We start from the raw sequence: 113,037 nt of genomic DNA on the forward strand, positions 1-113,037 counted from the left end.
CGGGGTAAAAGTGGACGGACCAAGGGGGGCAATTCATCCCCACGGCTCAAGCCGGGGGCTTGCTTGCTCAGCTTGAACCCCGGATCTGTAAGGGCGAACCCTTATCCGGGATCCTGCCGGAGTATCTCTCTATGGAAGGACCGGATACGCTTGACGACTACCGGGAGAAGCGGGACTTTGCCCGGACGCCTGAGCCGCCGGGAGAGCCCGGCGCGGCTCGCGGCTTTCCCATCTTTGTCATCCAGAAACACGCCGCGACTTCGCTCCACTACGACTTCCGCCTGGAGGCAGACGGCGTCCTGAAGTCCTGGGCAGTTCCGAAAGGGCCGTCTCTCGACCCGAAGGAGAAGCGCCTTGCCGTCCCCACGGAAGACCACCCCCTCGGCTACGCCGACTTTGAGGGCGTCATCCCGGAGGGGAGTTACGGGGCGGGGACGGTCCTCGTCTGGGACCGGGGGATCTACCGGAACCTCACGCAGAAGGACGGGCAGGAGGTCGGGGTCGTCGAGGGCCTCCGGCGGGGCCACATCTCCGTCTGGATCGAGGGAGAGAAGGTCCGGGGCGGGTATGTCCTCACCCGCTTCCGGACCGGAAAGGGCGAGGCCTGGCTCCTCGTGAAGAAGGACGATGCGGAGGCAGACCCCGGCCGGGACCCGGTCAGAACGGAGCCCCGGTCGGTCGTCTCCGGGCGGACGCTCGAGGAGATAGCCGCAGAGGAGAGTGGATGACGGGCGAGCCCCTGCCAAGGGGAAGGGTTCCCGATATCCCTGTGGAGATGGGTGAGTTCACCTGCCCGATCTGCGGCAGACAGTACCCCACGCTCGAAGATCTCCACGCCCACGTTCAGCGCGCTCACCGGCACCCTCCGGAGATCCGGTGAGGGCACCGGCCTGCGGCGGGTCCCGGCCCAAAGCCCCTTCCGGGGGGTGGGACGGAGGACCGGTGTGCGCGGGAGATGGTGGAGGTGCCGGCCTTTGAAGTTGCCGGGAGTTAGCCCCGTAGTCACCGCCCGGTTGCCTTTCGGTCGGGGTTCTGGCTGGTGCGGGAGTGGAAGTTTTCAAATCCCAACTTAAGGGTTTTTCATCTCTGAAGTGAAACCAGAAAATAGTACCGGAAAAAGAACTATTTTCTCTGGCCCTGATTGCCCCCGGACCCCCGGAGCGAGAGCTGCTGGAAAGAGGGGATGTCTCAAAAACTTCATACCAAGTATAATTTTTGTTTGGTATTTCGCATAACCCCGGCCAAGCAAACCCTGTAAAGTCACCAATTTCAAAATCTGTCAAAAATACGTCACAGAATTTCAGATACCTCAAGATTGCTCCGGCCTAACCGGGAAATAACGGTTATTTCTCATTAGTCCAATGGATAAGTTTAAAATCTGAACTATCAAAAATTACAGTGATCAATCGATCAGAGATCCTCTCGAAGGTGAGATCATGGCTAGTAAAGTAATGACAAACAACGTTGCAGCAAACAACGTTATGGTACAGACAGCGAGCGACGCCGAGATCGTTACGCAGTTCAAAGAACGCGGGTGTTGGGGATTGTACACCAGCGTGGATTTGAAGGGATGCGACCCGGCGGCGATCAGGGACGCGGAGAAGATTCACCAGTTCATCCTTGAACTCTGCGACCTCATCGACATGCACAGGTTCGGCGAACCGCAGATCATTCACTTCGGCCCGTGTGAGAGAGTCGCCGGATTCTCCATGACCCAGCTCATCGAGACGTCGCTGGTCTCCGGTCACTTCGCGAACGAGACCAATGCGGCCTACCTCGACATCTTCAGCTGCAAAGAATACGAACCTTCGAAGGCAGCAGAGTTTTGCAGGAACTTTTTTGGGGCAGAATCAGCAACCTACCAGGTACTGTTCAGGGACTGAATACGAACACGGCACCCGGCGAACGCTTTAACGATAATCTATGACGGCAGAGAGCCGCTGCCATCTCCCATCCGCTTAATCCGGGCCTGCGAAGGGAGGCGGCCCCCACCCTCGATTTTATGTTTTTCCGGTTTTCTGAAGTTTTTGCCCGTGACCCCCGGGGATCCATGCCCTCTCGATCGATCGGAGACGCTCGCCGTGTCACGACCTCTCCCAGCACCGGGGGGGACGGGCGGCCGGAGGGCTGTGAAACGTGAACGAGGGCGGAAGTACAGAGAGGATGTTCGCCGGAACCGACTGTACCGATGCCGAATAAAAAAAGTGTTCAGGGGGACTCGTAGGGGTTCCGGAGACCCTTGGGGGTTCCGTCCGCCTTGAGGCCGACTGTCTTGCGTGCATCCACGTTCTTCTGGTTCTTCGTGATCTTCTCGGTCGCGAGCTTCTTGACGAGGTCGAGGCCGGGCTTGACCTGGTCCATCGGCTTCGTCTCGAAGCAGCCGGCCGCGATGGCGCCGTCCCAGACTGCGTTACCCTTCATGCTCCGCACAAAGACTGTGCTCCAGCCGTCGGGGCTGCCCACGGACCCGCTGGAGATGTCGGCGAGGTTCCCGACGTAGTCCAGGCAGACGTTGCAGCCGGGCTGCACGTACTTGTGAATCAGCTTTAAGGGCATCTGGCTGACTGCACCGCGCTCGGTGTAGACCGTGAACTTGCCCTTGCCGATGTCCATCTTCTTGACGGACTCCATCTTCTGGTTGCAGTGGTCCTCGACGATTGCCTCGAGCGCCTGGTAGGAGAGGTTCTCCATGCAGTAGATACCGAGCGCGAGGGCAATCTTGTCGTCGACGTCGCGCATGCCGATCGGGTAGAGCTGAGCCTTCCGGACAGCCTGGATCTGGCAGGGCACACCGACGATACCGACGCGGTCAAGACCGTAGCTGCGGGTCGCTTCCTTGATCAGGTAGAGGTTCGGGCTGATGGTGTAGCGCGTTCCGGCAGCGGCCAGGAGCTCTGCCTTCGAGGTCGCAACCATGGGCTCGGGTCTCCAGGGCTCATCGCTCGGCCCTGCGACGATGGCACCGTCGATAATGCCCTCTTCAAGCGCGTACGCGAAGAGCGTCGTGATGATACCGCCGTCCTGGGACTTCTTCAGGATGTCCTTGTCGGTCGAGCGTGCCGAGATCGCGGACTTGTAGTTACCGAGTACGTCCATTCTTCTCACCTCACTGCATGGCTCCCTTGATGGCGCCCATGATGGCCTCGTAGTTGTTCATGACGTCGAAGTTGAACCAACTCCGCGGGCACTGCGAGTAGCAGGCGCCGCACTTGATGCACTGGTCGCGGTTCACGTTCGGCTTGCCGTACTCCATGGTGATGGCACGGACCGGGCAGGTGCCGGCGCAGGTTCCGCATCCCATGCAGAGCCCCTGGTTGATGACATCGTACATCAGGTCGCAGCCGCAAGCCTCGTTGCCGCGCTGTGCGAGCTGCATCAGCGGGGTCAGGTAGGCGGTCGCGAGCTGCTTCTGCTCGTCGTTGCCCCGAAGAAGCAGGTAGGCCATGACGGCGACGTTTCTGACTTCCTGGGGGCACGGGGGACAGGACGGGATGTAGAGGTCAACATCGACGACCTCGCTGATCGGCACGAACGCTTCGTGGCCGGGCTGGTTCCACTGGCCGCCCCGGCAGAACCGGGTGATGTTGCCGTAGGCCGCGCAGGCGCCGTAGGCGACGAGCACCTTCGACTTGGCCCTTGCCTCTTTCAGTTCCTCTACCGAGAGTTCGTCGTTGAGACAGCAGGAACCCTCGACCAGGCACACGTCCATCTCGGGGACGTGGCGTACATCGACCAGGGTCAGTGCATAGACCAGGTCGGCGTAATCATCGAGCAGCTTGAAGAGACCCTCGTAGTTGTCCGCAAGCGTCACGAGGCATCCCGTACATCCGCTCAGGTGTAATTCACCTATCGTAATCTTATCTGCCACAGGCTTTTCCTCCTTTACAACTTCCACCTTTTCATCTACAATGACATCAGAGGGCTTCACCGCGGGCTTCTTCTGCGGCTCTGTTGCAGCAGGCTTTGCCTCCGGTTTCACCTCCGGCTTTCCCTCAGGTTTTCTGTGCGGTTTACTTCTCGCAGTCTTTACCTCGGGCTTTGCCTCAGGCTTCGTCGGCGGCTGGCTTGCAGCAGGCTTTGCCTCGGGCTTCACCTCTGGCTTCGTCTGCGGCTCGCTCGCCGCTGGTTTCACCTCAGGTTTGCTCTCCGGTTTTGCCTCCGGACTCTCCGGTGGTTTCTCCGGGCGGCGCCCAAAGATGCGTTCCTTGATGGTTGATAGCAGCCCCATATTCTACCCCAATTTCCTCCAGTACGATACGCACTGTTTTGGGAATGGCCTCCTCAACCTCCTCAGTGAGCCCCAGTTCAAACTCATGGCTCGCGACACGTTTTGGCTGGCACCCGACGATCGTGATATCGATGACGTCCTTTAATCGCTGCAGTGGTTCGGAAAGGTCCCACGAATGGGCATCCCGGTAAGAGCCCGGGGGCAGGTCTTCGGGCCGGAGTTTCGTCACATCACCGGGGTTTGCGCCGAAATCGGCGATATCGATGATGATCAACTTCTTCACCGGCACCTCTGCATCTTCCATCAACGTAAAGAGGAAGTGAGGGGCGCCAAGGCCGGCATCGATCACCTTGACGTTGTCGGGCAGTTGCAACTTCTGGAGTTCTTCGACGACTGCAGGGCCGAACCCGTCGTCCCCAAAGAGGGGGTTGCCGCATCCTGCGATCACGATCTCACGGAATAGCATGCGTGTACGCTCACTGAATGAGTTTCTGGGCCACTAATCTCTTGTCTTCGTCGATCACCAGCATGTGCGTCGCACAGGAGACGCAGGGGTCGTATCCACGCATGACAACTTCCGCGAGCCGCCAGGGTGCACCGGTCAGTGCACGGCTGCAGGTGGGGAAGTTCCAGGTGGTCGGGACGAGCATCCCGAAGTACTGCACCCGACCGTCTTTGACCTTGGCCAGGTGGACGTCGGTTCCACGGGGCGCTTCGTTCGCGGCCCATCCCAGGGATCCGTCGCCCTGCGGGATCTCGTCGGCGAGCACCGATCCGGAAGTGTCGAGCGCGTCGAGCGCATCGATGATGCCGTAGGCGGTCTCGGGGAACTCCATCTGGCGTGCAACTTGCAGGCCGATGGTGCCCTTCTCGTCGTAGTTCTTGAAGATGGCCTGACGTGCACGCGGTCCGACCTCGACGGGCTGGCCGTCGTAGAGCGGGACGCCGGTGCAGGCCTCCATCTGGGGCCAGGCTTTGGTGCCTACGGGGGAGGTGCCGCCGATCGGGTAGTTCGGGTCGGCTTCGTCGATCTCGACTTCGCCCATGTACCAATCCCAGGGGCGGACTTCGGTGAACCGCTCGGGGAACCACATCGGGGTCTCGTCGAGGCTCGAGCTGCCGTAGACCGGCGCGGTGGCCATGTAGCCCTGGTTGTGGTAGCCGAGTTCCTTCGGGATCGGGACCTCAACGCCGCCGACCTCAGCCCAGTCGCGCTTCTGGTAGTTCCGGAAGACCGCGATCATGAACTCCATCTGTTCCTGAGCAAGCACCCTGGATTCCTTCGCGAGATCGTAGATCTTTGCTTTCGCACGCGGGCTGATGTTCTTGTACATGCCGCCGACGCGGGGGTTGCTCGGGTGGATTGCCTCCCCGCCGACGATCTCACCGATGGTCTGCCCGATCTCACGGAGCCGCTGGATCCGAAGAGCGACGCTCCTGACCGGTTCTTCCTTGGTGAACGGATTGATCTTCACGTCGGTCCCGGGGATGTACATGTCCGGGAGGGAGAGGATGTTGTGGATGGCGTGGCTGTGCATCCTGTTGGCACACTGCAGGATGTAACGCAGGAGTTTTGCATCCTCGGGAATCTCGCACCCGATGGAAGCCTCCATCGCTTCGATACCCGCCAGGGTATGCGCAATCGGACAGATACCGCAGACGCGAGATGCGATCTTCGGAACCTGCTCCATCGTCTTGCCGATGGCGAGCTTCTCGACACCCCTGACCGGGGTGATACTGAGCCAGTCTCCACGCTCGACGATGCCTTCATCGTTGACCTTCAGAACGAGCTTTGAGTGGCCTTCATGTCTCGTTGTTGGGGAAATTTCTACAACTTTCGACAACTATATCGCCTCATTCCGATATTATGATGTTCTGAACACTATACCGGTGTTACCACACAATTTTGTACTGGAAACGTACGTGAGTACGTCAAGAGGAACTATGAAGAAAACAGAGTTTATACCTTTCGCTTGGGCGAATCCCAGAATATTATGTTATCTATATATAGTAACACGGAATATCAAAATATATTAACTTTATATAAAAAAAGTGCTATAATTTCTGACCTACAGCGCGCCTTCGTCCATCTCCGCGACGAGCTCCGCTATCGTCGCCTTTCGCTCCGCATAGGCATTGTGCTGGTGGATGCTCTCTTCATTCGTCTGCTTTATAGTAATTACTGAGTCTCCGGGGAGATCCCGGAACTGCGCGATCACTTTGCGGGCCATTTCGCGGACACAGTCCTCGACGAACCGTGGGTTCTTGTGGGCTTCCATCACCACATAACTCTCGTCGCCCCGCTTGAGAAGTTCGTAAATGCGCGCACTCATGGAATCTTTCAGGATCTTGATGATCTTCTCGAGGCTGATGTGCTGGTCGTCGTCGATCTCGATGCAGAGGAACCCCCGCCCGCGCTGGTTATGCGTGGCCATCGGCACCTCTTTGAAGAACGTGTCGATCTTGTCGTCCGCCACGCCGAGGTTCTCGAGGACATGCAGGGCATGGTCCTTCATGATGTTCTGGGCACAGGGGCAGGCGGTCATCCCGGTCACTTCGGCACCGATGCTCTTTCGGATGATCGGGTTTCCGTCGTTTCTCTGGGCTACGGCTCTCGCGTGGACATTCACGACCTCATGGCAGCTCGTCTCGCTGACCGGGGTCTCCCGCCGGACCATGAATTTGCTCCGCATCCTGACCTCGGTCCGCTCGGCGTATTCGTGCCGGTCCAGGAGTTTGCGCGCCACGGCGCTGCAGAGTTCTTCAATCTCCGTTACGTTCCCATCGATGGCCTGTTGCAGCACGTCATCGATCACCTCGAAATTCCGGGAGAGGTTCGCACCTTTGAGGCTTCCCGGCAGGTCGACGAAGACGTCGAACATGGAGATGAAGATGACCGGCCGTTTGCCAGGTCGGGCGACTTCAACAAGTTTTTGAACGTTTTTTACACCCACCCTGGTCAGATTGATACGGACCTCCGGCAGGCTGGACTGGACATCTGGCAGTTCCATCACAAATCCTCAATAATCTATGGTGATCAGAGTTTCTCTTCATCAACCTTAAAATGACCCTCCCAACAACCGGATCACTTTTATAGTATATTTATCAGGTCTGCTGCCCTATCGGAAGTGAGAACCTATGGTGCAGAAATATTACGAGTCCGACGTGAACCCCCGCGCCTTGGAGAGCAAGACCATCGCCGTCATCGGCTATGGCTCCCAGGGTCGCGGCCAGGCAATGAACCTGCGTGATTCCGGCTGCCGGGTCGTCATCGGCCTGCGGCCCGGCAACAGCTGGCAGAGAGCATCAGAAGACGGCTTCGACGTCTACCCCGTGGCAGACGCGGTCAAGCGTGCCGAAATCGTCCAGATCCTCCTCCCCGATGAGAACCAGGCTGCGATCTATCGCACCGAGATCAGTCCCAACCTCAGAGAGAACACCTGCCTGATGTTCTCGCACGGGTTCAACATCCACTACGGCCAGATCGTCCCCCCACCCACCGTCGACGTGGTCATGGTCGCCCCCAAGGGCCCCGGCCACATGGTCCGGCGGACCTACGAGGAGGGGAAAGGCGTTCCGGCCCTCATCGCCATCCACCAGGACGCCACGGGGAAGGCGCACGCCATCGCGCTCGCCTACGCCCGGGGGATCGGTGCGACCCGCGCGGTGGTGCTCGAGACGACGTTTGCCGAGGAGACCGAGACCGACCTTTTCGGCGAACAGGCGGTCCTCTGCGGCGGGATCACCTCCCTCATCAAGGCCGGGTTCGAGACCCTGGTGGATGCGGGGTATGCGCCCGAGATGGCCTACCTCGAGGTCCTGCACGAGACGAAACTCATCGTCGACCTGATCTACGAGGGTGGGTTCACGAAGATGCGCGACTCGATCAGCAACACTGCCCAGTACGGCGACCTGACGCGGGGACCGCGCGTCATCGGCCCGGAGACCTACGTTGCGATGCAGGAGATCCTCGAGGAGATCCAGGACGGCAGGTTTGCGCGGGAGTGGATGCTTGAGAACATGGTGAACCGCCCGGTCTTCAACGCGCTGACGAGAGCGGACGAGGAGCACCTGATCGAAGAGGTCGGGAAGGAACTCCGCTCGTTCATGCCGCAGTTCAAGAAGTAACACCCTTTTTTTCCGGCCGACACCCGTTTATATCAATCTGCCGTACCCTCCGGTATGGCTGTCTGCATCATCTATCATTCGGAGACCGGCAACACCCGGGCCGTCGCCGAACGGCTTGCCGCGGTGGTCGGCGGGAATCTCGTCGCGGTACGGGATCTTGCGAGCTACTCGAAGGTGGGGATGTATCTCAGAGGCGCTCCCCGTGCGATGCGGGAGGAGCGCGCCGTTATCGAGCCCGCCACGATCGACGTCTCCGGCTACGATACCGTCGTCGTCGGGACCCCTGTCTGGGCGAGGAGCCCGACGCCTGCGGTGAATGCGGCGATCAGCGCCCTTGTGGGCATCGAGGGGAAGGCCGCGGTCGTCTTCTGCACGTCGGGCGGGATGCCGGGGAAGACGCTGGAGAGGATCTCAGAGATGCTTGCCGGCCGGGGGGCCGATGTCCGGGGCGCGGTCGCGTTCACGGTGCGGGACGTGCGGCAGGGGGCGGCGGTGGACGCCCTGGCCGATCTCGTCCGGGGGTCTGAAAAAAGGGCGATCGTTCAGTAACGCATCAGCCGGGTCGTTGCAGAGAGCGCCGTCTCCATTTCTGCCGGCGCGATACTGACGGTCCCATCCCTCAACCGGAGAATGAGTGCATCGCCGCCGGCCGTGCCGATGGTCCGGTGCTCCACGCCGGCGAGAACGGCCTCGTCTCTCGCCGCGACCAGGAACCGGCCGCAGGTCTCGGCGAAGAGCGCCTCGACGGGGTCGCCGGCGAGCGAAACGTCCCCCCGGGGTGCGAACTTCGCGAGCGCCGCAAGGAGGCCGCCGCGCGAGAGATCGGTCGCGGCCGTGACCCGGCCATCCCGAACCAGCTCCCGGACGAGACCGACCGCGGCCGGATCTGCCGCCCCGGGCGCCGGACCGCCGCATCCCGTCACGGCGTCGAGGACCGACCCCCCGAAGTCGGGCGAAGTCCGCCCGATCAGGGCGAGGAGGTCGCCTTCGGCGGGCGCCGTCCACTCCCTGACCTCCCCGCGCCCGATCATCCCCAGCGAGGGCGTGGGCTTGATCGCCGTCCCGAACTCGTCGCTCTCGTTGTAGAGCGAGACGTTGCCGCCGACGACCGGGATTCCCATCCTCCGCGCCGCATCCCCAAGGCCGAGGACGGCCTCTTCAAGCTGCCAGGCGACCTCCGGGTGTTCGGGGCTCGCGAAGTTGAGGCAGTCGAGGATGCAGAGCGGCTCGGCGCCGAGGCAGGCGAGGTTGCTCGCGTTCTCGACGACGGCGTTCGCCGTCCCTTCGCGGGGCCTGAGGTATATGTGCCGGGGGTTGCACCCACAGGAGAGGACGAGGGCTTTGCCCTCCAGGCGGAGGACCGCGGCGTCGTGCTGAAACGAGACCGTCCGGAGCTGGACCTCTTTGTCATACTGCTCGTAGACCCAGTCCTTGCGGGCCACGTCGGGGTGGGCGAGGACCGCGAGGGCGAGGTCCTTTACCGGCGCCGCCGGGCGGGAGAACGGTGTCTCCGCCGAATAGGGCCTCATCTCCAGGGCGCAAAGCGGCGCTCCGCCGACGAGCAGAGCGATCGGGAGATCGGCCACGGTCTCACCGCGGAACCGCACGGTGTAGCGGGGTTCATGGATCACCTCGCCGATATCGCTCCAGACGAGGTCGTACTTCTCCGCGATCGCCCCCATCAGGCCGACGTCCTCGGGCGCGACCTCGATGAGCATCCGCTCCTGCGACTCGGCGAGCATGATCTCCCGCGGCACCATCCCGGGTTCGCGGAGGTGGACCCGGTCGGCGTGGATGACGGCGCCGAACGTACTCGCCATCTCGCTTGAGGCCCCGGCAAGCCCCGCCGCCCCGAGGTCGCGGCAGGAGAGGACCTTGCCGGTCCCTGCCATCGCGAGGATCGCCTCGATGAGGAGTTTCTCCGTATAGGGGTCGCCGACCTGGACGCTCGGCCGGTCGGCGGCCTCCGCATCCTCCGCGAGATCCCGCGAGGCGAACGATGCCCCCCCAAGCCCGTCTCGCCCGGTCGAAGAGCCGACAAGGACCAGCCGACTCCCCGGCCTTTTGGCCCGGGCGGTGATGTAACTGTCGGGATGCACGACGCCCACGCAGACGACGTTCACGAGCGGGTTTCCCGAGTAGGAGGGGTCGAAGGTGAGCTCGCCCCGGACGACCGGCACCCCGATGCAGTTGCCGTAACCCCCGATCCCGGCGACGATCTGCTCCATGAGGTAGCGGTTCTTCTCGCTCTCCAGGGGGCCGAAGTAGAGCGGGTCCATCAGGGCGATGGGGCGGGCGCCCATCGAGAGGACGTCGCGGACGATCCCGCCGACGCCGGTGGCGCTGCCGTCGTAGGGGTCCACGTAACTGGGATGGTTGTGGCTCTCCATCCCGACGGCAAGGGCACAGGTCTCGCTGAACCGGACGATGGCGGCATCGTCCCCCGGCCCGAGCAGCACCTCGCTTCCCTCTGTCGGCAGCGTCTTAAGGAGGTGTTTCGTGGACCGGTAACTGCAGTGTTCGCTCCAGAGGTTCTCGAAACAGGCGGCCTCGACGTCGGTTACGTCGCGGTCGAGGGTTCTATGCAGCAATGCGAGGTCCTGAACCGATACCATACGGTGAACCTGATGAGTGACCCATCTACATAAACGTGGTGCAGGCCCAGAGAATGAGGTACTCACTTTTTGACGTGACGCGACCAATACTGGGGTATGACCCCGTCATATGAAGACCTTCTGAAGGAGGCCTATACCAATATCACGGAGCCGACGGAGTTTGAAGATCGGTTCACCGTCCCTGTCGCCCGCGTCTTCATCGAGGGGAAGACGACGGTCCTTGAGAACTTCGCCGAGATCGCAGACACCCTCCGGCGCGACCCGGACCACCTGATGAAGCACCTCCTCGGCGAGCTCGGTACTGCCGGCAAGGTTGAGGGGACGCGGGCCGTCTTCTCCGGGAAGTTCGAGCAGGAGCAGATTAACACGATCATCAGGGGCTACGTCGAGGATTACGTCATCTGCTCCGAGTGCGGAAAGCCCGATACCCGCCTCGTCAAGACCGAGCGGGTCCTGACGCTGCGGTGCGACGCCTGCGGCGGTCACCGGCCTGTCCGGAAGCGGAAGTCGACGTTCGACCCGAACGCAGCGGCGAAACCTACCGAGGGCGCCATCATGGACGTCACCCCGCAGTTCCTCTCGAAGCGCGGCGACGGCGTCGTGAAGATCGACCGCTACACAATGTACGTCGCGAACGCAAAACCGGGTCAGACGGTGAAGATCAAGATCACCCGGATCGCCGGGACGATCATCTTTACCGAGCGTGCCGAATAGAGGAGGTCGGGTCCTTCCGGATCTCCACCCACAACCCCTCTTCTTCTTCCCTGATACGGGCGTGGGCGACACCGCTCTCTGCTAGTTCCCGCTGAAGCGTCCCCGGGGTCGCCCCCCCGCTTCTTCGGGCGATATCCCGGTCCCATTCGGGGTTCCGCCGCCGCATCTCGGTAAAGACAGTCTCGCGGAGCGCGGGGGTCCCGAAGCTGCCGCCGACGAACGCGACGCCGCCGGGGCGGAGGACCCGCTCGATCTCGCGGAACGCCTGCGGCCGGTCGTGCCAGAAGTAGATCGAGCCGCGGCTGACGATGAGCACGACGGCGTTGTCGCGAATTGACATGCAGTGGACGTCGCCGATGATCGGGGTTACTCGATCCGGGCAACCGGCTGCGGTCTCCTGCGCGATCCGGGCCATCGCCGGGTCGGTATCGAGAGCGATCATAGAGAGATTGCTCTTCTCCGCCAGCGCGACGGAGAGGAGGCCGGGGCCGCTCCCGATATCAAGGGCGATCCCATCCCGTGTTCCCGACCACGCGAGCACCTGCTCCGCGATGACGGGGTAGATAGGGGCAAAGACTTCCCGGGCGATCCGGGCGAAGCCTTCGGCGCTCTTCTTCATCGGGGTTATGCGGTATCGAGGGCTTTCATCTGTCCGAGGAGTTCGCCGGCGTAGCCGGAGAGCCGCTTTGCCGCGTCCGTGATTGCAAGAAGAGGTGACCGGCCGCCGGTCGTGGTGACGAAGAGTTCGGGGTCGGTGAACCGGAACGCCTGCCTGCGCTGTGCCACATCCACCTTGGGGTCGTGGATGAGTTCGGCGGCGAGCGCGTCGATGTAGGTGTTGGCCTCGCCTTCAAAGAGGATCCGGGCCTTGTCGTCAGTCAACTCCAGAAGTTTGAGTTTCATGGCCATACGCACTTTATGGTTGGGCCCGGAAGGGATTATAAGTATGGGTGTGGTCGGGGACGTCGGCTCCATCACCAGCAGAACGTCTCCATATCGTATCCCGCGTGCGGCATGTCCGGAGGGACCATGTGGCTCATGTGGACGCATCGGTAGTCCCGCGCCCCGACGTCGCTGGCGAACCTGACCGCCTCGGCGTAGTTCATATGCTTGGTGATATTGTAGCTCTCGGGAGCGATGGCGTCCACGAAGAGGAGGTCGATATCGGCGCCGCAGAGGAGGTCCCGGCTCGCCCTCGGGATATCCTCCCGCGTGTCGGCGGTATAGGCGACCGTGACACCGTCGTGCTCTAAGAGGAGACCGCAGGTGTAGACCGGGGGGTGGTTCACCGGAAAGAACGTGAAGGTGATCCCGAAGAGGTCGAAGGGCTCGTAGACCGGGACCGGGTGCTTCTCGAACGAGAGGAAGTGGAGGTAGCCGGAGCAGTAGTCCATCACCGGGGGCGGTGCGTAGGCCGGCGGCACCTTCTGCACCCGATAGAATTCACCAAAGCCGATGAAGTGGTCGTAGTGGCCGTGGGACCAGAGGACCGCGTCGATGTGGGGCGAGCAGGCCCGGAGGAGTTGCTGCCGGAGGTCCGGCGAGGATTCTATAAGAATGTGCTTTCCCTCAATCTCGATGAGGAGGGACGTCCGGAGCCTTGATCTTCCTGCCGCCGTTATCCCCCGACAGTTCTCGCAGTTGCACCCCACCTTCGGCGTCCCGATGGCGTCGCCGGTCCCAAGTAATGTGATCTGCATATCAGTAACCGATGCCGCGGATGATGTTGCGCTCTTCGACCCTGAGGAGACCCTGCTCGATGTCCGCCGGGTCGACGCGGCGCCGGTCCTCCATCAGCGCCGACATCACTGCCTCCTTCATCATCATGCGGAGGTCGGAGCCTGAGAACCCCTCCGTCCGGGCGGCGAGGTCCGAGAAGTCGCAGTCGCACTCGATTGTAGCGGCGACCTTTGCGAGGATCGCCTGCCGCATCTCCCTGTCCGGGAGCGGGAACTCGACGACCTCGTCGAACCGCCGCCAGGCCGCCTCGTCGAGAATGCGGGGATGGTTCGTCGCCCCGATGAGGAGGACGCCGTTCTTGACGAAACTGATCTGGTCGATGTTCTTTAAGAGCATATTCACGGCACGCTTCATCGCGCCGTGGTCGTCGCTGACCCGGGTCTTCGCGACGAAGTCGAACTCATCGATGAAGAGGATGCAGGGGGCGAGCTTCTTCGCGAGGTCGAAGATCCTGTCGATGTTCTTGGAGGTCTCGCCCAGGTACTGCGAGGTAACCATCGCAAGACGGACCTCGAGCACCGGCATGTGGAGCGCACGGGACATCGCGAGCGCGAGCGACGTCTTCCCGGTCCCGGGCGGGCCGACGAAGAGGAGCCGGCCGAACTCGTAGATGCCGTGCTCCTTTAAGAAATCCCGGTGTTCGAGTGCGACGCCGATCTTTCTGACGATCTCCTCCTGCCGCGGTGTGCAGACCAGTTTCGCGAGCGAGAACTCGACCTCGTCCGGCGCGCTGATGATGATCAGGTCGCGGGCCTCCCGCATCTCCTCGCTCCCGGCGATGAGTCGGGAGACCTTTGCCTCCATGTACTCCTTCGTGTCCTCGAACCGGGGGTTCTTTGTCCGGACATCCTGGTACCTAACGGCAGTCCCGTCCTTCCCCTCGAAGAAGTATGCGAGGACCGGGTTCTCACCGATCCTCTCCTCCCCGCCCTTCTTGAGGAACCATCCCGCCGCCGCGTCGAGCGAGGGCAGGCTCAGGCGCTGCCCGAAGTCGTCGTAACCGACGAACGGGTTTTTGCGGACACTCTGGCAGACGGCATCCGGGGTGCCGAAGACCTTCTTGAGCGCCCCCTCGCTCACGATCAGGGGGCGCTTCACCTCGGTGCTCCCGCCGCTTCCTGCGCCGAAGAACTCCCGACAGCGCGGGTGAAGGTCGTTGATGCCGAGGTCCTCGTTTCGGTTGAATATCTCCGCGGTGAGCAGGAGTTCCATGATGCCGAGGACGTCACGCGTACCCGTTTCGCTGGTCATATCTATGAACAGACATATTGGCGCGCGATATCAATAAGCGTAGCTCAACGGGTGGTGACCTCGCATCCCTCTTCCGTGACGATCAGGGTGTGCTCCGCCTGAGAGACGAACGATCCCGGCACGTCGTGCAGCATCGGGAAGGGGTGGAGGATTCCGGCCCGCACGAGGGTGGATAGGCCGATCTCGACCTTGTCGCCGGGGATCCAGCGGCGGGAGAACGGTAGGCCGCGCCGGGGCCGCGCCGTCTCGAGGATCCGCTTTGCCGACGGCAGGCGGGCGGGACGGGCTGCGATCTGCTGGTAGATCTCCACGCGCGTCGCCTCGCCGACCCTGCCCGACCCCGTCGTTGCGAAGGGCTCGATGGCAAAGACCATCCCCTCCTCAAGAACAGCCCCGCCGCTCATCGCGACGTTCGGGATGGTGGGCCTCGTGTGGAGGTTGTAGCAGTCGAGGCCGTGCCCGGTGAGGTTTGCGACCGGCTTGTAGCCGTGCTCCTCGATCGTTGCCTGGACGGCCGCCCCGAGCTCCCCGGTGGCGACCCCCGGGCGGACGAGGGCGATCGCCGCCTCGAGCGCTGAGCGTGATGCCTCGACGAGCGGACCGTGGTCGCCGAGGTCGACGGTCATGGCGGTGTCGGCGATGTAGCCGTCGATATGCACGCCGAGGTCGACCTTGACCAGGTCTCCGCGGGCAAACACCCGCTCGTCGCCGGGCATGGCGGTGTCGTGGGCCGCTGCCTCATTGAAGGAGACGTTCAAGGGGAAGGCGAGGAACGCTCCCTCCTCCGTCACCATCGTTTCCGTCGCTTCGACCATCTCAAGGAGGCCTGCCCCCTCCTTCACGAGCCCCGCGCCCCGGTGGAGTATTTTCTGTGCCAGCGCTCCTGCTTCGCGGTAGGCGTCGTAGACAACATCATCCATGATCATAGCGTGAGCTCTTCCGGGTATTGGGTGAACCGGTCAAAGCCGTCCGGGGTCACGGCACCCATGTCCTCCAGGCGGACGCCGCCGATGCCGGGGTAGTAGAGCCCCGGCTCGATGGTGATGACGTTCCCGGCGACGAGCGCTCCGCCCTGAGGTCCGAGCGACGGGTCCTCGTGCACCTCGAGCCCGACCCCATGGCCGAGGCTGTGGGTGAACCCGCGCATGTCACTCTCGTAGCCGCGGTCGCGGAAGAACTCGACCGTAGCACGGTAGAGGTCGGTGCCGACGGCCCCGGCCCTGACCATTGAAGCCGCGAGAGCTTTTGCGTCCCGGACCGCCTCGTATATCTCGCGGATCTCCGGTGACGGCTCGCCCTTCACGACCGTCCGGGTCATGTCGGCATGGTAGCCGCTCCGCTCGTCCTGGGGGTAGATGTCGATGACGATCGGCTCGTCCTCCTGGAGCGGCCCGAACCCTTCGTTGTGCGGCAGGGCAGTGTCGGGGCCGCAGGAGACGATGGTGTCGACTCCCCGGCAGCCGTGGGCGAGAAGGAGGGCGTGCATCGTGGCACGGACGGCCTCAGAGGTGAGGGGCTCACCGTTGCGGTACAGGATGCCTCCCTTCGGGACGGAGGCGCGGATGAGGGCGATTCCCCGTTCCAGTGCCGCCTCGGTGACCCGCTGGACCGAGCGGATGCGGTCGATTTCGTCGGGGGTCTTGACCGCCCGGATTCCCTCGACTGCTCCCTTCTCGTCGAGGAGAACCGGGTGAAACGACTCGAGCTCGCGGGCGAGGGCGAGCGGGAAGGTCGCGGGGACGAGGACGGGACCGGCGGCGAGGTCTGCAATCATGTGGGCGGTCGCCCGCCAGCGCGTCTCCCCGGCTTTGACGTGCTCGAGGTAGCCGGCGTCAGCGCGGGTGACGACCGCTGCAATCGATTCCCGGACCGCCCGCTCGTGCTCCATCTGCGGGACGACGATCATCCCGCGCTCGCCGGGCTTTGCCACGTAGACCACGGGGTCGGTGGTGCGGAACCGGGTGAGGTAGCGCACGTTGGCATCTGCAGACGATCCGTAGGCTGCGTATGCTGCTGCCCCGGCATCCCGGATAGCAGAATCCAGTCCGTTCATTCTACCAGCTCTTCTGTTGAAACCACAAGTACTTTTACCACCACGTTGAAGTATGAATAATGGATGAGGCAACCAAACAGGTCTTCAAGGCTAAGTTTGCCATGCTGACGATCATGTTAAACGTCATCGTCCTCTGCTTCGCCATGGGTGTCTTTGTCCTCCTCCGGTTCGCGCCCGAGGGAACCATCGGCCTTGCTATCGGCATTCTTCTCCTTGCTGTCGGGGCGGTCTTTGCCGTATCGTTCCGGAAGCGGTACACCCAGGCAAAGGTCTGGCTGCACGAACAACCGTAACGCGCAAAGAGTATTTGATAGGTATGCTGGCTAAACTCAGATCCGAGATCGAACTCCTCTCAAGGCACCTTGAGGTGATCCGGGCGGTCGTGGAGCACCAGCCCATCGGCATCATGAAGCTCTCCGAGGTCTTGGACCTCCCCTATCACCGGGTCCGCTATTCGCTGCGGATTCTTGAGCAGGAAGGCTACATCCGGGCTTCGCCGGCGGGCGCGGTGGCGACGCCGCTCGCGGCGGACCTTCTTTCGGGTCTCGAGGGCGAGGTCGACGGACTGATCGATCTCCTCGTCAGCATCAAGCAGGAGAACTCCCGTAATGTTTAATACGGTTCAGACAAGACATTATAGAGCACTTGTTCCAGTGCCGCCATAACTCAGTTGGTAGAGTGGCTGGCTGTTAACCAGCATGTCACAGGTTCGAGTCCTGTTGGCGGCGTCATTCTTTTTCCTGTTACTGTCATAATAACGGTAACGGGCTTAATCCCTGTTTTCTCCTTGAGTTTGTCCCAAAACACCTTTGCCGGGAGGGGGTGTCCTCCTCCCGGACCCTTCCCCGCGTGGCGATACCCTATGGAAAGCCGTTTCACCCTTCTAGTCCCGAATACGGTTTAGATGGCAGATCCCGAAGATATAAATGTTTCAACCAGGGTATACCGGTGGTTCACAGATCCTTTTGGGACAACCTCCCTATAAGGTTGCAACGATGGGTCCCTGATACGCCCTTACAGATCCGATTATCCAGCCATCCTGTAGGGGCCTTGCGTACATACGGACGGCCCGACGCCTGCTGCCGGCACCGGCTCATCCGAATAACAGGCGTTCTATTCGGAAGCGATCCCGGACGTTCCTGGCACCTTCGCTTCCCTGCCATTCATGATATATGCGTTATATATTATTTTGTCAGAAATATATATATACACTCATGTGTATTCTCTGGATGTATGAGGGTGATCTGCACAACCCCCGGGGGTATATCCCCACCTGTTGCTCATGTAAAACCCGAAACGGACCAATATTCTGCTTCTCGATCACACAATCCCTTCTCTGACGAGTCTCTTCGTGGATATGCGTAGATCTGTTTTGCCTTCCCTCATGCGGATGTATCCTCTGGTCCAGAAGGAAAAACTCGAAGGTGAACCGACATGAAATATATAAGCGCAGGACATGTAACTCTAGTTGTTTTTCTTATTATTGCTCTTCTTGCAGTCGCGTCCGCCGCCGATATTGGCGGATCGAACATAACCGGTAACGTGACTGTCCCTGGCGGAATGAACGGGACCGGGAGTCTCCCCCCGCCGGGGTTTGAGAACCTCAGTGTTCAGGTCATAGCGTCGACCATAGGCCCGGCACAGGCAACTATCGGCGGCGACATCGTCGTCTGGGTGGACAATGTCAGCGGGCAGACTGATCTCTTCCTGTATAACCTCACCAACGGCGAGGTCCAGCAGATCTCGGACGATCCATTGGAGAAGATGGATCCGTTCACCGATGGCAAGCGGCTTATCTGGAGCCAGAATTTCAACGACCAGTGGGATCTCAACCTCTATGACTTCACGACCGGTGCGCAGGTATTGCTGACCAACGATGCGGCCGTCGAGAGACACCCCTCGATCTTCGGGAATACCGTTGTCTGGAGCGCTGAAAACGAAACCGGGTGGAATGTCTATAAATTGGAGTTGTCCGGAGGTCCGACGGGGAACGTGACCCCGCCCGGAGGCGTCACCCCGACACAGTCCCAGTTCCCGGCGCAACCCCGGTACGGAGGCGCCACTCCGGCACAACCTGTGGGGCCGCCTGTTTGATGAACCCAGATGGCACCCGCCTGCTGCCGGCACCGGGGATCTCTTAGCGGCAGCAGGACCCGCCCCGATACGTTATCAGAAGGAAAGTGATGCAATTGAAAGAGAACTGTTCAGGAGACTGCCGGGAGATCCTGGCCGGAGCCATGCAACGTCTGCACGAGATCAAGAAACTGCAGGCTGCAGGCCTCATATGCCATGACGGGGATTTCGTCCCCTCGGTCCATTACCCGCCCATCACACAGTATGCTCCCATCACCGAAGATGAGCTCTTTGCCGGCTATACCCTGCCTGAGGACGAACTCCTCGACATCTATGTGCATTTCCCGTTCTGCAAGCAGCACTGCACTTTCTGCCATTATCCGGTCAAACTGGGAGAGCAGACAGAGGAGAAGGACCGTTACCTGACTGCCCTGGAACGGGAGATGGACACTTACATGGCCCGGTTGGGCATCGGGCGTATCAAGGCCAGATCAATCCTGATCGGTGGTGGTACGCCCACCTCCCTTGCCCCGGAACAGCTGGAACGGTTTCTCCGGTTCTTCTGCGAACGGGTCGATCTGAGGCAGTGCAGCCAGTTTAACTACGACGTCGACCCCGGCACGCTTGTCGGAAGCGTCGGCCTTGAGCGTTTACGCATCATGATGGAGTACGGTGCGAATCGCCTGACTATCGGCGTGCAGTCGCTCGACGACAGTGTGCTGAAGGCCATGAACCGGCCCCACGATGCCCGGACCGCAATCGAGGCAATCGAGAACAGCCGCCGGTTCGGCTATCAACTCAACATAGAGTTTATCTTCGGTCATACTGGAGAAACCCTGGAAAACTGGATTGCCGTCATGGAGAAGGCCGTCACGTTGCCGGTAGACGAGATACAGCTTTACCGCCTGAAAGTTCTTCCATATGGGGACCGCCACGGTAGCGTCGTCAGACTCCGGAGAAAGGATCCGCTCAGCATCCCGCCGTTTGAGGACACCATGATGATGAAGCAGGTTGCCATCGAGATCCTCAGGAGGCATGGCTTCCAGGAGAATCTCCGTCGTGTTTACTCGAAAAAGAAGGAGCACTACTCGCACTATGCCTATAACCAGTGCTGCATGCTCTACGACCAGGTTGGATTCGGGATTACAGCGTTCAGCAGTCTCAGGGATAGATTCGGACTGAATACGCAGCATTTCGACGAGTATTACGCCTGGATCGAGAAAGGAAGTCTCCCGCTGAACCGCGGCATTGTCCGCGACAGGGAGGCTCAGGTGCGGTGGGCAACGGTTCTGCCGCTCAAGAACAGCGAGCTCAGGAAAGCCCGCTTTGAGGAAGTGACGGGGATCCCCTTCGATACCGTCTTCAGAGCCAAGGTCGCCCGACTGAAGGAATTTGGGTTGATCGTGGAGAATCAGAACATCGTCCGCCTCACGGAGTTAGGCGCGTTTGTTGCCGATGAAGTGGTCGAGCAGTTCAACGCGAATGAGTTCATGCCGTTCTCAAGCGATGCATATGCGCCCGGACCGTTGCACCCTTACGCCGACAACACTCCCCGGGATGCCCTGGGAAGCACCGGCCCTCCTGCAACGTCCGGCGCCATCCCGGCAGACGACGTTGCGGACGACCCCCGGAGGTGCGGTCGTCCATGAACGATCAGCAGTTGCCGGGCTCGTCCATCCTCTCGATGGGCGACCGACAACTCTTACGCTTATTGACCTCAACGGGGGACCTGCAGCAGGAGCTGTTCCGGCAGGCAAGGTCAGTGCGGCACCGTTATTCGGGCGATGAGGTGAAACTCCGCGGCGTCATCGAAATCTCCAACATCTGTCAGAAGGACTGCGACTACTGTGCAATGCGCCGAAGCAACAGGTCTCTGGACCGGTTCAGGCTCGATGCGGAGACGATCTTGGCCGTTGCCGGGGAGATCCGGGATGTCGGCATCACGACGATCTTTCTCCAGGCAGGGCAGGACCGGCACTGCGACGCAATCCTGAACGAGGTCATCCCTGCAATCGCACACGATCTGGGGGCAGAAGTTCTCTTAAATGTCGGTGAGCGCAGCAGCGAGACCTACGAACGGTTTGCACAACTGGGAGCCCGCTCGTTCATCATGAAGTACGAGACCTCCGACGCCGGCCTGTACCATGCGATCACGCATGGACCGCTCGACCGGAGGCTCCAGTGCATGAAGTGGATACGGGATGTGGGCATGAAGATCGGGACGGGTAATATCGTCGGGCTGCCGCAGCAGTCGATCGAAAGTCTGCTTTCAGATATCCGCCTGGCCTTTGAATTCAGGCCGGATTTCGTCAGCGCGGCCCCCTTCATACCCAACCCGGGAACGCCGCTCCAGGACCGGGCTCTCGGCGATCTCAACCTCACGCTCAACACGATGGCCATTCTGCGCATCGGACTGAAGGATGCGTTGATCCCATCGGTCAGCGCCCTGGAGTACGTCCGACCCGGGGGTCAGCTCATGGGGTTGAATGCAGGAGCGAACGTCATGACCATCAACTTCACCCCGCATTCCTATCGGGAGAACTACAGGATCTACGCTCAAGACCGCTTCATCGTAACGCTCAACCACGCTATCGAGACGGCTAAATCAGCCGGATTAGACGTGGATCTCGGGATTCAGCTCAGGATTGCTGCGTCGAACTCCGCATCGTCGAAGGGCGATTCGTGAGGAGAGGAGCAGTATGGTCGAGAGCCATCCGGAAACCTCCCCGGTATCGGGGGACGCAGACCTGGATTCTGCTGCTACGCTGAATGTCCGGTCGAAAGCCTCGGTTATCCACATCGGGAGCCTTGACTCCTTCGATATCACCGAGGGGGGGAAGGCTGCAGCACGGGAGATCCTCGACTACCTGGACACAGGTCGCGAGGAGTCGCTCAGGCGGGCTATTGACATCTACGACGATATTATTCCTAACGAGAATTTTGGGGGCGAGTACACGGCACTGCAGTGGATCTCCAGGCTGTTTCTCGCCCCGGAGACCCAGAAAACGAACTTTCTCTCGTATCCGCTCGTCGCTAGCTGGGTCGATCTCCTGGTACGTGACGACTACGCGAATTTACGGGATTATCTTAAACTGAAATATCACTTCGTCGACGACGAGAGCGCAGGCCATGAAGCCAAAGAGAAACTCCGTTTTCTTGAAGACTTCATCCTCTTCAACAATCCCGATCGCGAGCGCTGGGATAAGATCGGTGAGAACATCTATCAACTCGGCATCAAGGAAGGTGACAGCGTTATAGATTTTGGATGCGGTCCGGGGTATTTCACATTCAAGTTTGCCAATATCGTCGGCAGAACGGGACATGTCTATGGGATTGAGACGAACGAGCAGCATATTAACTTCGCTAATGACTACATACGACAATATCAGATCGGCAACGTGGGCGTGTATCAATATCGGGCGGACGGGTGGGGCCTCGATAAACCCGTCAAAGCCGAAGTGATCTTTCTCTGTTCGCTATACCACATCCTCTATGCGGCCTTCACGGACAGGGAACGGGACCTCTTTATCGAGCATATCAAGCGTTACCTGAAAGAAGACGGGCGTCTCATCATCGTGGACAACGATCTCGTCGAAGGCACGGACCTGCCATACCACGGGCCGTACATCTCCCGTGATATGATCATCAGCCAACTGTGGCACTACGGCTTTGAGCTCCTGCTGCAGTACCAGTTCACCGCCCAGCGCTACATCCTTGAGTTTAAACAGGCCAGCAAACCCCGGGCTCCTGCGGATCCACCGCCTGCAGTCCCGGCGGTGTTTGCCGATGAGGCATCCGTGCAGACCATTAAGATCACCTCGCCGCTCTCCCTCATCCGCTACCGCATGATCGGCACCGCGTCGCAAGGGTATACCGTTCTGGGCAAGAAAGCCGCCAGGCTCTTTTTTGGGGCGCTTGAAAGCAGGGATGAGACCGGTCTCGCCGCTGCACTTACTGCATACAGGGAGTTGATCCCGCAGGAGCGGATCGGCGACGAGTATACTGTTTTTGAGTGGTTTTGCAGGTATCTCCTGGCGCCGGAAGAGAAGCAGGCAGAGATGCTTGCCGATTCGCTTGACGCCGAGTATTTCCACACCCTGGCGGACGACGACTTTGCGCTGTTGAAGAAATATCTCCGGATAAAGTACGATCTGGCGCAACCAGATCCAGAGATGCCGGGAATGGACGACACATTTGCACGCCGACAGATCCACGATGTCATCTACGAGTATTCAGGGAATGAAGTGAGTTTCGACCAGCTCAACGAGTGGAACGAGTTTATCTCTTTTAACAACCCTAACCGGGACTCGTGGGAGAAGACCGGCAAGATGCTCGATTATCTGAACATCCGTGAGGGCGAATCGGTTGCCGATATCGGCTGTGGGTTCGGATTTTTTTCATTCAAATTCGCCCGGATGGTGGGCAAGACCGGCAGGGTTTACTCGACCGAGATCAACAGAAACGCGCTTGCCTACGTGGAGACGGCTCGCGACAAATTCGGGCTGAATATAGAGGCCATTCAGGCGCGCCTGAATGACGCCGGCCTGCCGCCTGACAGCGTCGATACCATCTTCATGTGCTCGATGTACCACGCTGTCTATATCGCGTCTCTTGAGTTCGTAAAAGACGAATTCATTCTCAGTTTAAAGAGGGCTTTACGGAAAGGCGGGCGACTTGTGGTCGTGGATAACGCGATAACGCCTCCTTCCATCGTGGCGTACTTTGGCTCCGCCATCGCCAAAGAACTCGTCATCTCCCAGTTGAAGTACTACGGGTTTCGGCTGGTGGATTCCAGACAGTTCGTTCCCCAGCGGTATGTGCTGGTCTTCCAGCAGGACTGACGGGGCGGGTTTGCATGTTCTATGCCATAGAGACGGAGGGGATCACGAAACGGTTCGGCGGGGTTGCCGCCGTGAGCGATGTCAGCATCTCGATCGAGCAAGGCGAACTGCTCGGGCTTCTTGGCCCGAACGGGGCAGGGAAAACCACGCTCATTAACATGCTCTCGACCATGACCGAGCCCTCGGGCGGGAGTGCCAGGGTATGGGGGTTTGACGTGGTCGCGGACGCTCATCGTGTACGGCAGAGCATCGGGGTGGTCTTCCAGGACATCACCCTCGACGAGCGTCTCACCGGGCGGGAGAATCTGGATATTCACGGCAGGCTGTACGGTCTTGAGGGCAGGGTGCGGAGGGAGAGGGTCGAGGAGGTCCTTGCCCTCGTCGATCTCACCGATCGGGCGGATACCCTGGTCAAGACCTACTCCGGCGGTATGCTGAGACGTCTTCAGATTGCACGCGGGTTTGTACACAAACCCCATATCCTGTTCCTGGACGAGCCCACGCTCGGTCTCGATCCGCAGACGCGGATCCACATCTGGGAGTATATCAAGACCCTGACGGAAGAGGAGGGTGTGACGATCGTGCTCACCACGCACTATCTGGAAGAGGCGGACCACCTCTGCAACAGGGTTGCCATCATCGATCGTGGCAAGATCGTCGTCATCGATACCCCTGAGGCCCTGAAGAGCCAGCTCGGGGGGGACGTGATCACGCTTGAGGTGGAGGGCGCTGCCGACATTGCCCGGCTGCGCGCCCTGTACGAGAGCAACGGGTTTGCACGGGTGGTGACCCGGGGAAGCACCGGGGTCTCGATGGCTGTCAGGGACGGTGAACGCAACATCCCGCACGTCCTGAATCTGGCCTCCCGTGCGGGTATCCTGGTCCTCTCCGTCAGCCTGCATAAGCCTGCGCTGGACGATGTCTTCCTCCATCACACCGGCCGGGCGCTGAGGGATAGAGAGACCGGGGATGCAGAAGAGTACGGGAGGTCCCGGACCCGTCCGATGAGGAGGTGACGATGATCAAAAGAGCAATGAATGTGATCTACGCCATGTGGCTTGGTGAGATGCTGCGATTCTGGCGCTCGAAATCGCGTATCATTGGTGCTCTTTCAACGCCCCTGACGTTCATGATCTTCCTCGGCCCCGGTCTCAGTTCCGGTTTTCAGTTTCAAGGCGGAGGCACCGTGGATCTCAGTTTCTTCGCGCCGGGTTTCATAGGGATGTCCGTCCTCTTTGCGTCCCTGTTTGGCGGTGGGTCCGTCGTATGGGAGAGGGAGTCCGGCATCTTAAAAGAGGTCCTCATCGCCCCCATCAGTCGTTTCTTCATAGCGCTTGGAAAGGCTGCCGGCGGCGTCACCATTGCCCTGATCCAGGGCATCATGTTGCTGATTATTGCCGGGCTGATCGGCGTGCGGTACATCTCGGGCATCGGCGTGCTGGCAGGCCTTATCATCATGGGTCTCTCGGGTATTGGGTTCATCGGGCTGGGTGTTGCACTTGCGTCCAGGATCGAGAGTCCCGAAGGGTTTCAGATGATTATGAGTTTCCTGACGATGCCTCTTGTTCTTCTGAGCGGAGCGTTCTTCCCGATCTCAGACCTGCCCATCTGGCTGGGGGGTCTTGTATATCTCAATCCCCTCACCTATTGCGTCGAAGCGCTTCGCTGGTGTCTACTGGGGTACTCCACAATTCCCATTTCATTGAGTGTTGCAGTAATTACCCTATTTGCCGTTGCCATGCTTGGAATCGGAGGAAATCTTTTTGGGAAAATAAGGATTTAGGTAAGTATATACGATTGACTTCTCCATCAGGATCAAGGCAGGGCTAATCCCGGCCATTTGAAACTAGATGTCGGTCGTATCGGCTTGTTCTTCATATGCCATGTATTCTCCGTGCGCCTGCAGAGGCCAGTAAATTATTTATAATATAATTAAACCCTTTACACCGGATCCCCCTGATGCGTGGAGAAGAAATGTTCGTTAAATTGAGAGTTCCACAAAGAGTGAACGGGTCTTCAATGGAATCATTCTCCAGCCCTTGATAGACTTATCTCATCGTTCCGGGGGTTCCAATAAAAATAACGGCGCAGGCTTCTACGATACGATAGGCTGCGGGAGAGGTGCCGATGGCATATAGAACCCTCATGTAGAAGAGCATCAGAGCGGCGAACCGGGGGAATATTTCCCCGAACGATAACCGGCCTGCTTCGCGATCACGGGTGAGATGATATGGGGCAGATAATGTACGTTCTGGTTGTCCTGTTTGCCGTCGTCATAAGTGTCACAGCAGGGGCCGTTACGTCCCCGGCAATACCGGTTCCTTCCGAGCAGTGGACCACAGATACCGTTATTACGTCCCCGGCAACACCAACTCCTCTTGGACCACGGGCAACGGACACTGCAACGGTATCGCCCGCAACACCAGAATCACAGATCGCTGTCACGGGGGTTATTGTTAGTCCGGAAGTATTCATGTACGGGGATACCGGTACGATCCGGGTAGAGATCAAGAACACGGGATCCACCGGGGTTGCCATCGGTGGTGCAAGGCTGTTTTCGGGTGGAGTAGCCGTGCTCAACGACAAGACCTACGATGCGGTCGGCACCATCGCTCCTGGAAGCACCATGCAGTTCACCTTCACCATGAAGGCAAATGTCGCCGACGGTATTTATTACCAGGAGTTTTACCTGGATATGCGCGACGGCGGAAGTTTCCGTTACTACGTTCCGGTGAGGGTTTCAGACTCGCAGATCTGGGTTTCCATCCTGGATGCACCGGAGACGTTCCCGGCCGAGAGCGCAGATACTGTTGTGCTTTCCATCGGTAATCCCCGGGACAATACGGTGAACGGCGTGACGATCACCCCGACGGGGAGCGGGTTTACATCCATTCCGAAAGCTGTTTTCCTTGGTAATCTCCCGGCCGATATGGTGAGGAGCGCATCCTTCAATATCACCGCATCGCAGGCGACCGATCTCACATTCGTCATCTCCTACCGGAACGGGATCAATCAGCACAATGAGACCCTGACCCTCCCGGTTGTGATCGGCCGGAGGACGGTGGAACCGGAGATGGTGATCAACAACATCGAGATAGCCCGGAACGGCCCTTCAGTCAATCTGACAGGAGACGTGACCAACGCAGGTCTTAAGGATGCATACTCCGTTCAGGTCACCGTCGGCAGCCCGGCGCAGGCAATCGCTCCCTATCCGGTGTATGTTGTCGGCAGGCTCGAACCCGACGACTTTTCGAGTTTCGAGATTACATGCAGAGCCGAGGGGGCATCCTCGGTGCCGCTGCTCGTCCAGTACAAGGACGCTACCGGCAAAACTTATGAGGAGACCGTGACCGTCTCTCTGACCGAGACGCAATTGCCGTCGCAGGGGAACACCGGCATTCAGTCAGGCTCGACCTCATCACGAAATGGCCCCGGTGGAGAGGGAGTCTCCGGACCCTTTGATGGGGGGTCTGCGCGGTTTCCGATCCTTGAGATCGCCCTCGTGATCGTCGGGGGCATTGCCGTCGCCATCGCATGGCGGAAGGGGTATTTCGCGAAGATCCGCAAACGCCCGCCCGGATAGGCGGATACCGTGATCAGGGACGTGGATGCCGTATGATCGTCAGGGATATCATCTTTCAACTATCTGTCCGGAACGTCAGGCTAAATCTCCTCCGGTCTCTCCTCGCTGCATTGGGCATCGTTATCGGTGTCATAGCCATCGCATCGATCGGGATGATGGGGGCGAACATGACCCTCTCGGTCACGGAACAACTCACCGATATGGCGAACAAACTCACTGTCACCGGATATGCGGGCGAGGGAGACAGCATGGAAGGACCGGTGGGAGGGGGGCCGGGCCCTCCCCCTCCTGGCGCCGGTGGTTCCTCCACCGATGAGGTGCTGGTGACGGAGAACCAGTTCAAAGATATCAAACGGATCGCTGGGAAATATGGGGTCGTGTATTTTGTCTACCGGGACTCCGATCAGATCGAGGTCGGGTCCGATACGGGGAGAGCAACGATATATGGCCTCGATCTCGAAGTAATCCGGCAGATACTCACTGTTAAAGAGGGAGAGTACCCGGAGAGCCCGAGCTCCGTTCTGGTCGGACCGCTCCTCGCCGAGCGGATGGGTCTCAGGATCGGGAGCCGGATAGACATTGGCGATCCCACCGAAGGGCCGACGACGACGGTCCGCGTTACCGGAATCCTTGAGGAACGGGGATTGTCGATGGACATCAACACGGACGTTGCGATCGTCGGGAGCGAGAACCTTTTTGTCGACCTCTTCGGCGGTGAAGGCGAGTATGGGCAGGTCAACATTGCCGTGAACAACGTCGACGATGTCGCTACTGTTAAATCAAAGATTGAAGGGGCGTTGAACAAGAAGAAAGATGAGGTTACGGTCCAGGATAGCAGCAGGATGGTGGAGAGCATCACGTCGACGGTCTCCTCGATGACGACGTTCGTGACGGCAATTGCGGGAATATCACTCCTCGTCGCGGCAGTCTCGATCTTCAATGTGATGATGATGTCGGTGACCGAGCGCGTTCGTGAGATCGGCATCCTCCGGAGCATCGGGACGCAGAGGAGCGAGGTCCTGAGAATGTTCATCTACGAGGCGGTCATTATCGGGATCGTCGGGGCCGCCATCGGCGCGGTGCTGAGTCTGATCGTCGGCTATGCCGTCGTCGTGGGGATGGTCGGCACGTCGGACTATTTTTTCACCTATGGGAGCCTGATCCATGTCCCGGAGGCCATGCTCATCGGTGTCGCGGTTTGCATTATGTCGGGGGTCTACCCGGCATGGAGGGCATCGAACCTCAATCCCATCGAGGCACTCAGAGCGGAATGAATCTCCAGGGAGCGGTATGATTACGCCACGTGGGGCATGATGGCGCGGGACACCTCCACCGGCGAGGTGCTGCTCTCGATGAACGGCGACCGTCTCTTCACGTCGGGTTCGACGACGGAGGTCTTCACCGTCTCGGCCGCTCTCGATCTTCTCGGCCCGGATTACCGGTTCAGGACGCCCGGTGTACCGGGCCGGAAGATCCGGGCTACAGTGTGATCCGTGCCAGGACCGGAACCTCGGCGGCCGGCGCCCAGCAGGGGGTTCTTCCTCTACGCCCTCGGCCTGCTCGGTTACATGACGACGGCGAAGGGAACGCCAGTCACGTTTGTGATCTACGTCGACAACATCGCCGGCCTCGCGCCGATGAATGACCTGCAAGGCGTGACAGACGACGTAAATGACGTCGCCGTTCTGATATACAAGTGTCTCTGAACCAGAGCCACCCTGGCGACGGTATCTTCTTCCCCCCAGAAGGCCGGATCTCCCGTGTACGATCCGTTCGATATCAGTGATCTGCCACGGACCGGGCGTCGTGGGAGCCGTGGACGAGGTGAAGTGGGCCGCCGTGTATATAACGACGGGTCATGGACCGGTTGATGGGCACAAGAGTTATCACCCCTCCCTCCAGCACTCCCCGCATGGCGGTCGACTCGTTTCGCATCGATATCCCTGAACCGGTCCTCGACGACCTCCGCTCCCGCCTTGCCCGCACCCGCTTCCCGGACGCGGTCGAGGGTGCGGGCTGGGACTACGGCACGGACCTGGGCTATATGGAGGAACTCGTCGATTACTGGCTGAACCGGTTCGACTGGCGCGCCCGTGAAGCGGAGTTGAACCGGTTCGCCCACTATACCGCCGATATCAACGGGATGGAGATCCGGTTCATCCACGAGCGGGGGAGAGGCCCTGACCCGATGCCCCTCATCCTCTTCCACGGCTGGCCGGACTCGATCTGCCGTTACCTCAAACTGATCCCGATGCTCACCGATCCCGCCCGGTTCGGCGGCGATCCGGCCGACTCGTTCGACGTCGTCGTGCCCTCGCTGATCGGCGATCCCGGCATGTCGGGATCGGATACGGAACGGCCGCTCGCAAAGATAGCGGAGCTGGCGCATCGGTTGATGACCGAAGAACTCGGCTACCGCCGGTACGGTGCCGGCGGCGGGGACGGCGGGAGCCCGATCTCGCAGATCCTCGGCGTGCGCCACCCGGACTCGATCATCGGCCTCCACCTCACCGACATCGGCTTTCCCATACTGATGGCGAACTTCCCGGACCTCTCCGATGCGGAGCGGGAGTATCTTGCAGCGTCGCAGACGCGGGGTTTTGAAGAGGGAGCGTATGCGGTGCTCCAGGGTACAAAACCGCAGACGCTTGCCTATGGGTTGAACGACGCTCCTGCCGGCTACGCCGCCTGGATCATCGAGAAGTTCCGCACCTGGAGCGACTGCGACGGAGACCTGGAGACGGTCTACTCGAAAGACGAACTGCTGACGAACGTCATGCTCTACTGGACGGGCGGCCCTTCGGCCAGGGCACTCAGCTACCGCGAGGAGTGGGTCTTCCCCTCGCTTGCGCCGGATCAACGGGTCGATGTCCCGGTAGGGCTTGCGCTCCCCCCGAAGGATATCGACCCCCTTCCGCCCCGGGAGTACGCGGAGCGCAACCTGAAGGATATCCGGCGGTGGACGGTGCTCGAGCGTGGCGGCCACTTCGCGCCGATGGAAGTCCCGGACTTGATGGCCCGGGAGATCCGGGCGTTCTTCCGCCCGCTCCGGAATCTCCCGGCGTCTGCCTGACCGGAATAGGGATCAGCACCGGGGTCCGGACGATTCAGAATCCTGATAAAGTTGCGGCCCCATGATCCCCCTGCAGGAGCAGTATGGGTTATACGCCAGCGTGGCCGGGAGGCGTACCGGAGTCTTTACTCCTCGACGGTGAATCTCTGCACCGTCACGCACACCCTCATCGAGAGGCTTTTTTCGTCCGGCAGGGTTATCTGGCCCAGGGGGACCGACCCGAGACCAGGAGCCTCTCCAGCTGGCGCTCTTGTTGGCCGGCGTCCTCCTTCTCTGCCGCCATCCGACACTCCGCGCTGCAAAAAGGCACGCCTTCACGCGTGTTTCGCTCTTCCGCCAGGAATGCTCGCCCGCAGTGCCCGCAATACACAGATTCCGGCATATGAACTCACCTCAAGATAGAGAGGGTATGCCTAACGTTAAACTTTTCTAGAGGTCTCTGAAGACCGCTTCCATGGATCCGGTCTCGGGGTTTCTCTTGATGAACCCGGAGGCGGCGTCGTGAGGGCTGGCTGAACTACAACAGTCGGGTCCGGCAGATCCCCGGCGGAGCCATCATCACCGGCACAAAACCAAACCTTCCTAACCCCCGGGGCCAAACTCCATCTATCGACGGGGATGGTTGAGGTGCCGAGGCTGGTACTGATCGACATGGAGACCGGGACCCGGGTCCGGCACCGGATCCGGAGCATAAAACAGGCCTTAAAGCAGCAGGAGTGGTACGAGACGGTGCTTGGGCGGCGCGTCCGGATCAAGAAGGTGTTTGACCGGTAACGGTTCTCGACGTTTGGGCTTGCAGGCATCGGTCTTTCGCCGCGGGTCCGTTAGTCTTCCTGAACTCTCTGTTGCGGTCGCCCCGGACCGAGCAACCCGGCTCCGCCGGCGGATATTCCGATGCTCACCGCAGCCATCCCAGCCTGTAGAAGACCCACCCGACCACAAGCATCGAGATGACGGTCCAGGCAGTCACCTCCCAGAGATAGAGTTCAAACGGGGTCTCAAGAATGTTCATCCCCAGCACCTGCCCGATCAGGGTCGGGATCAGCACGAGGGCCGAGAGGACGGCGATCACCCGCATCGCCCGGTTCATCTCGTAGGAGACGGTGTTGATGTGGACGTCGATCAGGGAGAGGAGACCTTCACGGATGTTCCCGGCGGTCTCGTGCAGGTAGATCGTCTCGTCGGCAAGCGCATCGAAGATGCTCTTCTGCCCCGCCCACGGACCCGTCGCGGGGATGCTCCGTGCAACGATCGCCGTCACCGTCTTCTGGTGAAAGAGGCTCGTTACGAGGACGCTGCTCACCCGCTTGAGCTGGAAGACGGAGTCGAGGAAGTTCTCCGGCATCTCGTTGTTGGGCGTGCCTTCAAGGTGCATCATCCCGGTCTCCATCTCCGAGAGGATCCGGGCGTAAGCCTCGTTGATCCGGTCGAGAAGCCCGTAGAGCACCCTGGCGGCCAGGGGTTCTCCGGCAGTAACGCTCCCGGCGAGACCCGCCAGGATCGGCTCAAAGATCCGGTCTTCAGCCTTCGAGACCGTGACGATCGTCTTCTCCCGGCTCACGATGACGAGCCCGGTGGTTGTCACGACCGGGACCCGGACCCCTTTTCTGATCCGGAGCGTCTGCTCCGGCTCCTGCACGAAGATGAGCCGGGTCGTGCCGGTGACCGTTACCCCCGGATGCGAGGCCTTCATCAGCCGGCTCTCGAAGTAGGCGACGGGGAGACCGAGGATATCGGCAAGCACCGGGAAGTCCGGCCTTGAAGCGCCGGAGATATCAAACCAGGCCTCGGTCGCGGGATCTGCGAGAAATTCCTTCAATTCAGCAGGGGAGAACTCCCTCCCGCCGGCTCCGTCCTCCTCCACCCATCCCCGGACCCGCATCGTCGAGACCGCCGGCGTTGCAGGCCCCGGGATGGTTCCTTCCGGCTCGATCCGCCGCTCCACGGACCTCCCGCCGGCCGCCGCCACCCGCACCACCCGCAGAAGCCGGAGCGTGGGGGACGACCGGGCGATGGTCCATCCTGCAACCGGCACCGCCTCGAGAAACGGGAGCGTGATGATGGCGAGGTCGAGGAGGTGCCAGCGGTCCAGAAAATGGCTCGCCGGGTCCTCCGCGAGGACCAGTTTGAGGACGTATTCAAGGACGAAGATCGCGATGATCGTGGTGTCGGCCATATTGAAGAACCCCGCGACCGGCTGCGGCAGCGATTGGGTCAGGAGGGGTATGATGACGATCGGGGCCATCAGCAGACCGAGGAAGATCATCAGGCCGTCCGGGAGGAGGAGGTAGACGACGTCGCGCACTTTCGCTTTTCGCCCCTCTCCGGCCCTTTCTGCCGCCGTATCCATACCATCACCCCCGGCCGGCCCAGCGATTCCGGGACCCTGTGGGTATACAGTTCTTCTGCGTATATAGCAGGTGCGCCGCTCTCCGGTTGTGCGCAGAATCCTGCCCAAAGTCGGGATAGGCTGATGGCCTTATCCGACGTACCGGGAATCATGCGTGGTGAAACGGCGGAACCGGTCTCGATCCGGGAAGCTCTCGCGGCCGCAGAGGTCTCTCGCCGGGAGCGGAAGAAGTACCCGGCGGTGGCCGCAGGACTCTCGCTCCTCTTTAACGGCCTCGGGCAGGCTTACAACGGGCAGTTCGTGCGGGGCGTCGCGGTGCTGCTCGGGAGCCTCCTCGGCCTCTTCCTCCTGATCGTTCCGGGTGTGGCGGTCTGGCTCTGGGGCGGCTACGATGCCTACCGGACGGCGAAAGGAATGAACGAGGGCCTCCTCCCCTACCGGGAGACGAGCCCGCTCATGGTCGTCGCGTTCCTGGTCGTCTGGGCGGTGACGATCTTTCTGCTCTCGGCGGCGTCGGCGATGCTGCTCGTCGCGATGGGGCAGCAGGGGATGCTGTAAGCGGGAGTCTTGCAGGCGGCCGGGTTCGGCGGCAACAACCATCAAAATGGTCTCGCTGAAGGTTGTACATCGATTTATCTCTGCGGGGTTGAAAGGACGGAGCGGGAAGACCCCCTGCGCAAGGTGGGGGTAGTTCACCAACCCTTTTGTGTTGTTATACTTAAACTCAGGCACATTCCTGAGTGATTTCTTGAGTTTTCTCTGTCGGATCTTTTTAAAGCAGCGCCGAATCGTCTGTTCATCCCGGACTATAAGGGCTGCAAAAACAAAATATCGGGACGTCTTCTGTCCAAATCCAAGATCACCGGATTCGTCGACGTATATCCACGCAATAAATAATAGGACGTACTCGTCATAACGACTGCGAGGACTCCGGCACCCTCCCGCCTTTCACCGGTGCGTCCCGCGATGAATCTCTCCACCGGGGGACCATCCTGATATACTCCAGATCCCCCGATCTTCAGACTTGTTAGCACAATAAGAAACATTCATATTACCTAATTGACAAAGGAAAACCCATGATTGGTTCCCCGGCAAACCGTCTCTTCTGCATCGCCTTCCTGCTCATGGTCGTCCCGGTCGCCGTGTCCGGGGCCCCGGTGACCCGGACGCTCTCGACCGCGGAGCCCGGGGCTGGCGAGGTGTTCACCGTCTCGCTCTCGATCGAGGATATGGCCCTCGGCGGGGTGGTCGAGACGCTGCCGGGCGGCTACGCCTTTGCAGGGACCGGGCACCCCGCCGACCGGTTCCTCGTCCGGGGGCAGCAGGTCGCGTTTGCGGTGATGAACGATACCGCGGTAACCTACTCTGCCCGGGCCCCCGCCTCCGGAAGCGGGGATATCACCGGCACGTGGGAAGACTACCTCGCCGGATCAGAGGGCCGGATTGCCGCATCGCACGTCGCGGTGGACGGCATCGAGACGATCGCGGCGAGCGCCGGGGCAGAGCCGATTGCTTCTGCCGCACAGCAGGCCGCTTCGCCATGTGCGGTCCTTGCGGCGGTTGCCGGCCTTATCCTCGCCGGGCGGTGGGGTGGTCGACGATGAACCGGCGGCACCTCCTCGCCCTTCTGCTCCTCCTCTTCGTTGTCGGGACGGTCTCGGCCTCGTCGGGTGACGGCATCCCCGGCGACGCCGACGGCGACAAGGTCCTCACCGGCGCCGAGTACGCATCGGCGGCCCTCACCTACCTTGATTCGGCTTACATGGGCGGCTCCGGCGGCCTCACCCGGACCGATATCCGGGATGCTGCCTGGGTCTATACGCACTGGGACGGGAAACCCCTCGAAGTCACCGACTCGTCCGGGCAGACGGTGACGCTCTATCGCCCCCTGCGCCGGGTGGTGACCTTCAGCGGCGAGTCCCTGGAGACGTTGCGGTCGCTCGGGTTCGATATGGAGAACGTCGTCGCCGTCGACAAGTACAGCCACGAGAAGAGCACCTTCTTCCCGGAGTGCCGAGATAAGGCAAACGTCGGGTCGATCTGGTCACCCGATATGGAGCAGGTCCTCTCTGTTCGGCCGGACGCGGTCTTCCTCTACGCGACGATCAGCATCGCGGCCTGCGACGATATCCAGCGGAAATTGGAGGCGAGTTCCCCGGGTATCCGGGTCTTCCGGTTTGACTGCTTCAAGCCCGCCACGTATCCCGGGGAGATCCGCACGATCGCCTCGATGATCAACGAGAGCGGGCGCGGCGAAGAGTTTGCTTCCTTCTACGAGTCGACGATGGGCCGGATCCGGGACGGCACGGCCGGCATCCCGGACAGTGAGAAGGTCCGGGTCTACTTCGAGTACTGGTTTGACTACACGACCGTCTCGGCAAAAGCGGGATACAACGAGAAGACCGAGCTCGCCGGGGGAATGAACCCCTTCGCCACCGGGACCGGGGAGTACCCCGTCGTCGACCCCGAGGCGATCATCGTCACCGACCCGGAGATCGTTGTCAAACTGGCCGGGCAGGGTCTGGCCGTCGGCGGCTATTCAGGTCACGACATCGCGGCGCTCGAGGCGATCCGGTCGGCGCTGACCGAGCGGCCCGGGTGGTCGAGGGTCTCCGCGGTAGAGGACGGCCGGGTCTATGTCATCCACTCCGACATCCTCGGCGGCGCCCAGCACTTTATCGGGACGGCCTACCTCGCGAAGTGGTTCTACCCCGACCGGTTCGCCGACCTCGATCCGCACGCCGTTCACCAGCGTTACCTCAACGAGTTCCAGGGGATCGACTTCGACCTCGCGTCCGAGGGAACGTTCGTCTACCCGTGACCGGTGCAGCCATGGAACAGAGCGTCATCATCCAGGAGGGGTATACCCGGCTGAAGAAGACCCGGGCCCTCTTCGTCGGCGGCCTCCTTTCGGCCCTCGCCGTCCTCATCGGCGTCGCGGTCACGCTCGGGTCCGCCGACTTCACGGTGGGCGAGTCCTACCTCGCGATCCTCGCCGGCCTCTTCCCCGGGACCTTCAGCGCCCCCGACCTCGCCACGACCATTGTCTGGGACTTCCGGCTCCACCGGGTGCTCTTTGCGGTCTGTGCCGGGTTCGGGCTCGCGGTGGCGGGTTCCGTCATGCAGGGGATCCTCAGAAACCCGCTCGCGAGCCCGTTCACCCTCGGGATCGCCTCGGCCGCCACCACCGGAGCCTCGATCGCGATCGTCCTCGGTGCCGGGGTCGCGGGCGGAGAATATCTTGTCATCGGCAACGCCTTCCTCTTCGCCCTGCTTGCCGCACTTGCCATCTACGGGATGGCCCGCTACCGGGGGATCGGGAGCGAAACGATGGTCCTTGCCGGTATCGCCGTCATGTACCTCTTCTCGGCGGTGACGTCGCTCCTCCAGTACGTCGGCAGCGCCGAACAGCTCCAGGCGGTGGTCTTCTGGACGTTCGGCTCGGTCGACAAGTCCACCTGGCCGAAACTCGGGATCGTCGCCCTCGTCCTCGCCTGCACCATCCCCTACCTCATCTACCGCGCCTGGGACCTCAACGCCCTCGCCGAAGGCGACGAGGTGGCGGCCAGTCTCGGGGTGCCCGTGGAACGCTCGATGATTCTCTTCATGATGATCGCCTCCCTGCTCACCGCGGTGATCATCTGCTTCACCGGGACGATCGGGTTTATCGGGCTCGTCGCCCCGCACATCACCCGGATGGTCGTCGGCGGAGATTTTCGGACACTCCTCCCCGCCTCCGGCCTCGTGGGCGCTCTCCTCCTTTTGTCTGCCGACAGCATCGCGCGAAGCGTCCTTGCACCGCAGGTCCTTCCCGTCGGGATCGTGACCGCGTTCCTCGGGGTGCCGTTCTTCATCTACCTCTTCCTGCACCGGAGGAATGCCTGATGGCCCGGCTCTCGATCGAAGACCTCTCGTTCGCCTACCGGGACCGGGAGGTGCTCAGGGGGATCACGTTCCCGGTCGCCGCCGGCGAAGTCCTCGGCCTCGTCGGGCCGAACGGGTGTGGGAAGACGACGCTGATCCGGTGCGTCGACGGCATGCTCACCCCGCACAGCGGCAGGGTGCGGCTTGAGGGGCAGGAACTCCGCACGATGCACCGCCGCGAGGTCGCCCGGGCGATGGCCTATGTGCCGCAGTCGGCCGGGAACCAGACCGCCTCGACGGTCTTTGAGACGGTCCTGATGGGAAGGCGGCCCTACCTGAACTGGACGGTGAGCCTGGCTGACGAAGAGAAGGTGGTTGCCGCGCTCGACCTTCTGGACCTCGGCGGGCTTGCGCTCCGGAAGGTCGGCGAACTCTCCGGCGGGGAGCGCCAGCGGGTGATGATCGCCCGGGCGCTCGTGCAGGAGACGGGGGTGATCCTCCTCGACGAACCGACAAGCAATCTGGACGTCTGCCACCAGATGGGGGTCATGGAAGTCCTCCACGGTCTTGCCGAAGAGAGGGGGATTGCCGTCGTGCTCGCGCTCCACGATCTGAATCTCGCCGCGACCTACTGCCACCGCCTGCTCGTTCTCTCGGGCGGGTCGGTCTACAGCCACGGGGTGCCGGAAGAGGTGCTCAACGAAGAGATGCTCAAAGACGTCTACGGCATCGACGCGGTCGTCAAACGGGATCTCGCGGCACCTTACGTGGTCCCGGTCCGGCCGGGAAGCCTGGAGGGAGGGGCGTAAGCCCGCCCTCTCCCCGCCTCATTTCCTGAGAATAGCCAGCGCTTCTTTTGATTCCATGACCAGATGCATCTCTTTGTAGCCGAGGTCGCTCCACGGAAAACTGAGTTTCATGAGGGCGACGGGATCGTCCGTCTCAATCAGCCGGAAGACCGTGTTCCCCACAAGGTCGACCCACTCGTTGATCACGGTCACACCTTCCGGTGTCTCCTCCCTGGCCCGCGCTTCCATGATCTCGGCCGTCTTCCCGGGCTCCCAGGTGAGTATGTTTATGAATTGCATGCTCTTCCCCCCTCGTTGCCGCATCCCGGCACGCCGGGATGGACAGTCGGCGTCATGGGTCCAGGAGTATAAAAGCATGGCGCATTACCGCTGCCCTCCCACCCTCTCCTTCACCCGGGTGGCAATCAGCATCGCGGTGACCGCCGAGAGTGCGAGGAGTACGACCGTATACTGGTCGGCGGTCCCCACGACCGCGACCAGGAGGATGGCGGTCAGGGGCGCACCCAGGGCAAAGGTGAGGGCCGCGACCTCGACGCAGAGGACGAAGATCCCGACCGGAGCACCCGGAAAGACGAGACCCAGCGCGAGCCCGACGAGCGTCGACGAGAAGATGATGGGGAAGAGCGGGCCGCCGATATACCCGCTCTTGAACGAGAGGGCAAGCAGGAGGAGTTTTACGACCGCCATCAAAAGAAGCATCCCGGCCCCGAACCGGGCAGGGTCGGCGATGATGGCGTGGATCTGGGCTTCGCCGGAGAAGAGCAGTTCAGGGACGAAGTAACCGACGACCGCGATCGCCGCCCCCGCGGCGAGGATGCGGGCGAGGATCGCGTCCTTAAAGATTCGGTCCATGATTGTCTCGGCTGCCTGCATGGAGACCCCCGCAAAGACCGCGAGCAGCGACCCTGCGATCCCGAGAAGAACCGCGTAGAGGATGTAGATGGGCAGGATCTCGCCTATCGGCTCAAACGGGATGCTGCGGGCGAAGGACGGGAGGCCGAGGAGCAGGTAGAAGAGAAACCCGATGGTGCCGGCGAGCAGGTTCCAGGTGAGGAGCCGGAAGGCGTTCCTGCTCCCGCCGACCTGGAACTCGGTTGCGAAGACTCCGGTGAAGAGGACGCTCCCGACGATGCCGTTGAACGCCGAGGCGAGGGCGGCGACGTCGAACCCGAGAGCGGCCATGGGAGCGTTGATCCTGAGTCTCTCCCCGACGAAGGAGGATACGTATGCAATGAGGACGGTGATGGTTCCTTCCGGGCCGATGCTTGCCCCGGAGAGGAGCGAGAAGAGCGATGAGAGGAGGGCACCGGGGAATGTCCGGTAATCGGGCTCTGTCTCCCCGCCTTTGAGCGAATCCGTGAACCCCCCGTGGATCACGGTCGGGGCGCGGAGGTACCTGCGGGAGAGGCCGACAAGCAGCGAAAAGAGGAGCACCCCGGCCGGGACCACCCAGGGGTTGGCCGCCACGAAGTCGTTCTCACCCCAGATGGCCCTGTTGAGCAGTCCGTACAGGCTCAGGTAGGCGACCGTGAACGTGATGGCGATGACCGCGATGAAGACAACCTGCCATACTCGCAGAACACCGTCACCGCCCGGTGCTCCCGGCGGCGCCGGACCTTCAGCGGATGCTGGCATGGAAGACACGACACGGCCGATTCATTCTCCCCGGTAATCTTCCTTGCGGTCGGCCTCCTGACACCGGGGAGGTGGGCCGTGCAGCCAAAAAAAGAGTTCTGGTTCCGGATTACCTGCGCCGGGGCCGCGTCTCGACCGTCTCGGTCCTCACAACTTCCGTTGGCGGGGGCGCCTCCCTCCTCATGGCCTCCGCCTCCTCCCGCGTCGGGGGCGTCGTGGTCCCTGCCGACTGGATCAGGCCGTAGTCCGCCTCCCGCGGCCAGTTGTCCTCGTCGAAGCCACGCTCGTCGTCCAGCCGCTGCTTGTCGATGTTCACGACAAAGTTGTCGTCCCCCGGCCGGTAGATTACGGCCTCGGGCGGGATGGCAAACCGCTTTGCCGCCATGCCAAGCACGCCGCCGTACCTGAGTACCAGGTATTGCACCTTGCCGTCGGGGAAGGAGACCCGCATATCCGAGATCTCGCCAAGATCGTCTCCTTGCTGATTGATCACGTTCTTATCAAGGATGTCGTCGGCCGACATGAACCATTCCTCGCCGGCCGCTCGTGTCCTGCGTTCCAGGATAACTTCCGATCGCTCCTGCATCTTCTTCATCTCCATCGCTCCCATATCAGGGAGGCACACCCCCTGAAGTGGGGCGTGCACTGAGTGCCGGGCCTCCATAAAATGATTACGCCTGCAGGCACAGGATCAGCCGAACCGGTCTGGCCCTCCTGCCGGGCATGACGGTGAAAAAGAATGGTGATTTCGCCAATTTATACCATCACTTTACCGCTTTATTGAAATGAGTCTGTGTATGGGCCCAGGAACAAATGGATGAGGTTATGTATTCCGTGCGTCAACCCCCTCTTCATGGGGCCTACCATCAGACTGAATCTCACCACGATTCTCGAGGCAACCGGCGAGTTGCAGCGCTTCCTTGATCTGGGCGCTGCCCGCCTGCGGGTGGAAGGGACGTTATCGCAAGAAGCCTCCGAAGCCCTGATCTTTGAACTGGCCGACGAACTCGAGGACCACCTGCGGACGATGCGTGACAGGCAGGGGTCTGCCGGCATCAACGATCTCCGGGCATGGACCCGGGCCTGGATCGACGAGCGGCAGGGGGCACTCGCAGAGGGTTCTCCACCGTAGGGGGCCGGGGGTAGGCGCTCCCTGCCTGGCCGAGCGGCATTCCCGGCGTCGCACCCGGGGCGGGCCATACCCGGAAGGTGGACGATACCCCGGGGTTGGGAGGAGGGTCGGCCCGGGTTCCCGGGTGACCTTAGCATTTATTACCACCTGTACCCATGCGGCTCCGATGCCTCACTTCGACCTTTTCTTCAAGACCGAGGAGTTGCGGCGGAGGCTTGAGCCACACCTCCGGCTCATCCCGCCGTACTTTCGGTTCACCGTCCGGACCGGGACGCCGGAAGTGCGTTACTTCGACCAGAAGGACCCGATGTGGAAGGGCTTCCCCTTTCCGGTCCCTGACGGAACCGTCTACGTCTTTGATGACGCAATCCCCGCCCGGGCGCTCGGGGGCGGGATGCAAAATCGGGCGAGTGTCCGGGTCACGCGCGAGGACAAGGATGACGAGGCGATCATCCTCCGCATCTGGCACGAGATCCTGCACGCGGTCGGGCAGCCGGCAGACGACATGGCCCGGCGGGTGGGCGAGTGGCAGAGCATGTCTGATCGGTTGGTCTGGGCGGCCTGGCAGTCGCTCTCCCGGCCGGTCGACGTGCCGTTCTGGCACCGGAAGTTCTATTCCTGGCTGACGGAGCGGGCGGCGAGCGGGGCGGGAGGAAGGTAGATCCGGGGGCACGTCCCCGGCGCTCCCGGAGGGGCGGGCGGGCGGAACGCGGCCCTTGCGGCTATCCGGACCCGACCTGCCGGCAAATCCTATATGTAGGCGAAACCAACCTGGAAGAATGAGATCTCTCGCGATTTCATTCACAATCATGCTTCTTCTCGGCCTGTCGTTGATCTCGGCCGGTTGCATGCAGAGCGGGTCCGGTGTGACTGTCTTGACACCGGAGACTACCACCGTATCACAGGCGCAGTACACCTCGAACGAGACACTCGTCGCTTTTGTCGAGAGCGCGATTGCCTATGTGAAAGAGAACGGCAAGGAAGCTGCCCTTGCCGAGTTTAACGACCCGAACGGATCGTTTGTCCGGGGGGAACTCTACATCTACGCGTATGACTTCAACGGCACTACCCTCGCCCACCCGGTCAACCCGGAGAAGGTCGGCGTCAACCGCCTGAACGAGACCGAGGGGGGCGTGGGGATCTTCCTCCGGCAGATGAACGATGCGGTCAGGAACGGGGACGGTTTCGGCCGGATTGCCTACATCAACCCCACGCGTGACCGGATGCTTGAGTCGAAACTGGCGTATGGGGTGCAGGTTGACGATGACTGGTGGCTTGGCTCCGGAATATACACGGGACCCCTCGACCTGCCTGCGGCGGCCCTCGCCGATTATCCGGAGATGATCGGGATCTGGAGAGCGGACAGCGGAGCCGTGTACTTCCTGAACGATACAATCGAGAAGATGTCCGCCGGCGAAAACACGTGGGTGGTCACTGCGCAGGACGACCGGGTCATCAGCGGGTTCAAGACGTTCTCCCTGCCGGACGGAACGGTGGAGAACCAGACGTTTGTAGGCATATTCAACCCGGACAGAGAGACCATATCGTTCATCGACCGGCCGGGAGGATGGGCGACGGGATCCCTGGCCGATCAGGACACCCTCTTCATCGCCTGGACGAACCCGGGCGATGATACGGCAACGATGGCCGGGGCCCTGACCCTGCACCGGGACAATACCGTCTAATATCCCCTTTTTTCCCGATACGTCCCCGGCACCGGGGTCTTCGAAGCCGCCACGAGGCCACACCGTCCGGGTCTTCCCGCGTGATCCCTATCGGGACGGCGGGATGGATGTCATCATGGAGAACACCCCGGCGGACTTCTGGTCGATCCTCCCAAGCGACGCCTCCCCGATCGGGATCGGGTGGAGAGTGAGGGTTTTCCCCTCGCTCTATAGCCGCGGCGATATCACAACCCTTATTTTCACAAATGCGGCACGCTCTCTGTGAAACATCTTTTCGTGACCCTTCTCCTGATCGCCTCTCTCGTAGCGGCCGGGTGCTCCGCCCCCGCCGGGACGGCGGTTCCCGGTGCCGTATCGCAGGCGCCTGAGAGCGAATTCATCCTCAACGAGTCCATCCATTCGGGCGACGACTTCTATGCCTACGTCAACGACGCATGGATTGCAGAGCATCCCATCCCGCCCGATAAGCAGTATTACGCGGTATTCACCGGGATGCGCGATGGAGTGGATGACGACCTCCATGCTCTCCTCCTGAACGCTTCGGCAGCCCCGACGCAGGATGGGGACAGGAACACTACCCTCATCGGGCAGTTCTACCGGTCCGGGATGGATGCCGGCACAATCGATCAGGAAGGGCTCGGCGGCCTCTCGGACCTTCTTTCGGCGATCGATGCCATCGATTCCCGTGTTGGCCTTGCTAACGCCACGATCGTTCTCCTGGAAGAGGGGTTCGGCCCGGTGTACCACTACTGGGCGGAGGTCAACCCCGAGAACAGCAGCGAGATGGTTCCGGCTCTCTACCAGGGCGGGCTCGGGTTGCCCGACCGGGACTATTACTTCCGGAACGACACGGAGAGCCTTGAGGTCCAGGAGGCCTACCGGGAGCACATAGCCCGGGTGCTGGTGCTCGCTGGAGAGCCTGTCGAAGAGGCTGCGGCCGACACCTCGACCGTCTATGCCATGGAAAGGGCCCTTGCCGCGGCTCACCTCAGTGCGGAGGAGAACCGCGACCCACAGAAGACCACGAACATCTACACCCTGGCCGAACTCGAGGAGGAGTTCCCTGCGATCGGGTGGGGGACCCTTGCCACGATCTCCGGCTCCGGGCCGGTGAGCCGGATGCACATCTACCAGCCGGGCTACGTCGAGGGACTCAACGGCCTGCTCGAGACGGCCCCGCTCGAAGACTGGAAGATCTACCTGCGCTACCGGCTCATCGACCAGGCATCCCCATACCTCAACGCATCCTTCGAGGAGGAGCACTTCGCCTTCTACGAGACGACGCTCTACGGCGTCCCCGAGATGAAATCCCGGTGGCAGCGTGTCGTCAACACGGAGAGCGAACTCCTGGGGGACCTTGTGGGCAGAGAATACGTCGCCGAATACGTGGACCCCCGGACCCGCGAGATGGTATCGGGGATCTTCCTTGCCATCCGCGAGACCTTCGATGAGCGGATAACAGGCCTCGCCTGGATGAGCGAACCGACGAAAGCCGCGGCCCACGAGAAGCTCGCCGCCATGGGGGAGAAGATCGCGTATCCCGACCGGTGGACGGACTACTCCGGGCTGAACCTCTCCGATTCGTACGTGGGGAACGTCCGCGCCGCGAAAGCCCACTCCCTCATCCACGGGCCGGAGGGGCTTGAACAGATCGGCGGACCGGTCGACCGGAGCGTCTGGTTTATTCCCCCGCAGATGGTGAACGCCTTCTACGACCCGACCCGGAATGAGATGGTCTTCCCGGCGGGCATCCTCCAGCCGCCGATCTTCGACCCCGATAGAGACCCCGCTCTCAACTACGCCACTCTCGGCTGGGTGATCGGGCACGAGATGACGCACGGCTTCGACGACCAGGGAAGGCAGTATGACAGGGACGGGAACCTGAAGGACTGGTGGACAGAGGAGGATGCAGCAAACTTCAACAACCGGACGGCCCTGCTCGTGGCGGAGTACAACGCGTTCGAGGCCCTCCCCGGCCTCTACGTCAACGGGAACCTCACCCTTGGGGAGAACATCGCCGATCTCGGGGGCCTGACGCTTGCCTACCATGCCTGGAAGAAGACGGAGAACCCGTCGGATGACCCCGATGCGGATCGGCGGTTCTTCATCGGGGCCGCGACCCTCTGGAGGGCGAACGACCGCGAGGACTCGCTCCGGAACCTGGTCCTGACCGATCCCCATTCCCCGGAGAAGTTCCGGGTGAACGGTGTCCTCTTCAACATCCCGGAGTTCTACGAGGCGTTCCCGGAGATCGGGTCCGGTGATGCCCTCTACAGGGCCGCCGGGGAGAGACCGAGCATCTGGTGAAGAAACCCTCTTTTTATAGATAATCCCGGAGAAATGATGATCAATGAAACTGCCGTACGGGGACCTGTTCGGGAGGAATAGTGTGGCAGAGAATCCGATGATCTCGCCGGACGAGTTCTCGCAGAAGGTTGCATACTCCCGGGCCGAGGCGGAGAAGATCCTCAATGCGGCAGAGAGCGACCTCGCGACCCTTACCGGGATGAAGTGGACCCTTGCGTATACGTCACCCATCCTTGGAGCGGCGATGCTGATCAACCTGGGGCTTTTACTCGCATGCACCGGGGAGTACTATCTCTACTGGATCATGGCGTCCTTCATATTCCTGATGATCAACCCCTTCCTCCTCCTGCTCCCGACCGATGCAGGCGATCTGAAGTCCTACGTCAGGTATTTCAACGATCTCAGGAATCGCGAGAGAATGAGCCTCGAGGAGATCATATCGTGGGAGAGCCTCGAGAAGAGCGCCGCCGTCCCTGCCGATGCGATTGAGGCACTCAAACGGCTCACGCAGCAGAGGAACTCTCTCTACGAACTCGGCTGGAACCTGTTCTTCATCAACTGCCAGCCGCTCGCCCCGGGTTTTCTCGTGCTTTTCGCTCTCTCCTCGGTGTTTGCACTTGCGGGCTGGATCGTGAACGGTGAATTCGCGTCGTACTCCGCCGTGATCGTCGTCATCCAGTCCGCCGCAATCATCGTCTTTTATGCTGCGATCGTGTATGTGCAGCCGTATTCACGTGGCTTCTTTGCGGGGATCCTCGGCATGCAGTCCCGGCTCAAAGAACGGTATAACGAGGCCTGGACCCAGGGGCTGAAGTATGCGCTCACCGCTGCCGTCGTGACAACCGTTGCCGGCGTCATCTCCATCGCGGCGATCGTCCTCCCCGGGGTGACGTACAACAGTTTCATCTCCGCTGAGGCCGATATCGAACTCGGGGCCGGCATGTTTGCCCTCATCTTTCTGACGCAGATGATCGTCGTGCGGCACTTCCAGGGAGGTTACAGCCGCACACTCGTCCACTCCCTCTTATCGTCCAGGATCGAGACGATCCGCGAGGAGGTGCTTTTGGCCGTCGCAGACCTCGCCCCGGCATCGCTCCGCGACGGGGTGACCCCCCGGATGGCAGAGGATCTCGAGAGGATAACCCTCGACCTGGCCCGGTACCGGGCGCTCAAGATCGACTACGCGTCGCTGTTCGGCTATTTCCCTGTCTGTATGGTGACGCCGGATGTCGGTGCCATAATGCGTGTTGCCGAGGCGGTGGACGGCGGCCGCGGAAGGGCCCGTTCCGGCGAGGCGGCGGCGTAATCCCCGGACCGCCGGAGCAGGCAGCCGGCGAGTGCCTGTCAGGACGCCCGGCCTCCGGGAGCCGGGATCTCCAGTGGGCGTTCCGCAAACGCCTTTGCCTCGTCCGGGGTGAACGTGTAATCGAGCTGGTGCGGGTCCCCTCCCGGGCGGGTGCGCATCCCGATTCCCCGGAAGAGGAGGCGTCCCTCGTCTGTCGGGAGTGCAACGATCCCCTGGCTCCCGGCGGCAGCGATTCTCGAGACCTCCTGCATCAACCGTTTTCCATACCCGCGTCTCTTCAGGATCACCCCTATGCGGGAGACGTAGATATTCTTTTCATCCCCATTCCTCGTGCAGAACGAGAGGGCTCCGAGCAACTTCCCGTCCGGGGATTCGAGAACCAGCAGGTCTTCATCGAAATCTGCGATGCCGTCCCACGCGTACCGGGCTCCGCTGTGCGAATGGAACATATCAGCCCATTCCTGTCCTGCTCGCTCCAGTAGTGCCTCCCTCTCCTGGATACTATCGCGAGTCAGCGCCACCGTCCGCGTATCCATGAACCCACAGATAATCGTTATCTCCTGCTTCCTTTTTTAAGGCCATGGATGTTTCGTAACTATTATCCCTCCGGTTATGTGATCTTCCTACGATCCACCGTGAAACCCGGCAGAGCCTTACTGATCATGATTACTCTTTCTCTCGCAATTCTTGTCGTTTCTGCAGGATGCACTGCGATCGGTCAGCAACCGTCAGCATCGTCTTCCGCCGCGGCAGTTGCCGCGCCTGCCTCCGACTGCCCAACGTTCGTGTTTACGGACCCTGAATTTGCGTTCGAACTCCAGCGGACGCTTGGGGCCTCGTATGCGGGGGAGGCCGATATCGGCGAGTGCCTGGCCACTGCGTCCAGGATTACAGAAAGAGACTTTGAGAGCTGGTACAGCGAATGGAACAGGACCGCGGAGACCTTCAGGAGAGCGGGGAACGAGAGTCTCGCAGCGGGGCACCGGGTCACCGCAATGGAAGCCTACTACCGGGCCGCAACGTATTACCGCACGGCCGAGTTCTTCCTGCATGGCAATCCCGCCGATCCCCGGATCGTGGAGACCTGGGAAAAGAGCCGGGAAACGTTTCGCGATGCACTTGCGCTCGATATCGTTCCTTACGAGATCGTCGCCATCCCGTATGAGAACACCACGCTGCCGGGCTACTTCTACAAGGTCGACAGTTCCGGCAGTCCCCGGCCGCTGCTTATCGTCCAGACCGGTTTTGACGGCTGCCAGGAGGAGCTCCATCCCTATGCGAAGGAGGGGGTCAGACGCGGATACAACGTCCTGACATTCGAGGGGCCGGGCCAGGGCGAGGTGATACGGGTCCAGCACATCCCGTTCCGTCACGATTGGGAGAACGTGATCAGGCCTGTCGTGGACTATGCGGTAAGCCGGCCCGACGTCGATGAAGACCGGATTGCTCTCTGGGGGGTCTCGCTCGGAGGCTACCTCGCTCCCCGCGGTGCCGCATTCGAGCCCCGGATCGCGGCGCTGGTCGCGGACGGAGGTACCTACGATGTCGGACAGACTCTCCTCGCGAACCTGCAGAACAGCGGGGAAGCGAACCTGACAGAAGTTGAACTGCAGGAGTGGCTGCAGGTGGATCCGGTTGAGTTCAACTCTGCCATGCGCACCGCCATGGCACACGATACCGGCATCCGCTGGCTGAACGAGAACGGGATGTTTGTCTTCGATGCCGGCTCGCCGGCACAGTTCTGGGCGAAATGGATGGAGTTTTCACTCGTCGGCATTGCCGAAGAGATACGGTGCCCCACGCTGGTCTGTGCCGGCGCGACCGATCACCTCGACCCGGACGGGGCGCAGGCGAAGGCGCTCTACGATCACCTCACCTGCGAGCGGGAACTTCTGGTATTCTCCGACGATTACGGTGCCGGGTCGCACTGCCAGTTCGGGGCGTTCGCGCAGTCGTTTGCCGCCAAGTTCGACTGGCTCGACGATAAGATGGGAATGAGCGGATAACGGGCTCCCGTTCCGGGGAAGAATGGGGCTATCGTCCCTCTTTTTCGGATTCTCCAGGCAACTACCGGCGAACATGGTATCCGGCTACCGTGAGCGTATGGGTGAAGGCGTCGTCCCATTCCGGGCCGCGGAGCCTATCCAGCGCCGGTTGCACCCGCTCCCAGAGCCGGCCGAGTTCGTCGGTCTCCGGGATGAGCGCTGTCTGATACGTCACCCGTCCCGCCAGCTTCCCCTGCGCATCAAGGACAAGCAGGCGGCAGCAGTACTCGCGGCAGAGGCCGGGGCGTGTCAGGTGGACCGTGCACCACGCCTTTCCCGTCTCCCCATCAAATCTCAGGAAGGGGCATGCGTTCGGCAGTTCCTCGCTGCTGCTCCTGTCCTCGAAGAGGGCTATCTTGTCCGGATCGACCCGCACCTCCTCCGCATCCCCGGTATAGTGGTTGTGCACGACAAACATGTAGTCGCCGCGCTCTTCGATAACCCTGTGGACGTCCCGCATGTGGGTGCAGCACCTGCCGCACTGGCAGCACTTACCGGCGATGGTGCCTGCCTCCTCGAGCGCCGGGCGGTCGGCACACTGGTGTGCTCATCATCCGGTAGTCTTCACTGCAAGGGTATAATACCTGCCGGAGCCGCCCGGGCGCCGGCAGGCCGGCGGGTTCCGGCCATGGCGCAGGGGGCCGTGATAGCCCGCAAGGGGGGCACGGCCCTCAACGCAGGTGGCGGTTGCTCCCCGGAGAGGGGGGATGTCCCGGATCCAGCCCCGGCGCCGGCAGCAGCGGGAGCGTGTTGACAGCAGCATGGCAGCGGTTGCTGCCGGTGAGAAGGCGTCAGGGTATTTTCGAAATGCAGCCCGTTCAGGGATATTTATATGTGGGAAAACGATGAATAGAACCATTCAAAGACGTAGCAGGGTATCTGTATGCCAACAAGCAAGAAACAAATGGAAAAACTGAACAGGGCAAAGAAGGCCAAGGCAGAAGAACTTGCGCAACAGGCGGCTGCGGGCAGCGAGGCCGCCAAGAAGAAACTCAAGAAACTCGAGAAGAAGATCAAGTGAGCCGCCCGAGACCTCCGGCTGTTTTCATTTTCTTTTTCGACCGCCGCCCTGAACTCATTTAAGCGGCCTTCAACCGATCCGTCGGCGTCTCGAAGGGTCACGATCCTGTCGCAGCCGCCACAGACGATCAGTTCGCATACTTGCTCACCCGTCTTCGAGTGTAACAACGACGAATCATCGATCACAACAATCTGCTACTGTATTCAGGAGCACTTGCTTCATGTCGCATTACGGGCAACAGAATAAGGCATGGTTACACCGTTCAAACCAACGAGATGAACGCTACTTTTCCTCCTGCTTGCGGCCATGATGGTTCTCATGGGAGGAGCTGCAGTCGCGCCGGCTCTCCCACTCATCAGCGAAGCATTTCCCGATGCATCAGAAGCCACGATCTCCCTGATCATTACGCTTCCCGCGCTTGCGATAGCCCTCACCGGCTTTTTCGTCGGAGAACTCTCGGACAGGATTGGCAAAATACCGGTACTTGCCGTCTCCGTTGCTATCTTCTCCATCGCGGGGTGTTCCGGATATTTCCTCACCTCCTTATCCGCAATACTGGTCGGGAGATTCATTCTCGGGATCGGCATTGCCGGGATCATCTGCACGACGTCCGCCCTGATCGTCTGCTATTACGATGGAATTTCCCGCGTCAGGGTGCTCGGGTACCAGGCGGCCGCAATGGGCATGGGAGTACTGGTCCTCGAGACCAGCGGCGGGTATCTCGGAGGGGTCTCCTGGCGTGCGGCGTTCCTTATCTACCTGATCGGCGTCGTCATTCTCGCGGGTGTTCTCCTGACGATGAGGGAACCCGCTCGCGTGAACGTCGAGAAGACGTCGGGAGCACCCGAAGAGACCTTCCCGGCCTCCCTCCTCCTCCCGGGATATGCAACCGTGTTCCTCGGGAACATGCTGTTCTTCCTGGTGCCCACGAAGTTCCCTTACCTGATTGCGAATCTGGATGCAGCACGGATCCTGGGCGAAAACTTCGCGCTTACCGCCGGGATATTCCTGGGAGCCATGGGTTGCGCCTCTTCGCTTGTGGGACTCGTTTACGGGAGAGTCGCCTGGAGGCTCCACCGGTATACCCTGCTCACCCTTACATTTGTCTTCTTCGGGACCGGTCTGTGCGGCCTTGGGTTTGCCACGTCGCTTCTCACCGTCGGGGTCTCGGTGGTCCTCGTCGGTCTGGCCCAGGGCATCCTGATGCCGACAATCCTGAGCTGGATCGCCGCGATCACGCCGAAACAGTTCCTCGGCAGGGCAAGCGGCGGATTCTCGGTGGCCATGAACCTCGGCCTGTTCGTCTCCACGCTTGCCATCGTGCCGGTCATCGCCGTTGTCGCGACCTACGGCAACCTCTTCCTGGCGTTCGGGTGTGCGGCGTTTGCGCTTGCCCTGCCGTATGCTCTTGCGATGGTGAAAAGGCAGTTTGCCCCGCCGGAGGTTGCCGTTGACGTGAGGCCCGGGGCGGAGTGAAATCCTTTTTTGCGGGGTTCTGTATTTTCAGGTCTTGCTAAAAATCGGGTCTGGTCGAATAGAACAAGATAACCGGAGACAATTGGGAGTCCATTTCCCCGGTATGCCAGGTGGCCGGGAACCCCGCTGTGTCGTTCCCGGGCATCGTTGCCGTGAACTACTAATGAACTACTAATATCTACTAAATGAGTAGTTGAGGGATCTGGTCCCTGGGCAGACTCCGGGAAGGCAGGCCCTGGACGCGAGGAGAATGCCTCGCGGTCGGCCTCTACGAGACCACTGCGGATGGGGTCGGCGGATGTGAGGTCACGGGCCCGGCCGGCTGGCGATCCTGACGTTGGCAGCAGTGGCAGCAGATTGCAGCACTGCTGCCATCGGTCGCCCAATAGTAAGGAGATGTGACGACCTCGTTTACAGTATCTATCAGAATGTATCAAATTGATAGATACTATGATAGATCTATCGGGTCTGGAACAGTGATGCCGCCATCTGGCCGGATATCAATCCCAACGATGACAGCAATGACAGCAGTTTTCAGCAGAATGACAGCAACTGCTGTCAATGAGACGGTGCCAGGAGCGGTGAGGGTTCTGAAAGTGCTGCTCTATATGAGGTATGTACCCTGAGTTCCCGGTGAGTTAAGCACATGCGCTATTTTACCCTGAGCACTACCCTCCAATTTGGTCAAATTTATCCAAAATATCAACAAAATGGCCATATTCTAACAATCTAAACAGGGGGCCGATTCGCTTAATTATTAAGCACATCAACCAACTCATATATCGTCAAATATCCGATAATATTGGAATTTAGCCGCGTTTTAGATAGATATGCGCCTAACGCTCGGGAACTCAGGATGTACCTGTACAGGTACATATATGTACAGCAGAATGAGAGTACGGAGAGCATGGGCGATGGGCATGCCGGTGACGGCCGGGGTGCCTGTGTTTTCCGTGCTGCTGTCATTCTCCACGCATGGTCAACCCCGGCGATTGCATAGTCCTCCCGGCGGCCCCCGGTCATGCAACGCTTCAATCCCCCTGGTTCATGATCAACAGGTAGTCTTCCTCCGGGATCTCCCGCATCGCCTGTCCCCTGATATGCCTAGACTACATCTTCTTGTTCGTGATGAACTTCAACTCCGGGATAAGCGGTTTGAACGCCACCGGGGGCTCGAAGACCCTGATGGGCTTGAGGTTGATCCGGAGCGGGAAGACTTCATCGCCGAGATTCGCCGGCGAGGTGAAGATCCGGGATGCGTCTTCGTACATCGTCGAGGTGACCTCAAAGGCCCCGGTGATTGCAGGTGGAAGGTCAACCCCCGCCAGATTAATGGAAGATCATCGGTATATCCATACTGGAAGGAGTTCGATCCAATCACGGCAGAGGAAGAGGCAGATGCAATCCATCATGTGGCCCGACGAATGGCGGCCTCAGTGACAAAAGGGGATCTCGGATTGCTCCTCGCTGAAGAAGTCGGTTGTTACTCGCTCAGGGATCTCCAGATCCTCGGAGGACGGCTGCACGCGGAGATGATCCGGCTGCCCGATCCCTACCGGAAACAGGTCCACCCCTACATCACCGAGCAGTTATTCGGCGCCCACCATCAGCTTCTCGCCATGCACCGGTCGAACCAGTTCCTATCCATGACCGAACCGATCACCGATCGTGCAACGTTCGTTGAGTTCTGCAATATGATCCCCGATGGATGCTTCCGGTGGGGTGAATCCACAGAACGGATTCCGTTTCGTTATACACCCCGACATCGGGTCTTTTACTACCTTATATCGGCCTTCACGATCTTCGTCCTCGACCGCCCGGGCCACCCGGTGGGGACGCCGTTCCCGGGAGGATTCCGGGTCGAAGAGCGCAACGGGTCATTCTATTGTCTCATCCGCGACCGCGAAAAGGAGGTCCCGTTCTCGATCTGCAACTTCTGCCCTGCCCTGCAGACCGAGGACGGGTAGTTCCCAATTGCGGCAGTCCTCCGGATGTTCAGCGCAATACTCTCTCCCCGACAGGCGGGCAACCTGGATGAGGTGATGGTGACGCTGCAAAACGAATGGGTACGAAACGGAGTGAGATGGGCTATGTGGCGACAAAACCCGGCCCTGCGAGAGGTTTTGACACACCTGAATGCGAGTGGCAGGATTCGAACCTGCGAACTCCTTCGAGAATCGATCTTGAGTCGATCACCTTTGGCCGCTCGGTAACACTCGCGCCTGTACTTATAGAACCTCCGGCCTAATGAGCTTGATGCCCGGGCAGCCCCCTCACCCCTCGTCCGGCACGTGCCGCCGGACGAACGCCCCGACCCGCTCGATCGCCGCCGCACCCTCGGGCAGGACCGCGGCGAACGCCTGCCAGCAGTGGAACATCCCCTCCACGCAGTCGAAGGCGACCGGCACCCCCTGGAGCCGGGCGGTGCTGACGAACGCACAGATCCCGTCGATCAGCACCTCTCCCGTCCCGGCCTGGACCATGAGCGACGGCAGCCCGCCGAGGTCCGCGTAGAGCGGCGAGGCCAGCGGGTCCGCCGGATCACCGCCGGGAAGGTAGTCCTCCCGCATCTCCGCGAGGTCGTCCGGCGCCAGCCAGTCCGTCCGCCGGTTCAGGGCGATCGAGTCGCCGAGGAAGAGCATCTCGACGACCGGGGAGAGGCAGATTGCCGCCGCCGGCACCGGGAGGCCGAGGCTCTCTCCCGCAAGGAGCGCCGAGAGGACGAGCGTCCCCCCGGCCGATATCCCGGCCGGCACCACCCGCTCCGGTGGATACCCCTCGCGGAGCAGGTGCCGGTAGGCGGCGACGCAGTCCTCCACCGCCGCCGGGAAGGGGTGCTCCGGGGCGAGCCGGTAGTCGACCGAGACGACCTCCGCAGAAGCAGCATCCGCAATCCGGGCGCAGAGGTCGAGGGAGTCGGCCGTCGAACCTGAGGTGAACCCCCCGCCGTGGAAGAAGAGGACGGTCCGGTCGGTCTGCGACGCAGCCGTCGTCACCCGGTACGCCGGGATTCCGGGCAGCGGTTCGACGTCAGGCCGCCGGCAGTCACCCGCGACGGATCTCCCCGCTTTCAGGGCGGCAAGAACCTCCGTGGCCTTCATCGTGGCTCACATGAAGTCTGCGAGCCCCAGTTGCTTCTCCGGGGGCTGGCCGAAGGTCGACTCGATCTGCATGAAGAGCACCTCCACCCGTTGCTTCGTGTACTCAGAGACCGCGTAGGTCGCGCAGATGTTGCGCGACATCTCCAGATACTTCTTCACCGACCCCTCGTGGACCGTCGGGATGACGTTCCCCCCACAGCGGGTGCATTTCCCGGCGAGAGGCATCCGCCGGTATTTTGCGTTGCATTTCATGCACCGCACCTTCTGCTTCGAGAAGGCGTTCAGGTTGCCCTGGAGGTCCCGGATGAAGTGGGTGTTTAAGACCCGTTCCGCGACGTCGTCGGCATCCACCGCTCGTATCCTCTCCGCGAGGTCGAGCTCCGCCTCGAGTTTGTCGAGCATCGACCCGAGCTTCGTGTAGGTGGACTCGAGCGGCCCCGCCGAGATGTTCGAGGTCGGGTGGGTGTAGAGGAACCCCTCGACCTGGGCCGGGGTGCCGAGCCGCCGCTCCACCCGGTCGACGAACTTGTCGAGATCTTTGGGGTGGGTGTAGGTGAGGCAGCCGTTGTAGACTTCTAACGGGTAGTGGTCGCAGACATCGACGTTCAGGCTCTCCTTGTCGACCTCCGCAGGGTCGATCCGCGTCGTCAGGACGAGCGGCGCGTCCATCGTCCCGCCCCGGGTCTCCGGCAGGTAGGAGCGGGAGAAGTTGATCAGCCCGTCGAGGAGGAGCATCACGCAGTCCTCGTCGCCGTCACACTGGCCGCAGAAGATGCCGTTTGCGACGAGGGTGTGGTTCTCCGCAACCGTCAGGCAGTAGACCCGGTCGTCGAGCGCCTGGACGGTCTCGCGAGTCACGACCTCGTCCGCCACGACGAGCCCCCCTTCCTCCGTCGGGACCTTATCACCGATCTTCACTTCGAGCGCCCGGAGTTTGCGCAGGTAATCGGTGTCCCAGACCAGCATCGCGTGGTCGGGGGTGACCGTAAGAACCTTCCCCCGCTGCGTTATAAACCGGATCAGGTGCGCCGGGGCCCGGTGGACCGAGACGGAGGTGACCTTTTTGATGCTGACCAACCCCCGCGGGTCGATGCTTTTAACGAAATACGGCTGCCGGGGGTCGGAGTAGAACGTCCCCACGTGGTCTAACCCTGGTTTCGAGAGATCGAAACTCTCCACCACAAACTGCCGGATCGAGATCGTCGCCCACTGCCGGCCGTCAAAGACGGAGATCTCAGTCTCGCCCGCAAAACAGTTCCGCCGTTTTGCCGCGTGGAAGAACGGGTGGCCGTAGCCGACCGGGGCCTTCGAGAACCCGATCAGCCGAACGAGGACCCCGGCGCTGGTGTGCGGCGCAAGCCCCATCAGGAGTTGGCCCACCAGGTCGAGGGGCTTTTCTGCCCTGTAGAAGGGTTCGAGCCCGTAGAACCGCACCAGGAGGTCGTCGACGAACTTCGCCACCCGGACCAGCCACTCGCCGCAGTCCTCTGAGACCAGAATGTCCTGGTGGCGGAGCTCCACCACCTGGTCGGCGCTGACGAGTTCTTGACCGTAGGTGTCGTGGGCGTAGCCGAGTTCCCGGAGCCGCTCGATGGGGACGCCGACTTCGTCCGGCCGGAAATGGGTCAGGGGAAGGTCGATCATATCGTAGCGGACAGTCCCGTCCTTGAAGACATAAAGGTTCTGCAGCGCCCGGAGGATTCCCTTCTCGATCGGTTCCACCGGCCGTTCCCGGGATATCAGCCCTTTCACGCCCTTCAAGAGCGGGATCGCCGAGTCCCGGACCCCGAGGTGCTCGAGAGCCGCCGCATACTCGGTCTTGAGATTGATCGAGACCTTCTGGAGGCAGACCGTCGGCACGTTGCACCGGGGGCAGAGGTCCTGCGCGACGTCCTTGCCGCACTTGGGGCACCGGAGGACCGGGACCGTATGGGCACCGCACTCGCAGAGGTTCTTGTAGGTGAAGGTGCCGCAGGCGGGACAGCGTCGCTCGCCGACCTCCACCTCGACCACACCGCCGTCCGTGTTGGACCGGGGCTTCGAGGAGCAGGCCGCCTGGAACGACCGGCGCGAACCTCCGTCGTCCCCGATGGGAAAGAGCGAGTGGGGCGGCGGCTTCATCTCCCGCGGCTTGGACTTCCCCGGCCGACCCATCCGCCCGCCGACCCGGGTGCCCGCCCGTGATTGGACCCGAAAACCCGAGAGGTGCATCACGAGGTCGAGCGAGTTCTCCATCGGGGCATCCTGCCACGCCGGCCGCTTCTCCAGGTGCAGCGTCAGGCCGAGGCAGGCAAGGAAGACCAGATGTTCGGGGATCGCGATCCGCTCGCCGGCAAGACGGTGGGGCACCAGGAGTTCCTCGAGAATCGCCTTTGTCTCCGGGGTGTTTGGCAGCGTCAGCACCCCGGCCTCGACCCTGCCCCCGGCGCTGACGCGGTCCGCGAGGAGGGCGATCTCGGCCGGGGCGATGTCGTCCCACATGTAGGTGTAATCGGGATGGAGGGGCGCTCCGTCGAGGGCGAACTCGATCGCCTCGAGTTCGTTCTCCGGGTGGCGCGGGCCGCCCTCGAGCCGCCACCACTCCTCGCAGTAACTCGGCGGCATCAGCGGGTGGTTGTTCTCCATGAACTCCCCGAAACTGATCAGGATCTCGCCGACGTCCAGGATCTCATCGACCTGGCCGGCGATCCGCCGGGCCTCCGCCGCGTCGTCGACCCTCAGCACCTCCCCGCTCCGGAGTTTGACCGTCGGCCCCTGGATCGAGTCCACCGGCACGATCCCCGCCGCCTTCCCCGGACGTTCGACCTTCATCTGGGTCCCGACCGCGAGAAAGTCCCCGAGGATGTGCATCGTCGCGGGATTCAAGCCCGCGGCCGCGAACCCGGTGTTCCGCGCCCGGCCGAGGCGCAGCCGGAACCCGCCCTTCCGCATCGGGTATGAAAAGACCGGTCGCCCGCCGATCAGGTCGCGGATGTACTTGTCTTTGGGCTTGATCGCGGCGCCCGCATCGTCGTCGCTCTTCGGGCCGCCGCCGATCATCACCTCGAGCCAGTCCCAGCCCTGCATCTTCATCTTGCGAACGTTTTTGAGGACCTTCGGGGCTTTCAGTGCCAGTCCTTCGGCGACGACGAGCGCCATACCGCCTCGGACGGTGTTCGTCTCCACCCGCTCCAGGTTCCGGTAGCCACTCACCTCCTGCTGCTCCGTCGGCTCGCCGTCGATGCAGACCGGGCAGTTCTCGATGATCATCCGGAGTTCCTTCTCGCTTGGCAGGTACTGCAGGCTCATGATGTTGTTGTACTGCCGGATCTCCTCGATGTAGCGCTCCACTTCCTCGGGGCGGGGGATGTAGCGGTTGATCCCGAGCGCCTGCCGGACGTAGTCGCCCACCAGCACCGAGAGCGCCTGTGCCGTCCCGCCGGCGCTCCGGATGGGGCCCGCGTAGTAGATCTTTAAGTACTCGGTCCCGTCGTCGTTCTTGCCGAGGCTGACCTTGCCAATCCCCTCCGTCGGGGCGGCCACCACTCCTTCGGTCAGGAGCGCCATCGCTCCCCGGATGGCGTGGTCGAGGATCTCCTCCGGCGTCGTCTCCCCGAACTTCCGGGCCACAAAATCGTCGCCGATGCGAAGCGCCGCCTCTTCTCGGGACATCTCCTGCTCGAGTTCCCGGATCCGGGCCGCTATCCCTTTGTAGCCGAGAAGTGCTTCCACCCGGTCGGCGAGGTCGCTTGCTATCGGGATCTCCGTCTCCGTCCTCGGATCGAGTCCGCGGGTCCGTGCGGCGACGGCAATCCGCATCGCGGACTCAAGCCCGGCTATCAGTTCGTCGAAGTACCCGGCGGTAGCAGGTGAGACCTCCATGTATGATGTATGGACCTTTCACGCATTTAGAGGGCTCGCTCCCGGGTGGGAAGCCCCCATCCCGGCGGATCCTTTAAAGGCCAAATCGTCAGAGAATTCTTGCGATCCTGATAATCTGCTCCCGGATCCCTTCCGGCGGGAGCATCAGGTCCACCTTCCCGGTCTCGAATGCGGCGCGGGGCATGGCGTGGATGGCGCAGGTCCGGAGGGTCTGCGCGAGGGTGATACCTCCGATAGCCTTGATGTGGCGGATCCCCTCGGCACCGTCGCTCCCCATCCCCGAGAGGATCACCCCGACGATCCGGTCGTCGCCGTTCCGCTCAAGCGATCGCATGGCGACGTCAATCGAGGGCCTGGCGAAGCGGACCTTCTCGTCATCGAAGAGGTGAATGGTCCGGTTCTCCAGGAGTTCCAGGTGGATCTCGCTTGGGGCCACGTAGATCGTGCCGTGCTCCACCGTCTCGCCGTCCTCGCCGACTTTGACGTTCATTCGGGAGATCTCTTCGATATGCCTGCAGAGCGCGCTGTTAATGTGCTGCGGCATATGCTGGACGACGATGATGGCGACATTGACGAGTGGAAACCGTGAGAAGACCGCTTCCAGCGTTCGCGGACCCCCGGTCGACGAGCCTATGACCACGATCGTCCGCCTGTCCGGGCCGTCAGGTTCGGGATTCTCCATGCGCTCCCCACCTATCAAGCGAGGTAGTCGAGGTACCCTTTCACAATGGCCACGATCTCGTCCGCTTCGAAGGGTTTTGTGATGTAGTCGATGATGTGCTCCGTGAGCGGCTCCAGTTCCCCGTCGGGGATATCCTTTGCAGTGAGCATCGCGACGACGTTCCCGGCGATCAGGTCCCGGGCGATCATCTCCTCGATCGTCTCCCATCCGTCCTTTCCGGGCATCATGACGTCCATCAGGACGACGCCCCGGAACCCCTTCTCCAGCTCTGCGATGCATGCGTCCCCGCTCTCCGCGGTGACGACGTCGATCCCCTCCGGTCTGAAGAGCTCCTCCATCACCTCGAGGATGAATCGATCGTCATCGACGACCATAACCTGCCGGCACGACACTTCCGACACCTGCTGGCACATACGGGCCTCTGGTAGTTCTTTCTCACCTGAACCAGTATATACCTTTATCGATCATGCTCGAGGGACGTCAACTGCGTCGAGGGTGAATAGGATGGTCGACCCCATCCCTTCTCCGGCACTCTCGGCCCATATGCGGCCTTTATGCCGCTCGATAATCCGCCTGCAGATGGCAAGGCCCAGGCCCGGGGATTCGAGATCGTGTCGAGAGGGATCAGCCTTGTAGAACTCGACAAACGCGCGCTCGATCTGCTCGCGGGTCATGCCGATCCCGGTATCCCTGACCGCGACGATCACGACCCCCTCCGTTCGTGCGGCGCCGATGCTGATGGTCCCGGTCCCGTTCTGCATGTATTTGACGGCGTTGGCGATCAGGTTGTCGAAGATCTCGCCAAGGAGAACCCTGTCAGCCCTGACGACGATCTCCGCCGGGACGTTATTCTCGAGGATTATGGCTCTCGCCCTGAACGGGATCTCGTAGTTCCTCAGGACGTTCTTCAACTCGGTGCGCAGGTTCAGCGGCTCGAGGTCGAGTTCGATATACAGGGAGTTCATACGAGCCAGTTTCAGGGTCTTATCGACCAGATCCTTCATGTAGGTGATGTTGTGGGCGGTGATCTCGAGGAGGCGCCGGAGACCCGGATCCTGCTCCCGTTGCAGGATCCGGGGCATGAGCGCGACCAGTGGGGTTAAGGGGGTCTTGAGGTCGTGCCCGAGCTGCGATATGAACTCGTCCTTCTGGGCGAGGAGTTTCTCCACGTCGGCGGTCCGCTCCCTGACCATCGCATCGAGATCCTTGTTGACGACATAGAGCTGGCTCCGGAGCACCTCCAGTTCCCGGTTCTTCGCCTGGAGGTTTCCGGCGAACCCCTTGAGCGCCTCCTCCGCCTGCACCCGCTGGGTGATCGCAAACCCGAGCTGCAGCATCAGGCACGACCCGTCCGTATCGGTGAACGGATAGGCGTGGACCTCGTAGGTCTCGCCGTTCGTGTGGTCCCACTCCCACCGCTCGGGGCTCTTGAGGGTGAAGACCCGCGTCCCCCGGCAGGGGTTGCAGGGTCTCCGTGAGCCGCGCTGGACCTCGTAGCAGGTCCGGCCCTCCGGGTTGCCGAAGGTCTCGCGGAAGGCCCTGTTGGCGAACCGGAAGGTGTGGTCCTCTTCCTGCAGGGTGACGTAGGCGGGGAGGGTGTCCAGGACCGAGAAGAGGCGGCGGCGTTCGGCGCTCAGGGTCTCTGCCGCCTCTTTGTAGCGGGTGACCTCCGAGACCCGGCAGGATATGGTGCCGCCGTCGAGGCAGAGCCCCGAGAGGGTGAACCAGCGGGCGGCGCCGTCCCGGCCGACGAAACGCGTCTCGACGACAAAAGCCCGTCCTCCCTGTATTGCCGCCGCAAAGAACTCTTCGCGGTCGTTGGCGTAAGGCCAGATCTCTGATACCGGCAGGCCTTGCAGATCTTCCTTCGCGTAGCCCAGGATCTCGGCGAAGGCCCGGTTTGCGTCCGTCACCGCCCCGTCCTCGCGCCTGAGGAGAAACGCGCCGCCGGGTGTCCCTTCCATGCTCTCCAGGCGGTGGGCCCGTTCCCGGGTCGAATAACTGATCGTTGAGGCGAGCGCCGCGAGAGCGATCATGGCAACGAAGGGAGGGAGCGCCGCAAGGAGGGGCTCGGCCGGGCCGGGGTATGCGCGGAGTGACGCAATGCCGAGTGTGGCAAGCCCAAGCACGGTGGCGGCGGTGATCCCCCTTTCGCGGTAGTGGTAGCCGGCAAATCCGGCGGAGATGAAGACGAGGGACCAGAGGATGAGATTGGTGCCGGGAGACTCCACGAGGAGGGCGGCAAGGACCGCAGTAAGCGAGGTTCCGGCGATCAGAGCCGCCCCGGGTTCCCCGAAACCCCCTTCCCGCAGGAGCCGGGCGAGGGTCTTTGCCATGTAGTGTGCCATCCGACCTTAGTGATCAGATGGCTGCGGGATCATTTATTGTTCGTGGATCGTTCGGCGCGCTTGCCGGTCTCAAGCGCCTCGGTGAGCGGCCCGGCACCCACCTCCCCCATCTTCCAGAGGAGGAGCGCCGCACGTTCCTGCGTCTTTGGGTCCGGGCTCTTCATCAGGCGGAGGAGCGGTCCGACCGCCGCCTCCCCGATCCCACAGAGAGCCATTGCGGCGAACGGCTGGATGTCCGGGTCGGCGCTCTCGATGACACCGATGAGGGGTTCAACAGCTGCATCCCCGATCCCGGTCAGGGCTGCCGCGGCGTATCGCCGGAAGTCCCGGTCCTCTTCGGTACGCATCGCTGCGAGGAGGGGACCGACTGTTCCTTCGCCGATCTGCACCAGCGCGCGAGCGGCATACCACCGGAGGTCGTTGTCGCCGGTGAGCATTGCGGCGATCAACGGCTCGATCGCTGCCTCCCCTTGCGTCCCAAGTTCGGCGGCTGCCGCGCGGCGCACTTCGAGAGGGCCCCGCCGGAGGTCGGCGATCAGGTCATCGATCCGGGTCTCGTCAGTCATGGACTTCAGGTTAACCTTCGCTGATGTTATGCCTTCCTGATGCTGCCGAGCGCCGCCCGGGCAGCCTCGCGCACCTCTTCCTGCCCATCGTCAAGCGCCGCGATCAGGGCATCGACCGAATGGGGATCGTTGATCTCCCCAAGGGCTGCTACCGCTCCTGCACGAACACGCCAGTCGGCGTCACCGAGCGCCGCAACGAGTGGGTCGACGGCAGGTCGTCCGATCCGGTCGAGGGCGGCGATCACTTCCGGCCGGAATTCCTCGTCGCCCGTGCGGAGCGCCGCAAGAAGGGAGGGGACGGCAGGTTCGCCGATGTCTCCGAGCGCCCTCGCGGCCCGCTGTCGCACCCTCTCATCAGGGTCGAGGAGGGCGCCGACGAGAGCCGTAACCGTGCTTTCTCCCCCGATGCTGCCGAGGGCGAGGGCCGCACCCCAGCGGAGGCGCTCGTTCCCGTCGCGGAGACCGGCGATGAGCCCCTCTCGCGCCGGCTCACCGATGGCCCCGAGCGCGAGGGCCGCCCTGCTCCGGATGTAGGTATCCTCATCGTCGAGCGCTGCCATCAGCGCCGGGATAGCCTCCGGGTCGGCGATATCGCCGAGAGCGACCGCAGCCATCCACCGGACGTCGACGTTCTCGCTCTCGAGACTCTCAATAAGCGGCCCGACGGCAGGAGATCCCAGTTTGCCGAGCGCCTCCGTCGCCTTCCAGCGGACGCCGCTCTCCGGATCGGAGAGGAGGGCGGCGAGCGGCCCGACGGCTGCAGGATCGCCGGCGTCGCCCAGGCATCCGGCCGCCTGGTAGCGGGTCTCCGGGTCCCGGCTCGAAAGCCGGGAGATGAGCCGTCGTATGTTCCGATCGCACGCGGGCGCACCGCGACCGGGCTCCCCGGTACGGAAGTGCAGGCGGTCGCGCCCCCTGGCGGCGAGCTCGAAGAGGTAGCCGAGCAGGTATGCGGCGGCGATGAAGGTTGCTGCACGGACGAGGACTACCGCGTCCGGAGACCCATGGAGAAGTGTCTCGACGACGATATGGACCGCCGCGAGGAGAAATCCGAAGACGATCGCTTGGCGTCCATACCAGAACGCGGAAATGACTATGACCGGGTAGAACAGGTGCGGGTAGACGGCGCCGGCACCGAAAACGAGGTCGAGGAGAAGAATGAGCGCCGTGGCGAGGCCGATAACTGCGGGCCTGCTCCATGCCCGTGCGTCTTCCGACAGACCTCTCATCCCAGAGATTGGGTGCGGCCCGCACCCATAAAGAGTTTATGCGGCGGGGCCTCTCCCCTCACCGCTGCTCTGCGGCCGCCCTCATCGCTTTCCCGCCGCTGCTCTCCTCGAGTTTTGCAAGCGACGCCTCGATGAACGCGGGGATGTCGTCTGGCTTCCTGCTCGAGACCAGGTTGCCGTCGACCACCACCTCCCGGTCGATATACTCCGCACCGGCATTCCTGATATCCTGGGCGACGGACTTCCAGCCGGTGATCTTGCGGCCCCGGAGCACCTGCGCGTTGATCAGGAGCTGGGGCGCGTGGCAGATGGCGAGGACGGGTTTGCCGCTCTCGACGAAGGCACGCACGAACTCCACGGGCGCATCGTGGGCCCGGAGCTTGTCGGGCGAGTAGCCGCCCGGTATGAAGAGCGCGTCGAAGTCGTCGACCGAGACGTCGGAGGCGGCCCGGTCGATCGCAACAGGCGTCCGGTCCGCCTTCCCGTGCACCGTCTCTCCCGCGGAGAGGCCGACGTGGACGAGGTCGTGGCCGGCACCCCGGAACGCCTCCGCGGGCCGCGTATACTCGACATCCTCAAACATATCCGTGATCAGGACTGCTATTCTGCTCATTGCCATTCCTCTCCCGGGCCGGGTGACCGGCCCGGCTTCCCCCAGGATGGTCGGGAATATAATGTTACCGGGTCGGGGGGCGGCCGGCCTCGAGTGCTTCGCGCTCCGTTCCCGCCGGCTTCCGGGCGATCTCTCTATGTTTATATATTACTGCGTCAGAACCGGGGATATGCACGTGTCGCCTCCTGCACTGCCGGGACGCATTGCCGGGAGGGGAGCCTCTGCCTGACTGGTGCAGCCTCGCTCCCGACGAGGTTCGGCGGGAGCTCGATGCCGGTCCGACCGGTCTCACCGCACAGGAGGCGGAGGCGCGACTGCAGCGCTACGGGGCAAACGTCCTCCGGGAGGAGGCGAGAGAGACCCGTCTCCAGGTATTTCTCCGCCAGTTCAAGAGCGTCCTCATCATCATCCTGATCGTCGCCGCCGCGATCTCGTTCCTCGTTGGTGAGGCTCTGGACGCCGCGGCCATTCTCACCATCGTCGTCTTAAACGCCCTCCTCGGCTTCTCCCAGGAATGGCAGGCCGGAGAGGCCATCGAGGCCCTGAAGAAACTGCTCGTCCAGCACGCCGTGGTTGTCCGCGACGGGGAGCGCCAGGAGATCGATGCGGCGGGAGTCGTGCCGGGGGACCTCGTCCTGCTCGAGATGGGAGAACGGGTGCCCGCCGACCTCGTTATTGTCGAGGGGACGTCGCTTGAGGTCGACGAGGCGCCGCTGACCGGCGAGTCCTCGCCTGTCGACAAGGCGCCGGGCCGGCTTCCGGCGGAGACCTGCCTTGCCGAGCGGAGCAACATGACCTTTGCCGGGACGACCGTGGTCAACGGGCACGGGCGGGGTATCGTCGTCGCCACCGGGATGCAGACGGAGTTCGGACAGATCGCCGGCCTCTCCCAGCGGGTCGGGGACGAGGCGACGCCTCTCGCCCGGCAGATGGACCGCCTCGGCCGCGACCTCGGCCTGATTGCCGTCGGGATCGCCGTGCTCGCGGTCGCGGTCGGCCTCCTTCAGCAGCGGGGGCTTCTTGAGATGTTCCTCGTCGGCGTCTCGCTCGCGGTGGCGGTCATTCCGGAAGGCCTCCCGGCGGTCGTGACGCTGACGCTTGCGATCGGCATCAAGAACATGATGCGGCGGAACTGCCTGATCCGCCACCTCCCGGCCTCAGAGACCCTCGGCGCGGTCTCGGTGATCTGCACCGACAAGACCGGGACCCTCACCCGGAACGAGATGACGGTCGTCCGGGTGAGGACACCGGACGCGGAGTTCGAGGTCACCGGAGCCGGGTATGCCCCGGAGGGGGAGTTCCTTGTTGAAGAAAAACCCGTCGACCCCCTCGCGGACCGGGGGCTCCGTCTCTTCCTGCGCACCGTCCTCCTCTGCAACCATGCCTCCTTCGCTCTTGAGGAAGGGGGATGGCGGATCTTCGGCACGCCGACCGAGGGGGCGCTCGTCGTCGCGGCGGCGAAAGCCGGCCTCTCCCGCGAGGGCGTTCCGGAGGCGGCAACGGAGTTCTCGTTCAACTCCACCCGGAAGCGGATGACGATCGTCTACCCCGGAGAGGGGGGGCACGTCGCCTACGTGAAGGGGGCCCCGGAGGTCCTCCTCGCCCGCTCGTCCCGGCTAATGGTCGGGGGTTCGGCCGTGCCGCTCACGCAGGACCGCCGCGACGCGCTCCTCGGTGAGCTCGAGGGATACGCGTCGCAGGGGCTCCGGGTGCTCGGCGCAGCCTGCCGCACGCTTCCCGCCGGGATCGAGTGGACTGCCGATGCCGTAGAGGAGGACCTGACCTTCCTCGGCTTTGCCGGGATCGTCGACCCCCCGCGGCCCGAGGCGGCGGAGGCGATCCGGCTCTGCCGGAGCGCCGGGATCGACGTCATCATGATCACCGGGGACAACCCGCTGACCGCCTACACCATCGCCCGCGACCTCGGCCTCTCGAGTGAGGGGGCGCTCACCGGGGCCGACCTTGAGGCGATGACCGACGACGAACTCGAAGCCCGTCTCCGGACGACGAAGGTGCTCTCCCGGGTCACGGCGGAGCACAAACTCCGGGTGATCGACCTCCTCTCCCGCGAGCGGGCGGTCATCGCCATGACCGGCGACGGCGTCAACGACGCTCCGGCGTTAAGGAAGGCGAGCATCGGGATCGCCATGGGGATCAAGGGGACGGACGCTGCCAAAGAGTCGAGCGATATGGTGCTCGTCGACGATAACTTTGCGAGCATCGTCGCCGGCGTCGAGGAGGGGCGGCGGGAGTACGATAACATCGCCCGGTTCACCCGCTACCTCCTCTCCTCGAACGTCGGGGAACTCGTCGCGATCGTCGGGGGGCTCCTCCTCGGCCTGCCGCTCGTCCTCATCCCCGTCCAGATCCTCTGGATCAACCTGGTCACCGACGGCCTCACCGCCCTCGCCCTCGGCCTCGAACCCGCCGAGCGGGACGTCATGCAGCGGCGGCCGCGTGACCCGGCGGAGTCCATCCTCACCCGGAACGCCTACCTCGTCATCCTCATCCTCGGCGTCTGGCTCGGCCTCCTGACGATCTATGCGTTTTCCGGGTATTATGAGGTCGATATCGACCGGGCACGGACGATGGCGTTCACCGGGCTCATCATATTCGAGCTCTTCAACGTCCTGAACTTCCGGTCGTTCCGGTTCCCTCTCTACCGGATCGGGTTCTTCTCAAACCCCACGCTGATCCTTGCGATCCTCGGGAGCCTCGCCCTCCAGGCGGTGGTGGTCTACGTCCCGGTCTTCAACACCTTCCTCGGGACGGCCCCGCTGACGCTCGCCGACTGGGGGCTGCTTGCCCTGCTCGGCCTCCCGGTGCTCCTCGTCGGGGAGGCCTATAAGATCCTCAGGCTGCGGATCGGGAAGCCTTCGACGACGGGCTGAGCCGGGGGGCCGTCCCTGCCCCTCGAACACCGGAGGTGCCGGGTTTCGTCCTCCCGGCGGCATAAATCGGTATGATTATCCGGGGGCCATGCATACCTGAGTTCTACGATTCAACCTCTTCGGGGAGTTCTATGTCGATATCTCAACCTTTTGTGACGCGCTCTGCCGTATCGGGCCTCAACCATCACGGGGATGGTGAAGCATGATCGTCGGTCCGGGACTGACCATCGGCCCGGAACTGATCGCCGTCGCGGTCTTCCTCCTGACGTATGCGCTCATCATCGACGAGCGGATCCACCGTGCGGTGGTGGCGATGCTCGGCGCCTCGGTCGTCGTCCTCCTCCACATCGTCCCCTGGGATATGATCCCGGAGTACATCGATCTCGGGACCATCTTCCTCCTGATCGGGATGATGATCATCGTCAATACCGCCCGCGGCAGCGGCCTCTTCGAGTATATCGCCATCAAGACGGCGAAGCTTGCAAAAGGGAGCCCGATGCGGGTGCTGCTCCTCTTCTCGATCGTGACCGGCCTCACGAGCGCGTTCCTCGACAACGTCACGACGGTCCTCCTCATCACCCCGATGCTCCTCTACGTCGCAAGCGTCATGAAGACCAGCCCCATGCCTTTCCTGATTGCGGAGATCTTCGCCTCGAACATCGGCGGTGCGGCGACGCTCATCGGTGACCCGCCGAACATCATGATTGGCTCGGCCGCCGGCCTGACGTTCAACGAGTTCATCATCAACATGGCGCCGATGATGGCCGTCAACATGGTCGTCGTCCTTGGGATGCTCGCCCTCATCTACAGAAAGGAGCTCCATGTCTCGCCCGACGAGCGGGAGAGCATCGAGAGGACGTTTGCGGAGTTGAAGGACCGGGAGGCGATCCGGGACTGGCCGCTCTTCAAGAAGTCGGTCATCGTCATTGCCCTCGTCATCGGGATGTTCTTCATCCACGACCAGCTCGGCCTGGAACCCGCCCTCGTCGCCCTGATCGGCGCGTCCATTCTCCTCTTCTGGAGCCGGCAGTCTCCGGAGGAGATCTTTGAGAAGATCGAGTGGCCCGCCCTCTTCTTCTTCGGCGGGCTCTTCGTCGTCGTCGGCGCCCTCGTCCAGACCGGGGTCATCGCGAGCGTCGCCCAGTTCGTCGTCGAGAACGTCCACTCGGAGGGGGAGGCCATCCTGATCATCGCCTGGTTCTCGGCGATCGCCTCCGCGATCGTCGACAACATCCCCCTCACCGCCACCCTGATCCCCCTGATCCAGGACATGAGCGGGTCGATGGATGTCTACCCGCTCTGGTGGGCGCTCTCGCTCGGTGCATGCCTCGGCGGGAACGGCACGGTCATCGGGGCGTCGGCAAACGTCGTCGTCCTCGGGATCGCCGCACGGAACGGCTTCACCATATCGTTCGTGGAGTTCCTGAAGGTCGGGATGCTCGTGCTCTTCGTCACGGTCGCGATCGGCACCGCATTCCTCTGGTTCAACTTCGTCGTCCTGTGAGCCGGTCTCACCAGGTCTTCGGGAGCTTGGACTCCAGGCTCCCGCGGGCCGCCTCGATCTCCTGGATCCGGCCGACGACCCATTTATACGCGGTCGCGGCGGCCTCCCGGGCCGAGGGGCTCGGGTCCTCTTCCCGCATCCGTTGAAGCGGCTCCTTTGCTTTCGGGTCGGCGGTCGTCCCGAGAGAGAGGGCCGCCTCGACCCGGACAAGCTCGTCGGGGTCCTGGAGGGCCTCTATCAGCCCGTCAATGTCCCGGGCATCCCGCATCGTAGCGATATCATCCTGTGTCGTCATACCAGTCTCCTGATCGCTGTTCGCGTTGATGTCGCGGCGATATATATGCCTTTTCCGACCAGTCACAGGTGCCATCCCACTGCGGGTTTCCTGTCGAAGGGCTCTCTCGTGGAGACGACGTTCGCGACTCTGCCCGCCTATGCCCTGCCGGCCTCCCCCTCCGCCGCCTTCCTGGCCGCGATCCTCCCCACCACCTGGGCGTGGGCGACCGATGCGGCCCGCCGGACGCCCGTATCCGGGTCCGAGAACTTCAGCTGCTCCAGCGGTCCGAGCGCCCGCTCGTCGCCGACGGTGCCGAGGGCTTCGGCCGCCGTCAGCCGCACGATCGTGTCCGGGTCGGAGAGTGCGCCTACCAGCCCGTCGATGTCGCGCTTTCGCCGCATGATGTCGATATCCTTCCTCTGCATCATGACCTTCCCCTGCTGGCTTGTAGGGCGCATCTATGGGCTGCTCTGTTAAGAAGGTTGCGGGGGGTGCCGGCAGTTCCCGAAAAAGTGTGAGGTCAGTATGTCGCGAGGTACCGCTCAATCTCCCAGGGGTGGACCGCCGTCCGGTAGGCGTCCCACTCGGCCTGTGCGACGCTCGTGAGCGCCTCGACGACGTGGGAACCGAGCGCCCGGCAGATGAGGTCGTCGGCGAGCAGGGCCCGGTGGGCCTCGGCAAGGTCGGCGGGCAGGGTCGCGATCCCGTCGTGGTCACGTTCGGCGGCCGTCATGTGGTAGATGTTGCCGTTGGCACCTGCCGGAGGCTCGATCTTCTCCCGGACGCCTTCCATCCCGGCGGCGAGCATCGCGGTGAAGGCGAGGTAGGGGTTGCAGGTCGGGTCGGGGCTGCGGAACTCGACGCGGGTGCTGTTGCCGCGGGGCGCCGGGACCCGGACGAGGGCCGACCGGTTGCTCGCGCTCCAGCTGATGTAGCAGGGGGCCTCGTAACCGGGGACGAGCCGCTTGTAGGAGTTGATCGTCGGGTTTGCGACCCGGGTGATGGCCTTTGCGTGGCGGAGCAGCCCGCCGATGAAGTGCATGCAGGTCTCCGAGAGCTGGAGGGGTGCGTCCGGGTCAAAGAACGCATTTTGCCCGTCTTTTCCGAGCGAGCAGTTGATGTGCATCCCGCTCCCATTGATGCCGTAGATCGGCTTTGCCATGAACGAGGCGTGCAGGCCGCGCATCAGCGCCATCGTCTTGACCGCGAACTTGAAGGTGATGACGCTGTCGGCGGTGTGGAGGGCGTCGCTGTACTTGAAGTCGATCTCGTGCTGGCTCTCGGCGACCTCGTGGTGGGACGCCTCGATCTCGAACCCCATATCGATGAGGCCGAGGATGATCTCGCGCCGGACGTCCTCGGCAAGGTCGGTGGGGGCGAGGTCGAAGTAGCCGCCGACGTCCTGGAACTGCGTCGTCGGCCGGCCGTCGAGCATCCGGAAGAGGAAGAACTCCAGTTCCGGCCCGGTGTTGAAGACGTAGCCGTCCTTTGCGGCGTCCTCCATTGCCCGCCGGAGGATGTAGCGCGGGTCGCCCTCGAACGGCTTCCCGTCCGGTTTGCAGACGTCGCAGATGAACCGGGCAACCCTGTTCTCCCGGGGCCTCCAGGGCAGGAGGGTGTAGGTGGAGAGGTCGGGTTTGAGGATCATGTCGGACTCCTCGATCCGGACAAACCCCTCGATCGACGATCCATCAAACCCGATGCCATCAGTGAGTGCTTTCCCGACCTGCTTGGCCGGGATAGCGACGTTCTTCGGCATGCCGAGGAGGTCGGTGAACTGCAGCCGAAGGAATCGGACGTTGTCCTGTTCGATCCGCTCGAGCATCGCCGAGATGTTGTCTGGTGTCATTTGGAAGGAAGTTTCCTTCCAATGGTATTTATAGTTGGCGGATCCATAGTGATCAGAGCGTTCCCCTACCACCCCGGACCATCGAGGGTACGGGAGGGGGGCGGGTCGAGCGTGATGGAAATGTGCGGCATAATTGGCGTAATGGATAGAACGCGCCGGACGATGGACGGTTCCGGGGTCCGAGAGGCCCTCACCATGATGAACGAGCGCGGCAGCGGCGAGGGGGCGGGGTATGCCGCCTACGGCATCTACCCCGACTACAGCGACTGCTATGCCCTCCATGTCTTCTTCGACAACCCCCGCGAGAGTAAGCCGGTCCTCGACGCGGCGCTTGCACAGTGGGGGACGGTCGAGCACGACGAGGCGATCCCCACCCGCGACCAGCCGCATCTCCGGGCGGTCCACACCCCCTGGCGCTACTTCTTCAGGCCGGACCCCTCCCTCGCGGTCCCCGGTAGCGCGACGCCGGAGGACGAGATCGTCAGCGCTCTCGTGATGCGGGTCAACGCCGCCCGCCAGGGCGCCCTTATCTTCTCCTCCGGCAAGAACGTCGGCGTCTTCAAGGCAGGGGGCTGGCCGGAGGACGTGGCGGACTTCTACCGGATAGAGGACTACGAGGGCTACCTCTGGCTCGCGCACAACCGCTACCCGACGAACACTCCCGGCTGGTGGGGCGGGGCGCATCCGTTCAACCTTCTCGACTGGAGCGTCGTCCACAACGGCGAGATCACGTCCTACGGGACCAACCGGCGCTACATCGAGAGCTTCGGCTACACCTGCACGATGTATACCGACACGGAGGTCGTTGCCTACCTGATCGACCTCCTGGTGCGGCGGCACGAACTTGACGTCGACCTCGCCGTCCGGGCGCTCGCCCCTCCCTTCTGGGCGGAGATCGACCGGATGAGCGGGGCGGAGCGGGAGTGGAACTCCGCTCTGCGGCTCGCCTACGCGCCGGCGATGATGAACGGTCCGTTCGCCATCGTGGCTGCAAACCACGAGATGATGGTCGGGTTCACCGACCGGACCAAACTCCGGCCGATGGTCGTCGGCGAGTGCGGGGACCGGCTCTACATCTCAAGCGAGGAGGCGGCAATCCGGGCGATGGAACCCTGTGTCGAGTCGATCACGATGCCGGCCGCTGGCGAGCCGGTGATCGGGAGGGTTGTCGCATGATGATCGGAAGTCTCCCTCCCCGCTACCGGATCAGCATCGACCCCGTCCGGTGCATGGAGTGCGGGCGGTGCATCGAGAACTGCTCCTACGGCGTCTACCGGCGGGACGGCGACCGGATCCTGGTCAACTCCCGGAACTGCACCGCCTGCCACCGCTGCATCGCCTGCTGCCCCCGCGACGCGATCCTGCTCGAGGAGCAGCCCTGCGACTACCGGAGCCACCCACTCTGGACCCGCGACACCCGGGAGATGATCTACAACCAGGCCCGGAGCGGAAAGATCGTCCTCGCCGGGATGGGCAACGCGCTCGACTACCCGGTCATCTTCGACCGCCTGGTCCTGGACGCCTGCCAGGTCACGAACCCCAGCCTCGACCCGCTCCGCGAGCCGATAGAACTGGTGACCCATCTCGGCAAGAAGCCGGCGAGGCTCGACCTCCGGCGGCGGGAGAACGGCGACGTCGAACTCCGGACCCGGCTCACCCCGAACCTTCGCCTCGAGACCCCGATCATGATCGGGCACATGAGTTACGGGGCGATCAGCCTCAACGCCCAGGTGGCCATGGCCCGGGCGGCAAAAGAGGCAGGGACGTTCATGGGGACCGGGGAAGGCGGCCTGCATTCGGCGATCTACCCCTACCAGGACCGGATGATCGTCCAGGTTGCTTCCGGGCGGTTCGGCGTGAACATCGATTACCTGGAGCGCGGGGCCGCGATCGAGATCAAGATCGGCCAGGGCGCAAAGCCCGGCATCGGCGGGCACCTCCCCGGCGAGAAGGTCTGCGAGGGGATCTCCCGGACGAGGATGATCCCGGAGGGGAGCGATGCGATCAGCCCCGCGCCGCACCACGACATCTACAGCATTGAGGATCTCGCCCAGCTCGTCCGGGGCCTCAAGGAGGCGACGGAGTGGAAGAAACCGGTCTTCGTGAAGATCGCCGCCGTCCACAACGCGGCCGCGATCGCCGCCGGGATTGCGCGGTCTCCTGCGGATGCGGTCGTCATCGACGGGTTCCGGGGCGGGACGGGCGCGGCGCCGAAGGTCTTCCGCGACCACGTGGGGATCCCGGTCGAGGCGGCGGTCGCGAGCGTGGACCAGAAGCTCCGCGACCAGGGGATCCGGAACGACATCTCGGTCATCGCGAGCGGCGGGATACGGGGGAGCGCCGATGTTGCGAAGGCGATCGCCCTCGGCGCGGACGCGGTCTACATCGGCACCGCGGCGCTCGTCGCGATGGGCTGCCGGGTCTGCGGGAACTGCTACCGGGGCCTCTGCCCCTGGGGGATCGCCACCCAGCGCCCGGACCTCGTCGCGCGTCTGAATCCCGACGAGGCCTCGGGGCACGTCGCGAACCTGATCCACGCCTGGACGCTCGAACTCTCCGAACTGCTGGGTGCGGCCGGGATCAACAGCATCGAGAGCATGCGGGGCAACCGCGACCGGCTCAGGGGCTACATGCTCGACGAGGGCCTGCTGCAGGTCCTCGACGTCAAAACAGTGGGGGCGTAAAGCCGCCCCCTCTCACGACGTCGCGACGTCGACGCACTCTCTCCTCGTCCCGATCTGGGCGAGCGCGCCGCACATCCCCGGAACGTAGGCGAGGGCCTTGCCGGAGTCGACCATAATCGAACTGAACTCGTCCATCCGGGGCGAGACGACCATGCAGGTGTCCGGGATGACCCGGGCGCCGCTCCTCTCGATCGCGGCGACGAGGTCGGGGTTTGTCGTCGCAACCCCGCGGGCCACGAAGATGTAGAAGGGTCTGGTCGTCGTCTTTCCTTTGAGGAGTTCCGCGAGCTCCCGGAGTTCGTCCGCCGAGCAGTGCGGGCAGCCGACTGCGACCGCCTCGACCTCTTTCACCGCAAAGAGGACCTCGACCTCGTCCCCGCTCACCGTCACCCGGTCGAGGCCATCGGTCGGGAACGAGAACACCCGCGCTTCGGGGGTGATCTTCTCGACGTGGAAGAGCGCGACCGCCCCCGTCGCCGCCATTGCGGCGCCGAGCGCTTTCAGGCTGTCGCGGCCGGGCCGGATACCCTCAAAGATCGGGATCCGGTTCCCCACCTTTTTGCCCGCGACATACCCGATCGCGCCCCAGTGATCGGCGTGAAGGCCCTCCCCGCCCTCGACCTCGACGACGACCTGGGGCTGCCGGTTCTCGACGATATGGAGGCCGTAATAGGGTGTCTTTCCGATGATCGCCGCTGCGAGCGCACTCGGCCCGCCTTCCCGGTTCGTCCGGGCGCCGAGGACCGAGTTTGCGTAGGCGACTGCCGAGGACTCCGACCAGGCCAGGTGCTCCCCGTACTCCGTGATCCTGAGGTAGTAGGGGGTGCAGGTGCACTCGAGTTTGATCCCGAGCCGCCGGTAGGCCTCGATGACCTCCGTCTGATGACCGGCGAATTCCTCGGCGATCCCGAACTCCTGCCACCCCTCCCGCGGCATGCCGATGGGGTTCAAGACCGTCGGGACCGCCACACGGGCATCGAGGCTCCGGAGCCAGGATAGTCCCCATCTGCCGATGGTCTTGTAGGACGCACCGCTCACCTGGGCGCTCGCGATCGGGACGAGTTTCTCGGCCCCGTAGACATTTCCGAGCGCGACCAGGATCTCCATCATCTTCTGGCGTGTCTCGCCGAACTCGCCGGCGAGCACCTTTTCATCATCGTTATCGAGATACATGGTCTACGGCCACTCCGCTCTCCTGAATTCGTCCTCTTTCCCCATAACCATCGTGGCGTCGACCCCGACCTTGACGTTCGTCCCGTCCCCGAGGCGGGTCGGGTCGAGCGACGAGCCCCGGACACCGGTGATGACCATGATGTCGGTATCGCCCCGGACCCGGGTCGCGATCGCGTACTCGACGTCGTGGGGGTCGCGGATATCGATGTCCTCATCGACCACCACGATATGCTTTAAGGATGTGTGGGCGGCGAACGCCGCCATGATGGCGTTCTTCGCGTCGCCCTGGGTGTTCTTCCGGACCTGGACGACCGCGTGGAGGTAGCCCGCGCCGCCCTTCGTGAGGAGGACGTCTCTCACCGTCGTCACCTCGCCGACGGCCCGGTAGATCTTCGGCTCGTAGGGGGCGCCCATCAGGAGTTTGTGCTCGTCGCCGGCGGGGAGGATGCCGTGGTAGATCGGGTCCTCCTTGCAGTACATCTTCGTGAACTCGATGACGTGCTGCTGCCGGATGGGATCGTAGGTCCCCGTTATGTCGACGAACGGGCCTTCGGCCGCTTTCTCCGCGGTGATGTAGCCTTCGAGCACGATCTCGGCGTCGGGGACCCTGACGCCGTTCTCGCATTCGCGGACGGCGAGCTCCCCGCCCATCAGCTCCGCTGCGTAGGCGAGCTCCTTCCCCTCCGGGACGCGGGTGCAGGCCGCGAACGTCACGAGGGGATGGGTTCCGATCGTGACCGCGACGGGGAGCTTCTCGCCCCGGGCCAGGGCTGCTTTCAGCAGCGTATGGGTGTGCCTCCCCTCCACCAGGCGGGCGACGACTCGCCGGTCGTCGAGGACCATCATCCGGTGGATGGAAGCGTTCTCGACGCCGCCGTAGCGGGAGAAGACGATCCCGGCCGTGAGGTAGCGGCCGGCGTCCTCCGGGAAGTGCTTCAGGATCGGGAGGCGGGAGAGGTCGGCGGCAACGCCGCCCTCCAGTCGCCCCGCGTCCGTGACGCGGCCGTTGTAGGTCATGGCGGCCAGATGTGGCACCAGCTCCCGCTCGCCGACGCCGAGCGCCGCTGCAAGCGATCTCCGGTCGCCGAGGAGGTTCATCACCGCCCGGTGCCCGTCGAGGTCGTGGAAGAAGAGGATCTTATCGGTCCGGCTCGCCATGCGGGGAGCCTCATACACGGTCGAGCAGGGGGTCTCGATCTCTTCGACCCTGCCCTGGTTTCGCATCAGTTTAATGAATTCGCGCAATTCTCATCCGCTCCATCGGGTGCCGAGGCTGTGCTCCACCTTCATGTGGTCGAGCACGCGGGCCACTACCATATCGACCAGGTCGTCGATGGTCTTCGGGTGCTGGTAGAAGGGGGGGCTTGCGACCATCACGGTCGCGCCGGCCTCGTCGGCAGCAAGCATATTCTTTAAGTGGATCCGGGAGAGCGGCATCTCTCTGAGGAGGAGGAGGAGGGGCCGCCGCTCCTTGAGGCAGACGTCCGCCGCCCGGCCGATCAGGTTGTCGGCGAGGCCGTTACTGACGGCGGCAAGCGTCTTCATGCTGCAGGGGACGATCGCCATCCCGTCGTAACGGAACGAGCCGCTCGCGATGTCGGCAGCGAGGTTGCTGTTCTCGGCGTATATGGCGTCGAATCCTCCGAGGTTTACATCCTCGATCCCGGCGATCTGCCGGGCGGTGTCGGAGATGACGATATGCACCGTTGCCTCTTCACAGAGCACCTCGAGCAGGCGGCGGGCGTAGATGACCCCGCTTGCCCCGGTGACCCCGACGACGAACTCCTTTGTCATGTGCTCCTCAACTGTTATGCAACTACGAGTTTATCCTGCTTTGTCGGTCGCTTCACCCGGAGGACCTCCATCGCCGCCTGCTCCACGGTGTTGCGGTGCTCCTGTGTCGTGTAGACGCCGAGCCGCCACTGCTGCCGCCGGGTGTCGTTCATGGTGTTGATGAGGGGCGAGACCTCCTCGAGGTCCAGCATCGTGTGGCTGTGCCGGACCCGGACCTCCATCGAGAGCGCCCGCGGGAGCGGGGGGATGTCGACGAGGACTTCATCTTCCGCGATTCCCGCGGTCTCGGCGATGGCCCGGGCGATCTCCCGCTCCCGTGCGGGGCCGGGGTCCTGCTGGAGGGCGGCGGCGTTCACCCGGTCTTCGCCGACGTAGAGCGCCCGTTTGTAGAGGTCCCTGGCGTAGACCCGGCGGGCAAGGTCGCGGGTGATGGGGTGCGGGGAGTGCTTCAGCCGCTCCATGCAGGCAGCGTCGTCCATCCGGGCGAACGCCTCCGCATCGGCGCCGGGGACGTTCAGGACCTCCTCGCGGAGGGCGTGGACGAACATGCTCGTCGCGATCCGGCTCACGTGATGGAAGTAGACCGCCGGGCGCATCAGGGTCCGGGCGATGAGGAGCGACTCGGCGGCGTTGATCCCGCCCTCGTACAGCGCGACACCGGATGCGGTCAGGATCGTCGACCGGATCAGCCGGTGGGCGTCGACCGTCCCGTAGGGCACGCCGGTGTAGTGGGCGTCCCGCATCAGGTAGTCCATCCGGTCGACGTCGAGGCTCCCGTGGATGATGCTCGCGAGCCGGTGTTCTCCGGAGACGACGGCGCAGACCTCGGCGGGGCTGATCCCCTCATCCTCGAGGACGGCGGCGATCGTTCCTTCCCCGACGAGGCAGTCGATCTGGTGGTGGCTCCGCCCGGTGAACTCCTCCATCACCGGCTCGGTGACGTGGGAGAAGGGGCCGTGGCCGATGTCGTGGAGGAGGGCGGCGGTGGTGACGAGTTTCGTCTCCCCGTCGTCAAGGCCGAGCTCCCGGCACATCAGGCCCGCGAGGTGCATCGTCCCGAGCGAGTGCTCGAACCGGGTATGGTTTGCGCCGGGGTAGACGAGGTTCGCGAAGCCGAGCTGGGAGACGTGGCGGAGCCGCTGCAGTTCCTCCGAGTCCAGCAGCCGGAGCGCCGTCGCATCAGCCTCGACGTAGCCGTGCACCGGATCCTTGATGATCTTCATCCGTTCAATTAAGAATCTTCGGAGAGAAGTGATAAAGGTATTTGAGAGCGCGCGGGGTGGGAAATTGTGGCGTTCGTGCGGGTTCCCGGTTCTTCTATGGGGTCTGTGGTCCTCGTGCGGCGGGCTGGGACGTTCCGGCAGCGAAGGGCCGGGCATATCGATTTTTGGGTGAATCTACGCGGACAGCTCGGGAAATGATCAAAAACGCCTGTGAGTTCGCTGACGATGCCGGGTATATATCAGAATCCATAGATCTCAGCGAGGCTGCGCTCGCAGAAGCGCCTTGCCGGTTTGTATATCTGCTCGATACTTTTGAAGAAATCTATGTCCCACCCATGCTCGTTTTGTGCAATCCGCCCCTTGAAGACGCCTCCTGCGATTTCTTCCAATCCCTCTTCAATATAAACGGCAGCGGGCTGATCTTCCTTTATGCCGTGTTGCATTAACGTGCTTAGACGCTGGAACTCCATCGAGACCGACTGGATCAGGTAATGCTCATCCTAGTATCCTTTATAGGTCCGTCTTCGGTCCCGGGATCCAGTCTGCCATAGTAATCTTCAGAGATCCTGGCGTTCAGGTAGCCGTATGCCCGCAGGTAATCTCTCAGTGCAAGAAGGTCCCTCTTCCGTGACTGCTGGAATGAGCCATATATTGCGATATTGGTATTTTCCTTGAAATACCTGTATAGTTGAACCCGGCCTGCAATTTCGCTGGGTATCGGGTCTCTATGGCTCATTTGACAGGTTTTCGTCTGTGGGATACATAACGATTGAAGTTGCAGAAGTGCAACTGATGATCCGGGAAAGATTGATATAAGTTACAATAATAGAACTATTCACTATGGAGGTGTCGGCATGGACCGGACAGTTGTAGAGGCTCACTTAAACCGGGTGCCCGTTGAGGTTCGTGAGTCCGTGATGGAACTCTCGTCGGATGCCAGATGGGCTGTATACATAGCGCTTGCACTCGGGGAGGAGATGTACTTCAACGAACTCAAGGATACCTTCGGGGCGAATCCTAGCGAGATGGACCGTATCCTGAAGTCTCTGGTTGACGGGGGCCTCATCGCGAAGAAGGTGAGGAGGCTGGAGGACGTCGGCGATCGGAGGAAGGTGTATTACACATCGACAGACTATGGAAAAAGGATGCTAAACGCCCTGTGCGGCGTGGTGCTTCCTCCCGAGAGCCTGGTCGGGCAGTATAAGCCCACTTCGAGCGATAGCGGAAAGTCCTGCACCCTGCATACGGGAGCGGTAAAAGGAAGCGGTGAGACCAATCCCGAGAACTGGCGATTCGACCGGACACCTGCCGGAAGGGACGCCTTCAATACGAAACCGACACTCACCGGCGCAAAGCAGGCAGAGACCAGGGTGTGAGTTCAACATGGCTGCAGAAGACCCGGAGCAAGCGTTGAAACTTGAGATCGTGATGGACCCTGAGTTCAGGACGGTTCACATCGACGGCGCTATCGTAACGCTAAACCCGAACTTCGGCCAGCTGGCACTGACCTACGATCAGCCTGAATTCAAAATCAGTCCGAACGGGGATATTTACACGGATAAAATTCAAAAGAGGGTGATACTTGATGCACGGTTGTCGCCCGAGGCATTCAGGGCACTCGCCTGCACCATGATGGAGCATCTGCAGCAATACGACGAGTGGCTCAAGCAGCGGAAGTGAACTACCCCGCCCTTCAGGGCGGGGCTTCCTGTTTCACCCTCCCTCTATTGAGGCAGGTCCTCAGGCTCTACGGCGCTGATCCGTCACCTGCCAATACGCCGACAGGGTTCTCTCTCGTACAGCAAACAGGTTAGATCACTCTGGCAATCATTTGAATGAGATTATAGTAGTTTCCGTTTTCAGCCTTCCTCATCTTTATGTCTTCCTCGATCCCCTCCCAGTACGCGGTATGCCATTCATCCCACGCCTGGTTACAGCAGAGCATCTCGCGGATGTCAAGTATCTCAATGCCCTTTTCCCTGCTCCATAGCTCCTTCCACCAGTCAAGGGAGTGTATGGTCCTTGCCACCTCATCGTTCCAGAACGGCTTCATCTCGTCAGGGACATTCTCCCCGAACTCATACTTTATGCCGGGAATCGCCACGGCAATATAGCCGCCTTTCTTCACGAAAGGAATGAGCGACGGAAGCATCTCCTCCGTATCGCCGAAATGATGGTAAGCGTCCACGCTGAACAGCAGATCAAAGTATCTGTCTGCGAAAGGCAGCCCCTTAGTCGCGTCTACGGAGATCGGAACGGCCTTATCGTCAATCCCGAGAGATCGGAAACGCTCGTAGTTTTCAGTCGGCGAAATCCAGAGGTCGGCGGCGAAGACGGACGCGCCGTATTTTTTCACCAGAAACAGCGTGGATAGACCCTGCCCGCAGCCGAGGTCGAGGACTCGCATATTCTCATCGATCTTCAGGTGCGACGACAGTTCCTCTGACACCCGCATGGCGTTCGGCCCCATCATCGTGGCTTTCAGGAACTCGACATTTTCAGCGTTAGACATGAACCGGTCTGTAAATGGATACATGATATTCTTCCTTTCTCATTTTCGCCTTATATCTCTTATCAGATTTTTAATCGCTCATTTATTCCGGCTCCCGGTGCACCCGGACCCCGTAGATGGGCGCCCCCGCGGCCGGCACTGCGACGCGGACCGCCGGGAACCATGTCGGGTCGGGGAGGCAGCACTGCCCGACGGCTTTTGCGGTCATCGGGAGGCTGAGTGCCGGGACAGCGACGAAGAGACGGATTCCCGTAGATAATTGGGACCCCTAAGTCGCAAGCATCAACAACCCCCGTCCGCCCCGGTCTCACATCCCCCACGCCGCGTAGGATGAAACTGTTAACCCCCCGGACGCCCCACATAAAAGGCATTCAGCCATGATCACCTTCCTCTCGGCCGGGCCCGGGGCGCTCCCTCTCATCCGGGGCGCCCGGCAGATCCTCTACGATTCCGAGATCGCCGTGGTCGCCTCCACCGCCGGGAACTGCACGGTCTCGGGGAGCCACGTCGCTCCCGAAACTGATACGGCCGTCTACCTCTTTGCCGGCATCCTCGATACCGGCCGGTGGTGGGGGATCAAGGGGGACACCTACGCCACCCACAACTACCTCCCGAAGGTCGGGGGCGGCGAGCCCTTCCCGGTCGGCGACCGGGCCCGGGCCGTCCAGATCGCCCGGGCGGGACTTCTCTCGCAGGGGATGAGCCTCACGGAGGCGGTCGGGGTCCAGTGCCGGGCGCTCAACATCGGGGCGACCGTCCTCCCGGCGACCGACGCGGAGGCCTCCGTCCTGGTCGATACCGGGACCGAGCGCCTCCCGCTCTTCACCTACCGGACGGCCGCCGGCAGCGATACCGAGGTGCGGGAACTCATCCGCACCGGACCCGCTCGCCCTCCGGTCACGGACGAGGTGCGGGCGGCGATCGAGGAAAGCGACGCCGTGGTCATCGGCCCGGCGAACCCGGCAGCAAGCGTCCTCCCCATCCTCGACTGCGAGGGGATGCGCTCTCTCCTTTGCGATGCCTTCGTCGTCGCGGTCTCGCCGTTCCGGGGCGACGTCGCGGCTGACCAAAAGGACGCCGCCCTGATGTACGCCGCCGGCGAGAAACCGACATCGCCGGGGGTCTTCCGGCTCTATGGGGACTTCGTCGACGTCTTCGTCCAGAGCCTCCACGACCCGGACCAGGTCGCGGGCTCGCTCCGCCTCGAGACCCGCCTCCTCCACGAGCGGCAGGCCGAGTCGCTCGCCTGGGACATCATGGCGGTCATCCGGCAGACGGTTTCGTAAACCGGGTGCGGTGTACTTCCCGGCATAATTGGTAAATTACATATACGGTTGTACCAGATACGCTAATTATCAAATGATAACCTTCCTCTCGGGCGGAACCGGGACCCCGAAGCTCCTCCGCGGCATGCAGGAGTTGCTGGACGAGCGGGAGATCGCCGTCGTCGTCAACACAGCCGAGGACACGTGGCTCTCCGGCAACCACCTCTCACCCGATATCGATACGGTCATGTACCTCTTCGCGGGCATCCTCGATACCGGCCGGTGGTGGGGGATCCGTGACGATTCCTACATCACTCACGACCTCCTCGCGAGACTCGGCATCGAGGAGTTCATCGCCGTCGGGGACCAGGACCGGGCGGTCCACGTTGCGCGCGGGGAGATGCTCCGGAGCGGCGTGCGGCTCACCGAGGCGACCACGACGCTCTGCAGGAGGTTGGGGGTCAAGGCTACCATCCTCCCGATGACCGACTCTGTCGTGACGACCTACGTTCGCACCCACCGCGGAGAGATGCACTTCCAGGAGTACTGGGTGAAGCACCGGGGAGACGTGGCGATCGAGGGTGTCTTTCGGCGGTTCCGGGAGCCGCCCGTCGCGACCGCCGAGGTTATCCGGGCGATCGAGGCGAGCGATGCCGTGGTGGTCGGACCGAGCAACCCGGTCACGAGCATATCGCCGATCCTCGAGTGCGCCGGGGTGCGGGAGGCGCTCCGCAACAAGCGCGTCATCGCCGTCAGCCCCTTCATCGGCGACGCGCCGGTCAGCGGCCCGGCGGCGGCCCTGATGCGGGCCTTCGGAAAAGAGGCCTCATCCGCCGGAACCTGCAGCCTCTACGAGGACTTTGCGGATCTCTTCATCCAGGATATCCGGGACCCGGTCGGGCTTCAAGGGGCTCTCCGCCTGGATACCCTCATGGTCAACCGGGGCAAGAGTCTCGACCTCGCAAAGACCATCCTGACCTTGATCTACGGGTGCTGACCCGATCACTCTTTCTTCTGTTTCTCCCGGTAATCCTCGATCGCCGCGTGGAGGGCATCCGCCGCGAGGTTCGAGCAGTGCATCTTCTTTGGCGGCAACCCCTCGAGTTCGGTCGCCACATCGTCGCGGGTGATCTTCAGCGCCTCCTCAAGCGTCTTTCCCCTGGCCATGTCGGTCACCATGCTACTCGTGGCTATTGCCGATCCGCACCCGAACGTCCTGAACCGGATGTCCTCGATGACGTCGTCCTTGACCTTGATGAAGATCTCCATGATGTCCCCGCAGACGGGGTTGCCGACCTTGCCGTAGCCGTCCGGGTTCTCGATCACCCCGACGTTGTGCGGGTTCATGAAGTGCTCCATCACTTTCTGGCTGTAGCCGATCTGGTCTGCCATACCTCTTACCTCTCTATAACGGTGTAATAGCCCGGAGGCGTTTAACTGTTTCTCCGACTGCCCCGACGATTCGTGGCACCTCGTCCATGCTGTTTCTGCGCCCGAGCGTCGCGACCATCGACCCATGCGCCTCGGCGTGGGCGAGCCCGATGGCGAGGAGGACATGGGAGGCTTCGAGTGTCCTGGAAGTGCACGCCGACCCGGTGGCGACCGCGATCCCGAGCATGTCCATGGCGAGCTGGATGCTCTCGCCCTCGATCCGGGAGAAGCGGAAACTCGCGTGGTGCGGGAGGCGCTCTTCCGGGTGGCCGGTCAGGTAAGCCTCCTCGATACCCGTGATCCCGGCAATCAGCCGGTCCCGGATCGCGGCAAGGCGCTTGCTCTCCCCGGCCATCTCCTCCCCTGCAAGCCGGGCCGCCTCCCCCATACAGGCGATCGCAAAGACGTTCTCGGTCCCGGGCCGGAGGCCGCGCTCCTGCCCGCCCCCGACGAGGACCGGCTGGACCCGGACACCGGGGCGGATGTAGAGCGCCCCGACCCCGTCCGGTCCGCCGAGCTGGTTTCCGGAGAGGGTGAGAAGGTCGATGCCGTCACGCTCCACGTCGATCGGTATCCTCCCCGCGGCATCGGTGGCGTCTACGTGGAGGAGCCCGCCCTGTTCGTGGACGATCGCCGACACCTCCCGGATCGGCTGAATTGTCCCTATCTCATTGTTTGCGTGGTGGATCGATGTGATGACGGTCCCCGGTGTGACCGCCGCTGCGAGGGCATCGAGGTCGATCGTGCCGAAGCGGTCGACCGGAGCCAGCGTGAGGGCAAACCCGCCCTTCTGGATGTCTTTTGCCGGATTCAGGACCGATATGTGCTCGGTGGCGCTTGCAACGACTCTCTTCCCGAATTTCCGGTTCCGGAGCGCCGCTCCCCGGATAGCGATGTTGTTCGATTCGGTGGCTCCGCTCGTGAAGATGATCGAGTCCGGGGCGCTCGTGCCGACGAGCGCTGCCACCCTCTCCCGCGCCGTGGCGACGGCCTCCTGTGCCTGGAGCCCCTCCCGGTAGATCGTGGAGGGGTTGCCGGCAAAGCCGTCCGGAAACTGCCTGCAGAACCGGGCGACCCCCGGGTGGACCGGCATCGCCGCTGCGTGGTCGAGGTAGATCCGTTCCTCCATCTTCTCCAGCCTCTCAGAACGTGATGACCGCGTCAGCATCGACCGCAAGATCGTTCAACGTCAGGGCGCCGACGACCTTCCCTTCCTCGATGAAGTCCCCCCGCTCAAGCCCGAGGAGCTGGGTGCTCTGCTCGCAGATGTAGATCTTTGCCCCCGCGGCGATCGCCTGGTCCCGCATCTCCGAGAGTTTCGGGAAGTTTCCGGCCTGGATCTGCTCTGCTGCGCCTCTCTTGACGACCGTCACCCCCTTGATCATGAAGTAGATGTCGGCGTCCATGTCCATCGAACGTGCCGTCATTGCGAGAACGAACGGCGCATACAACCTCTCCGGGGTGTCGGCGCCGCTCGTCTGGATATACAGTATCCGTGCCATACATCTCAGCCCCGTTTTTGGATGGAGAAGGTGGTCTTCTCCCCCTCCCTCTCCTCGCCCAGGATTTCGTGGCCCATCCTCCGTGCCCAGACCCTGACATCCTCCTCTGTGGGCGCGTTGTCCATCTCGACCTTCAGGATGCCACCGCTGACGAGCCCGTCCATCCCCTCCTTGAGCAGGGTGATCGGCGCCTGGCAGTAGGCTCCTCTCGCGTCCACGTAGCCGTCGGCGTCCATCCGCTCACCGTGCCTCTGTCGTGGCCGCCGCTCCCTTGCGCAGGATGAGTGTGGTCACGCCCGAGGCGACGTGCTCCTCCTCGATCGTATGTCCTTTCTCACCGGCCCAGGACCTGACCGTCTCGACAAGGTCCGGTTTGTCGGTTGTCACCTGCAGGATCTGGCCTGCGTTGAGCACGTCCATCCCGGTCTCGATCGAGAGCATGGGCGACTGGCAGATGCCCACGCAGCTCACGGTCTTATCCGCATACATCATTCGTATCACCTACTTCATCTTCCGGATGCAGAACCTCATGACCCCGTCATCCTTCTCGAACTTCACGATCTCATGACCCACCCGGTCTGCCCAGCGCCGGATATCCTCCTCCGCGGCAGGATCGTCTGCCTCGACCATGAGCACCTCTCCGATGTCGAGCTTCTCGATTGCCTCTTTTGTCATCGTGATCGGCATGGGGCAGTAGAACCCGATACAGTCCACGACCGCCATGGGTTTATCTTTCAGATCCATGTCCGTTACCATCCGTTGTGGGGCGCGTGGGAACCCGGGTGCCGTGACGTGTCAACGGTACACTCCCGGTTGCACCGGATCATGCACCCTCCCTTATAAGCGTTCCTCCGGAGGTGCAGTGTTGCATAACTCTGCTTCTTCGACCCAAACAGAAAAGGTGCCGGACGTCCCTTCCGCCCCTTCATGCCAAGAACCGAACGTTGGGGACGCCCGTACCCTGACAATCGCGACTGGAGTATATATAATACACTCCTGGTCAAGCGCGGCGAGTTTTACCTTTCTTTGGACTTCATTGATCGGTGGGATGAGCATCTCTCCCAGATGAACGCCGGCAAGCGTGGTCGGCCGTTTCAGTATCCTGAGTCATTCATTGCGTGGATGGTCGGGATTCACACCTTCCTGCAGATGCCCTACCGCCAGATGGAAGGATTTGTCCGGAGACTCGCAGCATTCATTCCCGGCCTCAAAGCAGCCGATTATACCACGCTCTTCCGCCGGATCCAGCGTCTCGATCTCTCGTTACCGGTTGTTCCCGAGCTCCTCGGTGAGGATATCATCGTCGCCGCGGATAGCACCGGGATCAAGGTCACGAACCGGGGGGAGTGGATGCGCGAGAAGTGGCGGGTCAGCCGCGGTTGGATCAAACTGCACGCCATGATCGACGTCGAGACCAACCAGGCTCTCGGACTGGAGATCACCGATGAATCCGTACAGGATGACCAGATGTTCATCCCGCTCCTCGACCAAACCCAGCAGCACGGGAGCGAGGAACATCCGGTGTACCGGGTGCTCGCCGATGGCGCCTACGACCGGAACGAACTCTTCAACACCCTCGAACAGCGGAGGATCGCCTCCGGCATCAAGACTCGGGTTGATGCCGCGACGCATTCGACCGGGTCGCCCTATCGGGCTGAATGTGTTCGAGACCGAAACCGATGGGGCGGATATCCGAGGTGGTCGCGGGTAGTCACGTATGGTATGCGGTGGAAGGTCGAAGGGTTCTTCTCCGGCTTCAAACGGATCTTCGGGGAAGGAGTACAGGCGACATCGCAGGAGGGCATGTTTCGTGAAATCCGGATGAAGGTGAACTGCTATAATAGAATGCTGGCTCTGGCAGGAGGACAAGCATCATAGGGATTATGCAACACAGCATCCGGAGGGGCGTCGACAGGAGGGGATGGGGTCGGCCGGCCCCGGAGGCTCCGGGAGTCCGACTCCGTGTTCTGCCGTCATGTATCAGCCGGAGAAGACCGATCTCCCCGGTGCGGCGGTCGGGCTCTGTGGGCGCGCACCGTCGCTCTCCCTGCAGATCCGCAAGAGTTTCCTATCTGGACGGTTCTATCGCCGATTTCTGTTCAGGCTCTTTTGCAGGAGAAGACCGGCGACCTCGATCGTCGTTGCGGTCGTCCTGGAGCACCGGGGAAACCCTTATTTTTTCGGTTATTTTGCCATTTGCCTGCACATTTTATCTCTAATGGCATATTGGGTGAAAATTTTGCTCCGTTCTCAAATTGTGCTTGTTATTACCGAAAATTTTAAAAAACTCAAACGATAAGAAGATCCTTAATGTTCGTTCCGACCAAGTGTTTCTTTACGAAGGGTGTGGGTATCCACAAAGACAAACTGGCGTCATTTGAGCTGGCCCTCCGGCAGGCGGGCATCGAGAAGTACAATCTGGTCTACGTCTCGAGTATCTTTCCTCCGAACTGCCAGTTGATCTCGCCAGAGGAGGGTCTAAAGGACCTCTCGCCGGGCAGCATCGTCTACGTCGTCATGGCCCGGAACGAGACCAACGAGCCGAGCAGGCTCGCCTCAGCCGCCATCGGCCACGCGATGCCCAAGGAGAGCAACGCCTACGGCTACCTCTCCGAGCACCACGCCTTCGGCGAGACAGCGGAAGTCTCGGGCGAATATGCCGAAGACCTTGCGGCAACCATGCTTGCGACAACGCTCGGCATCGAGTTCGATCCCGACCAGGCGTGGCAGGAACGGGAGCAGATCTACAAAGCAAGCGGCCGGATCATCAACACGACTCACACCTGCCAGGCGGCTGAAGGGGTTATGGACGGCCGCTGGACGACGGTCATCGCCGCAGCAGTCTTCCTGTAACGCTGCACCCTCTCCGGCAGTCGTCTTTTTCCCGCCCGCTGCCGGGGCCGGCCACTTCCGGCCATCCACCGAAGCGCTCTCCCGGGCTGGAGCGCAAGACAAAATACCTCCCGGGACCCACATTGTATCCAGGTTTTTCATATGCGTCTACCAATACGGGCCGTAACCCCGACAACCGAATCTGCCGAGGTCATCGGCTGGGTGCATGAGGTCCGCGATCTCGGAGGACTCGCATTCTTCCTGATCCGTGACCGGACCGGTATCATCCAGGTGACCATCCCCAAGAAGAAGGTCACGGCAGAGATCCTCGATGTCGCCAGGAACGTCTCAAAAGAGTCTGTGGTCAGGGTCCAGGGCAGGGTGAAGGCGATCGAGAAGGCTCCCGGCGGGCGCGAGATAGTCCCGGACGAACTCGAGATCGTTAGCCTCGCAGGGAGCCCGCTCCCCCTCGACGTCGCCGAGAAGGTGCCCGCTGAGATGGATACCCGGCTCGACTCCCGGTTCCTGGATGCGAGGAAACCGCGTGTCCGCGCTATCTTCTTCATCCGCTCGGCGGTGACCTCGTCCGCGACCGCGTTCCTCGCCTCAAGAGGCTGCATCAACATCACCACCCCCAAAGTCGTCGCGGCGGCGACCGAGGGCGGCACGGAACTCTTCCCGATCGCCTACTTCGAGAAGGAGGCGTTCCTGAATCAGAGCCCGCAGCTCTATAAGCAGATGATGATGGCTGCCGGGTTCGAGGCGGTCTTCGAGCTCGGCCCCATCTTCCGCGCCGAGGAGCACAACACCGTCCGGCACCTCAACGAGGCGACGAGCCTCGATCTCGAGGTCTCGTTTGCCGACCACAACGACGTCATGGTGCTCCTTGAGGACCTGATCGTCCACGTCTACGAGTATGTCCGGGAGAACTGCGCCGAACAGCTCGCAGAACTCGGTGTCGACCTCAAGACCCCGGCAAAGCCGTTCCCCCGGATCCCCTATACGGAAGCCATCGAGATCGCGAACAGAACGATCGAGGAGAAACTCACCTTCGGCGACGACCTCTCCCCGGCTGCCGAGCGGGCGATCGGCGATACGGTCGGACAGCACTACTTCATTGTCGACTGGCCGACCGATATCCGGCCCTACTACGCGATGCCCTACCCGGAGAGGCCGGAGTTCTGCAAGGCCTTCGACATGATGCATCCCCGGATGGAGCTCTCCTCCGGTGCCCAGCGTATCCACGACTACGACCTCCTCGTGGAGCGGATCCGCGCAAAAGGCCTCTCCCCGGAGAGTTTCGAGTTCTACTTAAAGACGTTCCGCTACGGCATGCCCCCGCACGCCGGGTGGGGGCTCGGCATCGAGCGCCTGGTGATGACGATGCTCGACCTCCCTAACATCCGCGAGGCGGTGCTCTTCCCCCGCGACCGGCACAGACTGACCCCATGAGTTTAATTACACCGGCGACGTAGCAGTTATCTGCCAGCCGTCTGACCGGCACAGGCCGTGACCCCATGACCCTGATAAGCACGTGTCTCCCGACCACCGTTGTCGGGAGTTACCCGGTGGTGAAAGGCTCCGGGCTTCTCGCCCGCATGGACCCGCTGAAGCACGCGGTGGAGACAGCGGTCGCCGACCAGATCAGCGCCGGGATCGATATCATCTCGGACGGCCAGGTCCGGAGCGACATGATCCGGGCCTTCACCTCCCACCTCCCCGGCATCCGGGGGTCGTCGGTCGTCGGGAAGGTCGAGCCCGCCCGGCAGGCGATCACCCTCGCAGACACGAAGTACGCCCTCTCCCGGCACCCGAAGGTGAAGGGGATCCTCACCGGGCCGAGCACGCTTGCGCACGGGCTCTCGATCGAGACGCCGTTCTACCGGAACAAAGACGAACTGGTCCAGGACCTCGCCCAGGCGCTCGCGGTCGAGGCGGGCTACCTCCAGGACGCCGGGGTCGCGCTCCTCCAGATCGACGAGCCGATCTTCTCGACGGGGGCGGCAAACCTCGCCGTCGGCCGCGAGGCGGTCAACGCGATCGCCGCCCGGCTCCGGGTGCCCGTCTGCCTCCACGTCTGCGGAAATCTGGAGGCGGTCATCGACGATGTCTTGAAGACGAATGTCGCCATCTTCGATTTTGAGTTTGCGAATAATCCTCATAACATCGAGGTGCTCTCGGCAAAGGATCTCCGTGGCCGGATGGTCGGCTACGGCTGCGTGGACTCGGCGAGCCCCGCGATCGAGAGCGTCGAGGTTATTCGCAAACGGATCGAGGCCGGAGTCGACGTCTTTTCGGCGAAAGCCATGCTCCTTGACCCTGACTGCGGCCTCCGGATGCAGTCACGCGAAGCCGCGTCTGGAAAACTGAAGAATATGGTCGCTGCGGCAGGCGAGGTCCGGGCCGGGTATCCGGACTGAGCCTTCCACCGTCTCACGCGAAGTGCGAGCGTAAGCGAGTTTGAGAAGACCGAAGGTCTTTGTGTGGCGCGAAGGCGGGTCCCGGCCTAGACCACCCGCGAGGTCGTCGAGAGTTCGAGGCCCCTGGCGATGATGTGGTAGGGGATCACCCGTTGCGGCACGTCCGCACCCTTGAGTTTCTCGATGGCGAGCGTCCGCTCGAACTCGTTGCCGTGGACCTGGTGTCTGAGGGTGATGAAGATGTCGGCGGCACGCATCATCCGCGCCTCCTCGAGGGGGCTGTGGAGACCGGTGTAGAGGAGGTAGACGATGGTTGCCCCGGAATCAACGATCCCCCGGGTATCCTCGAGGACAAACCGGGTGGCTGCATTGATCCCCCGGTCGGCGATCAGCGTGGAGAGTGAGTCCACGACGATCCGCTCTCCCTGCATGGCTCCGGCGAGCGTTACGGCGTCCATCCCCCGTGCGTCGGTCATCTCCTCGGTCGGCACGGCATCAAGCATCAGGTAGGTGCCTGTTTTCTCTCCGGCCTGCCAGAACTGCTGCGCCAGGAGTTCAAGGCCGCTTAAAGGAGATCCGGAGATGATGATGCGAGTGCCCGGCGGGAACCCCCCGTCGAGCGCAAGGTCAAGGCCCGCAATCCCCGTCGAACGTCTGGTGGTGTTTGCCACGTCTGTACCTCGGCTATCTCTCGGGACTATCTATTCACGGCCCGTTTCTTAATACTACCCGTCGGGTACGGCTTCACGCACCGCTGGCGGTGCAGTATTCTTCCCGCAGGCGCTTCCTGAGGAGTTTCCACCCGTTCACCCGGGGGATCTCGGCGGTGAAGATGATCCGGCGGGGGACCTTGTAGCCCGCGAGGTGTTCGCGGGCGAAGGCGAGGATATCTTCGGCGGCGACGCCCTCTCCGGCGGGGACCACCACCGCCACCGGGACCTCCCCCCGGTGCTCGTCGGTGCACCCGAAGACCGCCGCGTCGCGGACGGCCGGGTGCTGGACCAGGACGTCCTCGACCTCGGTCGGGTAGACCTTCCAGCCCGACATGACGATCATGTCCTTTTTGCGGTCGGTGATGTAGAGCATCCCGTCCGCATCCAGGTGGCCGACATCGCCGGTCAGGAACCAGCCCTCAGGGAGGAAGGTGGCGGCGGTCTCTTCCGGCATCTGCCAGTAGCCGAGCGCCACCCCGGGTCCCCGGAGAGCGATCTCCCCGTCCTCACCGGCCTCGAGCTCCCGATCGGGGTCGTTCGCGTCCACGATCTTCACCTCCGAAAAGCCGACCGGGGTGCCGACACTCCGGAATTCGTCGGCGGTCGCGTAGTGCTCCGGGCGGATGGCGGTCCCGGTCCCGACGACGACCGTCTCGGAGAGGCCGTAGGCGTTGACGACCGGGATCTTGAACCGCTCGTGGAAGGGTTTCCAGACGCCGGGCGTCAGGGGGCCGCCGCCGCTGATCATCGCCCGTGCGGTGGCGAGCGCCGCTTCGGTCCCCGGCGGGGTCTGGAGGAGTGAGTGGATCACCGGCGGCATCCCGGCGACGATCGTCGCCCGGTGCTCATGGGCGAGGTCGAGGTAGCGGTCAAGGTCGAACCGCTCCATGACGACGTAGGTCCCGCCGGCCCGGAGGGTGGCGACGCCCCAGCTGATGCCGACGTGCCCCATCGGGTAGATGCCGAGGTAGATGTCGTCGGGGGTGATCCGGAGGACGTCCCGTTCGGCGTCCATTGCCGCGATCCAGTTTCCGTGGGTGAGCATGGCGCCTTTCGGCTTTCCGGTGGTCCCGGAGGTGTACTGGATCTGGCAGAGGTCGTCGAACCGGCAGTGGGCGGCACGGCGGCACGGTTCGGCACGGAGGAGGTCAACCCAGGGGATTGCGCCCGCGGCATCCCCGCCGACGGCGACGACGTGCCGGAGTGTTGGGGCCCGGTCGCGGATGCGGCCGACGAGGGCGGCACCCTCGACGTCGGTGATGACGGCGGCGGCTCCTGCGTCGCGGACGGCGTAGAGGACCTCGTTCTCCCGGTAGACCCGGTTCGTCGGGACCGCGACGGCGCCGATCCGCCAGAGGGCAAAGTAGGTGATGAGGTACTCCGGCGAACTGTCGAGATAGATGCAGACCCGCTCCCCGCGCCCGATCCCGAGGGCGAGGAGGCCGCCTGCGGCCCGGGCGACCAGGTCGAGGAGGTCGGCGCGGGTATAGGACTCCCCCCGGGAGGGGACGACGAGAGCGGTTTTTGTGGGGTTACAGGCGTTGGCGTCGAGAAACGTGGTGCAGTTCGGCATGGAGGGGCTCCGTGTTACAGGGTTGCGCTTTAATGTATATGCTTGCGCATAGTGCTGTAAATAGGTTGCCCCCGGGGATATGGGAGCGGTCGGGACCCCGGCGGGTAAAACCAAAAGGAGATTACCGGAGAGGGAGAACCGGGGTATATGCAGAGCGACACGCCACTCGTCCGCGAGGCCGTCTCCGAAGACCTGAACCCGGTCCTCTCCCTCTACACCCATATGCACGACGCCGATGAGAGCGCTGATGTTCATACGCTCCAGGCGGCATGGGAGGCTATCCTCGCCGACCCCCGGACCTGTCTCTTCATCCTCGAGCACGGGGGCGTGCCGGTCTCCTCGTGCGTCCTCCACATCCTCCAGAACCTTACGCGGGGCGCACGTCCCTACGGCCTCATTGAGAACGTCGTGACGCACCGTGAGTTCCGGAACCGGGGATTCGGGACGGCCCTCCTCGCCCATGCCCTGGACCGTGCGTGGGGGAAGAACTGCTACAAGGTGATGCTTCTGACCGGCCGGAGGGAGCAAAACGTCTTCCGGCTCTACGAGAAGGCCGGGTTCGTCCGGGGCGTCAAGGAAGGGCTGATCGCGTATCCGCCGCCGGGCGGCTGGTGACCCCGGGCTCCCTGTCCCGGCAATCTTTCCGGACGCCGGCCAAAAACTGCCGCAAAAACCGCAAAACCCAAATCACGCTGCACAAAATTGATATCTAAGGTAGAAGATCGTGCATGCAAGAAACTTACGCGGTATGAGGGCAGGACTGGCCCTGCTGGTTCTGCTTCTCTTCTCCATAACGTTGCCGGCATTCGCCGGCCTCTACACCGACTCCTGCGGGACGGTATGGATGGACGCCTCCATCCCGTTTGAGCGGAACAACGAGACGGCCTACAACGAGGAATTGACGGCGTCGTACGCGCCCATCATGGCGAACCTGACGGAGGCTCCCGATCTCAGCAGCAGGTCCTGGAGCGACGCCTTCCGCGAGGCGTGCGCCTATATGGAAGAGCGCTACGCCTTCACGGAGTGGCGCGGCGTCGACTGGGACGCCCTGTATGCGGCCTACGCGCCGGAGATCGCGGACGCCGAGAAGACCCGGGATAACGCCGCCTACTACCGGACGCTCCGCGAGTTCGTGTATGCCATCCCCGACGGGCACGTCCTGGTCCTTTCTCCCGACGACTTCGGGACGAAGCATGCCGATATCGGCGGGGGTTACGGGCTCGCCGTCGCACGGCTCGATTCCGGAAAGGTGATCGCGATGTGCGTCGCGGACGGGAGCGAGGCCGAGCGGGCAGGGATCCGGTTCGGCGACGAGGTGGTCTCCTGGAACGGCCGGCCGGTCGGGGAGGCGATCAACGCGACCTCGATCATCTGGACCCCGGTCAAGCCCTCGACCGCCGAGGGCATCCTCCTCCACAAACTGCGGTTCCTGACCCGGGCGCCGGTCGGGACCCCGGCAACCGTCGGCATCGCCGGCCCGGAGGATTCCGTCCCCCGCACAATCAACCTGACGGCGACGGACGACGGCTACGAGACCCTCGCCCGGACGAGCATTTTCCTCGGCCGCGAGGTGAACGACGGAGCGGCCGGATCGTCGGCGGAGCTCAAGGCGATGATCACGAACGAGAGCGTGACCGCCCGGACCCTCCCCGGAGGCATCGCTTACATCGCTGTCTACGAAGAGTCCTATAACGTCTACCAGCCCTTCAGGGCGGCGGTGGAGGGTGCCATCGCCGACGGTGCGCCCGGCATCGTCGTCGACCTCCGGTTCAACCGGGGCGGGGACGACAACCTGGCCGCCGCCTACGCCGGCTGGTTCGTGGACCGGCCGGTCTTCTACGAGTACGGCACCACCTACGACCCCGGGACCGGGGAGCAGGCGGTTCTCTGGGAGTCCTGGAGCAAGCCCCGGCCCGACCGCTACGCGGGCCCGGTTGCCCTCCTCGTCAGCCCTTACACCATCAGCTCGGGCGAGGGCCTCCCGAAGGTCTTTGCGGAATCCGGGACGGGCGCGATCATCTCGTGGTATGGGACGAACGGGGCGTTCGGGATGGAGTCCCTCGGCCCGGTGCTCCCTCTCGGGGTCATGACCGCCTTCCCGGCGGGTGCGTCGCTCGATGAGCACGGCCGGATACAGGTCGACAGCAACGCGTCGCTGGCCGGCGGGGTCGCCCCGACGGCCCGGATGCCGATGAACGAGGAGACCCTGGCACGGGCGATGGCCGGGGAGGATGTCCAGCTCTCGTATGCGGTCGAGTGGATCTGGACGCAGGCGGAGAGCACGACCGCGGAGCCTTTGGCGGTGCCGACACAGGCTGCGGCCGGGTGGGCTGCCGTGCTTGCGGCGCTTATGGGCGTCGCGGTCTGGTGCGGCCGGCGGTGAGGGCGGGGATTACCCCATCCCCATGATGCGTAACGGAGACCGTTCAGCCCGTACAAAAAAGAGTTCTCCGGGGGTCTCCCCCCGAAGATCCGCTCACTGGTATTCCGGCGGCTGGATCTCCTTCGGGAGCCCGCCCTTGAAGTGCTGCTGCACCTTCCCGTAATACTGCCGGAGCCGCTCGTTCATCGTCGCGTGCACCTTCTCCCGTGCCCGGTCAAAGTGCGTCTGGTTCACGACCGCGACGCCTTCGCGCATCGCGAGCATGGCCGCCTCCCGGCCGAGCGCCTCGAGGTCCGAGCCGACGAACCCCTCGGTATCGGTCGATACCTTCTTGAGGAGCCGGGCTCGTGCGGGATCGTCGAGGGTCACGCTCTGCTGGGCGAGGAGGTCGACGAGCTTCTTCCTCCGGAGATGGCTCCGGAGCCCTTCATCTTCGTTTGCCTGAATCGCAGCGCGATGCTGCCTCAAATCTTCGACGTTCACCCGGCGGTTGGCCCCGACGGCGAGGATCAGGTCCTCGATCCCGTTCTCGGCGAGTCCCTCCGTCATCGCCACGAGGTCTTCGACGGTGGAGCCCTCGATCGGCATGTACCGGGTGTGAATGGCGAGGATCTTCTCCCGGTCTTCTCGTCCGGGCTCGCCGATGTAGACGAGCCGGTCGAACCGTCCGGGCCGGAGCAGCGCCGGGTCGACCATGTCGGGACGGTTGGTCGCTCCCATCACGACGACGCCCCTGAGTTCCTCAAGGCCGTCGATCTCGGTCAGGATCTGGTTCAAGACACTCTCGATGACGTGCGACTCGGTCCCACCGCCCCGGGCAGGGGCGAGGGCGTCGAGTTCGTCGAAGAAGATGATGGACGGTGCCACCTGCCGGGCCTTTTTGAAGATCTCGCGGACCGCCCGCTCGCTCTCGCCCACCCACTTCGAGAGGAGTTGGGGACCCTTCACGGGCACGAAGTTCGCCCCGCTCTCGCTCGCGACCGCTTTTGCAATCAGGGTCTTTCCGGTCCCCGGGGGGCCGTAGAGGAGGACACCCTTCGGGGGCTCGATACCGAGATTCTCGAACCGCTCGCGCTCGGTGAGCGGGTACTCCACCGCCTCGCGGACATCCTGCTTTGCCTCTTCAAGCCCTCCCACATCTTCCCAGACGGTGTGCGGCACTTCGAGGAGGACCTCCCGCATGGCGCTCGGGCCCACGTCACGGAGGGCGTCGCGGAAGTCCCTGCCCTGCACCTCCATCTTCTCGAGGATCTCCGGCGGGATCTCCTCGGCCTCCAGGTCGATCTCCGGGAGGTAGCGCCGCAACGCCTTGATTGCCGCCTCTCGGGCGAGGGCGGCAAGGTCCGCCCCGACAAATCCGTGGGTCTGCTGGGCGATGGAGGAGATCGCCACGTCGTCCGCAAGCGGCATACCGCGGGTGTGGATGTGGAGTACCTGGGTCCGGTCGTCCTCTGAGGGGACTCCTATCTCGATCTCCCGGTCGAACCGGCCGGGCCGGCGGAGGGCGGGGTCGATGGCGTCGAGCCGGTTCGTGGCCCCGATCACCACGACCTGCCCCCGTTCCTCCAGTCCGTCCATCATCGTCAGGAGCTGGGCCACCACGCGCCGCTCGACCTCCCCGGTCACCTCTTCACGCCGGGGAGCGATCGAGTCGAGCTCGTCGATGAAGATGATGGCCGGCGCATGCTGCCGGGCGTCTTCAAAGACCTCACGGAGCCGCTGCTCGGATTCACCGTAGTACTTCGAGATCACTTCCGGCCCCGCGATCGAGATGAAGTGTGCCCCGCTCTCGCTTGCGACCGCCTTCGCGATCAGGGTCTTCCCGGTTCCCGGCGGGCCGTAGAGGAGGACGCCCTTCGGGGGCTCGATCCCGAGCTTCCGGAAGATCTCCGGATGGCGCATGGGGAGCTCGATCGTCTCGCGGACACGCTGCAGTTCGCCCTTCAGGCCGCCGATGTCCTCGTAGCTGATCCTTTTGACGCCCTCAAACCCGGCCGCCGGCTTCTCGGAGAACTCGATCTTCGTGTTCTTGGTGATGATGACGGCGTTCTCCGGCTCGACCACCACGGCCTTGAACGCGACGAGCTGGGGCTGCATGAACGGGAGCCCCGCCTGGATCGGCACGGAATCGTTCTTGACGATCGGAAAGTCGATCAGTTTGTTGACGACGCTGCCGTAGTTGATGGGGAGCTGCTTGGGGAGGTCCTCTGGAGGTGCGAGCACCACCCGTTTCGCCTCGACCTCCTCGTCCAGCGTCTTTATCTTCACCCGGTCCCCGATGCTGGCGCCGGTGTTGAGCCGGGTAAAATTATCGATCCGGACCTTCCCCTGGTGCCAGTCGTTCACCATGGCACGCCAGACCTTGGCCACGGTGCGACGCTTTCCTTCGATAGCAACAAGGTCTCCGGGGCTGAGCCGGAGCTGCAGCATGGTGTCGGGGTCAAGCCGTGCCTTGCCCGCCCCCTGATCCTCCGGATAAGCGCTATCCACCTTCAAGTATATCTCGGGCATTACCTCTAGTTCTTATATTTCGGGGATTTATAAGTACTGGAGGCGCATGAACACACTTCTCTTCGACCCGTTCAACGGGGCCGCGGGCGACATGATCATCGGCTCTCTGCTCGATCTGGGGGCCGATGAAGGGCTTGTCCGGGCGGCAATGCGTTCCGTCGTCGGGGAACCGACAATAGAACGGGTAGACCGCTCCGGCATCCGGGCCGTCCGGGTGAGAGCGCATGCCCCGGTCGTTCATCGCACCCTCGACGAGGTGCTCGACCGGGTGGCCGAGAGCGACGCTCCTGCCCCTGCACGGGAGATGGCCCGGAGAGTATTTCTCCGGATACACCGGGCCGAGGAGAGTATCCACGGGCCCGGAGCGCATTTCCACGAGGTGGGTGCGGACGACGCCGTCGCCGACGTGGTGGGGGCCTGCACTGCCCTGTACTCCCTTTCCCCCGACGGGGTCGCCGTCCTCCCGGTCGCCCTCGGGAGAGGGTTTGCGGTCGGGGCACACGGCACCTTCCCGATCCCGGCCCCGGCGACCGTGGCGATCCTCGCCGGGTCGGATCTTAAGACCGTCCCCGGGAACGAGGAGCGGGAGCTCTGCACTCCGACGGGCGCCGCTCTCCTCGCCGAGTTCGCAACGATCCGGTCGGAGGATCTTGGCCCGACGGGGATTCGGGCGGTCGGCTACGGAGCGGGGAGCAGGGACCCGCCGGGAAAACCGAACGTCCTCCGCTCGATACTCCTTGCGACAGAAGACCGCGTAGCCGGCGACCGGGTCGACATCCTGGAGACGAACGTCGACGACGTCACCGGGGAGGCCCTCGCCTACACGATCGGCCGCCTGATGGAGGAGGGGGCACGGGACGTAAGTGCTACTCCCGTCGTGATGAAGAAGGGGCGGAGCGGCCATCTCGTCCGGGTGATCTCGCCGCCCGACGCAACCGACCGCCTCGTGGGCGTGATGGCCGCCGAACTCGGGACGCTCGGGATACGGTGCCTGCCGATGGTCCACCGGGCGGTCGCCGAACGGACGATTGAACCGGTGACGGTGACGATCCGCGGCCGGGAGTACACAATCGACGTCAAGTGCGGCTGGTCGGGAGGGAAGATCACCTCGTTCAAGGCGGAGTACGAGCAGGCGGCGGCCTGTGCCCGGGATCTCGGGATCCCGCTCCGGGAGGTTGCCGGGACGGTCGAAGCGGCTGCACGAGCACGCTTCATCGAGCGGGGTGTGCTTGTGCCATGAAGCCGGAACGGGTCAGCACGGGGAGCCAGGCCCTCGACGACCTGCTGGGCGGCGGGCTTGAGCGGCGGACGATCACCCAGATCTACGGCGAGCCCGCGAGCGGCAAGAGCACGTTCTGCCTGATGGCGGTGGTGGCCTCTCTCAGGTCCGGAAACTCGGTCGTCTACATCGATACCGAAGGGTTCTCGGTGGAGCGGTTCACCCAGATCGCCGGGGAGAACGCCGGGGCGTTCGCCGACCGACTCTACCTCTTCGAGCCGATCGATTTCGCCCAGCAGGGGGCGATGATAGCCGATGCGGAAGGACTGCTCCGGAAGAGGGACGGCGCCCCCGTCGATCTCCTGGTGATGGACTCAGCGACCGCCCTCTACCGAACCGAACTCGACCTCGGGCGGGAGGCGGTGCGGAAACTCTCGCACCATATGATCAAACTCCTCGGGCTTGCGAAGAAGTACGACATCCCGGTCCTGATCACCAACCAGATCTATATGGACGTGGAACGGGACCGGGTCGCGGGTCTTGGGGGGACGGCGCTTGAACATATCTCGAAGGCCATTATCAGGCTCGAAAAGAAGGATAGTGTCCGGCGGGCGATGCTCCGGAAGCACCGGTCCCGGCCGGAAGGGCTCTCGTTCGATTTTGTGATCATCGAAGACGGTATCAGAACGGTATAAAACCTTCAAAAACCATCTCGGCGGGGCCTTCCATGGTGACGGCCTCCCCGAAGCGGATGACGAGCGGGCCGCCTTTTGTCTCGACCCTCACCGCATTCCCGGCTTTGCCGAGATGACGGGCGACCGCGGCGGACGCGGTGGCGCCGGTGCCGCAGCTCTCGGTCTCGTCCTCGACGCCGCGCTCGAACGTCCGGATCCGGAGCGTGCCGTCGCCGGCAACCTCGACGAAGTTGACGTTCGCGCCCTCAAGGAAGGTGGGGTGGTTCCGGATCGCCGGGCCGGCGGTGGCGATGTCGACGGCGCCGATCTCATTGACGAAGACAACGGCGTGAGGAACGCCGGTATTCGCGGCGTAGACGGTGAAGTTGCGGATCTCCTCTTTATATTCGCCGTTTCCGGCAGCGGGGATGGCGCTCCGCTCGAACGCGGGCGTCGGCATGGTGATCGTCGCGGTGAACTCGTCGTCCGCGTAGCCCATCGTCACCGGGACGACCCCGGCCCCGGTCTCGATCGAGCAGGACTCTTTCACGTAGCCGGCGTCATAGGCGTACTTCGCGAGGCACCGGATGCCGTTTCCGCACATCGCGGCCTCGCTCTCGTCGGGCTGGAAGAGCCTCATCCGGGCATCGGCTTTATCGGACGCCTGAAGGAAGAGGATACCGTCGGCACCGATGCCGAACCTGCGGTCGCAGTAGAGTGCCGCGAACCCTCCCTTCATATCCTCGGGGATGGCTTCCTGTTCGAATTCGTCGATCAGAATAAAGTCGTTGCCGTTTCCCTGCAGTTTGGTAAACCCGAGCTCCATCTCCATAGTGTAGCCTCTCTATCGTAGGTATTGGGAGCGGCGGGTGATAAACCGTGGGGGTTCGTGGGGGGATGCGGCGCCGGGGATTATGGCTTCCTCACGTTGCACCGCATAGACGCATCCACCATGTGATATCCATTTGAGGGCCAAGGACCAGCTCCGGCGGAGAGGTGAATACCGTGAACTTCACTGGGATATCCTCGATCCCCATCTCCCTTGCCCGCGTATCAAGCATCGCATACACCGCTTCTATCGAGGAGACGTTCTCCGGCGGGGGCGGGCTGTTCCAGATGCTCTCACCCGGAGATACCCGTCAAGATCGTGGCCGAAACCGATGAGAGACCCGTTGGGGTAGAGGTAGCGTTCCCGTATCAGACTCTTTGTGGCGGCAGTGAAACTTGAAAGCGGTACGCCTTTGCCGCCCTTCGAGGACGGAAGCCCTCCGAGCGTGATGGTGACGGGCTCCTGCCTGTTCAGGCCGGCTTTGAGGTGCTCGATAATCTTCAGGCAAGTTCGTCTCCGGGAATAGATGGGGGCAGAGACGAGAATAGAATTGGTGTTTGTGCTATAAAATTCATAAAATCTGGAATACGACATTGAGGTATCAGAAAAGAGAAAATGTATGGCCCTTGCCCTGCTGTCGGCCATTACCTCCTTTGCCCGTGCCCCCGGTGTCGCCAACTGAAGGCGGGCACCCGGCTCGCCCTCCGGCGTCGGACGATCCGGTAACGATCCTGCGGCTGTGCGACAGCATCGGTCAGGGGGAGACTAACAGGCACCGGTTCTATCTCGGAAGCGGTGTCGCACATCCTGGGTGTACCCGGAGGGCTGAGCCTCAACCCGGATGTTGACATACGCCCTTCCGGGGAGTAGGCTCGGCACGTTCCGGACGATAGCAACGGGAAGACAAATAACAGGATTGATATCGACATTGACCCAGATAGCAATTATGTGGAACCAGGAGCCCGGACATTCGATGTATACGGCGAGCGGGTGCCGTTCCAGAGACCATACACCCTCAACATTTACCTGCGCTGGACCGGGCAGACTTTTCCGGCTGTTCACCCTCTCGATCCTCGTTCTGGTGCTGCTGGTAGCGGTTGCCGATGCCGCCGAATACACGGTCCGGCCATCGAGAAACGTCGGGCAAGAACCCGGCATGTCCGTATCCGGCGAGACGGTTCAGGAGCTCGACCCGATCCCGCTCTGGCTCGTCCTGCTACTGTGCGTGTTTCCCCAGTTGACGGCGGCCCCGATCGAGACCCTTCTCCCCCTGAAGGCCGTCGGCTACCTCGGGTACAAACGAATCTGCAGAAAGAATGTTCTGGACAGTCCGCGGAGGCTTGAGATTCTACGCTTCATCAAGGCAAACCCGGGGTTGCACTTCAGGGAATTGCTGAGGGAGATGTCGCTGACGAGAGGGACACTTGGTTACCATGTGGAAAGACTGGAGTCCGCAGGCCTGTTGAAGGCGATCAAGAGCAGGGGGAGATGCCATTATTTCGCCACAGGTTCGCCGTACTCTGCTGAAAAAGAGGCTTTTATCATTGCCATGGGTAATGACACTCTGCGAGGAATTATAACACGGATCCTCCTGAATCAGGGTGCATGCACCGAAGAACTCGCCGAAGAGTCCGGTCTGTCCAGAGCCACAGTCTATACGCACGTAAAATATCTGGAACACCTGGGTATCGTAACATCCGAGAGGGAGGGGCGGTATGTGCGGTATACTCTCACCGACGACTACTCTCGAATACTGACGGAGTATGCGCATAACCGCAGTTCCGGATCCGCAGGGATTCCGGCGGAACATGCTGTGTGAGTCAGTCTCGCGGGGATGACTGCTCTTTCCACCTGAAGAGTACGAGCGGTGTGTCCTCGTCGCAATGGATCTTTTACCCCCGATTGCCGGAATGCCCGGACGCTGCTACCGGCGCGCGGACGTGCGCCATCGGCCTGCAGCTGATATTCGGGGATAGTGCCGGAGTATCGGGCTCCTGCAGATGCAGGACGGATTGTATTCCCGGTCCGGAGCCCTCGAATGCCTGTTCGAGTCGATGATTGTCACAGAAAAGGTATAAAGAAGGACAACGACGTCTCGACTGGCGATACCCCCTGCGGTATCCCGCGGGGGCCGGGGAACTCGATTGGCGTCGTGTCCCGGCCCCCACAGTGTGCCCGGAGGGCAATGGTGCTGTTGGCTGCGATCAGGGATAGCCGTTACGGTTCCGTGGCCTTCCGGGTATGCATAAAGGAGGAACGAAAATGACACAGAAAAAAGGTCCTTATATCAGGCCTGTACTCATGGCCCTGCTTCTTGTGGCCATGGTTGCCGTGCCTGCGGTGAGTGCGTATCAGGCGACAGACTCCGCGACGTCGTATAAAGAGACGTCACCAACCCGAGTTCAGTATTCCGCTGAGACTCACGTGACGGAGCCTATGGATGAGATCTACATCCAGGCAAGCCTCCGGTATACTGATGGTTCTTCGCCACTCACGGAGGTCGCCATTACTCAAATACAGCCCTACTACAACGAGCGTCATGCCACGGCATCTGGATCGTATTCCAATCCCGCGCCGGGCAATTACCAGGCCCATGGTTACCGTGCGCTGGTCGAGAACGGTGTCGTATCGAAGAGCTGGTTTGACCAGAGCGGCTGGACCCAGGTGTGACAGCCTGTTCTCATGAATTTTGCCGTGGGGCCGTTGTTTCCCGTAAACTGCGGTCCCTTTGGCATCCCATTGGGCGTGAGCATATGAGCGGTGACAACCCATGCAAGTAACGGCGAGCACCCGACCGACCGGAGGCGGCCTGATGACTGTGGTACGCAAGGAGTTTGCCGACCACCTGACGAACCGGACGTTCCTCGTCCTCGCCGTCCTGCTCCTCGTGGTCTGCATCCTCCCGTTCCAGCAGGGCCTTGCCGGATATCGATACGCCCAGGAGGCGTACGCCGATCCCGTCATCGACGAATGGGGTTTTCACGAGCCTATGCTTGGCTTGCCGAACGCCGCCGACGTCTACTTCCCCCTCCCGGAGGCCATATCGACCGCCGGGGCGATCCTGGCGATCGCCATGGGGTTCGACCTCGTCTCGCGGGAGCGGCAGACCGGCTCGCTGAAGATGCTCCTCGTCCGGCCGATCTTCCGGGACGAGGTCATCACCGGCAAGGCGCTCGGAGGCCTCCTTGCCCTGACGATGGTCGTCGCCGCCGGGCTTGCCGTCTCGATGGCGGTCCTCTTCCTTGAAGGGATCGTGCCCGGCCCGGACGATCTGGTCTCGATCCTGCTTTTTTCGCTCGCAACGGTTGCGTTTCTGGCGTTCTACTTCGGCCTTGCCCTGGCAATCTCGACGGTGGTTCCGCGGACGGGGAAAGCCTTTTTGTATGCGCTGATTGCGTTCTTCGTCTTTTCAGCCGTAATTCCGGCGGCGGGAGAGGTTGCGAAGGACACCTTTGCCGGGGCTCATCCTCTCCCGGGAGCAAGCCCCGCCGAACGAGAGGAGTATCAGGCCCGGCTCGATCTGGTCGAGAGTGTCGTGACGGTCTTTTCTCCGCAGAGAAACTACAAACTGGTTGCAGCAAGCGCCCTTGAACCGCGGCTCACCGCCTATTCATTTCTCGGGGGTTCCTGGGTGTTTCTCCCCGACGACGGGAGCGCCCACCCGATGGACGCCCTCGCGCGGTTCTGGCAGAACGCGCTGGTGCTCTTTCTGGCGCCGCTCGCGCTCTTTGTGCTCGCCTATATAGCGTTCCAGAGGATGGATGTCCGGTGATGCCCCGATGAGAATCGATCTTTCCCGTGTCGCGATCATCGCGCGAAAGGAGTTTGCCGACCACCTCACCGACCGGACATTCCTCCTGGTGCTTGCGCTCTTCGGGATCCTGACCGTTCTTGCCCTGCATAACGGATTTGACAGTTACGCGAGTTCATTGCAGTGGTATGAACTTCAACTGGAGCAGATGAAGATCGCCCTCCCGCCTATACCGGCAAATTACTCCTCCCCTTTTATCCCGTCGGCCATGTACATCCTCCTGGCCCCCGGGGAGAATTTTCTCCTCTTCGGCCCGGTTCTCGCGATCGCCGTGGGGTTCGACCTCATCTCCGGGGAGCGGACGACCCGATCGCTCCGGATGCTCCTCGTCCGACCGGTCTTCCGGGACGAGGTCATCACCGGCAAGGCCATGGGCGGCGCCGCCGTGCTGGCGCTCGCATCCGCCGTGCCGTTCATCCTGGCGCTGGGCGCGATGCTCGCCGCCGGGTTCACCGTCACGCCTTACGCGGCGGTGATGGTAGCGCTCTTCTGGGGAGCCACGGTCCTCTACCTGCTGGCGTATTTTGCCGTCGCCGTCGTGTTCTCCGGGTTTACCGAAGACGGCGGCCGGGCGCTTGCCTGGGCGATGGCGGTCTTCATCCTCTTCTCGACGGTCGTTCCCGCCGCGGCCGGGTATGCCGCCGGTCTGGCCGCCGGCCCCCTCCCCGAACCGCTCCCGGAGGATGTCCTGCCGGAGGAGATGCAGAGCTACCTGGAGGAGGAGCAGAGCAGGTACTACGGGACGTACAACGGCGTCAGAGACGCATTCCTGGCGCTCAGCCCAAACAGCAACTACGAGACGATGTGTGATACAGTGGCGGAGGTTCTGGTTGACTATCACGGCGAGGACGCGGTGACTCACGCCCCCGGGGAACTGCTGGACCGGCTCTGGCAGAACATCGTTGCCCTCGTTGTGTTCCCGGCGATCTTCCTTGCCGTAGCCTATGTGCGGTTCATGCGGATCGATCTGCGATGACAATCGGATTCCGAGTGAAAAAATGGTAAATATCAAGCATTCTCCGATGGAGGGCCGGTTTATTCAGACGAACTGGTTTCGGTTGCCGGGGTTGAGATGCCCGGGTGACGGTGCAGCGATGCCGATGCAGACCTTCAGCACGCGGCGGTGCAGGACCGTTACGCTCCCGTCGCTCGCTGCCGGGGGTGGCTTTCCGTGACTTCAGGCTTGTTCGTCGTGCTGCAGAAAGAGTTTGTCGACCAGTTGACCAACTGACGCTTCCTCACCATATTTGCATTGTTTCTGATCATATCTGCGATCGGCGTACACGATGGGGCAGACCAGTACAACAATATGCTTGCATCGTACGCACAGCGGATGCAGTCCGTCTCTTCCGATACCCAGATGCCGGGATATATGCCCGAAAAACCCTCGCCCCTGATAATTTTTACAAAAATGACCGACTACTTTGTGATGTTTGGGGTATTCCTCGGCATCGCAATGGGATTTGACCTCATCTCAAAAGAAAAAGAGACACGATCGCTCAAAACCCTCCTTTCCCACCCGGTGTTCAGGGACGAGATTGTGAACGGAAAAGCAATCGCCAGCGCCCTGGTACTGGCGATCGCCCTCGGTGCGACGATAGCGGTATCGGTCGCCATTCTCCTTGTTATGGGTATCGTACCAACCGTCGACGAATTCTGTGCGATCCTGATGTTCACCGGTATATCCACGATGTTCGTCCTGACCTACTTCTCGCTTGCTCTCATGATGTCCACCGTCGCGCCGGACAGCGGAACGGCCCTTATATCCACTCTCGCGATCTTTCTGCTCCTCTCATCGGCCGTACCAATCTTAGGCTGGACGGCCGCCGAGATGATTGCCGGACCGCTCCCCGCTTCTCCTGTCGATGCCCAAGGCTCCCTTTACATCTCTAAAAGCGTCGATCCCAGTGAATTTGAGCAGTATGAGCGAGAAATGCAGTCTTACTGGGAGGGACGGGCTGCCGCATCATCTCTGATCAATTTGCTCTCTCCGAACGTCAATTACCAAAAAACTGCACTTGCTGTCACCGATCCGAAGATTGCCGTGACAATGGACAACAACCCATACTCCTTCGTTGAAGGTCCTCCGGAGACACAACCCGGCCTGGATGAAATTCTCGGCAGGATCTGGGCAAATGTTGTTGCACTCATTGCTCTGCCGTGCGTATTCTTCTCTGCCGCGTATGTTACGTTCATGCGGATGGATATCCGGTGACGGTCGGGAGCGATCCAATCCTGAATGCGCGCAATCCGCCTGTAGCCGGCATCCGGGGGGAGAGACCGGAGCACCGGGCTCCGCTGCCGGCAGGCCCCCCTTTTCTTCCGATCCGGAGCCTTCGAATGCCCGGATGTGTAGCTGATCGTCACAGAAAAGGTATATGAGAGAACGTCGACGTCTCCATCGGTGATACCACGTGTGGTATCCCGCAGGGGCCGGGGACCTCGATCGGCGTCGTGTCCCGGCTCCCACCGCGTGCCCGGAGGGCAATGGTGCTGTTGGCTGCGATCGGGGATAGCCATTGCAGTTCCGCGGCCTCCGGGAGGAGCGTGAATAGAATTAGGTGAAACCATCATGAAACGGAACAAAATCTTCAGAACGTGCGCTGTTGCCGTCATCGGCCTGCTCCTGGTCTGCATGGCGGCGGTGCCGGTCGGCGCAGAGAATGATCTGCCCCATGTTATGCCTGTCGACGGAAACCTGACACGCGTCACTCCCGTAGATGTGGGCTTGACCCCCATCGTGTCCGTCGACGGGAACCTGACGCGCGTCATACCCGTCGACGGCGGTTCCCTCGTCATCGACGAGGGCGGAGGTGTCGACTGTACGGCAGACGCGGGGTCATGGTTCGTCGAGAACCATACGCCGGGATTGGTTTACCGGTTCATCGTGGAGTGCGAATACGTCGACACCAACAGTGCAATCGGAGGTACGGCCGAGTTCCGACTGGAAGGACCGGATGGCACGGTAGATGCGTGGACCATAGACGACACCCTGCTCCTCAACGACAACTGGAAGGGAACGCTTTCGGTGGACTTCATGCCTGAGGGTCCCGGTGCGTACCACTGGGAGACCGCGTGCAATAAAGGCGGAGAGAGCACTTCGTCGCGAGGAGATCTCGTCTTCCGGTAGGAGATCGTCCGGGTGAAAACGGATCATATAATCTCAGAAAAGCTCTCGGTGATGCCTCCTTTGGTTTCTCCAGAGGGTTGGCTCCCATACGAGCAGTAATCAAATGAGCAGCAGGTAACATCATGGCTGGCATAAACCCGTTGACCGCCGCCCTCATAATCCTGGCATTCATCGCTGGAATCGGGGCTGGCTATCTCCTTCCAACGCAGAATGAGCCCGCAGCAGCAGGGGCTGCAGGCATATGCCCGGCAGAGATCACGTCTCTCGACGCATTGACCGTGGCGCTTCACGATCCGGAGGTCGTCGAACTACTGGACAACAAGAGCATCGATACGATCACGTTCTCAAAAGGTTCCTATCCCGAGAGGGACACAAACTACACCCAGCTCGTCTTCCGTCCCCTGGACCCGGACCCTGACGACCGTGAGACCTCTTCGATGATTGTGGTGAAGATCAACGACTCCTGCATGGTCTACTCCGTCTACGAGACGTATCCGTCGTATATTCCCGAGGCTCCCCCCGGGACATAAGGAGGCCTCACATGAAACAAAATTCCCGCACCCTGACCTTGCTCATCGCCGTCGTCCTCTTCGTTGCCTACCTGATCTACTGGGTCCTCCGCATGAGCTCGCTTCCCCTCATCGCCGACGCCGTGCTTGCTGGCGGCGTCATCGCCGCTGTGGCCCTGGGAATCATTGCGCTCCGGAGGGGGACGGCGGTTCAGCGGCTCGCGGCCTCGGTCGTCATCGGGGTGATCCTCTGCGGCCTGATCTTTCTCGGCCTGAACGTCTGGGCCGGGTGGTACGAACACCGTCCTGGCCTTGTCGGCTACGAAGTCACGGTAGACGGCCTTGAAGGGCGAACCGAGGGGCTTGTGACGACGATCCTCGTTCCCCTCCCCGTGCAGGACGGGGAGGTGATCATCCCGGCATCCAGACTTGAAGGCCGGACGTTCGACGGCTGGACGACGACGATCGTCGGGACACGGGACGGGAATATGCTTGCGTTCCAGAACCGGAACAACACCCTGACCGATATCCAGGCCCGCTTCACGCGTGACGAGGAGACTATAGAAGGGACGAAACGCTCCCCGGTGGAACACCTCTCGCCGGTCGTCGAGAGGAGCGCGGATGACCGGTATGTAACGGTCATCTTCGTTGACGAGGGCATCGGCCCACCCGGAGAACTGACGGTCTCCCTCACGCTGACGGCCGGGTGCGGCCTCTTCCACGGGATGGCGCAGGAGACCTACCGGACAGAAGTGAGGGAGACTGTCCCCGCCGGGACGAGTGGGCGGATCGTCGTTGATGCAACGGTCGAGAAGGTACGTTGACCGCCCGGGCCGTGAGCGGGGATAGGCGTGTCTTCAGGCTGTGGGGGATTTTCTCCGGGCACCGGGGTGATCCCGGTGAGGGCGCAGGTGGCAGGGTTTGGGGATGTGTGGCGGCGGTTGCAGGCGCCCGTTGAGGTCATTCTGTGCCTGGGTTCTGGAGAAAACCGGTGCCTTACCTCTCGATAGCAGGACCAAATGGATTCTCCCGACCACGAGGGCCGGGTTGAGCAGGAGAGGGGCGTCGTTGAGAGGTCAATAGAGCCGGAGTACGTTAATATTTTAATATTATGACTATTTCAGCCTTGACAGGACTTAATTTCAACTCTCTGAACCCCCACAAACTCTCGCAGTTCATCCGGTTCGGGTGATTCATTGACTTCAAGGAATAACGAAATTGCCTCGTCAAGTCGTCTTATTAATTCTTCATAAGTCCTTGCCTGTGTAAAACACCCCGGAAGCGAGGGAATCGAGGCATAGTAGTAACCATCCTCGTCTTTCTCTATGAGGCAATTGACTTTCATACCAATTTTATCATATTGTTTTGTGGAATAATATATCTCGTGACGTTCAGTGTTACTGAAAAATTGGTTCTATGATCCCCACCTCACCGCAGCTCCTCGATCTTCCACCCCAGGTAATCCCGTATCACCGTGAACGCGAGCCCCGGCGGGATCGCCCCCTGCTCGGTGACGATCAGGTCGACATACTCCGCGGGCGTCACGTCGAAGGCCGGGTTCCTGACCCGGACGAACGGAAGTCTCTCCACTTCTTCACGGGGGAGCACTTCATAGGGGTCCCGCTCCTCGATCTCGATCAGTTCGCCGAGGATCGTCCTTGGCGCAAACTTGTAGGTCTCCGCCGCCACGATGACGTTCGTCCGCGCCTCGTGTGCTGCGTGCGCAATCTGGGCGGTCCCGATCTTGTTCACCACCGCGCCGTTCACCGCGATCGCGTCGGCACCGACGACGACCAGGTCGACGTCATTGATGAAGTAGCGGACCGCCGAGTCGACAATATAGTTTGTGCGGATCCCGGCATCGTTTAAGGTCCTGATGGTGATGAGACCCTGGCCCCGGGGCCGGACCTCCGTCGCGTAGACCTCGATCTCCTTGCCCTGCCGGTGGGCCTCGAGGATGCACGAAAGCGCCGCCTCGGAGTTGCAGTGGGTCATAAGGACGTCGCCGTCGGAGATGTGGCGTGCCCCAATCTCCGCTATCCGCTCGATGGCGTGCTCCGAGTGGTCGACGAACTCCGCTGCTCGCGCAAGAACCGCGTCCCGTCCGGCCTCCACGGACTCGAACGAATCGAGAGCCCGCATCACGGAGCGCACCGCGTTCGGGAGCGAGACGGCAGTAGGGCGAGTCGCTGTGAGGATATCGGCCGCTCTCTGCATCTCCTGCTTGAAGGTCTCTGGGTCGGATACGTCAAGATTCCGGGCATAATCGGCCAGTGATTCTACCGCCGCCCGGGCGATCCTGCCGGCGCCCCGGATCTCCATATTCTTTATGCTTGCTGCCGTCTTACTCAGTACCATAGGTCTTCATTGAAGAGACGACCAGAGACTACATAGATTTATTGACGTGAGAACACATGTCGGTTGCCGTTGTTTTCGATAGTGCAGGCACACTTCTCCGGACCTACCGCGTGGCGCGGGATCTCCTCCACGATGAGATGTTGACTGAGGTCGAGACCACGACCATCACCTTTGGGGTTGAGGCGAGGGTGCTCGTCGTCCTCCACCTCCACTCCCGGGATGTCATGGAGGCGCCGGAGGACCGGCTCCTCTCGGAGTTCTTCCTCGAACGGTCGGTCGGGTTCGGGGTGGCCTGCTCGCGGCGGGTCATCCCCGCCGAGGAGGTTGCAGATATCCTTTATACCGACAGGCGTGCCCGCATCGGCGACCTGCAGGCCTGCATTCGAAAGGTCTGGAGTTGCTGCAAGAGAGAGTCGATCGTCACCATGAACAGCGGCGTCATCCTGAACATGGACCTCTCCTGCATCGAGTTCACCGTGACCACCGGCGGGAGACCTTTTAGCGGTGCGAGAGAGGCCATCAGCGAACTGCACCGTATGGGCGTCCCCGCATACATAGCATCCGGGGACCGCGTGACGAAACTCGAACGGATGGGGGACTACCTCGGCATCCCCAGAGAACGGGTCTACGGCGTCGCGACCCCCTCGATGAAGGCCCGGATCGTGGAAGACCTCAAAGAGCAGTACAACAAGGTTGTTATGGTTGGCGATGCCATCAACGATCTCCATGCCTTCCGGAAGGCGGACCTTGCACTGCTGACCGAACAGCAGTCCGATCACAAACCGGATATACTCTATACCACCGCAGACCGGGTGATCCGCAACGTCAGCGAGGTGCCCGGTATCGTGGCGGAACTTCTCGTGGAAACCACGGAGAGCGGGAAAAGTGCAACAATATAAACCCTAATATGATACCACGAGAAGATTAGATTAACGAGGAACTCGAGATGACCCCACTCATTACGGTAAAGAACCTCTGCATGGAGTTCAACGGGACTGTTGTACTCAAAGATATACATTTTGAGGTAGCGGAGGGAGAGACAGTCGGCATAATCGGGAGAAGCGGGGCCGGCAAGACCGTTCTTATGCACCTTATGCGGGGCGTGGACCAGCCCCCGACACAGGGATCGATCATCTATCATATCGTCGCCTGTGGTGCGTGCGATTATGTCGGCGTCCCGAGCGAGGGAGGGAAGCCGTGCCCCGTCTGTGGCGGCGAACTCAAAGCCATGGACGTCGATTTCTGGGCGGATGAGAGCGCGGCGATAAAACGACGGATCATGCGAAGGACCGCTATCATGTTCCAGCGGACGTTCGCCCTCTACGGCGACGACCGGGTGATCGAGAACATCCTGCGGGCGCTCGACGACATCGGCTATCCGGCGGAGAAGGCGGTCAGCAGGGCCGCCGACCTCATCGACCAGGTCAGGCTCTCCCACCGGATGATGCACATCGCCCGCGACCTCTCCGGCGGCGAGAAGCAGCGGGTGGTGCTCGCCCGGCAGCTCGCCAAGAACCCGTTCATGCTCTTTGCGGACGAACCGACCGGGACGCTCGATCCGGAGACCGCCACGCTCGTTCACCGGATGCTCATCGAGAGTGCTGAGAAAAACGACATGGCAATGGTAATCACGTCGCATTTCTCAAACGTCATCAAGGACGTCGTGGACCGGGCAATCCTCCTTGAGGACGGGGAGATCAAGGAGATCGGGGCCCCGGAGGAGGTCATTCACCGGTTCATGGAGGACTACAGCGACACCGAGCAGCACGAGACTGCGGAGGTCGGCGAGAAGATCCTGGTCGCCCGGGACGTGATCAAGCGTTACCTCTCGGTTGACCGGGGCATGGTCCGGGCGGTCAACGGCGTCTCCTTCGAAGTCGCCGAACAGGAGATATTTGGGATCATCGGCAAGAGCGGTGCGGGTAAGACGACCCTTTCAAGGATTATATCCGGGATCCTCGAGCCCACCAGCGGCGAGATGAACATCCGGATCGGGGACGACTGGATCGATATGACGAAACCCGGCATTGAGCACCGCGGACGGGCGAAAGGCTACATCGGCCTTCTCCACCAGGAGTACGACCTCTACCCGCACAGGACGGTGCTCGACAACCTCACCGACGCCATCGGCCTCGAGTTCCCCAAAGAACTTGCGATGAGGAAGGCGATCATCACCCTCGGGATGGCCGGGTTTACCCCCGAGAAGAGCCGGGAGATCCTGGACCGCTACCCAAGTCAGCTCTCCGAGGGCGAGAAGCATCGGGTGGCGCTTGCCCAGGTTCTCATCCGCGAGCCCCTTATTGTCGTCCTCGACGAGCCGACCGGCACGATGGATCCCATCACGAAGATCGATGTGAAGCACTCGATCCTCCACTCGCGTGAGGAGATGGACGAAACGTTCATCGTGGTCTCACACGACATGGAGTTCGTGCGCGATGTCTGCGACCGGGTCGCCCTCATGCGGGGTGGCAAGATCATCAAGATGGGTCCGACGGAGGAGGTGCTTGCTCACCTCACCGAGGACGAACGACGCGTGATGGGGGCAGGCGCCCCCTGAGGTGTGAAGGATGGAGATCCACCTGGACGGAGAACGTGTAGAAGTCCCGGCAGGCGCCCGACTCGGGGATCTCCTCCCCGGGCGGGCCGGGCGGTGCAGCGTCGCCGTCATCCGCCCGGCAATCGAAGAGGACGCGGCGGAGTCGCAGGAGGTCAGGTTCGTCACCTCGGCCGGTGATTCGGTCGCCGAGATAGCGGAGCCGGCGATGGTCTCCCGGCTCTTCCGGCCGGGCCTCTCCGAGCACCTCCGCCTGCACTGGCAGGACCGCCACGCCGCTGCCTTCGGGCCGTTTAAATCCGATATCAGGCCGGCACGGGAGCCAGGCCGGTACGAGCGAGGCGACGTCATCCTCGGGTGCGGCGGCTACGAACCGTCCCGGTCCTACCTGATCTTCGCGCGTATGCGGCATACCGCCGACTACGGAGCTCCGGCGGGAGGCGGCGTCATCGGCAGGGTCGTCACCGGCCGGGGACTGCTTGACCGGATCGTCGAGGGCGACCGGATCGTCGAAGTCGAGCGGATATTCAGGCGTGCCGACCGGTCGCATGCCGTTATCACCCGCGATGCGGGGTTCCCGCTCGAAGACGGGATGCAGGTCATCTCCTACGTGGAGGCGGATGTGGAGGGTTTCAGAGGAGAAGGGATTGATATCCGGACCGCCCGCAGCGTCGAGCATTTTCTCCTCGCCGTGCAGAACGGCAGATTCCCGGTGGACCGTTCGAGCAGCACCTACATCGCCGATACGCACCTGGTCCCGACGAAGGTTCCGGCAGACCTTCCCGGCCCGCGGCTCGAGGGGACCATCACGGTCCGGACCGCCGGGAAATCATCGGGCGCCGTCTACATCTACACGCAGGGCGTATCGGCAAGCCCGGTGCATACCGTCGTCGGCCGGGTCCGCCACGGGCTTGAACTCGTCCGGTTTGCCGGCGAGGGCGACCTCCTCGCCATCCGGGCCGAACCGGAACGGTTTGATCTGGTCGGTCTCGACCTTGGAGAGGCCGAAGCGGTCGCTGCCCGGCGCGGTATCACGCTCACCGCCGATGCGGCTGAAGGTGACCGCGTCGTGGTCGGCCAGACCCCGGCAACGACGCTCGAGGTCCTGGCCGCCGGAGCGGTCAAGGTCACGACGGAACCCTCCGCTCACGTCATCAGCATCACGCTCGACGAAGCGGCTGCTCCCCGGTCGGTCACGATCTTCCGTGAGGTGACCGGGCTTAAACATCATGCCGTCGGGAAGATGCCGCTCGTATTCACGTTCGAGGACGTCTTCCTCTTCAAGCCCAAGATCGGGAAGGGTGTCGGGATCATCCCGGAGAACACCCCGACAGGCGAGGTACCGGCGTTCACCCTTGCGATGACGAACGATTCCCGGCGGGGTGCCGGCATGGTCGGCGTTCGCACGACACCGAACGCCGAGTTCGGGCCGACATCTGAACCGCTCACGGGCACGAACGTCATCGGGAACGTGCTTGATGCGGGGAACCTCGCCGGGATGCGCGAAGGGGCGACGGTATACGTGAGAGAGGTGAAGTGATGGCCGAGTACATCCCGAAATACGTGGGCACGATAACGAAATACGTCTTCATCGAGTCCCCGTCCATGACCCCCGGCGAGCTCGCGCTCAGGGCATACGAGGCGTCCGAGGGCGTCCTGATCAAGGAGACATGCTTCGGGCTGCAGCTGACCGGCGTTCCTGAGGCGGTCGACCGCCTCATCGACGAGATTCGTTCCTTCGACCCCACCCACATCTTCGTCAAGGACCGCGGGTTCCCGCCCGGTGACCCGCGGCGGTGTCGGGCGAACCTCGGCGGGGCACGGCCGGGCTACCTCGGCCACGAGCGTGAGTTCCGCATCCTCCGCTACATCACCCGCGGCCTCGAAGAACTCGATCGCCGGGGAGAGGATGCGGAAGTGCCGGAAGCGGAAGTGCTGCGCGAGAAGAGACCCCTGCTGGATATCAAGCGATTACAAGAACTGATAGAGACAGAGGAGCAATAACATGGCAAAGGTGTTTATCTACCCTGCAACGAGCCTCATCCTCTCCGACCTGGTGGCTCGGTTCGGCCATAAACCGCTCGGTGCAGCCCTTGGTATCCGGGAGCGGATACAGACCGCCGGGGTCGACTCCCCGCCCCTGCAGATCACGCCCGAAGAGCCCAAGCGCGGCCTGAAGTATGCGGCCGTCGAAGTGCCGTCCGGCGTCCGGGGCAGGATGGCGATTTACGGCCCTCTCATCGAGGAGGCCGAGGCCGCGATCATCGTCACCGACGCCGACCTTGCGTTCGGGTGCATGGGATGCGCCCGCACCGACGAGTTGATCCTCTTCTCCCTGCGCCAGAAGGGCATGCCGATCCTGGAACTGAAGTACCCCACGAACGAGGAGGAGGGCATACTGTTCGTCGCCGCCGTCAGGAAGTTCCTCACAAGTCTCCCGGAGGAGGGTGAAGCGTGAACCGGAAAGTACGGATCGCCCAGCTCACCTGCGGCGCCGAATACAGCGGCGTCCAGAAAGAGATCTATGACGCCGCCGAGTCGGTGGGCGCGGAGATGTTCTTCCCCGATATCGCGCTCGCCGACGTCGAGCGAGCGGTCAAGGCGTTCGGGCTGGATGTCAGAAGCGCCGACTTAAAACTGATGATCGCCCGGGGCATGGCCCTGGTGGAAGGGAAGGTGGAGGCGGACGGGGTCTTCATCGGCACCTGCTTCCGGTGCGCCGAGGCGGCGATTGTCAGGAACGAACTCAGGCGATATATCCCCGAAAACTCGAAGCTGCCGGTGGTAAGTTACTCCTTCACCGAGCGGACGACCTCCGGAACTCTTCTCACGAGGATGGAGGCCCTGACCACTATCGCCCGGCGGAGAGCGCTCCTTGCCCGCGAGGAGCAGACCGGGATCACGATGGGCGTCGACTCGGGGTCGAGCACCACGAAGGCGGTCGTGATGAAGGAGAACAAGATCGTCGGAACCGGCTGGCTCCCGACGACCGAGGTGATCAAGAGCGCGGAGGGTGCCGTTGCCCAGGCCCTGGAGATGGCGGGCCTTGCCCGTGAGAATATCCAGGCAATTGGGACCACTGGCTAC

At 62.3% G+C, this 113,037-nt stretch carries 113 protein-coding genes, 2 tRNA genes and 2 pseudogenes (1 of these 117 only partly in view); 66 read left to right on the plus strand and 51 right to left on the minus strand.

All coding sequences use genetic code 11. The features are described from left to right. Positions 1-131 precede the first annotated feature (131 nt). The 3 genes from BRA49_RS11715 (at position 132) to speD (ending at position 1,883) form a co-directional block, all read left to right on the plus strand. Entirely contained in the window at positions 132-728 is a 597-nt protein-coding gene (locus tag BRA49_RS11715; RefSeq protein WP_292386281.1) for a DNA polymerase ligase N-terminal domain-containing protein, read from the plus strand. Beyond that, on the plus strand, positions 725-880 hold the full coding sequence (locus tag BRA49_RS11720; RefSeq protein ID WP_292386282.1) for a C2H2-type zinc finger protein: 156 nt from the start codon (positions 725-727) through the stop codon (positions 878-880). Before BRA49_RS11715 ends, BRA49_RS11720 begins: the two co-directional genes overlap by 4 nt. A 556-nt stretch (positions 881-1,436) precedes the next feature. Next, complete coding sequence (speD, locus tag BRA49_RS11725) at positions 1,437-1,883, plus strand: S-adenosylmethionine decarboxylase (protein WP_292386283.1); 447 nt, start codon at positions 1,437-1,439, stop codon at positions 1,881-1,883. Positions 1,884-2,208: 325 nt separating this feature from the next. Here the strand turns inward: speD and frhB are convergent, their stop codons facing one another. The 5 genes from frhB to mptA all read right to left on the minus strand — a co-directional run bounded on the left by frhB (position 2,209) and on the right by mptA (position 7,239). Then, positions 2,209-3,096: a coenzyme F420 hydrogenase subunit beta gene (gene frhB, locus BRA49_RS11730; protein WP_292386284.1), complete on the minus strand. Its 888-nt coding sequence runs from the start codon at positions 3,094-3,096 to the stop codon at positions 2,209-2,211. Between the two features lie 10 nt (positions 3,097-3,106). Further along, a complete protein-coding gene (gene frhG / locus BRA49_RS11735; protein WP_292386285.1) occupies positions 3,107-3,868 on the minus strand; it encodes a coenzyme F420 hydrogenase subunit gamma in 762 nt (253 codons plus the stop codon). 265 nt (positions 3,869-4,133) lie between these two features. Further along, entirely contained in the window at positions 4,134-4,694 is a 561-nt protein-coding gene (frhD, locus tag BRA49_RS11740; protein ID WP_292386286.1) for a coenzyme F420-reducing hydrogenase, FrhD protein, read from the minus strand. A 10-nt stretch (positions 4,695-4,704) separates the two neighbouring features. After that, on the minus strand, positions 4,705-6,072 hold the full coding sequence (gene frhA / locus BRA49_RS11745) for a coenzyme F420 hydrogenase subunit alpha (protein WP_292386287.1): 1,368 nt from the start codon (positions 6,070-6,072) through the stop codon (positions 4,705-4,707). A gap of 225 nt (positions 6,073-6,297) precedes the next feature. Further along, the gene (gene mptA, locus BRA49_RS11750) at positions 6,298-7,239 is read right to left on the minus strand and encodes a GTP cyclohydrolase MptA (RefSeq protein WP_292386288.1); all 942 of its coding nucleotides are present in this window, start codon (positions 7,237-7,239) and stop codon (positions 6,298-6,300) included. Between the two features lie 127 nt (positions 7,240-7,366). On the opposite strand from mptA, the gene ilvC reads away from it, so the two are divergent. Beyond that, positions 7,367-8,356 carry a ketol-acid reductoisomerase gene (gene ilvC, locus BRA49_RS11755; protein ID WP_292386289.1) on the plus strand — a complete coding sequence of 330 codons (990 nt, stop codon included), beginning with the start codon at positions 7,367-7,369 and terminating at the stop codon, positions 8,354-8,356. 54 nt (positions 8,357-8,410) lie between these two features. After that, positions 8,411-8,905, plus strand: coding sequence for a flavodoxin family protein (locus BRA49_RS11760; protein ID WP_292386290.1), 495 nt, complete (start codon positions 8,411-8,413; stop codon positions 8,903-8,905). Here the strand turns inward: BRA49_RS11760 and purL are convergent. Then, on the minus strand, positions 8,899-10,971 hold the full coding sequence (gene purL / locus BRA49_RS11765) for a phosphoribosylformylglycinamidine synthase subunit PurL (protein WP_292386291.1): 2,073 nt from the start codon (positions 10,969-10,971) through the stop codon (positions 8,899-8,901). The two genes, BRA49_RS11760 and purL, sit on opposite strands and share 7 nt — an antisense overlap. 96 nt (positions 10,972-11,067) lie before the next feature. Between purL and BRA49_RS11770 the strand changes: the two genes are divergently transcribed. After that, positions 11,068-11,685 carry a translation initiation factor IF-2 subunit beta gene (locus BRA49_RS11770; RefSeq protein ID WP_292386292.1) on the plus strand — a complete coding sequence of 206 codons (618 nt, stop codon included), beginning with the start codon at positions 11,068-11,070 and terminating at the stop codon, positions 11,683-11,685. Here BRA49_RS11770 and BRA49_RS11775 read toward each other — a convergent pair. The 6 genes from BRA49_RS11775 to BRA49_RS11800 all read right to left on the minus strand — a co-directional run bounded on the left by BRA49_RS11775 (position 11,666) and on the right by BRA49_RS11800 (position 16,729). Then, a complete protein-coding gene (locus BRA49_RS11775) occupies positions 11,666-12,304 on the minus strand; it encodes a class I SAM-dependent methyltransferase (RefSeq protein WP_292386293.1) in 639 nt (212 codons plus the stop codon). The genes BRA49_RS11770 and BRA49_RS11775 overlap by 20 nt on opposite strands. 5 nt (positions 12,305-12,309) lie before the next feature. Then, positions 12,310-12,588, minus strand: coding sequence for a DNA-directed RNA polymerase subunit L (locus tag BRA49_RS11780; protein ID WP_292386294.1), 279 nt, complete (start codon positions 12,586-12,588; stop codon positions 12,310-12,312). Positions 12,589-12,659: 71 nt separating this feature from the next. Further along, on the minus strand, positions 12,660-13,385 hold the full coding sequence (locus tag BRA49_RS11785; protein WP_292386295.1) for an MBL fold metallo-hydrolase: 726 nt from the start codon (positions 13,383-13,385) through the stop codon (positions 12,660-12,662). Between the two features lies 1 nt (position 13,386). Further along, on the minus strand, positions 13,387-14,676 hold the full coding sequence (locus BRA49_RS11790) for an ATP-binding protein (RefSeq protein ID WP_292386296.1): 1,290 nt from the start codon (positions 14,674-14,676) through the stop codon (positions 13,387-13,389). Positions 14,677-14,720: 44 nt separating this feature from the next. Beyond that, positions 14,721-15,602, minus strand: coding sequence for a type II methionyl aminopeptidase (map, locus tag BRA49_RS11795; protein WP_292386297.1), 882 nt, complete (start codon positions 15,600-15,602; stop codon positions 14,721-14,723). After that, positions 15,599-16,729: a M24 family metallopeptidase gene (locus BRA49_RS11800; RefSeq protein ID WP_292386298.1), complete on the minus strand. Its 1,131-nt coding sequence runs from the start codon at positions 16,727-16,729 to the stop codon at positions 15,599-15,601. Before BRA49_RS11800 ends, map begins: the two co-directional genes overlap by 4 nt. A 59-nt stretch (positions 16,730-16,788) precedes the next feature. Here BRA49_RS11800 and BRA49_RS11805 point away from each other — a divergent pair, with 59 nt between their 5' ends. From BRA49_RS11805 to BRA49_RS11875, 15 genes are all read left to right on the plus strand, one after another. Beyond that, entirely contained in the window at positions 16,789-17,022 is a 234-nt protein-coding gene (locus tag BRA49_RS11805; protein ID WP_292386299.1) for a hypothetical protein, read from the plus strand. Positions 17,023-17,045: 23 nt separating this feature from the next. After that, the gene (locus tag BRA49_RS11810) at positions 17,046-17,345 is read left to right on the plus strand and encodes a hypothetical protein (protein WP_292386300.1); all 300 of its coding nucleotides are present in this window, start codon (positions 17,046-17,048) and stop codon (positions 17,343-17,345) included. Between the two features lie 39 nt (positions 17,346-17,384). Then, positions 17,385-17,457: transfer RNA gene (locus tag BRA49_RS11815), tRNA-Asn, on the plus strand. A gap of 706 nt (positions 17,458-18,163) precedes the next feature. Then, complete coding sequence (locus BRA49_RS11820) at positions 18,164-18,823, plus strand: TolB family protein (protein ID WP_292386301.1); 660 nt, start codon at positions 18,164-18,166, stop codon at positions 18,821-18,823. A gap of 89 nt (positions 18,824-18,912) precedes the next feature. Then, a complete protein-coding gene (locus tag BRA49_RS11825; protein WP_292386302.1) occupies positions 18,913-20,451 on the plus strand; it encodes a coproporphyrinogen-III oxidase family protein in 1,539 nt (512 codons plus the stop codon). Further along, positions 20,448-21,488, plus strand: a complete 1,041-nt coding sequence (locus tag BRA49_RS11830) for a biotin synthase BioB (protein WP_292386303.1) — start codon at positions 20,448-20,450, stop codon at positions 21,486-21,488. The genes BRA49_RS11825 and BRA49_RS11830 overlap by 4 nt, the downstream gene beginning before the upstream one ends. Positions 21,489-21,501: 13 nt before the next feature. Continuing rightward, entirely contained in the window at positions 21,502-23,643 is a 2,142-nt protein-coding gene (locus BRA49_RS11835) for a class I SAM-dependent methyltransferase (protein WP_292386304.1), read from the plus strand. Between the two features lie 14 nt (positions 23,644-23,657). Further along, the gene (locus BRA49_RS11840; RefSeq protein ID WP_292386305.1) at positions 23,658-24,659 is read left to right on the plus strand and encodes an ATP-binding cassette domain-containing protein; all 1,002 of its coding nucleotides are present in this window, start codon (positions 23,658-23,660) and stop codon (positions 24,657-24,659) included. A 2-nt stretch (positions 24,660-24,661) separates the two neighbouring features. Continuing rightward, entirely contained in the window at positions 24,662-25,426 is a 765-nt protein-coding gene (locus BRA49_RS11845) for an ABC transporter permease (RefSeq protein ID WP_292386306.1), read from the plus strand. Between the two features lie 690 nt (positions 25,427-26,116). Continuing rightward, positions 26,117-27,226, plus strand: coding sequence for a COG1361 S-layer family protein (locus BRA49_RS11850; RefSeq protein WP_292386307.1), 1,110 nt, complete (start codon positions 26,117-26,119; stop codon positions 27,224-27,226). A gap of 32 nt (positions 27,227-27,258) precedes the next feature. Further along, positions 27,259-28,500, plus strand: a complete 1,242-nt coding sequence (locus tag BRA49_RS11855; RefSeq protein ID WP_292386308.1) for an ABC transporter permease — start codon at positions 27,259-27,261, stop codon at positions 28,498-28,500. Further along, positions 28,501-28,716 (plus strand): D-alanyl-D-alanine carboxypeptidase, encoded by a 216-nt coding sequence (locus BRA49_RS11860; RefSeq protein WP_292386655.1) that lies wholly within the window; start codon positions 28,501-28,503, stop codon positions 28,714-28,716. Between the two features lie 3 nt (positions 28,717-28,719). Further along, positions 28,720-28,932, plus strand: a complete 213-nt coding sequence (locus tag BRA49_RS11865) for a hypothetical protein (RefSeq protein ID WP_292386309.1) — start codon at positions 28,720-28,722, stop codon at positions 28,930-28,932. A gap of 206 nt (positions 28,933-29,138) precedes the next feature. Next, positions 29,139-30,299, plus strand: a complete 1,161-nt coding sequence (locus BRA49_RS11870) for an epoxide hydrolase family protein (protein WP_292386310.1) — start codon at positions 29,139-29,141, stop codon at positions 30,297-30,299. 627 nt (positions 30,300-30,926) lie between these two features. After that, positions 30,927-31,073 (plus strand): hypothetical protein, encoded by a 147-nt coding sequence (locus BRA49_RS11875; protein WP_292386311.1) that lies wholly within the window; start codon positions 30,927-30,929, stop codon positions 31,071-31,073. Positions 31,074-31,197: 124 nt separating this feature from the next. Here the strand turns inward: BRA49_RS11875 and BRA49_RS11880 are convergent, their stop codons facing one another. Continuing rightward, positions 31,198-32,649 carry a CorA family divalent cation transporter gene (locus BRA49_RS11880; RefSeq protein ID WP_292386312.1) on the minus strand — a complete coding sequence of 484 codons (1,452 nt, stop codon included), beginning with the start codon at positions 32,647-32,649 and terminating at the stop codon, positions 31,198-31,200. Between the two features lie 150 nt (positions 32,650-32,799). Between BRA49_RS11880 and BRA49_RS11885 the strand changes: the two genes are divergently transcribed. Beyond that, entirely contained in the window at positions 32,800-33,207 is a 408-nt protein-coding gene (locus BRA49_RS11885) for a hypothetical protein (RefSeq protein ID WP_292386313.1), read from the plus strand. Between the two features lie 180 nt (positions 33,208-33,387). On the opposite strand, the pseudogene BRA49_RS13645 reads toward BRA49_RS11885, so the two are convergent. Beyond that, positions 33,388-33,540 (minus strand): annotated as a pseudogene (locus tag BRA49_RS13645) (DUF3800 domain-containing protein); the annotation flags it as partial. A 185-nt stretch (positions 33,541-33,725) separates the two neighbouring features. Here BRA49_RS13645 and BRA49_RS11890 point away from each other — a divergent pair. The 4 genes from BRA49_RS11890 to BRA49_RS11905 are packed head-to-tail and all read left to right on the plus strand — an operon-like array spanning position 33,726 to position 37,322. Next, positions 33,726-34,253, plus strand: a complete 528-nt coding sequence (locus tag BRA49_RS11890) for a hypothetical protein (protein WP_292386315.1) — start codon at positions 33,726-33,728, stop codon at positions 34,251-34,253. Then, a complete protein-coding gene (locus BRA49_RS11895; protein WP_292386316.1) occupies positions 34,250-35,470 on the plus strand; it encodes an ABC transporter substrate-binding protein in 1,221 nt (406 codons plus the stop codon). Before BRA49_RS11890 ends, BRA49_RS11895 begins: the two co-directional genes overlap by 4 nt. Before the next feature lie 11 nt (positions 35,471-35,481). After that, positions 35,482-36,534, plus strand: a complete 1,053-nt coding sequence (locus tag BRA49_RS11900; RefSeq protein ID WP_292386317.1) for a FecCD family ABC transporter permease — start codon at positions 35,482-35,484, stop codon at positions 36,532-36,534. Further along, positions 36,534-37,322, plus strand: a complete 789-nt coding sequence (locus BRA49_RS11905) for an ABC transporter ATP-binding protein (protein WP_292386318.1) — start codon at positions 36,534-36,536, stop codon at positions 37,320-37,322. The genes BRA49_RS11900 and BRA49_RS11905 overlap by 1 nt, the downstream gene beginning before the upstream one ends. Before the next feature lie 18 nt (positions 37,323-37,340). Here BRA49_RS11905 and BRA49_RS11910 read toward each other — a convergent pair whose 3' ends face one another. The 3 genes from BRA49_RS11910 to BRA49_RS11920 form a co-directional block, all read right to left on the minus strand. Continuing rightward, positions 37,341-37,601: a DUF3303 domain-containing protein gene (locus BRA49_RS11910; protein WP_292386319.1), complete on the minus strand. Its 261-nt coding sequence runs from the start codon at positions 37,599-37,601 to the stop codon at positions 37,341-37,343. Between the two features lie 84 nt (positions 37,602-37,685). Further along, positions 37,686-38,957, minus strand: a complete 1,272-nt coding sequence (locus BRA49_RS11915) for a chloride channel protein (RefSeq protein WP_292386320.1) — start codon at positions 38,955-38,957, stop codon at positions 37,686-37,688. A gap of 109 nt (positions 38,958-39,066) precedes the next feature. Next, a complete protein-coding gene (locus BRA49_RS11920; RefSeq protein WP_292386321.1) occupies positions 39,067-39,567 on the minus strand; it encodes a PRC-barrel domain-containing protein in 501 nt (166 codons plus the stop codon). Between the two features lie 243 nt (positions 39,568-39,810). On the opposite strand from BRA49_RS11920, the gene BRA49_RS11925 reads away from it, so the two are divergent. The 6 genes from BRA49_RS11925 to BRA49_RS11950 all read left to right on the plus strand — a co-directional run bounded on the left by BRA49_RS11925 (position 39,811) and on the right by BRA49_RS11950 (position 45,387). Continuing rightward, on the plus strand, positions 39,811-40,089 hold the full coding sequence (locus BRA49_RS11925; RefSeq protein WP_292386322.1) for a hypothetical protein: 279 nt from the start codon (positions 39,811-39,813) through the stop codon (positions 40,087-40,089). A 166-nt stretch (positions 40,090-40,255) separates the two neighbouring features. Then, positions 40,256-40,750: a hypothetical protein gene (locus BRA49_RS11930; RefSeq protein WP_292386323.1), complete on the plus strand. Its 495-nt coding sequence runs from the start codon at positions 40,256-40,258 to the stop codon at positions 40,748-40,750. Positions 40,751-40,955: 205 nt separating this feature from the next. After that, the gene (locus BRA49_RS11935) at positions 40,956-41,774 is read left to right on the plus strand and encodes a cache domain-containing protein (protein ID WP_292386324.1); all 819 of its coding nucleotides are present in this window, start codon (positions 40,956-40,958) and stop codon (positions 41,772-41,774) included. A 103-nt stretch (positions 41,775-41,877) separates the two neighbouring features. Next, positions 41,878-42,039: a hypothetical protein gene (locus tag BRA49_RS11940; RefSeq protein ID WP_292386325.1), complete on the plus strand. Its 162-nt coding sequence runs from the start codon at positions 41,878-41,880 to the stop codon at positions 42,037-42,039. Then, positions 42,036-44,081 (plus strand): M13 family metallopeptidase, encoded by a 2,046-nt coding sequence (locus BRA49_RS11945; protein ID WP_292386326.1) that lies wholly within the window; start codon positions 42,036-42,038, stop codon positions 44,079-44,081. Before BRA49_RS11940 ends, BRA49_RS11945 begins: the two co-directional genes overlap by 4 nt. An 82-nt stretch (positions 44,082-44,163) precedes the next feature. Next, positions 44,164-45,387 carry a hypothetical protein gene (locus BRA49_RS11950; RefSeq protein ID WP_292386327.1) on the plus strand — a complete coding sequence of 408 codons (1,224 nt, stop codon included), beginning with the start codon at positions 44,164-44,166 and terminating at the stop codon, positions 45,385-45,387. Positions 45,388-45,425: 38 nt separating this feature from the next. On the opposite strand, the gene BRA49_RS11955 is transcribed toward BRA49_RS11950, so the two are convergent. Then, positions 45,426-45,923, minus strand: coding sequence for a GNAT family N-acetyltransferase (locus tag BRA49_RS11955; RefSeq protein ID WP_292386328.1), 498 nt, complete (start codon positions 45,921-45,923; stop codon positions 45,426-45,428). Between the two features lie 249 nt (positions 45,924-46,172). On the opposite strand from BRA49_RS11955, the gene BRA49_RS11960 reads away from it, so the two are divergent. After that, positions 46,173-47,393 carry an alpha/beta hydrolase family protein gene (locus BRA49_RS11960; RefSeq protein ID WP_292386329.1) on the plus strand — a complete coding sequence of 407 codons (1,221 nt, stop codon included), beginning with the start codon at positions 46,173-46,175 and terminating at the stop codon, positions 47,391-47,393. A gap of 61 nt (positions 47,394-47,454) precedes the next feature. Here BRA49_RS11960 and BRA49_RS11965 read toward each other — a convergent pair whose 3' ends face one another. Next, the gene (locus BRA49_RS11965; RefSeq protein WP_292386330.1) at positions 47,455-47,892 is read right to left on the minus strand and encodes a YkgJ family cysteine cluster protein; all 438 of its coding nucleotides are present in this window, start codon (positions 47,890-47,892) and stop codon (positions 47,455-47,457) included. An 855-nt stretch (positions 47,893-48,747) separates the two neighbouring features. Here BRA49_RS11965 and BRA49_RS11970 point away from each other — a divergent pair. Continuing rightward, positions 48,748-49,929: an MFS transporter gene (locus BRA49_RS11970; RefSeq protein WP_292386656.1), complete on the plus strand. Its 1,182-nt coding sequence runs from the start codon at positions 48,748-48,750 to the stop codon at positions 49,927-49,929. A gap of 1,109 nt (positions 49,930-51,038) precedes the next feature. On the opposite strand, the gene BRA49_RS11975 is transcribed toward BRA49_RS11970, so the two are convergent. Then, positions 51,039-51,263 (minus strand): EVE domain-containing protein, encoded by a 225-nt coding sequence (locus BRA49_RS11975; RefSeq protein ID WP_348531858.1) that lies wholly within the window; start codon positions 51,261-51,263, stop codon positions 51,039-51,041. Here BRA49_RS11975 and BRA49_RS11980 point away from each other — a divergent pair. Then, the gene (locus BRA49_RS11980; RefSeq protein ID WP_292386658.1) at positions 51,258-51,896 is read left to right on the plus strand and encodes a DUF2115 domain-containing protein; all 639 of its coding nucleotides are present in this window, start codon (positions 51,258-51,260) and stop codon (positions 51,894-51,896) included. The two genes, BRA49_RS11975 and BRA49_RS11980, sit on opposite strands and share 6 nt — an antisense overlap. 170 nt (positions 51,897-52,066) lie before the next feature. Here BRA49_RS11980 and BRA49_RS11985 read toward each other — a convergent pair. From BRA49_RS11985 to BRA49_RS12025, 9 genes are all read right to left on the minus strand, one after another. Beyond that, positions 52,067-52,149 (minus strand) — tRNA-Leu (locus tag BRA49_RS11985). Positions 52,150-52,202: 53 nt separating this feature from the next. After that, positions 52,203-53,030, minus strand: coding sequence for an alpha/beta hydrolase (locus tag BRA49_RS11990; protein ID WP_292386331.1), 828 nt, complete (start codon positions 53,028-53,030; stop codon positions 52,203-52,205). Between the two features lie 6 nt (positions 53,031-53,036). Then, positions 53,037-56,891, minus strand: a complete 3,855-nt coding sequence (locus BRA49_RS11995) for a DNA-directed DNA polymerase II large subunit (RefSeq protein ID WP_292386332.1) — start codon at positions 56,889-56,891, stop codon at positions 53,037-53,039. An 88-nt stretch (positions 56,892-56,979) separates the two neighbouring features. Continuing rightward, positions 56,980-57,573, minus strand: a complete 594-nt coding sequence (locus tag BRA49_RS12000; protein ID WP_292386333.1) for a CheB methylesterase domain-containing protein — start codon at positions 57,571-57,573, stop codon at positions 56,980-56,982. Between the two features lie 14 nt (positions 57,574-57,587). Beyond that, positions 57,588-57,986, minus strand: a complete 399-nt coding sequence (locus BRA49_RS12005) for a response regulator (RefSeq protein WP_292386334.1) — start codon at positions 57,984-57,986, stop codon at positions 57,588-57,590. Between the two features lie 51 nt (positions 57,987-58,037). Then, a complete protein-coding gene (locus BRA49_RS12010; RefSeq protein WP_292386335.1) occupies positions 58,038-59,921 on the minus strand; it encodes a sensor histidine kinase in 1,884 nt (627 codons plus the stop codon). Between the two features lie 29 nt (positions 59,922-59,950). Beyond that, positions 59,951-60,487 carry a HEAT repeat domain-containing protein gene (locus BRA49_RS12015; RefSeq protein WP_292386336.1) on the minus strand — a complete coding sequence of 179 codons (537 nt, stop codon included), beginning with the start codon at positions 60,485-60,487 and terminating at the stop codon, positions 59,951-59,953. A 26-nt stretch (positions 60,488-60,513) separates the two neighbouring features. After that, positions 60,514-61,716: a HEAT repeat domain-containing protein gene (locus BRA49_RS12020; protein ID WP_292386337.1), complete on the minus strand. Its 1,203-nt coding sequence runs from the start codon at positions 61,714-61,716 to the stop codon at positions 60,514-60,516. Positions 61,717-61,774: 58 nt separating this feature from the next. Further along, positions 61,775-62,329 (minus strand): type 1 glutamine amidotransferase domain-containing protein, encoded by a 555-nt coding sequence (locus BRA49_RS12025; protein WP_292386338.1) that lies wholly within the window; start codon positions 62,327-62,329, stop codon positions 61,775-61,777. 203 nt (positions 62,330-62,532) lie between these two features. On the opposite strand from BRA49_RS12025, the gene BRA49_RS12030 reads away from it, so the two are divergent. Further along, a complete protein-coding gene (locus BRA49_RS12030) occupies positions 62,533-65,220 on the plus strand; it encodes a cation-translocating P-type ATPase (RefSeq protein WP_292386339.1) in 2,688 nt (895 codons plus the stop codon). Between the two features lie 202 nt (positions 65,221-65,422). Then, positions 65,423-66,724 (plus strand): ArsB/NhaD family transporter, encoded by a 1,302-nt coding sequence (locus BRA49_RS12035; RefSeq protein WP_292386340.1) that lies wholly within the window; start codon positions 65,423-65,425, stop codon positions 66,722-66,724. A gap of 7 nt (positions 66,725-66,731) precedes the next feature. Here BRA49_RS12035 and BRA49_RS12040 read toward each other — a convergent pair whose 3' ends face one another. From BRA49_RS12040 to glnA, 3 genes are all read right to left on the minus strand, one after another. Further along, complete coding sequence (locus BRA49_RS12040) at positions 66,732-67,019, minus strand: HEAT repeat domain-containing protein (protein ID WP_292386341.1); 288 nt, start codon at positions 67,017-67,019, stop codon at positions 66,732-66,734. 137 nt (positions 67,020-67,156) lie between these two features. Further along, positions 67,157-67,429, minus strand: a complete 273-nt coding sequence (locus BRA49_RS12045) for a HEAT repeat domain-containing protein (RefSeq protein ID WP_292386342.1) — start codon at positions 67,427-67,429, stop codon at positions 67,157-67,159. 92 nt (positions 67,430-67,521) lie between these two features. Further along, positions 67,522-68,850 (minus strand): type I glutamate--ammonia ligase, encoded by a 1,329-nt coding sequence (gene glnA / locus BRA49_RS12050; RefSeq protein ID WP_292386343.1) that lies wholly within the window; start codon positions 68,848-68,850, stop codon positions 67,522-67,524. A 120-nt stretch (positions 68,851-68,970) separates the two neighbouring features. On the opposite strand from glnA, the gene BRA49_RS12055 reads away from it, so the two are divergent. Both BRA49_RS12055 and BRA49_RS12060 read left to right on the plus strand, forming a co-directional pair. Then, complete coding sequence (locus BRA49_RS12055) at positions 68,971-70,026, plus strand: class II glutamine amidotransferase (protein ID WP_292386344.1); 1,056 nt, start codon at positions 68,971-68,973, stop codon at positions 70,024-70,026. Continuing rightward, complete coding sequence (locus tag BRA49_RS12060) at positions 70,023-71,534, plus strand: glutamate synthase-related protein (protein ID WP_292386345.1); 1,512 nt, start codon at positions 70,023-70,025, stop codon at positions 71,532-71,534. The genes BRA49_RS12055 and BRA49_RS12060 overlap by 4 nt, the downstream gene beginning before the upstream one ends. 12 nt (positions 71,535-71,546) lie before the next feature. Here BRA49_RS12060 and BRA49_RS12065 read toward each other — a convergent pair whose 3' ends face one another. The 4 genes from BRA49_RS12065 to BRA49_RS12080 are packed head-to-tail and all read right to left on the minus strand — an operon-like array spanning position 71,547 to position 75,724. Continuing rightward, positions 71,547-72,707, minus strand: coding sequence for an aconitase X catalytic domain-containing protein (locus tag BRA49_RS12065; protein WP_292386346.1), 1,161 nt, complete (start codon positions 72,705-72,707; stop codon positions 71,547-71,549). A 3-nt stretch (positions 72,708-72,710) separates the two neighbouring features. Next, positions 72,711-73,952: a UbiD family decarboxylase gene (locus BRA49_RS12070; RefSeq protein ID WP_292386347.1), complete on the minus strand. Its 1,242-nt coding sequence runs from the start codon at positions 73,950-73,952 to the stop codon at positions 72,711-72,713. 3 nt (positions 73,953-73,955) lie between these two features. Beyond that, complete coding sequence (locus BRA49_RS12075) at positions 73,956-74,501, minus strand: UbiX family flavin prenyltransferase (protein ID WP_292386348.1); 546 nt, start codon at positions 74,499-74,501, stop codon at positions 73,956-73,958. 14 nt (positions 74,502-74,515) lie between these two features. Beyond that, the gene (locus BRA49_RS12080) at positions 74,516-75,724 is read right to left on the minus strand and encodes an HD domain-containing protein (RefSeq protein ID WP_292386349.1); all 1,209 of its coding nucleotides are present in this window, start codon (positions 75,722-75,724) and stop codon (positions 74,516-74,518) included. 194 nt (positions 75,725-75,918) lie between these two features. Between BRA49_RS12080 and BRA49_RS12085 the strand changes: the two genes are divergently transcribed. Continuing rightward, the gene (locus tag BRA49_RS12085) at positions 75,919-76,170 is read left to right on the plus strand and encodes a hypothetical protein (protein ID WP_292386350.1); all 252 of its coding nucleotides are present in this window, start codon (positions 75,919-75,921) and stop codon (positions 76,168-76,170) included. A 38-nt stretch (positions 76,171-76,208) separates the two neighbouring features. Here BRA49_RS12085 and BRA49_RS12090 read toward each other — a convergent pair whose 3' ends face one another. Then, positions 76,209-76,460, minus strand: coding sequence for a hypothetical protein (locus tag BRA49_RS12090; protein WP_292386351.1), 252 nt, complete (start codon positions 76,458-76,460; stop codon positions 76,209-76,211). 118 nt (positions 76,461-76,578) lie between these two features. On the opposite strand from BRA49_RS12090, the gene BRA49_RS12095 reads away from it, so the two are divergent. Next, positions 76,579-77,100 carry a MarR family winged helix-turn-helix transcriptional regulator gene (locus BRA49_RS12095; protein WP_292386352.1) on the plus strand — a complete coding sequence of 174 codons (522 nt, stop codon included), beginning with the start codon at positions 76,579-76,581 and terminating at the stop codon, positions 77,098-77,100. A gap of 7 nt (positions 77,101-77,107) precedes the next feature. Then, positions 77,108-77,404, plus strand: a complete 297-nt coding sequence (locus BRA49_RS12100) for a hypothetical protein (RefSeq protein ID WP_292386353.1) — start codon at positions 77,108-77,110, stop codon at positions 77,402-77,404. A 130-nt stretch (positions 77,405-77,534) separates the two neighbouring features. Here the strand turns inward: BRA49_RS12100 and BRA49_RS12105 are convergent, their stop codons facing one another. Then, a complete protein-coding gene (locus BRA49_RS12105; RefSeq protein ID WP_292386355.1) occupies positions 77,535-78,260 on the minus strand; it encodes an SAM-dependent methyltransferase in 726 nt (241 codons plus the stop codon). A gap of 353 nt (positions 78,261-78,613) precedes the next feature. Here BRA49_RS12105 and BRA49_RS12110 point away from each other — a divergent pair, with 353 nt between their 5' ends. Then, positions 78,614-79,522 carry a 2-phospho-L-lactate transferase CofD family protein gene (locus BRA49_RS12110; protein ID WP_292386356.1) on the plus strand — a complete coding sequence of 303 codons (909 nt, stop codon included), beginning with the start codon at positions 78,614-78,616 and terminating at the stop codon, positions 79,520-79,522. Between the two features lie 73 nt (positions 79,523-79,595). Continuing rightward, on the plus strand, positions 79,596-80,498 hold the full coding sequence (cofD, locus tag BRA49_RS12115; protein ID WP_292386357.1) for a 2-phospho-L-lactate transferase: 903 nt from the start codon (positions 79,596-79,598) through the stop codon (positions 80,496-80,498). Positions 80,499-80,503: 5 nt separating this feature from the next. Here the strand turns inward: cofD and nifU are convergent, their stop codons facing one another. The 6 genes from nifU to BRA49_RS12145 are packed head-to-tail and all read right to left on the minus strand — an operon-like array spanning position 80,504 to position 83,178. After that, entirely contained in the window at positions 80,504-80,893 is a 390-nt protein-coding gene (gene nifU, locus BRA49_RS12120) for a Fe-S cluster assembly scaffold protein NifU (RefSeq protein ID WP_292386358.1), read from the minus strand. Positions 80,894-80,906: 13 nt separating this feature from the next. Then, complete coding sequence (locus tag BRA49_RS12125) at positions 80,907-82,061, minus strand: cysteine desulfurase family protein (RefSeq protein WP_292386359.1); 1,155 nt, start codon at positions 82,059-82,061, stop codon at positions 80,907-80,909. A gap of 13 nt (positions 82,062-82,074) precedes the next feature. Continuing rightward, a complete protein-coding gene (locus tag BRA49_RS12130) occupies positions 82,075-82,434 on the minus strand; it encodes a DsrE family protein (protein ID WP_292386360.1) in 360 nt (119 codons plus the stop codon). Positions 82,435-82,439: 5 nt separating this feature from the next. Next, positions 82,440-82,670, minus strand: a complete 231-nt coding sequence (locus BRA49_RS12135; protein ID WP_292386361.1) for a sulfurtransferase TusA family protein — start codon at positions 82,668-82,670, stop codon at positions 82,440-82,442. Between the two features lie 4 nt (positions 82,671-82,674). Continuing rightward, the gene (locus BRA49_RS12140; RefSeq protein ID WP_292386362.1) at positions 82,675-82,926 is read right to left on the minus strand and encodes a sulfurtransferase TusA family protein; all 252 of its coding nucleotides are present in this window, start codon (positions 82,924-82,926) and stop codon (positions 82,675-82,677) included. Between the two features lie 9 nt (positions 82,927-82,935). Beyond that, complete coding sequence (locus BRA49_RS12145; RefSeq protein WP_292386363.1) at positions 82,936-83,178, minus strand: sulfurtransferase TusA family protein; 243 nt, start codon at positions 83,176-83,178, stop codon at positions 82,936-82,938. Between the two features lie 244 nt (positions 83,179-83,422). On the opposite strand from BRA49_RS12145, the pseudogene BRA49_RS12150 reads away from it, so the two are divergent. From BRA49_RS12150 to BRA49_RS12165, 4 genes and pseudogenes are all read left to right on the plus strand, one after another. Further along, positions 83,423-84,312: pseudogene (locus tag BRA49_RS12150) on the plus strand (IS5 family transposase). 432 nt (positions 84,313-84,744) lie between these two features. Next, the gene (locus tag BRA49_RS12155) at positions 84,745-85,287 is read left to right on the plus strand and encodes a pyruvoyl-dependent arginine decarboxylase (RefSeq protein WP_292386364.1); all 543 of its coding nucleotides are present in this window, start codon (positions 84,745-84,747) and stop codon (positions 85,285-85,287) included. Positions 85,288-85,428: 141 nt separating this feature from the next. Next, positions 85,429-86,718 (plus strand): aspartate--tRNA(Asn) ligase, encoded by a 1,290-nt coding sequence (gene aspS, locus BRA49_RS12160; protein WP_292386365.1) that lies wholly within the window; start codon positions 85,429-85,431, stop codon positions 86,716-86,718. 65 nt (positions 86,719-86,783) lie between these two features. Next, positions 86,784-87,686 carry a methionine synthase gene (locus BRA49_RS12165; RefSeq protein WP_292386366.1) on the plus strand — a complete coding sequence of 301 codons (903 nt, stop codon included), beginning with the start codon at positions 86,784-86,786 and terminating at the stop codon, positions 87,684-87,686. Positions 87,687-87,772: 86 nt separating this feature from the next. On the opposite strand, the gene BRA49_RS12170 is transcribed toward BRA49_RS12165, so the two are convergent. Both BRA49_RS12170 and BRA49_RS12175 read right to left on the minus strand, forming a co-directional pair. Continuing rightward, positions 87,773-88,357: an RAD55 family ATPase gene (locus BRA49_RS12170; protein ID WP_292386367.1), complete on the minus strand. Its 585-nt coding sequence runs from the start codon at positions 88,355-88,357 to the stop codon at positions 87,773-87,775. Between the two features lie 73 nt (positions 88,358-88,430). Beyond that, positions 88,431-89,972, minus strand: a complete 1,542-nt coding sequence (locus BRA49_RS12175; RefSeq protein WP_292386368.1) for a class I adenylate-forming enzyme family protein — start codon at positions 89,970-89,972, stop codon at positions 88,431-88,433. 147 nt (positions 89,973-90,119) lie between these two features. On the opposite strand from BRA49_RS12175, the gene BRA49_RS12180 reads away from it, so the two are divergent. Then, complete coding sequence (locus tag BRA49_RS12180; RefSeq protein ID WP_292386369.1) at positions 90,120-90,587, plus strand: GNAT family N-acetyltransferase; 468 nt, start codon at positions 90,120-90,122, stop codon at positions 90,585-90,587. A gap of 133 nt (positions 90,588-90,720) precedes the next feature. Beyond that, the gene (locus BRA49_RS12185; RefSeq protein ID WP_292386370.1) at positions 90,721-92,355 is read left to right on the plus strand and encodes a S41 family peptidase; all 1,635 of its coding nucleotides are present in this window, start codon (positions 90,721-90,723) and stop codon (positions 92,353-92,355) included. A 93-nt stretch (positions 92,356-92,448) separates the two neighbouring features. Here the strand turns inward: BRA49_RS12185 and BRA49_RS12190 are convergent, their stop codons facing one another. After that, complete coding sequence (locus BRA49_RS12190; protein WP_292386371.1) at positions 92,449-94,866, minus strand: CDC48 family AAA ATPase; 2,418 nt, start codon at positions 94,864-94,866, stop codon at positions 92,449-92,451. A 46-nt stretch (positions 94,867-94,912) separates the two neighbouring features. On the opposite strand from BRA49_RS12190, the gene larC reads away from it, so the two are divergent. Together larC and radB are read left to right on the plus strand one after the other, a co-directional pair. Continuing rightward, complete coding sequence (larC, locus tag BRA49_RS12195) at positions 94,913-96,106, plus strand: nickel pincer cofactor biosynthesis protein LarC (protein WP_292386373.1); 1,194 nt, start codon at positions 94,913-94,915, stop codon at positions 96,104-96,106. Further along, positions 96,103-96,780, plus strand: coding sequence for a DNA repair and recombination protein RadB (gene radB / locus BRA49_RS12200; RefSeq protein ID WP_292386374.1), 678 nt, complete (start codon positions 96,103-96,105; stop codon positions 96,778-96,780). Before larC ends, radB begins: the two co-directional genes overlap by 4 nt. Here the strand turns inward: radB and dapF are convergent. Together dapF and BRA49_RS12210 are read right to left on the minus strand one after the other, a co-directional pair. Continuing rightward, a complete protein-coding gene (gene dapF, locus BRA49_RS12205) occupies positions 96,767-97,585 on the minus strand; it encodes a diaminopimelate epimerase (RefSeq protein WP_292386659.1) in 819 nt (272 codons plus the stop codon). The genes radB and dapF overlap by 14 nt on opposite strands. Positions 97,586-97,682: 97 nt before the next feature. Continuing rightward, positions 97,683-97,820: a hypothetical protein gene (locus BRA49_RS12210; protein WP_292386375.1), complete on the minus strand. Its 138-nt coding sequence runs from the start codon at positions 97,818-97,820 to the stop codon at positions 97,683-97,685. 696 nt (positions 97,821-98,516) lie between these two features. Between BRA49_RS12210 and BRA49_RS12215 the strand changes: the two genes are divergently transcribed. The 8 genes from BRA49_RS12215 to BRA49_RS12250 all read left to right on the plus strand — a co-directional run bounded on the left by BRA49_RS12215 (position 98,517) and on the right by BRA49_RS12250 (position 105,862). Further along, positions 98,517-99,407 (plus strand): winged helix-turn-helix transcriptional regulator, encoded by an 891-nt coding sequence (locus tag BRA49_RS12215; RefSeq protein WP_292386376.1) that lies wholly within the window; start codon positions 98,517-98,519, stop codon positions 99,405-99,407. 617 nt (positions 99,408-100,024) lie between these two features. Further along, entirely contained in the window at positions 100,025-100,258 is a 234-nt protein-coding gene (locus BRA49_RS12220; protein WP_292386377.1) for a hypothetical protein, read from the plus strand. Positions 100,259-100,400: 142 nt separating this feature from the next. Continuing rightward, entirely contained in the window at positions 100,401-101,360 is a 960-nt protein-coding gene (locus BRA49_RS12225; RefSeq protein WP_292386378.1) for an ABC transporter permease, read from the plus strand. A 7-nt stretch (positions 101,361-101,367) separates the two neighbouring features. Next, the gene (locus BRA49_RS12230) at positions 101,368-102,375 is read left to right on the plus strand and encodes an ABC transporter permease (RefSeq protein WP_292386379.1); all 1,008 of its coding nucleotides are present in this window, start codon (positions 101,368-101,370) and stop codon (positions 102,373-102,375) included. Positions 102,376-102,642: 267 nt separating this feature from the next. Then, entirely contained in the window at positions 102,643-103,614 is a 972-nt protein-coding gene (locus BRA49_RS12235; protein ID WP_292386660.1) for an ABC transporter permease, read from the plus strand. A gap of 357 nt (positions 103,615-103,971) precedes the next feature. Continuing rightward, the gene (locus BRA49_RS12240) at positions 103,972-104,529 is read left to right on the plus strand and encodes a hypothetical protein (protein WP_292386380.1); all 558 of its coding nucleotides are present in this window, start codon (positions 103,972-103,974) and stop codon (positions 104,527-104,529) included. Between the two features lie 122 nt (positions 104,530-104,651). Next, the gene (locus tag BRA49_RS12245; protein WP_292386381.1) at positions 104,652-105,059 is read left to right on the plus strand and encodes a hypothetical protein; all 408 of its coding nucleotides are present in this window, start codon (positions 104,652-104,654) and stop codon (positions 105,057-105,059) included. Positions 105,060-105,070: 11 nt separating this feature from the next. Beyond that, positions 105,071-105,862 carry a hypothetical protein gene (locus BRA49_RS12250; protein ID WP_292386382.1) on the plus strand — a complete coding sequence of 264 codons (792 nt, stop codon included), beginning with the start codon at positions 105,071-105,073 and terminating at the stop codon, positions 105,860-105,862. Positions 105,863-106,158: 296 nt separating this feature from the next. On the opposite strand, the gene BRA49_RS12255 is transcribed toward BRA49_RS12250, so the two are convergent. Further along, positions 106,159-106,383: a type II toxin-antitoxin system HicB family antitoxin gene (locus BRA49_RS12255; RefSeq protein WP_292386383.1), complete on the minus strand. Its 225-nt coding sequence runs from the start codon at positions 106,381-106,383 to the stop codon at positions 106,159-106,161. Between the two features lie 83 nt (positions 106,384-106,466). Further along, complete coding sequence (locus tag BRA49_RS12260; protein ID WP_292386384.1) at positions 106,467-107,396, minus strand: ribose 1,5-bisphosphate isomerase; 930 nt, start codon at positions 107,394-107,396, stop codon at positions 106,467-106,469. Between the two features lie 56 nt (positions 107,397-107,452). On the opposite strand from BRA49_RS12260, the gene BRA49_RS12265 reads away from it, so the two are divergent. The 6 genes in view from BRA49_RS12265 to BRA49_RS12290 are tightly spaced (at most 47 nt apart) and all read left to right on the plus strand, a layout consistent with a single transcriptional unit that may run on beyond the window. After that, complete coding sequence (locus BRA49_RS12265) at positions 107,453-108,295, plus strand: HAD family hydrolase (RefSeq protein ID WP_292386385.1); 843 nt, start codon at positions 107,453-107,455, stop codon at positions 108,293-108,295. A gap of 47 nt (positions 108,296-108,342) precedes the next feature. Then, complete coding sequence (gene atwA, locus BRA49_RS12270; RefSeq protein WP_292386386.1) at positions 108,343-109,953, plus strand: methyl coenzyme M reductase system, component A2; 1,611 nt, start codon at positions 108,343-108,345, stop codon at positions 109,951-109,953. Between the two features lie 10 nt (positions 109,954-109,963). Beyond that, the gene (gene mmp3 / locus BRA49_RS12275; protein WP_292386387.1) at positions 109,964-111,490 is read left to right on the plus strand and encodes a methyl-coenzyme M reductase-associated protein Mmp3; all 1,527 of its coding nucleotides are present in this window, start codon (positions 109,964-109,966) and stop codon (positions 111,488-111,490) included. Further along, complete coding sequence (locus BRA49_RS12280; RefSeq protein ID WP_292386388.1) at positions 111,490-111,954, plus strand: methanogenesis marker 6 protein; 465 nt, start codon at positions 111,490-111,492, stop codon at positions 111,952-111,954. The genes mmp3 and BRA49_RS12280 overlap by 1 nt, the downstream gene beginning before the upstream one ends. A gap of 1 nt (position 111,955) precedes the next feature. After that, positions 111,956-112,408 (plus strand): methanogenesis marker 5 protein, encoded by a 453-nt coding sequence (locus tag BRA49_RS12285; RefSeq protein WP_292386389.1) that lies wholly within the window; start codon positions 111,956-111,958, stop codon positions 112,406-112,408. Then, positions 112,405-113,037, plus strand: the 5' portion of a protein-coding gene (locus BRA49_RS12290) for a methanogenesis marker 15 protein (RefSeq protein ID WP_292386390.1). The gene runs 606 nt beyond the window's last position; 633 of the gene's 1,239 nt are visible here — the first part of the coding sequence; the start codon lies at positions 112,405-112,407; the stop codon falls past the right edge of the window. The genes BRA49_RS12285 and BRA49_RS12290 overlap by 4 nt, the downstream gene beginning before the upstream one ends.

It is taken from the genome of Methanoculleus sp. UBA430 (assembly GCF_002506585.1).
Lineage (GTDB): Archaea > Halobacteriota > Methanomicrobia > Methanomicrobiales > Methanoculleaceae > Methanoculleus.

Excerpts from the sequence above, each read along its gene's own strand:
- BRA49_RS11920 (WP_292386321.1), bottom strand. The coding sequence starts at position 39,567 with ATGGGAGCGATGGAGATGAAGAAGATGCAGGAGCGATCGGAAGTTATC.
- BRA49_RS11910 (WP_292386319.1), bottom strand. The coding sequence starts at position 37,601 with ATGCAATTCATAAACATACTCACCTGGGAGCCCGGGAAGACGGCCGAG.
- atwA (WP_292386386.1), top strand. The coding sequence starts at position 108,343 with ATGACCCCACTCATTACGGTAAAGAACCTCTGCATGGAGTTCAACGGG.
- BRA49_RS11810 (WP_292386300.1), top strand. The coding sequence starts at position 17,046 with ATGCTGGCTAAACTCAGATCCGAGATCGAACTCCTCTCAAGGCACCTT.
- BRA49_RS11940 (WP_292386325.1), top strand. The coding sequence starts at position 41,878 with ATGGATGTCATCATGGAGAACACCCCGGCGGACTTCTGGTCGATCCTC.
- BRA49_RS11990 (WP_292386331.1), bottom strand. The coding sequence starts at position 53,030 with ATGAAGGCCACGGAGGTTCTTGCCGCCCTGAAAGCGGGGAGATCCGTC.
- BRA49_RS12130 (WP_292386360.1), bottom strand. The coding sequence starts at position 82,434 with ATGGCACGGATACTGTATATCCAGACGAGCGGCGCCGACACCCCGGAG.
- BRA49_RS12245 (WP_292386381.1), top strand. The coding sequence starts at position 104,652 with ATGGCTGGCATAAACCCGTTGACCGCCGCCCTCATAATCCTGGCATTC.
- BRA49_RS11770 (WP_292386292.1), top strand. The coding sequence starts at position 11,068 with ATGACCCCGTCATATGAAGACCTTCTGAAGGAGGCCTATACCAATATC.
- BRA49_RS12285 (WP_292386389.1), top strand. The coding sequence starts at position 111,956 with ATGGCAAAGGTGTTTATCTACCCTGCAACGAGCCTCATCCTCTCCGAC.
- BRA49_RS11880 (WP_292386312.1), bottom strand. The coding sequence starts at position 32,649 with ATGGATACGGCGGCAGAAAGGGCCGGAGAGGGGCGAAAAGCGAAAGTG.
- BRA49_RS11835 (WP_292386304.1), top strand. The coding sequence starts at position 21,502 with ATGGTCGAGAGCCATCCGGAAACCTCCCCGGTATCGGGGGACGCAGAC.
- aspS (WP_292386365.1), top strand. The coding sequence starts at position 85,429 with ATGCGTCTACCAATACGGGCCGTAACCCCGACAACCGAATCTGCCGAG.
- BRA49_RS12105 (WP_292386355.1), bottom strand. The coding sequence starts at position 78,260 with ATGTATCCATTTACAGACCGGTTCATGTCTAACGCTGAAAATGTCGAG.
- BRA49_RS12100 (WP_292386353.1), top strand. The coding sequence starts at position 77,108 with ATGGCTGCAGAAGACCCGGAGCAAGCGTTGAAACTTGAGATCGTGATG.
- nifU (WP_292386358.1), bottom strand. The coding sequence starts at position 80,893 with ATGGCAGACCAGATCGGCTACAGCCAGAAAGTGATGGAGCACTTCATG.
- BRA49_RS11805 (WP_292386299.1), top strand. The coding sequence starts at position 16,789 with ATGGATGAGGCAACCAAACAGGTCTTCAAGGCTAAGTTTGCCATGCTG.
- BRA49_RS11870 (WP_292386310.1), top strand. The coding sequence starts at position 29,139 with ATGGCGGTCGACTCGTTTCGCATCGATATCCCTGAACCGGTCCTCGAC.
- BRA49_RS12000 (WP_292386333.1), bottom strand. The coding sequence starts at position 57,573 with ATGGAGAATCCCGAACCTGACGGCCCGGACAGGCGGACGATCGTGGTC.
- BRA49_RS11790 (WP_292386296.1), bottom strand. The coding sequence starts at position 14,676 with ATGACCAGCGAAACGGGTACGCGTGACGTCCTCGGCATCATGGAACTC.
- BRA49_RS12135 (WP_292386361.1), bottom strand. The coding sequence starts at position 82,670 with ATGGACGCCGACGGCTACGTGGACGCGAGAGGAGCCTACTGCCAGGCG.
- BRA49_RS12035 (WP_292386340.1), top strand. The coding sequence starts at position 65,423 with ATGATCGTCGGTCCGGGACTGACCATCGGCCCGGAACTGATCGCCGTC.
- BRA49_RS11845 (WP_292386306.1), top strand. The coding sequence starts at position 24,662 with ATGATCAAAAGAGCAATGAATGTGATCTACGCCATGTGGCTTGGTGAG.
- BRA49_RS11925 (WP_292386322.1), top strand. The coding sequence starts at position 39,811 with ATGGGGCCTACCATCAGACTGAATCTCACCACGATTCTCGAGGCAACC.
- BRA49_RS11965 (WP_292386330.1), bottom strand. The coding sequence starts at position 47,892 with ATGCGGGACGTCCACAGGGTTATCGAAGAGCGCGGCGACTACATGTTT.
- BRA49_RS11955 (WP_292386328.1), bottom strand. The coding sequence starts at position 45,923 with ATGGATACGCGGACGGTGGCGCTGACTCGCGATAGTATCCAGGAGAGG.
- BRA49_RS11885 (WP_292386313.1), top strand. The coding sequence starts at position 32,800 with ATGCGTGGTGAAACGGCGGAACCGGTCTCGATCCGGGAAGCTCTCGCG.
- BRA49_RS12010 (WP_292386335.1), bottom strand. The coding sequence starts at position 59,921 with ATGGCACACTACATGGCAAAGACCCTCGCCCGGCTCCTGCGGGAAGGG.
- BRA49_RS11775 (WP_292386293.1), bottom strand. The coding sequence starts at position 12,304 with ATGAAGAAGAGCGCCGAAGGCTTCGCCCGGATCGCCCGGGAAGTCTTT.
- BRA49_RS12040 (WP_292386341.1), bottom strand. The coding sequence starts at position 67,019 with ATGACGACACAGGATGATATCGCTACGATGCGGGATGCCCGGGACATT.
- BRA49_RS11855 (WP_292386308.1), top strand. The coding sequence starts at position 27,259 with ATGATCGTCAGGGATATCATCTTTCAACTATCTGTCCGGAACGTCAGG.
- BRA49_RS11995 (WP_292386332.1), bottom strand. The coding sequence starts at position 56,891 with ATGGAGGTCTCACCTGCTACCGCCGGGTACTTCGACGAACTGATAGCC.
- BRA49_RS12065 (WP_292386346.1), bottom strand. The coding sequence starts at position 72,707 with ATGTATCTCGATAACGATGATGAAAAGGTGCTCGCCGGCGAGTTCGGC.
- larC (WP_292386373.1), top strand. The coding sequence starts at position 94,913 with ATGAACACACTTCTCTTCGACCCGTTCAACGGGGCCGCGGGCGACATG.
- BRA49_RS12075 (WP_292386348.1), bottom strand. The coding sequence starts at position 74,501 with ATGACAAAGGAGTTCGTCGTCGGGGTCACCGGGGCAAGCGGGGTCATC.
- purL (WP_292386291.1), bottom strand. The coding sequence starts at position 10,971 with ATGGTATCGGTTCAGGACCTCGCATTGCTGCATAGAACCCTCGACCGC.
- BRA49_RS12230 (WP_292386379.1), top strand. The coding sequence starts at position 101,368 with ATGAGAATCGATCTTTCCCGTGTCGCGATCATCGCGCGAAAGGAGTTT.
- BRA49_RS12175 (WP_292386368.1), bottom strand. The coding sequence starts at position 89,972 with ATGCCGAACTGCACCACGTTTCTCGACGCCAACGCCTGTAACCCCACA.
- BRA49_RS12025 (WP_292386338.1), bottom strand. The coding sequence starts at position 62,329 with ATGAGCAGAATAGCAGTCCTGATCACGGATATGTTTGAGGATGTCGAG.
- BRA49_RS12185 (WP_292386370.1), top strand. The coding sequence starts at position 90,721 with ATGAGGGCAGGACTGGCCCTGCTGGTTCTGCTTCTCTTCTCCATAACG.
- BRA49_RS12225 (WP_292386378.1), top strand. The coding sequence starts at position 100,401 with ATGACTGTGGTACGCAAGGAGTTTGCCGACCACCTGACGAACCGGACG.
- BRA49_RS12005 (WP_292386334.1), bottom strand. The coding sequence starts at position 57,986 with ATGTGCCAGCAGGTGTCGGAAGTGTCGTGCCGGCAGGTTATGGTCGTC.
- BRA49_RS11905 (WP_292386318.1), top strand. The coding sequence starts at position 36,534 with ATGGCCCGGCTCTCGATCGAAGACCTCTCGTTCGCCTACCGGGACCGG.
- map (WP_292386297.1), bottom strand. The coding sequence starts at position 15,602 with ATGATCATGGATGATGTTGTCTACGACGCCTACCGCGAAGCAGGAGCG.
- BRA49_RS12045 (WP_292386342.1), bottom strand. The coding sequence starts at position 67,429 with ATGATGCAGAGGAAGGATATCGACATCATGCGGCGAAAGCGCGACATC.
- BRA49_RS11830 (WP_292386303.1), top strand. The coding sequence starts at position 20,448 with ATGAACGATCAGCAGTTGCCGGGCTCGTCCATCCTCTCGATGGGCGAC.
- cofD (WP_292386357.1), top strand. The coding sequence starts at position 79,596 with ATGATAACCTTCCTCTCGGGCGGAACCGGGACCCCGAAGCTCCTCCGC.
- BRA49_RS11890 (WP_292386315.1), top strand. The coding sequence starts at position 33,726 with ATGATTGGTTCCCCGGCAAACCGTCTCTTCTGCATCGCCTTCCTGCTC.
- BRA49_RS12180 (WP_292386369.1), top strand. The coding sequence starts at position 90,120 with ATGCAGAGCGACACGCCACTCGTCCGCGAGGCCGTCTCCGAAGACCTG.
- BRA49_RS12260 (WP_292386384.1), bottom strand. The coding sequence starts at position 107,396 with ATGGTACTGAGTAAGACGGCAGCAAGCATAAAGAATATGGAGATCCGG.
- BRA49_RS12190 (WP_292386371.1), bottom strand. The coding sequence starts at position 94,866 with ATGCCCGAGATATACTTGAAGGTGGATAGCGCTTATCCGGAGGATCAG.
- BRA49_RS11820 (WP_292386301.1), top strand. The coding sequence starts at position 18,164 with ATGAAATATATAAGCGCAGGACATGTAACTCTAGTTGTTTTTCTTATT.
- speD (WP_292386283.1), top strand. The coding sequence starts at position 1,437 with ATGGCTAGTAAAGTAATGACAAACAACGTTGCAGCAAACAACGTTATG.
- BRA49_RS11715 (WP_292386281.1), top strand. The coding sequence starts at position 132 with ATGGAAGGACCGGATACGCTTGACGACTACCGGGAGAAGCGGGACTTT.
- BRA49_RS12165 (WP_292386366.1), top strand. The coding sequence starts at position 86,784 with ATGACCCTGATAAGCACGTGTCTCCCGACCACCGTTGTCGGGAGTTAC.
- BRA49_RS12125 (WP_292386359.1), bottom strand. The coding sequence starts at position 82,061 with ATGGAGGAACGGATCTACCTCGACCACGCAGCGGCGATGCCGGTCCAC.
- BRA49_RS11900 (WP_292386317.1), top strand. The coding sequence starts at position 35,482 with ATGGAACAGAGCGTCATCATCCAGGAGGGGTATACCCGGCTGAAGAAG.
- BRA49_RS12155 (WP_292386364.1), top strand. The coding sequence starts at position 84,745 with ATGTTCGTTCCGACCAAGTGTTTCTTTACGAAGGGTGTGGGTATCCAC.
- BRA49_RS12080 (WP_292386349.1), bottom strand. The coding sequence starts at position 75,724 with ATGAAGATCATCAAGGATCCGGTGCACGGCTACGTCGAGGCTGATGCG.
- radB (WP_292386374.1), top strand. The coding sequence starts at position 96,103 with ATGAAGCCGGAACGGGTCAGCACGGGGAGCCAGGCCCTCGACGACCTG.
- ilvC (WP_292386289.1), top strand. The coding sequence starts at position 7,367 with ATGGTGCAGAAATATTACGAGTCCGACGTGAACCCCCGCGCCTTGGAG.
- BRA49_RS12255 (WP_292386383.1), bottom strand. The coding sequence starts at position 106,383 with ATGAAAGTCAATTGCCTCATAGAGAAAGACGAGGATGGTTACTACTAT.
- BRA49_RS11895 (WP_292386316.1), top strand. The coding sequence starts at position 34,250 with ATGAACCGGCGGCACCTCCTCGCCCTTCTGCTCCTCCTCTTCGTTGTC.
- BRA49_RS11840 (WP_292386305.1), top strand. The coding sequence starts at position 23,658 with ATGTTCTATGCCATAGAGACGGAGGGGATCACGAAACGGTTCGGCGGG.
- BRA49_RS12090 (WP_292386351.1), bottom strand. The coding sequence starts at position 76,460 with ATGAGCCATAGAGACCCGATACCCAGCGAAATTGCAGGCCGGGTTCAA.
- BRA49_RS12280 (WP_292386388.1), top strand. The coding sequence starts at position 111,490 with ATGGCCGAGTACATCCCGAAATACGTGGGCACGATAACGAAATACGTC.
- BRA49_RS12020 (WP_292386337.1), bottom strand. The coding sequence starts at position 61,716 with ATGAGAGGTCTGTCGGAAGACGCACGGGCATGGAGCAGGCCCGCAGTT.
- dapF (WP_292386659.1), bottom strand. The coding sequence starts at position 97,585 with ATGGAGCTCGGGTTTACCAAACTGCAGGGAAACGGCAACGACTTTATT.
- BRA49_RS12145 (WP_292386363.1), bottom strand. The coding sequence starts at position 83,178 with ATGGATCTGAAAGATAAACCCATGGCGGTCGTGGACTGTATCGGGTTC.
- BRA49_RS12265 (WP_292386385.1), top strand. The coding sequence starts at position 107,453 with ATGTCGGTTGCCGTTGTTTTCGATAGTGCAGGCACACTTCTCCGGACC.
- glnA (WP_292386343.1), bottom strand. The coding sequence starts at position 68,850 with ATGACACCAGACAACATCTCGGCGATGCTCGAGCGGATCGAACAGGAC.
- BRA49_RS12060 (WP_292386345.1), top strand. The coding sequence starts at position 70,023 with ATGATGATCGGAAGTCTCCCTCCCCGCTACCGGATCAGCATCGACCCC.
- mmp3 (WP_292386387.1), top strand. The coding sequence starts at position 109,964 with ATGGAGATCCACCTGGACGGAGAACGTGTAGAAGTCCCGGCAGGCGCC.
- BRA49_RS12085 (WP_292386350.1), top strand. The coding sequence starts at position 75,919 with ATGATCAAAAACGCCTGTGAGTTCGCTGACGATGCCGGGTATATATCA.
- BRA49_RS11850 (WP_292386307.1), top strand. The coding sequence starts at position 26,117 with ATGTACGGGGATACCGGTACGATCCGGGTAGAGATCAAGAACACGGGA.
- BRA49_RS12095 (WP_292386352.1), top strand. The coding sequence starts at position 76,579 with ATGGACCGGACAGTTGTAGAGGCTCACTTAAACCGGGTGCCCGTTGAG.
- BRA49_RS11800 (WP_292386298.1), bottom strand. The coding sequence starts at position 16,729 with ATGAACGGACTGGATTCTGCTATCCGGGATGCCGGGGCAGCAGCATAC.
- BRA49_RS12110 (WP_292386356.1), top strand. The coding sequence starts at position 78,614 with ATGATCACCTTCCTCTCGGCCGGGCCCGGGGCGCTCCCTCTCATCCGG.
- BRA49_RS12015 (WP_292386336.1), bottom strand. The coding sequence starts at position 60,487 with ATGACTGACGAGACCCGGATCGATGACCTGATCGCCGACCTCCGGCGG.
- BRA49_RS12250 (WP_292386382.1), top strand. The coding sequence starts at position 105,071 with ATGAAACAAAATTCCCGCACCCTGACCTTGCTCATCGCCGTCGTCCTC.
- BRA49_RS11915 (WP_292386320.1), bottom strand. The coding sequence starts at position 38,957 with ATGCCAGCATCCGCTGAAGGTCCGGCGCCGCCGGGAGCACCGGGCGGT.
- frhD (WP_292386286.1), bottom strand. The coding sequence starts at position 4,694 with ATGCTATTCCGTGAGATCGTGATCGCAGGATGCGGCAACCCCCTCTTT.
- BRA49_RS12055 (WP_292386344.1), top strand. The coding sequence starts at position 68,971 with ATGTGCGGCATAATTGGCGTAATGGATAGAACGCGCCGGACGATGGAC.
- BRA49_RS11930 (WP_292386323.1), top strand. The coding sequence starts at position 40,256 with ATGCCTCACTTCGACCTTTTCTTCAAGACCGAGGAGTTGCGGCGGAGG.
- BRA49_RS12140 (WP_292386362.1), bottom strand. The coding sequence starts at position 82,926 with ATGATGTATGCGGATAAGACCGTGAGCTGCGTGGGCATCTGCCAGTCG.
- BRA49_RS12240 (WP_292386380.1), top strand. The coding sequence starts at position 103,972 with ATGAAACGGAACAAAATCTTCAGAACGTGCGCTGTTGCCGTCATCGGC.
- BRA49_RS12220 (WP_292386377.1), top strand. The coding sequence starts at position 100,025 with ATGGATGAGATCTACATCCAGGCAAGCCTCCGGTATACTGATGGTTCT.
- BRA49_RS11780 (WP_292386294.1), bottom strand. The coding sequence starts at position 12,588 with ATGAAACTCAAACTTCTGGAGTTGACTGACGACAAGGCCCGGATCCTC.
- frhB (WP_292386284.1), bottom strand. The coding sequence starts at position 3,096 with ATGGACGTACTCGGTAACTACAAGTCCGCGATCTCGGCACGCTCGACC.
- BRA49_RS12210 (WP_292386375.1), bottom strand. The coding sequence starts at position 97,820 with ATGCTTGATACGCGGGCAAGGGAGATGGGGATCGAGGATATCCCAGTG.
- mptA (WP_292386288.1), bottom strand. The coding sequence starts at position 7,239 with ATGGAACTGCCAGATGTCCAGTCCAGCCTGCCGGAGGTCCGTATCAAT.
- BRA49_RS11720 (WP_292386282.1), top strand. The coding sequence starts at position 725 with ATGACGGGCGAGCCCCTGCCAAGGGGAAGGGTTCCCGATATCCCTGTG.
- BRA49_RS11760 (WP_292386290.1), top strand. The coding sequence starts at position 8,411 with ATGGCTGTCTGCATCATCTATCATTCGGAGACCGGCAACACCCGGGCC.
- BRA49_RS11785 (WP_292386295.1), bottom strand. The coding sequence starts at position 13,385 with ATGCAGATCACATTACTTGGGACCGGCGACGCCATCGGGACGCCGAAG.
- BRA49_RS11825 (WP_292386302.1), top strand. The coding sequence starts at position 18,913 with ATGCAATTGAAAGAGAACTGTTCAGGAGACTGCCGGGAGATCCTGGCC.